The sequence below is a fragment of the Aquimarina amphilecti genome, assembly GCF_900109375.1.
Classification (GTDB): Bacteria; Bacteroidota; Bacteroidia; order Flavobacteriales; family Flavobacteriaceae; genus Aquimarina; species Aquimarina amphilecti.
Window position 1 is genome coordinate 57,672 of record NZ_FOAB01000007.1, and the last position, 115,343, is coordinate 173,014.

Below are 115,343 nucleotides of genomic sequence, written 5' to 3' on the forward strand. Positions count from 1 at the left end.
TGTACCTATTGAGCGTGGAGCTTCTGGAGGTTCTTTTTTTACGATTCCTCCGCAAGTTCAAATGGAAATTGCTTCTCGCAAAAAAATCATTACAGATGAACACAGTGGACGTATCTTAGTAGATCAAGCATTAGCACAAGAAGAAAAAGAAAAAATGGAGACAATGTTTTCTAAATTGTCGTAATAAACCTATTTTTTTATATAATATTATAGCCTCAGATATTTCTGAGGCTTTTTTATTTTTACATAATTTCAAAACAAATGAATAACCTCTTAATTATAGGCAAAGTATGGCCAGAACCCAACTCCTCTGCTGCAGGAAGTAGAATGTTGCAATTAATTAAACTATTCATATCTAAAGGTTTTGAAATTACTTTTGCCAGTACTGCCGCAGAAAGTGATCACATGCACAACATAGAAATACTTGGAGTTAAGAAGATCAGCATAACAATTAACAATAATAGTTTTGATGATTTCATAAATAACCTAAGACCTGAAATCGTCATGTTTGACAGATTCATGTCTGAAGAGCAGTTTGGATGGAGAGTCACAAAACACTGCCCACAGGCTGTAAGAATTTTAAACACAGAAGATCTCCATAGCCTAAGAAAAACCAGAAAAGAAGCTTTCAAAAAAGGAATTGATTTTAAATTTTCTGATTTAAAATCCAGTGATATAACAAAAAGAGAGATAGCCAGCATCTACCGCTCTGATCTTTCTTTAATAATTTCTGACGCCGAAATAAACATACTACAAAAACATTTCAACATAAAAAAAGAACTACTACACCACCTTCCTTTTTTACTAGATCCAATTACTTCAGAAATAAAAAATAACTGGGATTCTTATGACCAAAGAAATCACTTCGTAACTATTGGAAATTTTAGACATGAACCAAATTGGAATAGTGTTTTATATCTAAAAGAAACCATTTGGCCTTTAATAAAAAAACAATTACCAGAAACAGAGCTTCACATATACGGAGCTTACCCACCTCCAAAAGCCACACAACTTCACAGCCCTAGCCAAGGCTTCTATATAAAAGGCTGGACAGAAGATGCAGAATTAGTTATGAAAAAAGCGAGAGTATGTCTTGCTCCTCTGCGTTTTGGAGCAGGAATCAAAGGCAAATTATCCGAAGCAATGCTATGCGGCACCCCAAGCGTAACAACGACAATTGGAGCAGAAGGAATGCTTGATGAAGATTCTGATTGGAATGGCTTCATTAAGGACTCACCAGAAGAGTTCGCCAATGCTGCTGTGAGATTACACAACACTAAAAACATATGGTATCAAGCGCAACAAAACGGAATAGAAATAATTAATACTAAATTTAAAAAAGAAGAACTTGGTGATCAATTTATAAAACAAGTCGTCGCACTAAAAAACAATCTTAAAGAACATCGTACCAAAAATTTTATTGGCTCCATGTTACAATATCATACTATGCGAAGTACAGAGTTCATGTCCAGATGGATCGAAGAAAAGAACAAGCAAGATTAGTGCCCTAATAGATTCACAAATAATTGATCAATACCAAAAAACAAAACCATCAGCAAAAACACATACCCTACTATTTTCAACCTATTAATTCTAGATTTCCCTTCAGCATTTGATTTAAAATCCATAATTACACTTACCACCTTAGCAATTTTATCTTTATTCAAAAAGAGCACTAACAACAATAAACAAAAATACAGAACCGCACTAGCCATTGCACCATAAGTATCAAAGAACACAGCATCAAAAACAATTATATTCAATAAAATAGGAATAAGAATAAAGACCCCTAACAACTTCGTCTTACCAAACAGTAATAATAAAGCTCCTAGCAATTGAGAAACACCAATAAATAGTATGTAAGAGTAAGAGTACCCCATAAAAGTCCAAGCCAAATCAAAACCCTCAACCTCAACTAGTGGAATATTTGAAATTTCATCAGGTAAATTTCCTCTTCTATAAAACTGCCCTCCTAATAATTTACCAGAGCCATAAATAGTAATTAAAACAAAAACATACCACCTAGCAGCAAGCTCTATATAATAAAAAATTTTCGACTTCATCTTACAGGTTTCCCTATAAGACGACACAAAATAAACACAGGTTACAAAGATTCAATAATTTCGAACAAAAAAAGCCTCTCCACATAAGTGAAGAAGCTTACTATCTTTTTTAAGAGTCTCTTTTAAATATTAAAGAGCAGCTACGTACTTAGCTAATTTTGATTTTAAATTAGCAGCTTTATTATTATGTATAATATTACGCTTTGCCAATCTATCAATCATAGAAACAACAGAAGGAAACAAAGTTTCAGCTTCTTTCTTATCAGCTTCACGTAATTTTTTGATAGCATTACGTGTGGTTTTATGCTGATATTTATTTCTAAGACGCTTAGTCTCACTATTTCTAATTCTCTTTAATGCTGACTTATGATTTGCCATCTTTTCTTTATTAAATTTCTTTACTATAAAATTTGTAGCCCGTAGGGGAATCGAACCCCTCTTACCAGGATGAAAACCTGGCGTCCTAGCCGATAGACGAACGGGCCATTTCCTTTTTCAAGGATTGCAAATTTATAGCTTTCACTCTAAACTTGCAATTAATTTTTTAATTCGTAGCCCGTAGGGGAATCGAACCCCTCTTACCAGGATGAAAACCTGGCGTCCTAGCCGATAGACGAACGGGCCATAGTTGTTTGTCTAATTGCGGATGCAAAAATACAACTATTTTTTAATGGCGCAAGTGTTATTTTATTTTTTTCTAAAATTAATATGCTTTCGCAAATAACACCCTTACTTTAGAGGGGTTTCCACTATACACACAGCTACCATTTTCTTCTTTTGCATCAAATGGAATACATCGTATTGTAGCTTTTGTCAACTCCTTGATCTTTTGCTCAGTCTCAATGGTTCCGTCCCAATGAGCTGACACAAAACCACCTTTCTTTTCTAAAACCTCCTTAAACTCATCAAATGAAGAAACCTCAGTAATATGATCATCTCTAAATTGAGTAGCTTTTTGATGTAAACTCTCTTGAATTTCTTTTAACAAGGATTCGATAGTAGCTACTACTTCATTCTTGTCTACGAATTCTTTAGAAAGTGTATCTCGTCTAGCCAACTCTACCGTACCTTTTTCCAAATCTTTAGGTCCAATAGCTATCCTCAAAGGAACTCCCTGAAGCTCATACTGAGCAAACTTAGCTCCTGGTCTATGCGTATCTCTATTATCAAACTTTACAGAAACACCTTTAGACTTCAAATCGGTTACCAATTCGTTTGCTACTTCTGAGATTTGATTCAATTGTTCCTCTCCTTTATATATAGGAACTATAACTACCTGTATTGGAGCAAGATTAGGAGGTAACACCAATCCCTTATCATCACTATGAGTCATTATTAAAGCCCCCATCAATCTAGTAGAAACACCCCAAGAAGTAGCCCATACATAATCAAGTTTACCTTCTTTAGAAGTAAATTTCACATCAAAAGCTTTTGCAAAGTTTTGACCCAAGAAATGTGAAGTTCCAGCCTGTAGTGCCTTACCATCCTGCATTAGCGCCTCAATACAATAAGTATCTTCAGCCCCTGCAAAACGCTCACTTTCTGTTTTTCTTCCTTTAATAACGGGAATAGCCATGAATTCCTCTACAAAATCCGCATACACATTATTCATTTGTTCAGTTTCAGCGATCGCCTCTTGTCTTGTCTCATGAGCTGTATGACCTTCTTGCCATAAAAACTCTGCCGTTCTTAAAAATAATCGAGTTCTCATCTCCCATCTAACAACATTAGCCCATTGATTAATTAAAATCGGCAAATCTCTATAGGATTGAACCCAACCTTTATATGTATTCCAAATAATAGCTTCTGAAGTAGGTCTAACAATTAGTTCTTCTTCTAATTTTGCTTTTGGATCAACTATTAACTTTGACGCATCTTCTGGATCAGTTTTCAATCTATAATGAGTTACTACAGCACATTCTTTAGCAAACCCTTCAGCATTTTTTTCTTCTGCCTCAAATAAACTTTTAGGTACAAAAAGTGGAAAATATGCGTTTTGGTGTCCAGTTTCCTTAAACTTTCTATCTAATTCCGCTTGCATTTTTTCCCAAATTGCATACCCATAGGGTTTAATAACCATACAACCTCTTACCGCCGAATTCTCAGCTAAATCAGCCTTTACGACCAATTCGTTATACCATTTAGAATAATCTTCACTACGTTTTGTTAGATTTTTGCTCATAACCTGCTATTTGGCACAAATGTTGTGACTTTGTTAAATAAAAAATAGTTAGGGCAAAACTAACTAAATTTGTATTGTTCAACAATAAAATAAGGAGATATGCGACTTAAAAATTATTTTCAAAAAAATGGAGCTGTTGGGACCTTCCTTGCAGCCTCTCTACTTATGTTGACATCTTGCGGTTCTTATGAGTATGCATCTTACGACGATGGTATTTATGGCGAAGCAAGAAGCCAAAGAAGTTATGAACCACAACCAACCACAACCAAAACAGAAACTAATTCTAATTATTATTCTAATTACTTTTCAGAAAAATCTGCTCAGATTGACAATGTTATAGAGCAGGAAGCTATTTTTACAGATATAGATTCTTATTCTAGTGAAAATTATAATCCTTCTGACACAACTAATGTGGCCTTAGCTTATGAATCTGGACAACCTGCATGGGGTAGTGATTATGATGAAGTATCGGTAAATATAATCAACACCGGATGGAATAACTGGGGATATAATGCCTGGGGACCTGGTATAGGCTGGGGATGGAACAACTGGGGATATAATTCTTGGGGATGGAATGCTGGATGGGGACCTGGATTCGGATGGGGATGGAATGCCGGATGGGGATGGAACGCTGGATTTGGATATGGAAATCCCTATTGGTATGGTGGTGGATTTTGGTGTCCTCCTTATTACAATTATGGATATGGCTCATTTGGAAGAAATCGAATCGCATATAATAGAGGTCTAAGAAATCGAGGATTTAGAAACGCATATGCAAGCAATTACAGAAGTAGAAGTACTTATAATTCTAGATCAAGAAACTATAGCAATAATAGATCACGAAGTCGTTCATACAATAGTAGAAGTAACTATAATAATAGAAGAAGGATTTCTGCTAATAACAATAGAAGAACAAGAACCTCAACGTATTCAGGAGGAACTAGATCATCCAATAGTGGCACATATTCTCGATCAAGACCTAATACCTCTAACAGAAGTAACACTAGATCCTACAGAGGAAGCTCTAGAAGCAGTTCAGGAACGAGAAGTTATTCTGGATCAAGAAGCGGAAGCAGCAGAAGCTCCGGATCCTACAGAAGCAGCAGTAGTAGATCTAGTAGAAGTAGTGGATCCAGATCTAGCGGTAGTCGTGGAGGAAGAAGCAGTCGTGGAGGAAGAGGTTAAAACTTTCTTTAAAATTTCAAAAAAAAATAAATTTATTCGATTTAGATAGGGATGCAACTCATTACAAAGTGGTATCCCTATTTAAACCATTAACCTGTTATGTAACAACAACAGGTTTATCAAATATTGCAACATATTATGAAAAAGATATTTTTGTTAATTGGTCTATTATCACTATCCTTCATAAATGCCCAAGATATTACAGATGCAGTAAGATACTCTCAACAAGAGATTTTAGGAACTGCACGTTTCAGAGGAATGAGTGGTGCATTTGGTGCTTTGGGTGGAGACATGTCGGCTTTACAAATAAATCCAGCAGGGTCTGCAGTGTTTTTAGGCTCCTCCGGATCTATAACCCTATCCTCATCAAACATCCAGAACGACACTAATTATTTTAACGGTTTTAGTGAAGCCTCATCTTCCAATTTTAATTTTAATCAAGTTGGTGCTGTTTTTATATATAACAATCAAAGTCAATCTTCTATTCTGAACAAGATATCACTAGGGATAGCATATGATCAAACCACTGATTTTGCAGAAGAATTATTTGCATTTGGAAGAAGTAATAATTCTATTGACAACTTTTTCCTAAGTGAAGCGCAAGGTATCCCTTTAGACCTATTAACACCTAGAGCAGGAGAAAGTCCAGATGATCTTTATGGTTTTTTAGGTGAAACACAAGGCTATGGAGCACAACAAGCATTTCTAGGTCATGAATCATTCATTATTGAAGCAAATGACCTTACTGATCCTAATAACACTGGATATTTCTCTAATGTTGCACCGGGAGTTTTTGATCAAGATTATTATTACGAAAGTACGGGTTTAAATGGAAAATTTACAATAAACGGGGGTACTCAAATACACGATAGGTTTTACATTGGTGTAAACCTAAATTCTCACTTTATCAATTATGATAAAATTACGAGATTCGAAGAATTTAATAATAATACAGGAAGCATTGTTAACGAAATTGCTTTTACCAACAGATTATCGACTATTGGAGCAGGTTTCTCAGCGCAGGTAGGAGGAATACTAAAAGTATCACACATGCTTCGAATTGGTGCTTCATTAGAATCTCCCACATGGTATTATATCGAAGAAGAAACAACACAAAGAGTAATTACAGACGGAGCAAACGGAAGAATTAACTTAGACCCTAACGTAATTAACATATTTCCAGAATATCAGTTACGTACTCCAGCAAAAGCAACCGGAAGTATTGCTGTCTTATTTGGAAAACGAGGATTAATTAGTTTAGATTATTCTTATAAAGATTATTCATCTACCGAATTTGATTCTGATGAAGGTCTTAATTTTTCAGATCTAAATAGAGAAATCGAAAACACCTTACAAGGAGCTTCTACACTTAGAATTGGAGGAGAACTAAGGAATGGGAACTGGAGTTTTAGAGGTGGTTATAGTTATGAAGAAAGTCCATATAAAAATGAACTTATCTTAGGAGATAGAACTGGATTATCAATGGGAGTAGGATATAATTTTGGTAAAGTAAAATTTGATGTTGCTTATGACTATTCAGAACAAGACCGTATAGAACAATTCTATTCCAATTCAGCTTTCACCAATTTTGCAACAGTAGAAAGCTACAGAGATAACCTAACTTTCACTTTAAGTTTAAATTTGTAAAACATATAATAAGTCGCTTTTAGATACAAAAAGGAGTTGATTATTCATCAACTCCTTTTTGTTTTATAACACAACACTATCTTATTAATGAAAAACTAGCATTAAACTCTTTCATTATACCATTTTCTGTATATCTCACTTTAAACCAATACTCACTGGACGGTAATAGATTTCCATTATAAGTTCCATCCCACGTCCCTAAAGAACCTAAATCCTTTAAAAGCTTTCCTGATCTATTAAAAATTAGAATTCCATTAATCTGAACATTATCATTCCCTACAATCCCCCAACTCTCATGAAAACCATCTCCGTTAGGTGTAAAATATCTTGGGTAATCAACCACAAATTCCACCGATAGTTCAATCTCTCCACACATAAAAACATCTCTTACATATACAAAATGCTCTCCTCTAGACACTCTGGTAAATATTGGAGAAGATTGCCAATCACCCGAATCTAATCTATATTCATACTCCCCTATCGCATCAGAACCTACCATCACCTCAATAGTGGCATTATCAGAAAAAGCACCAGAAAGCAATTCTACCGTAAAATCTTCTATTTGAGGTGGATATGACTCTACAACTGTTGTTTCTACTACAGAAACACACATTGTCCTGTTATTTGTTACTAATACAGAATATTGACCTGCAGTCGTGGGACTATAAATCGCACCAATTTCTCCAGGAATTTCATTTCCAGTTGTTGCTGTAACCCCAACATACCATTGAAAATCATAAATAGTATCATCTAAGCTTGTATCGATTACATCTGTTGGAATTAAATTGATAATCACTCCATCATTTTCTAAACAAAGCACATACTCTTCTTCCAAAGTAAAGTCAGGAAGTGCATTTACTATCAACTGAACTGGAATCACCCTAAAACAATCATTACCCATCGCTAATGGATCAACACGCACATATACCACTTGATTAAATATTTGCACGTTCTGATATGCTAAAGGAGATGAAATTGTATTCGCATTACCTAATTCAGCATCTTGCATCAACTCATAATAATCAATATTATAATCAGAGATACTCAAATCATTAGATATGTCTGCATCATTTAAATTAAGAATATCTTGTACCGCCAAAGTAAGATCAAAAACACCCACACCTTCTTGATCCGACTCACAAGTCTCCAAAGCTGTTGGAGATATATTAAAATCATCATACAACGTAGTACGCAATTGAAGTGTTACACTAGAAAAACAACTATTATCCGTATCTCTACCCACAACTATTAATTCTCTGATTAATGTAGTATTCATATAAGAAGCTGGATTAGGAATAGCATTATCCGTATCTACGTCGTTTTGAGACTCATAATATGCTAAAACAATATTTGTAGCACCTCCTGTAATCTGATCTTCTCTAAGCGTTAAATTATAAACAGTATTAACCTGATCACTACACAAATTAATAGGATCAGGATTAATTAATTCTGGATTATGAAGCACTTGTAAATCAAACGAAATTGTAGACCTAAAACACTCATCAACATCTGCAGTTCCATTATTGTTATCATCTGATTGCACTCTTACCCATATTGTTTGTGGGTTAGACTCATTCGTAAACACACCTGTAATTTGTCCTGTATTATTTACAGCCTCAATTTCTGTTCTATGATAACTAACCAGCAATGTTCCAGTTTGAGAACCAATTACTTCAGCATTTTTTTCTGTTAAATCAAAAGTTGCTCGACCAGGATCATCACTACACAATCTAAAATCGGTCACGGGATTATTTTCAGGTAAAGCCGCAACTTCTAACCGAATATGCTGTCCTAAACCTAAACATCCATTACTAGAACCATCATCAACTCTTATATATAGATTTTGAACAAAAGGAGACACTTCATTTCTGTGGTTCGAAAGATCAATGATTGCATTCTCTTCAGCCAAAGCATCTGCTAAATTTTCATAATATGTAACTATTAGAACTTGACCAGCAGGATATAATGCAGTAACCTGATTTGTAGCATCACTGAAATCAAAACTTGCAATCCCATTAGTATCATCATTATCCATATTCACATCATCACAAACCCTATACGTTAAATTAAAACTTGCTGGAATCTGAGTAGCAGACACAACTAAATCAATCTGAGCAGTTCTAAAACAACCTTTATCCGTTTCTATTCTTGAAAACACTGTACTATTTATCGGGATAGGATTAGAATACGCCGTAAAGTTGACAATTTGATTCGCTGGATCAGCATTTATAGCAGCAATCTCCGTAAGATAGTACGAGAAGAATTCATTAACAGCATTTGAAGAAATCAACGTATTAGCTTCTGACAAGTTAAACAAAGAAATACCATCCGTATCATCATCACATTGCAACAAAGACACAATCGGAGTCACAACTGGAAGAGGGTTAACTATTAACTGAAAACTTGTAGTCTCAAAACAACTTTGCTCAGATGTATTATGGATTCTTGCATATACAGTCTGAGGATTAGTTATGTTCGAATAATTATTTGGCAATTCTGTCCCTAAAACACCGGCATCCGCATCAGCTTGAGATTCATATAAAGAAACAACGAAATCCACAGAGTTCTGAGTTCCTAAAACCTCTACTGCCACATTAGAAAGATCAAACTCCACGACACCGTTAGTATCATCACCATCCAGCGCATTATCACATAATTCTATATTCATAGGAACATTCGCTACTGGATTCTCATATACCCTCAATACAAAAGAAATTATTTCGAAACATATTTGATTCGTTCCACCTATCCTAGCCCATATCACTTGATCTGCTACAGTATTTACAAAATTATCTGGATCGATAATGATATTATCACTTGCTGCACCCGTATAATTTTCTGCATCTTCCTGGGTAAAATGATAGGTCACGGTAAATTCAGTTGGATCTTGAGCACCTAAAATAATAGACGTATTCTGAGTAAGATCAAAAGCCTCAATTCCATTACCATCATCATCACATGCCGATAAATCCATAGGCGTGTTTGCAATAATAGGTGGAGTATAAAAAGTAATCAAAATTTCATCTGTCTCAGTATTCCCATCTATATCCTCTATTAACAATTGATACCTTCCAGTCGTCGTAACAGTATATGTAGGACTAGTTTCTCCTGAAATAATATCAAAAACCATTGTAGTCTCATTAAAAACAGACCATTCATAACGTATTGCTCCATCCGATGTCCCATCTAAAACAACAGGATCAGAACCACAAATATCTTGGTTAGGCCCAAGTGTCGCTTCCAATATAGAACAGTCAGTAGAGCCAGTACCACCTGTCTGCTGAAAATTAATAAAACCAGGTTGCTCCGAAAAATTAGTAATTAAAACAAGATAAAAGTCTCCGGCTGTAGCCGCAGGAATATTCATTGTCTCGACAGCATCTGGCAAATAACTACAATCTACTGTATTCCCTGCGGTTAGCTGCGCAGTACAAGGAGAAACAGGATCAGGAAATGGTCCGTAACATATAAAGTCGACATCTAACTGTGTTCCTGTTCCATCCTCATTAGTCGATTGTGAAATACGAAACGTTAATGCACCCGTATCATCTATCTGCAGGTAATACCAAGCAGGGAAAGGCTGTGTAGTTAAACACCCATAATTCGGGCCAATTTCAGAACTACTAACACAACTAGAATTAGAACTATTACAATTAGGAAAAACAATACCTGTAGTACTACAAAAAGGATCAGCGCCATCATCCCCTACAGAATCAGCACAAACAGAGCCTTGTGCGATACTAAAATTCGTATAAATAAAAAAAAACAAAAATAATATGGATGCAGGTATACTTTTACTCATTACCAATCTTTAAATAAATGATAAAACAGCTTTGTTTATTAAATTCAAGGCTTTCCTATATAAAACAATCATACCAAAAGAAACCCTAACAAATAATATCAGAAAAACTAAAAATAACTCAATGACAAAAAATTACACGTAGTTAGTTGACAAAATTTAAAAAGCACTTTTTAAAAAACTACAAATACCTAAGAAAAAGCTGAATTTAATACAGTCTACCTAATTAAAGAAAAACTACCTGCAAATACTCTTCTTCCTCTATTTGGATCACGATCTGATTGCTCATTAAACTCCACTCTAAACCAATATTGAGAAGAAGGCATTAAATTTCCATTGTAAGTTCCATCCCAACCCGCTCCAGTTGGGTTAAGTTGTTTTAACAATTTTCCCTGTCGATCAAATATGTATACTAATGCAGGAGTTGGTTGATCTTCTGGATTGATTAAATTCCAAGTTTCATGAAAACCATCTCCATTTGGTGTAAAATATTTAGGATATCCTAAAATCATAATATCTACGGATGTCCTCTCATTATCTGGACAATTAACATATCGAGCTACAATGCGATAATCACCTGGAGGAACTCCTTCAAATATTGGAGAAGACTGATAAGGTCTAGATTCTACAAAATTACCATCCATATTTACATCTCTATCTAATCGATATTCAAAATCAGTAAAGCCTTCAGCTTCAACTATTGGATCTGTAGATATTTCTGCTGTTATGGTATAACTACCCGAAAATGATTCTTCGGTAATATTATAACCAACTTGAAATGTAATTTGAGAAACATCCAAAACAGAAACTTGATCAGGAGAATCCGGCACTTCAACATCATTTACATCAAAACCTCTTAACCTATATATTCCATTAGAAGTCACATTATCATAAAAAGGAAAAGTAGCACCAGGGATATCTACAAAATTAGTATCCCCTAAATCCGCCCTAGACCATTGAAAGGTTTCTGCTGCAGGAACAGCCGGTGGTCCAGTACTTGCAGGAAATCTTCCTTCTATTGTTAAAGGGAACTCACCACAAGTAGCGATTCTATCCTGAGGAATTCCAGGCTCTAAAACACTACAATCTGTAGTTCCTGCCCCATCTTCTCCAAGATTAGTTTGTTCTAATTGTATCACTCCCGCTTCATCAGAAAAATTAGTTATCAATACTATATAAAACTCCCCTGTTTGCGCGTTAGGAATTGTGAATGTTTCTATAAAATTATCATCTGATGTCCTTGCATAACTACAATCTACAATATTGGTGTTATCTTCATCTCCAATATAAAAGTCGGGTTCATCTGCATTGTTAACACATTCAGCTGGACGAATATTATCTCCATCACCATTAAGATCGCATCCTCTAGACAGTTCATCATCACAATTAACTATAAAAGAAGTCTGAAATGGACCCCAAGCAATAAAATCAACATCAAGCTGTCTTTCGTCGCGGTCCAAACGGTTATCTCCATCAGTATCCATCCATTGCCTTATATCAAAAACCAATTCACCAGATTCATCAATAAGTAAAAAATACCAAGAAGGGTTTGGGGTAGTATTTAAACAACCAACTTCTCCTAAACCATCAATATCACCTATAGTATTAGGAAATGTTAATTCTAGAGAAGCATCAGAACAAAAGGGTTGAGCATTTCTACAGGCGACATCAAAGTCCTGCGCGTTTATTAGTGCGCTGTTCAAAAAAAACAGCACAGACAATAATAAGATTTGAGGTAGTAATTTTGTCATGTTTTATATAACGTAGGTTAGTCTATTTTCTTGTGTAGGAATTAAATTTACTAATTTTAAAAATATAGAGTGCATAAAACAATGATATTATTTATAATTGTTAACATAGCTTTCACTAAGTAAAACGACAAAATCGTATCTTTGCAGCCTGTTTATAATTGATTTTATTTGAATTTGAGAAATCCCTTGAATTTATTGATAAACATCGACATATAAATTGTAGGAAATTTAGAAAAAGAATTGCTTTGAGTTTTAAACAACCTAAGGTCTGATTTTGAAAGAAACATATATCGAAAAAACGATGCGCTATAATTTAGTCAATAGCTGTTTTTACTCATAATTCTTTTTATTTGATAATAACAAAATTTTGAACTTGTGAAGATAGACAAGGCCCTTGAAGCTATTGAAGCGCTAGGTGATAATCATGTAGCTACTAGCGCGACAACTCCTCTGAGAGAAGATGCATTTAAATTAAGTGATCAAGAAAAAATTGCTTCGATCAGAGAAGATGTAAAGCATATTATGGAAACTTTAGGATTAGACCTTAGCGATGACAGTCTTAAAGGAACTCCTCAACGAGTTGCAAAAATGTTTGTTAACGAAATTTTCTCTGGATTACATCCTGAAAGAAAACCAGACGCCTCTACATTCGACAATAACTATAAGTACGGTGAAATGCTTGTAGAAAAAAATATTACAGTTTATTCTACCTGCGAACATCATTTACTACCAATAGTAGGCCGTGCTCACGTAGCTTATATTTCTAATGGTACTGTAGTTGGATTATCTAAAATGAATCGTATTGTAGATTACTATGCAAAACGTCCACAAGTACAGGAGCGTCTAACTATGCAAATTGTACAAGATCTTCAAGTAGTTTTAAACACTAAAGATGTAGCTTGTGTTATAGATGCCAAACATCTATGTGTAAATTCTAGAGGTATTAGAGACATAGAAAGCAGTACAGTTACCAGTGAATTTGGAGGGAAATTTAAAGAAGATGCTGTACGAAGAGAATTTTTAGACTACATAAAATTAGATACTACATTTTAATTTTATCTTTAACTAATAACTATAATCACTTATCAAAATTATGGCAATAGCTCCGTTGTACAAAACTCAGGAACTAAAGATTTACAATTCCATTTCGAGTCAAAAAGAAATATTCACTCCAATTACAGAAGGTAATATCGGAATGTATGTTTGTGGTCCCACGGTTTATAGTAATGTACACTTAGGAAATTGTCGCACATTTATCTCCTTTGATTTAGTCTATAGATATCTTAAACATTTAGGATATAAAGTTCGTTATGTCCGTAATATAACGGATGCTGGACATTTGGAGAATGACGCTGAAGAGGGAGAAGATAAAGTTGCTAAAAAAGCACGATTAGAGCAACTAGAACCTATGGAGATTGTACAACGTTACACATTAGATTTCCATAATATTCTAGCTAAATTCAACAATATACCTCCGAGTATTGAACCTACTGCCACTGGCCATATTGTAGAGCAAATTGAAACCATAAAAACCATAATTGAAAATGGTTTTGCATATGAAGCTAATGGCTCTGTGTATTTTGATGTAAAGAAGTTTAATGAGACTAATGATTACGGAAAGTTAAGCGGTCGTAATCTCGAAGATATGATTGCCAATACCAGAGAATTATCTGCGCAAAGTGATAAAAAAAACCCACAGGATTTTGCTCTGTGGAAAAAAGCGGACCCAGAACATATTATGCGCTGGCCTTCTCCTTGGAGTGATGGTTTTCCTGGATGGCATTTAGAGTGTACTGTAATGAGTACTAAATATCTAGGTGAAAGATTTGATATTCACGGAGGTGGAATGGACCTTAAGTTTCCGCATCACGAATGTGAAATTGCACAAGGAGAAGCGGCCTGTGGAGTAACACCTGTAAATTACTGGATGCACGCTAACATGCTTACGCTAGATGGCAAAAAAATGTCTAAATCTACAGGAAACATATTATCACCAGCTGAAATATTCAATGGAGAAAGCGATAAATTAAATAAAGCCTTCGCTCCTAGCGTTGCTAGATTTTTTATGTTGCAAGCCCATTACAGAAGCATATTAGATTTTTCTAATGACGCCCTAGAAGCCTCAGAAAAAGGTTTTTATAGATTGATGGAATCCATCGAAACATTAGAAAATTTAAAAACTAGTAATTCTACGGAAGGATTAAATATTCATAACTGGATTAAAGAATGTTATGATGCGATGAATGATGATTTTAATAGTCCAATTCTAATTGCCAAACTTTTTGAAGCCGTAAAATTCATTAATTCTGTAAAAGAAGATAAAGCATCAATATCTAAAGACGATTATAATCAAGTTCGAAGAACAATGAACGAACTTGTTTTTGATGTTCTTGGATTAGTAAATATTAATGAAGCTTCTTCGGATATTAGTGACAAACTATCTAGCACTGTTGAATTATTAATTCAATTAAGAGCTGAGGCAAGAGCTAATAAAGATTTTGCCACTAGTGATAAAATAAGAGATGAATTATTAGATATGGGAATTCAACTTAAGGATGGTCGTGAAGGAACTACTTTTACTCTAAACTAATTTAACACTTGATTTTGGGTTCAAATTTAACCTTAAAAAAAATTTTAATAGCCCCCTTTATTGGGCTTGTAAAACTATATCAAAATCTAATTTCACCTTTGACACCAGCTACATGTCGTTATCAACCTACTTGCTCCCACTACACAGTAGAAGCACTAGAAAAACATGGGCTGTTAAAAGGAGGGAAACTGGCTATAAAGCGTATTTTTAGTTGTCATCCTTGGGGCGGCAGTGGTTATGACCCTGTTCCGGATGCCAATACCAACAAAAAAAAAGAAAGTTAACTCAACCCAATATAGGTTTACCTCATTATTGTTTTATTTATAATTTTGAGTTCAATTAAATACCTATATTTACCCTAGAAAAAATAATTTCCCACATGATATTCTCTAAAATAGTTTGGAATCCTATAGAAGGATTTGATCTTGGTTTTTTTGTTATTCGTTTTTACAGCTTAATGTTTGTCGTTGCATTCTCTTTAGGCTGGTATTTAATGAAGAAAATATATATCCGTGAAAAAATTTCTATGGAAAAACTAGATTCTGTATTTATTTATGCAGTTATCGGTACTTTACTAGGAGCGAGATTAGGTCATGTATTTTTTTATGATTGGGATTATTACAGAAATAATTTATTGGAAATCATATTACCTTTTAAATTCAATCCAACGTTTGAATTTATAGGTTTTAGAGGTCTTGCAAGTCATGGAGCTGCGATTGCATTTATTATTGCTATGTACTATTATTCTAAAAATGTTCTAAAAAAACATCCTTTATGGATTATGGACAGAGTAACCATACCAGCAGCTGTAGGAGGAATTTTTGTTCGACTAGGAAACTTTTTTAATTCTGAGATTATCGGTGAGCCATCTGGCGAATCCGCTTTTGGTGTGAAATTTATAAGAGATGGACTAAGTAAAGGAGAAGCAATACGAGAAACTGGAATTAAAAATGTTAATGAAGCGTACTCCGCTATCGTCAACAATCCAAAATTTGCTAATCTACTAGAAGCAATACCGTATCGTCATCCCGCTCAATTATATGAAGCATTCGGATATATATTCGTTTCCTTAATACTTTGGTTGTTATATTGGAAAACAGACAAACGAAATAACAGAGGGTTTTTATTTGGGATGTATATGATGCTTATATTTATTGTTCGTTTCATTGTAGAGTATGTAAAAACAAGCCAGGATGGCTTTGGAGATGGACCTAACGGAATACTCTCTACTGGTCAGTGGCTAAGCATTCCTTTTATATTAGTTGGACTCTATTTTGTAGTAACAGCTAAGAAAGTTAAAGAAGACACAAAGTCATACACCTTAAAATAAGGAACTACCTAAAAAATAAAAAGAGGATAATTTTAAAAAATTATCCTCTTTTTATTTTTTAGGTTATTATTTACAGCACTTAAAAAACCTCATTAGATTCTTTTAGTTTCTCTGTATTTTCAACCAATTGTAATTCATCTATTATTTTCTGGATATCTCCATTAATAATATTACCTAAATCATACAAAGTCAACCCTATACGGTGATCAGTCACCCTGCCTTGTGGATAATTATATGTTCTAATTTTTGCAGATCTATCACCAGAAGAAACCATGCTCTTACGCTTTTCAGAATCAGCAGCTTGTTTCTTTTCCAATTCGATATCGTATAAACGGGAACGCAGTACTTTTAATGCTTTCTCTAAATTTTTATGAGATGATTTCTGATCCTGACAACTAACAATCATACCTGTCGGCTCGTGATGTAACTTAATAGCAGAATACGTAGTATTTACAGATTGCCCACCGGGACCTGTAGAAGTAGTTCGCTCTATTCTTACCTCTGTCATATCAAGTTCTACATCAAACTCTTCTGCCTCTGGCAGCACCATTACAGTTGAGGCACTAGTATGCACTCTTCCTTGAGTCTCTGTCTGAGGAACACGCTGCACACGATGCACGCCCGCCTCGAACTTCATTGTTCCGTATGCATCTTCGCCATTTACTTCGAAAATAATTTCTTTATATCCTCCACTAGTTCCTTCACTTAGATCTACCACACTAGTACTCCATCCTTTACCTTCACAATATTTAGTATACATTCTAAATAAATCTCCAGCAAAAATACTTGCTTCATCACCACCAGTTCCAGCACGAATCTCTACTACACAGTTTTTAGCATCTTCTGGATCCTTAGGCACTAACATATACCTTATTTTCTCTTCTAAAGCCGGCAACTCTTCCTTGGCTTCTTCTAACTGCATTTTAGCCATCTCCACCATTTCTGCATCACTACCATCTGCAATAATCTCTTCTGCTTCCTTCTTATTATTAGTCAACTCCATATAATGATCTCTTTCATCCATCAATGCTTTTAGATCCTTGTATTCTTTATTGAGCTGCACATACCTCTTGCGATCAGAAATAATATCTGGTTGAATAATAAGATCAGTTACCTCATCAAATCGTTGCTTTACAATATTTAATTTATCAATCATAGTTCTATCTATCCTGTAAGTGGAATTCACAAAAGTACGTTTTTTTGTCCAAAGGTCATATTGACTTTTAATATTCTGAAGCAGAATTATTAATCTAAAAAAATTGTATTTTTACGTTTCAAATGATAAATCACTCCTATACATATAATCACAAACTGATTTTTAGTTGGTTTATCACACTCTTACTTTTCTTAGGTATTGGCGGCTATACGAATTACACTCAACCAATTTCTTATGAAAATACTATTGAATTAGTAATTTCTACAAAGGAAGACATCCCTGAAATTGCTTCTTACAACAAAGCAATAGAGAGTAACAAAAAATTCATTTACAATAACGCTGACTTACGATTCCTATCTAAGCTTCATAATACAATTTACTTCATTAAGAGTAAAGAATTCAACAATACCATTTCTTTAACTCTAAAACACAAAAAATTCTTTCCAAAAGATAATAATTATACTTCTGAGGAAAATTCTTTTCATATAGGGTAATCCCTTTTCTTTCAAGGCTTTTTAGCCATTATCAAAACAACAAACAATTCGCCACTATCATCGACTGATAGTGCATTACATTATTCTTAAAAAAATGAAAAGATTAAAAAAAATTATACGACGTATAGTTCTAGTTATGTTTATTATTATGGTCGCTATGATTCCTGTACCCATCTTTTTTCAAAAAAAAGAAGGAAAATTCAACGACGATAACAGTATAGAACTTGTAGAAACGAAACAAGAAGAAACAGAAACAAAAACAGTTCAATTCAATGATGAGTTAGGATCATAATAAGCTTATTAAAACAATGAAAGCTTCTAAACTAAAGAGTCTGGAAACAAATTTCTAGGCTCTTAAAAAATATATTCTTAATAATAATATATTGGAATTAACGTCAAGTCAAAGAACTTAAACACCATTACTGGTAGTATAATTTTATAAAATTCAATTAAGGATTCAAATTTAATTACGACTTTTAAATATAATGAGTAATTTCAAAATAGGATTAGGTGGAGGATGTCATTGGTGTACAGAGGCCGTTTTTCAATCATTAAAAGGAGTCATTTATGTAGAACAAGGCTATATTTCAAGCATTGAAAAAAACAGTTCTTTTTCTGAAGCTGTTATTGTATCCTACAACCCAAAGATAATAACTACAAAAGATTTAATTACCATTCATTTACTAACTCATAAAAGCACCATTAATCATAGTTTCAGAGAAAAATACAGAAGTGCTATTTATTATTTTAACGACAATCAAAGATCTACCATCGAAACTATTATTACTGAATTGAGTAAAGATTTCAACAACGAATTAATTACAAAAATCATGGAGTTCAACATATTCAAACCCTCCAGAAAAGAGCTTATTAATTATTACCAGAATAATCCTAAAAAACCATTCTGTAAAAAATACATAGACCCAAAACTAGTGTTACTTAGAGAAAGGTATTCTGACAAAATGCATTTATAACTACTTTTACCTTACTGTGGCTACCGTTGCATATTGAGGGAAACGAATATCTAAGTGCATAAACAATACAGGGATATTATATAAAATCGGTTTTATTGAACGGCTTTTATTAATTCCTTCATGCATTACAACAGTATACCCTTCTTCTTCATACATCCTACGAATGCTTTTTCCTGTAAAAAAACGATAATGCGTTTTATCCATTACTCCATAACTTTCATACCGCCACTCTTTCTTAAATAATACTTTCATAAAAGTATTATGATACCTCACATTAGGAATAGAGCTTATCACAACGCCTCCTTTAGAAAGCTTTGATTTTATCGTTTGCAATACTGTATATGGATCCGTAAGATGCTCTAAAACATCATTAAAAAAAATAACATCGAAATAATCATTTGGTAATTCATCCAAATAATTTTCACAAGGTCCTGCAAAAACTTTATGTAGTGTTTTCTCTGCAATTACAGCTTCATCAGGCATTAATTCAATCCCCCAAACTTCTGCTCCAGTTTTCTCCTTAACAACATTCGCAAAAGCACCATTACCACAACCAACATCCATCACTTTTTTAGCATCCAAAGGCAGATACTTGATCATTTCATGTCGTACATTATCATAGTAACCAGTAGGCTTGTTATCGTAATCCATAGTATTATTTAGTTGTAAGTATATGTTCCGAATTCGCTATTGATTGTCAGTTTCTTTTCATCTGAACTCTCAACGCGACCGACTATTTTTGCATCTACATTAAAGCTTTTAGAAATTGAAATAATTTCATCTGCAATCTCAGCAGAAACATACAATTCCATTCGATGTCCCATGTTAAAAACCTGATACATTTCTTTCCAATCAGTACCTGAATTTTCTTGAATCAATTGAAACAAAGGAGGCACATCAAATAGATTATCTTTAATAATATGTAATTTATCTACGAAATGTAAAATTTTAGTTTGAGCTCCTCCACTGCAATGAACCATTCCATGAATTGTCGAACTATCAAACTTAGATAAAATTCTTTTTATAATCGGAGCATATGTTCTTGTCGGTGATAACACCAGTTTACCTGCATCAATTGGTGAATTGCTAACCTCATCGGTAAGGTTTGTTTTTCCAGAATACACTAGTTCCGAAGGCACTGCTGCATCAAAACTTTCAGGATATTTCTCTGCTAAAACTTTATGAAATACATCGTGACGTGCAGAAGTAAGACCATTACTTCCCATACCGCCATTATACTCTTTTTCATAAGTAGCTTGACCAAAAGAAGCCAAACCTACTATCACATCTCCTTCTTTTATATTCGCATTATCAATAACATCATTACGCTTTACACGCGCAGTTACTGTAGAATCAACTATAATCGTTCGCACCAAATCTCCTACATCTGCTGTTTCTCCTCCTGTAGAATGAATAGTAACTCCAAAGCTCTTCAACTCTTCTAGCAGTTCTTCTGTTCCATTAATAATTGCAGAAATCACTTCTCCAGGGATCAAATTCTTATTTCTTCCTATGGTAGATGACAACATAATATTATCAGTAGCTCCAACACATAATAAATCATCTATATTCATTATTAAAGCATCTTGAGCTATGCCTTTCCAAACAGAAACATCTCCCGTTTCCTTCCAATACATATAGGCAAGAGAAGACTTAGTACCAGCCCCATCCGCATGCATTATCAAACAATAATCTTGATCACCTGTAAGATAATCTGGAACTATTTTGCAAAATGCCTTTGGAAAAAGACCTTTATCTATATTCTTGATAGCACTATGGACATCTTCTTTAGATGCTGAAACTCCACGCTGAGCGTAGCGTTTACTTACTTCTTGACTCATTATTACAGTATTATACGGATAGTAAACCGCAAAGATAATTGAATTTAATTCAATCGCTAAATTGAATATAAAAAATCCCAAATTCAAGTATAATATTCTTGAATTTGGGATGAATCCCACTATTCTTTAATTTTTTATTCCCAATCTGCCATAGAAGCATTCGTAATTAAATCTGCTCTATTAGCAATCTCTACGATTGACATTGTTTGTATGTTTTTTTGTGATATCCCGTCATTAGAAGTATTCACAAAAATCACAGAAGCTTCATTAGGAGAAAACCTCCCATCTAAATCATTAGTTCCTGCTGGCTTTTCTATAGAAATATCTAAACTAGAATTATCACTAAAGTCATAAATAAACATATGCGAATCTAGCTGTCTATAATCACTACTTTCAAATCCAGAAACATCTCGATTATACAAAAGCTTAGTTCCATCAACAGAAAGATTAATACTTCCTGCCGCTCCAGAAACTCCAGTTAGAATGGTCTCAAGCACCGCACCCGATGTATTTATAGTAAAAATTTCTACCTCATAACCATCGAGGTTATTTGTCTTAAGAACAATTACATTATTATCATCATTCGTATCTACTTCCGAAATAAGATCTCCATTAACTGTCTGGTAAACGAGAACCAAACCACTTCCATCAACATTAATACTATACAGTTTATCTTGATTAGGAAACAACAATTTAGCTCCATTTTCAGTCCAAGAAAAGTCAATCTCACCTAGATTAAATCCAGCAACAGAAACCTGAGAAGTAACTTGCATCATTTGAGAACCATCCTCATTCATTGTAAACAAATGAGTCTGCGAACCAACAGATTGTAAAAAAGCAATTTTACCTGTTCCTACGTGACGTCTTGGCCTAAAACTATTTTTAGTTTCTGAAGTCAATTGAATCTCAGTACTTCCTTGTTCATCAGCAGAATAAATCACTCCATTATCCCCAATTGTTCTAGCGTATATGATTCTATTATTTGGCGGATTCATAGTCTCAAAAGCAAAACTACTACTGTTTACAGGATCATTAATTTCATCATTACTACTTACTTGCCAAAAATACTTTACCTTATACGAAAGGTCAGTAAGAGTGTATGTTGTATCTGTAATATTCTCAAACACTTCTACTTCAGAATTCTCATCATTTCTTAACGTAATTGTATAAGTAAGAGTGTCATCGTCAGGATCAGATCCAGTCCAAACCAATACAACTTCTAATGGTTGATCTACAGAATTATCTGTCGGAGAATCTAGGATTGCAGCATCTGGTGGTCTATTACCTGCTGTCTCTATATCCATCTCAAAAACTATTTCCAATTCCCTATCCGCAATTATAGATATTGCTTCAAATTGTGCTAATAATCCATCCCTCTGAGCGGCAAGAGAATAATCTCCTGAAGGAACATTCTCAATAAGATACTCTCCATTAGCATCCGTAAAAACGGTACTAGAAGAAGGATTTGTAGATATCTTCACATTTTCTAAAGGTTCATTTGTTCCCACAGCCACTACTCTTCCTTTAACAGCCCCTAAACCTTCTAAATCTATAGTATCTTCACTACATGATGTGATAGCAAATACTATAAATATGATTATTATTTTTATTATGTGTTTTTTCATTTTCATCAGGGTTTTATCCTTTAGGAACTTCACCGTTTTCAATTACTTTTCTATTTCTATTTTTTAGTTTTCTAAGCTCTTTATCTTCTTTTCTTTTTTGCTTACGGAGCTCTTTATCCATTTTCAATGGGCTTTTGAAATACCAGCTTAAACCTAAAGAAAAATTAAAATATTGATCATCCCTTTTTCCTTGTGTTACATTATCTAACTTATCACCCAAAACAAGATTATGAGTAGCGTTTACCGAAACCCCTATATGATCAGAAACTAAATACTCAATACCTCCACCATACTGGAACTTAAAAAATGTTCTATCAAAATCATCACTACTTACAGTCCCCATTCCCCCAAAGAAATAAGGTGTCAGTTTCTCAAAAGGCAATAAAGTTAATTCAGCATTTACATCTATAGCATTAAAGCCTTCTGAAAATGATCCTTCATTTCTCAATTCAAACTTACTAAGACTTGCATTCACATTTAGATATGGATTAAAATACCATTTCCCTCCTACTCCAATAGAATAAGACAAATCAGCATTATTATAGTCACCACTTATTAACGCCATTCCACCATTCGCAAATACGGACTTCTCTCCCCTTCTTTCTTTAAAATATCGTTCATAGAGCCCTGTATTTTGTGCTTCATTTTTCTCGTTATTATAATCAGCTACTAACTCATTTATTTCCTCTGGTTCCGCTTTAGAACTCCACAACTTATCTTCTATCCCTTCTATTATAAGAGCTTCGACTGCTTTTTCTATTGCTTCAGAAACTGCTATTTGTCCAGGTTCATTTTTAGTAAAACCTGTTTCTGCTTCTAACAATCTACTAAATTTAACATATCTAAAAAAACTCGCATCCAACGCCTGTGATAATATTGTTTTAGAAACATATACAGTTTTTAAAATTTTACCACTAGACGTAGAAACAGCTCTTAAATACACTGTGATTCTATCTTGCCTATATTGAGTAGAACCGCCTATCCCAAAATATCTTGCTCCTAATCCTCCAGTAATAATATTAGAGTCATAAGAGACAATTCCTCCCTCTAAAATAATACCAGCATACAATAAAGGTGGTAATTGAGGTTCTTTAGAATTTTTATTCTTTCTATATTCTTTTCTAGTAGAACGAATAATATTCCGTTCATTCAATAAATTACTTAGATTTTCTCTTTCTATAGGAACAAACCATTTGGAATCTTCTAGAGCTTTAACCAAAATAGTAGTCGCTCCTTGAGTAACAGCAGTACTAAATGTACTTCCTGCCTCTGTTGGTTTATATTGACCAGTTTGATCTCTAAATTTATAGACACCAACAACTACGGGCTCTATAGGTCTAGGAAAATCCCTTAAAGTCTGGGTCAATTTTGTATCCTCACCAATCCTTGCCTGTTCTATTGTAATAGGCTGATTAAAATAAGTACCACATCCAGATAACAATATTGTACAAGAAATTACTAGAATTACTTGATAAAACTTATGATGCATTAAAAATTAATTAGGAATTATTACTTGAGATTGATCTCCGGTGCTAGTGTCCAAAATGTTTATTACCAATCCCTCTCCAGATGGGAAAATTTCGATAAACAATGTTCCGAAACTAAAAGTACCTTCAGTCAGCCCTTCTTGTCCAAACTGTTCATTAAACAAAGTTCTGGATATCTGACTTAATAATTGGTTATTTAGACTTTCTGTAAATCTTTCTAACTCTGATCTATCATCAGCATTTGGATCGTTTTCGTCTGTAAATGTATTCTGAGCTTCTGCAGAACTTAATAGCCATTGATAATTGAAAGTATCACCTCCAAAAGCAGGGTTTTTTGGCCTATACACTAAATCTTGTCCGTAGCTAAAATGAAAAGCTGAGAAAACAAGTAAAGTAGTTACTATGATTGACTTCATATATTTTAATAAGTAATTAATACTGAAAAATATCTCTTTTTTGTTTTTTAAGATCTTTAAAATATTTGTAAACCCGGCGTATAGAAATTTTAGACATTTGTTCTAAATATTCTATATCAGGTTTTCCTAGGAATTCATGAATGACTCTATCTTCTATCTTAACCTGAATAATAGTACTTCTACCAAAACTGAGTTTTTCATAAACACCGACTATCTTAGAACCATTAATTCTATTTAGTGTATAAGAATTATAAAAAAACTCATAAAAGTCCTTTCCTGGTTTTGTTTTTGTTTCTTCAATAACAATACCTTTTAATTCGATACCATCATCTTCTACATATTCTTCTTCTTTTTCTTTTTCTTTCGTTTCTTCATTAAAAGCAATTCGATCTTTACCCACAATTGTTTCCTCTTCATAAACTAACAAGAGTATCACAATTTTATCTTCTTCATCAACACCTATTGATGCAGTTGCCAGGCTTTTTTGCTCATTGGCTTCTAAAGTAAACCTACCTTCTTGATTGTTTTTAGTTACATTATTTTTGCTGTTTGTTCTAAAAACTGAAAATGTATATTTTAAACTTTTATAAACCTCTGTAGCGTTTGTTGCTTCGGCACTAACAGAAATAATATCATCTATTCTTTCTGTTTTAATCTTAGCAACAACTTCTATATTGGTATACTGACCATTAGAAAATTGAAATACTAAAAGAAACAGTATGACCAGTTTAAAATTCATAAAAAGTAATAAAAATGTCGTTTAAAAACTCCTAACAATAATTGTACGAGCATTACCTGTCATTTTAAACTTTAAATTTTTAGATAGCTCGTTGCTACCAAATCGTTCGAATGAGAGGTTATCTCCTTCTTGAAGAATTTCGAGATTTGTTGAAATATCACGATTAAATGAAAAATCGATAACTGAATTATTATTACCGTTCTGAGTTATTAATTTTTCGATTTCTCGAGAAGTTTCATTTATATCAATTAGATTTTGTTCTCCATTCTGGTTTAGGCGAATATCAGATCTCTCCGCTGTTATATTAGAAAACACTTGATTATTAGTACCTACTTGCTGGATAAATACTGCGCTGTTATTTACCATACTCTCTCTTGCAAGTTGCGCGTTGGTATTATTTTGTATTTGATTCAACGTAATGAATCTATCTTGACTCCCTACCAATGATTCATCTCGGCTCTCGTTGTTCTGAGCATAGGAATTCCCACTAAGAAATAGACCAAACGCTACGATAAAAAATGTGAAGTATTTTTTCATTAGTAAAAGGGTTTTAAAAGTAGTAAAAGAGTTACACTAACTATAGGTCAGTGTAACTCTCTCAAATATATTAAAAATATTTCTTAAAGCTCTCCTCCAGAACCACTCTGTGTTACAACAGCAGCGTTACCTGTTCCACTTTGAAGAATAATACTACTATGAGATTCACCTGTTTGAGTTACAAAAGTAGTGTTACCTGTTCCAAACTGAGTATCCTGTGCAAAGTTAGAATCTCCTAATTGGAAAATATCACTGATATTACTAGCTCCATTTTGTAAAGATTCTGCAATGTTTTCATCTCCTATTTGTCCTTGAAGTACTAAGTTTCCTTCTCCGAAAATACCAAAGTCACCTTCTTGAGAAGCAGTAGCAACATTTCCGTTACCTGATTGGAACTGACTTGCAATGTTATCACCACCAAAAAATGCTAAGTTTTGAGTTGCAGAAACAGAGTTTCCATCACCTAATTGAGTTTGAATAATAACATTGTTATCTTCTTCATGTTGAGCAAATGCTTCATTCTCATCTCCAGACTGTAATTGATCAACAAGACCTCCTCTAGAGTCAAATAAACTACTACCTTGTAATGAAGTAGCTACGTTACCTCCTCCAGTTTGTGATTGGATTAAGTTATTATTTGTTCCCCACTGCTCTCCACTTGCTAAGTTAGCTTCACCAACTTGTCTCTGATCAGCAGTATTAGCATCTCCTACTTGCGCCATAGAAGCTGTATTAAAAGAACCATCCTGAATGATTAAACTAAAGTTTTCCTCACCACCTTGAGAAGTAGTTGCTGTATTTGCATCACCAAACTGACCTTGACCAGCATAATTTAATGATCCGTTTCCAAAGAAACCAGCTCCTTCTTGAGAGATAGTAGCATTATTACCATTACCTTCTTGAAGTTGCTCAGAAAGGTTATCTCCTCCAAAATTCAATAAATTTTGAGTAGCAGAAGCAGTATTTCCGTTTCCTATTTGTACTTGATAAACTTCATTTCTATCCTCTTCATGCTGAGCGAATGCGCTATTCTTATCTCCTGTTTGCATTTGAGTAACTATTCCGTTTCTAGAAGCGAATGCATCACTACCCTGAATAGCCTCTGCATTGTTACCTGCTCCTAATTGAGTAGTAGTATTAGTATTTGCTAAACCTACTTGTGTAATGTTTGCAGCATTCATATCACCCGATTGATCGACGCTACTAGCATTTGACTGTGCAACCATCACTGACGCGCTTAATAAAGTTGCTAGACTAAAAATTACTTTTTTCATACGTAAAATATATTAAATTTGATTAATAATACAATTCTTAAAACATTTTGGGGCGTACGATTGAGTGGTAGACATTTATTAATGCCTAACGCTCATTCTTTATAAAAAATCTGGGGGAGTTGTTCTGCAAATAAAATTTATGCGCTATTGCAGTACAAAGCAAATTTATGAAAACCTTAAGGGTATTTTTACATATTCTGTAAGAATTCGACAAAATGCATTACGGAAAAGCCATAAAAACCAGAGTTTTATATGATTTTGTCAAGGGTTTAACAGATATTAATTTTTTGTTAAGAATAAAACAAAAAAAATAAATGGTCAGTAAATTCTTACCTATCTTGTAAAAAGAAGCTCTCTGTACTTAGTTAAAGGCCACAATTCATCATCTACCAATAACTCTAATTGATCACAACTATATCGAATCTGATCAAAGAGAGGTTTTACTTTCTTACAATAATCCAAAGCTTTCTTTTCTACATCATCCAACTTATTGGCTTTTCTGCGTTCTTCCGTCATTTCATTAACCTTCGTATTTATCTCTCCAATATGTTTAGAAATCTCTTCTATAATCTCCATTTGTTCTTTTGCATATTTCTTAAAATCTTTATCATATAGATTCTTTAATCCAGAAACATTGCTGATTAACATATTTTGATATTTAATAGCAGTAGGTATAACATGATTTCTTGCTATATCTCCTAATACTCGGCCTTCAATCTGAATACGCATTACATACTCTTCTATTTCTATTTCATACCGAGCTTCTGCTTCTATTTTATTCATTACTCCCATTTCTTCAAATAGATTTAATGTTTTTTTAGAAACCTTAGCTTTTAATGCTTCAGGAGTTGTTTTATTATTACTAAGCCCTCTTTTCTTTGCTTCTTTCTCCCATGCTTCACCATATCCATTACCTTCAAAAAGGATGCTTTTAGATTGTTTAATATATTCTCTCAGTACATTAAAGATAGCTTCATCCTTTTTCAGACTTTTCTTATCGATTAACACATCAACCTCTTTTTTAAATTCCACAAGTTGTTTCGCCACAATAGTATTCAATATAGTCATTGGATTAGCACAATTTGCTTTTGATCCTACTGCTCTAAATTCAAACTTATTTCCAGTAAATGCAAAAGGTGATGTTCTATTACGATCTGTATTATCCAATAAGATTTCAGGAATTTTACCAACTACATTAAGTTTTAAATCAGTTTTTTCCTTAGGAGATAACTTACCATCTGTGACTCCTTCCAGTTCTTTAAGTACGGATGTAAGTTGTTCTCCAATAAACACAGACATAATAGCAGGTGGTGCTTCATTAGCTCCTAATCTATGATCATTACTCGCAGAAGCAATCCCAGCTCTCATCAATTCTTCATGCTCATTAATAGCCTTAATTGTATTTATGAAAAATGTTAAAAATTGAAGATTACTCATTGGTGTTTTACCAGGCCCCAACAAGTTAACACCCGTATTGGTACTTAACGACCAATTATTATGTTTACCAGACCCATTCACTCCAGCAAAAGGTTTTTCGTGCAACAAAACCTTTAGATTATGCCTCGAAGCTACTTTTTCCATAATATCCATTAATAAAGAATTATGATCTACAGCTAGATTCGTTTCTTCATAAATTGGAGCAAGTTCAAATTGATTAGGGGCTACTTCATTATGTCTAGTTTTTACAGGAATACCCAACAACATACATTCCACTTCTAAATCTCTCATAAAAGCCAAGGCTCTATTAGGAATGCTTCCAAAATAATGATCATCTAACTGTTGACCTTTAGCCGAAGAATGACCTAAAAGGGTTCTACCTGTCATTACAAGATCTGGACGGGACTCTACTAACGCTCTATCTATTAAAAAATATTCTTGTTCCCATCCTAGTGAAGCGTTCACTTTTTTTACATTTTTATCAAAGTACTTAGCAATTGCAGTCGCAGCTGTATCTACTGCCTGTAATGCTCTTAATAATGGAGTTTTATAATCTAAGGCTTCTCCTGTATACGCAACAAATACTGTCGGTATACATAGAGTAGTTCCATAAATAAACGCAGGTGAGGTAGGATCCCAAGCGGTATATCCTCTTGCTTCGAATGTATTACGAATACCTCCATGGGGAAAAGAAGAAGCATCTGGTTCTTGTTGTACAAGTTGTCCTCCTCCGAATTTCTCTATACCCAAACCATTACCTATAGTTTCAAAAAACGCATCATGTTTTTCTGCTGTAGCTCCTGTAAGAGGCTGAAACCAATGTGTATAATGAGTTACACCTTTTGACAGTGACCAATCTTTCATTGCGGATGCAATCTGATCAGCAATTCTTCTATCAATCTTAGTTCCATGATCAATCGCATCCATGACACTACTATAAGCATCCTTAGTTAAATACTGAAGCATCGTTGACTGGTTAAATACATTCTCACCAAACAACGTAGATCTACGTTCTGTTTCTGTAATTACCACAGAACTACGATTTAACGCCTCTTTTAATGCTTGGAATCTAAGTGTTGACATAATCAAATAAGTTTTTTTTACAAATATAAAACAAGTTTTCATTGTTAATATTAAAAAAATGCTCTTTAAAAATTAAAATAAAACCAAAATACCCCATAAAAAAGTAGGGTGTTGATAAAAATTAATAAAAAAACTACAATTGACCCCCTATTTTTTTTCGGTTATCACAAATTAAAACTAATTTTGAAACCTTTAAGAGTTCAATTTATAAAGTGTTAATTATGAGTAAAGCTAAATTAGAATACATTTGGTTAGATGGTTATAAGCCAACTGCTAATCTAAGAAGTAAAACAAAAGTTGAAGATGATTTTAGTGGAAAGCTTGAAGATTGTCCAGTATGGTCTTTTGACGGTAGTTCTACAAAGCAAGCAGAAGGAGGATCTTCTGATTGTTTGTTAAAACCTGTTGCTATATATCCAGATCCAACAAGAAGAAATGGATACATAGTAATGACTGAGGTTCTTAACGCTGACGGAACTCCACATGAATCTAATGCAAGAGCTACGATTGATGATGATGGTGATTTCTGGTTTGGTTTCGAACAAGAATACTTTATTATGGACAAAAACACTCAATTACCTCTAGGTTTCCCTGTAGGAGGTTATCCTGGACCACAAGGTATGTACTACTGTTCTGTTGGAGGTAGAAATACACATGGTAGAGATTTCGTAGAAGAACACGCTGATTTATGTATTGATGCTGGTCTCAATTTCGAAGGTATCAATCAAGAAGTTGCAAGTGGACAATGGGAATTTCAATTATTCTCTAAAGGAGCTAAGAAAGCTGGAGACGAAATATGGGTAGCTAGATACCTACTAGATAGACTTACAGAAAAATATGGATACTATATTGAATATCACCCAAAACCAGTAAAAGGTGACTGGAATGGTTCTGGTATGCACGCTAATTTCTCTAACGAAGTATTAAGAACTTGTGGTTCTAAAGAAGTTTATGAAACTATTTGTGAAGCATTTAGACCAGTAACTAAGGAGCACATCGCTGTTTATGGTGAATTTAATGACCAAAGATTAACAGGAGAACACGAAACTCAATCTATTAATGAATTTTCTTATGGAATATCGGATAGAGGAGCTTCAATAAGAATTCCTATTATCACTGTAGAGAATGGATGGAAAGGATGGTTAGAAGATCGTCGTCCTGCATCTAATGGTGATCCTTATAAAATCGCTGCTAGAATCGTTAAAACAGTTAAAACAGCTGATATTTCAGCAGTTACAGCATAATTGATTTGATGCAAGTGTAACTAACTAAAAGTTTGTTAAACGCAATAACAGCCTTCAGAATATTCTGAAGGCTGTTTTTTTATGTTGAATAAAAAATAGTTACCTAGTATCGATTATTATTAAATCAAAAAAAAAAATATCATATAGAAAGCGTAAAATAGCATTTACAATCTCCCAATATAGAATCTGTAGAAACGATAAAAATGTTATCTCAAAAACAAGCTTGTAGGTTCTTCTTTAAAGAATAAACAGACAAAGAAAATCCTGCTATTTTAAAAATACCAAGGCGATAAAAACGCAATAACAAGTAAAAATTAAAAACCCTTTTGGTCGACCTAAAACCATCTTTTTAGGAATAAAAGCTAAAGGCAATAGAATCATTGCGAACCCTAACATCCAAAATATATCTATATTCATCAAACGAGTATCCGTTACAGCAATAGGCTGAATCAAAGAAGTAACACCTAAAACTGATGCTATATTAAAAATATTAGAACCAATAAGATTCCCTAGAGAAATTGCCTTTTCTTGCTTCAACGCGGCAATTACCGAAGCAGCCAACTCAGGCACACTAGTACCGATAGCAACCATGGTAAGTCCAATTACAGCCTCGCTAACTCCCATTTCAGTAGCTATATCTTTAGCCCCTTCTACTAGCAACTCTGAACCAAAATACAAAGCCACACCTCCTATAAGTAACCAAAGAATCATTTTAAAATTAGATATCTTTTCTAATGAATCATCAACATCCTCTGTAGTTTTATCTGCATGTTTTCTCGCTCTTCTTATCAACAAAAACATGTATACAAATAGAGACCCCAATAACACCCCTCCTTCAATTCTAGTAAGAACTCCATCGTTATCTAAGAAAAAATATAGCACTAAAGACAACAGCATCATTACTGGCCAATTAAACTTATAAAAATCTTTATCTATAGCCAAAGGACCAATTAAAGCTGTAATACCTAAAACCAACCCAATGTTAGCAACATTTGATCCAATCACATTACTCAAAGAAAGGTCAGCAGAACCTCCTAAGGCAGCTTGTAAACTTACTAACAACTCTGGCGCAGAAGTAGCAAAAGAAACCACCGTAAGCCCTATCACCATTTTCGAAAGCTTTAACCTAAAAGATAATGCTACCGAAGAACGCACTAAATATTCTCCTCCAACTACAAGAAGTACAAATCCTATAATTACAAAAAGTATACTCTGAATCATATGCTGTTAATTTGTTTGCGAATATAAAATAAGTATACCATATGTAATGAATATTACAATCATTTTTTAGTGACAATCTTTCCCGAAAACCAAACGAAAACTACTAAAATAGTTAAATAACTATAAAAATAGTTGTAAAACTAATTATGTAGTTATATATTTGAACTCACCTAAAAAAATCAAATGGAAAAACTTACTAATAAGGAAGAGGAGATCATGCAAGTTTTATGGAAATTAGAAAAAGCTTTTGCTAAAGAGGTTCAGGCAGAATTAAACAATACCGTTCATTATAATACAGTATCTACTATCATAAGAAATCTTGAAGAAAAAGGATATATTGATCATAAAGCATACGGAAAAACTCATCAATACTTCCCTATCATTACAAAAGAAATGTACCGAAATAATTTTGTTAGCAAGGCGATGAGTCAATACTTTAATGATTCATACAAGAACATGGTTTCATTTTTTGCTAAAGAAGAGAAAATTACTGCAGAAGAATTAAGAGAGATTTTAAATGTAATCGAACAAAAAAAATAAACCTATGGAAGCTTTTTTAATCTACCTAGTTAAATCCAGTATTGTATTATCCTTATTCTACATTGTTTATTTTTTTCTTTTAAGAAAGGATACATTCTTCACAGTCAATAGACACTTCTTACTTACAGGAATCATAAGTGCTCTATTACTTCCACTCTTAGAGTTCACAACGATAGAATTTATTGAACAACCTAATTTTCAAATAATAGAAGTTAACTCATCGACTGCTGATGCTTCAGAAAATCAGACAACACCGATAGATTGGAGGCTCATACTATTTAATACATACATTATTATCACCTCTATTTTATTAATAAGATTCATTTTTCAACTCATATCCTTACGAAGGATATTAAAAAAAAGTCCTAACAAACGAAATAATGGTTTTTCTTTCTTAAAAACTAAAGAAGATATTGCTCCTTTTTCCTTCTTTAAATACATCATATTCAATCCTGCATTACACGGATCAAAAGAATTAGAAATGATCATAAAACATGAAAAAATTCATGCCAAACAATATCACACATTAGATATACTGATCACTAATATTTTTGTAATATTTCAGTGGGTCAATCCATTTTCCTGGATGTATAAAAAAAGTTTACAACAAAATTTAGAATTTATCGCTGACCAAGAAGCCGTTCGAGATATTCCCTCAAAAAAGGAGTATCAATTAACACTGGTCAAAGTATCATCAAATAATTATTCATCTATCACTAATAATTTTTATCAATCATTAATCAAAAAACGAATTGTTATGCTAAACAAAAAAGAATCAAAAAATCAAAATCTATGGAAAGCAACAATCATCTTACCGCTGCTATGTTTATTTTTATGGAGCTTTAACACTAAAACAGAAAATCAATACATCCAAACGGAAGCTTCTGATCAAGTTACAACTACAATAGAAGAGAAAGCACCTAATGAAAATGATGACACCCTGGTGGAAGAGAAATTTCCTGCAAAGGAAGAAAACTTAACTAAGAAGGAATATCCTATCAATAATAATAGAGCTAAAGAAGAAAAAACAACTCTGCCAACAAAGTTTCCTAAACAAGAGAATGTCTCAAAGAACAAAACGGACACAAAAAAGGAAATATATCCGAAAAGTAAAAAAAATACAATTGAATTTATTATCAATAAAAAATCCACAAAAAAAGAGCTCGAAAAGATAAAGCGTATTTTAAAAAACGAATATGATGTAAAAGTAACTTTTAGTGATATCAAACGTGATAATAATAGCGATATTACTAGTATCAACATTGATATATCTTCTAAAAAGAGTAATACCAATTTTTCATTATCAAATGATTCTCCAATTAAACCTTTTGTTTTATCCTATGATAGTAAAGAGGACAAAATAAACATTGGACAATCTAATAATAACATTTGGATTAGTAAAAATAAAGGAAGTAAGCATAGCGATAAACATATTATAGAAATTAATTCTGACGATGATCAAGAAAGTATTTTTATGGTAGAAGGTGACAAAAAACACAATAAAAAGAAAAGTAGTAAGAACAAAATAATACTTAGAGGAGACGATAATAGCGATGGCCTTATCATTTCGCATTCTGATAATCAGAAAACACTTTTTGATTTTGATAACGATTCTGATAACGATCCTTTATTCATAATTGACGGAAAAGAAGCTAGCAAAAAAGAGGTGAAAAAGCTAAAATCTGATGAGATACAAACTATAGATGTATCTAAAGGAAAAGCTGGTATTAGGAAATATGGAAAAAAGGCAAAAGACGGTGTCATTCATATTACAACAAAAAAGAACGTAAAAAAAGAAACTGGTTTTGACATTAGAATAGACAAAAAGGATATCCAAATCGGATCATCTAACAATAACGAAATAAAGCCTTTAATTTTTATTAATGGAAAAGAATCCGATTATGACAAACTCCAAGAATTTAATCCAGATCAAATTGCATCTGTAAATGTCTATAAATCCTTAAAAGCTATAACAAAATATGGTTCTAAAGGAGAAAATGGTGTCATAGAAATTACATTAAAAAAATAATGCCAATATTATAATTACATCAAAACTCACTTAAAATTAAGTGAGTTTTTTTATTTTAGATACATGAAAAAACAGCTTTTTATCTTTTTAGCGAAACTAAACAAACTACTGCTTCCTAGTTTCACAAAACAACGACTGGATCTTAGCAATGCTTCTAAAATACAATTACTCATCTTTGGATGGAAACTGTACATCACCAAAAGAGCTTTATAATACTGATTAAGCTCAAATTACAGACCTAAAACATAAAGAATAGTATTCTGCAACATCCATTTTGATTTTTCGTATTTATATTGAATTCATTTCAATTAAAAATCGAAAAACAAAATAATATTTAGTATGAAAAAATGTATCATTTTAGGAATGGGTATACTAGGTATACTCTCGTTAACAGCATTCACCTCTCAAACGACTATAAAAATACCTCAACGTGTATCAACTGAGTTCAATGAAATTATAGCAACAATCAATAAGAATACTACGGAACAAGAGTTAGAAGACCTCAAAATGTTTTTCTCCGAAAATGGTATTGAATTAATTGTTGAGAGAATAGAGTTTAATAGTCAAAATGAAATTACTAGTTTAAACATTATTCTCAAAAAAGGAAATGCCAAAAGCAAATATGCCTCCTCATCTTCTGAGCCAATATCTGATGTAGAACTCGGCTACAAAAATGGAAATCTTTACATCACAAACTCTGGTATGTTTGACATTTCTTCTTGGAGAAATCAGATAGGTTTCAACAAACAAAACTTTGACCTAGATAGTATTTTAAAAAATCATAACTTCAGATTTAACTTTGATTTTGACAAAGAAAGTGATTCTATATTTTTTAATGGTAAACATTTTGACATCGGTAGTTTAAAAAATCAAATCATGAACTCTTTTGAGTTTAAAGAAGACGAGAACGGTAATTTAATTTTTAATAGCCAACAATTTCCTTCACATTTTAGCAAGTCTAAAAAATTCAGTTTTGTAGATGATCCAGATATCGAAAAGCTAATAATTATTGACGGAAAAGAAGCTGACTTTAAAACATTAGATAAATTAGCCAAAGCAGATCAATTAGAAGAGGTAGATTTCTTAAAAGCTACCACTGCAATCAGTTTATATGGTGATAAAGCAAAAGACGGTGCTATTATCGCAACTTCTAAAAAATGACATTATAAATCAATTCAGAAAACAGCTTTCACAATACAATGAAAGCTGTTTTTATTTATTAGTACCCCAACAAGGAAGCTACTTTATAATTCAGCTTTTTCTTACCGTTTAAAAAGCCTAATTCCATTATAAAATTACATTGCACTATATTCCCTCCTAATTTCTCTACTAATTCACACGCAGCATTTGCTGTTCCTCCAGTTGCCAAAACATCATCATGAATTAAAACAGTATCTCCTGGCTTAATAGCATCTTTATGAATTTCTAAAACATCTTCTCCATACTCTAACCCATAGCTTTTAGAGATTACAGCAGAAGGCAATTTACCTTTCTTACGAACAGGAATAAAACCCGCACCTAATCGCTGCGCAATCATACCCCCAAGAATAAAGCCTCTCGCTTCTATACCAATAACTTTATCAATTTTTACATCTATCGGACATAGTTGTGCTAACCGATCCGCACAATACACTAAAGCTTCTGAGTTCGCCAAAAGTGGTGTTATATCTTTAAAAACAATACCAGCCTTCGGAAAATCAGGAACATCTCTAATTAATTCTTCTAAATTCATGAACGCAAAATAATGAAATTAGAAAAAAGAGTGCAAAAAATAATGAAAAACGACTAGAGAAATAAAAGTGTTCAAAAAAACAGTCTTCAATTATTACAATTAACAACATAAAATTGATTTTTAATTATAATTTAAAACCAATTTTAAGAGTATTAAACTACAATCTAAAACCACCCACATCTATAAACTTACAATTTATATTCAATTTCACGGATTTTTATTAAAACATTTTTCTAATCATTCTTTGATCCATATTTTAAATAAATACTAAAACAAACTAACTATAACCATTATAAAAACCATAGAAATCATGTAATCCTAAGCATTCTTTAATTATTAAATAAGAGATTAATAAATTTTAAAACAAAATTAATATGCTAACATATCTAGGAATTACCATGGTGTTTATTGGAATCACCATTTTCATAATTAAACCTTTTTTTAAAGAATCAAAAACACTACATAAGTTTACTCGAAAAAGAAATCTCTCGATGATTATAATAGGATTAGTCATGAGCGTAATTTCGGGAATGTTCTTTTATGCTGAACCAGGTACTGCTTATGCAGTTCAATACCCTTGGGGAAGTCAAAAAGCAGTTGTTCACCAGGGGATTCACACTAAAATGTGGGGACGATTGATCCCTATTCAATTCGAATTACCAATTAAATATGTAATACCCAATAAAAAGAATGAATTGGGTGAGCAAAGTAAATATGCTAATGTAGACAAAGCTAAGTATTGGGCATTTAGCGATGCAGTAAAAGCTAGAATTGCTACTTCTGTTGTTATCAGTATAAATACAGCAGACCAAAATCAATTTTTATCGGTTGCTGATCGTAACAAAACAGAAAGAAATTTAATTCGATCTAGAATTATACCCAATATTGATCAATCTATCAAGAACACCTGTAAGCTTATGGATGCTCAAGATTATATATCTGGACAAGCTTCGGATTTTGATAGGTATTTTAAAGATCAATTAGAAAATGGAATGTATGTTCTCGAGGAGTTTATTGCTAATGAAAACAGAGAAACTATTGGAGATAGTGCCACAGTACGAACTATTGTTAATAAGGAATCTAAACAAAAACGCTTTAGAATAAAACACCGTAATGGAGAACCTGTAAGAGAAAAAGGAAATTCATTAAAAGGATATGGTTTAACTGTGGTACAAGCCGTAGTTACCGAAATCGACTGGGAACCGGAATTTGACAAACGCCTTCAGTTACAAAAGGAAGAAGTTGCTCAGACTCAACTAGAGAAACAGCAAGCAGAACGTGAATTCTATCGTGCTCAAAAAGAAACAGCAAGAGGTGAAGCCGAAAAAGCTGCTGAAAGAGCTAGATTAGAAAAAGAACAAATTCAAAAAACTATTGAAGCTGAAACAAAGGCTAAAGTAGCGGAGTTTAATCTTATTGAAGAGCGTAAAAATTATGAAGTTGCTCAGTTTAAAGCCAAAACCCAAAAAACAATGGCAGATGCACAATCATACGAAAATGCAAAACTAGTAACTGCCGGACTTACGCCACAGGAACGAGCAGAATGGGAGTTTAAAACCTCTGTTAATGTTGCTAAACAGCTTAAGGACTTGAAACTCCCTGAAATTTATATCCAAGATGGAAATAAATCAGGAACTGATGGAAACTTATTACAATCTTTGATAGGAGCAGATTTAGCTAAAAAGATGATGTCACAAAAAACATCAAAAGAGTAATATTAAAAAAATGCGGAATGAAACTTTTTCATTCCGCTAATATTTAAAACATATAACATATGAAAGAGCATATAAAAATATACACAGGCACTTCGATTATGGTAAACAGGTTGTCATTTTTATTAAATGAAATGAATATCCCTTCTATAATAAAAGATTACAAAGAATCTGGAAGGTTAGCAGGTTTTGGTGTTATTGAAGGTTCAACTGAACTATTCATTTCAGATGACAATAGGAAAAAAGCTAATGAGGTTATTAAAAATTTTGAAAAAGAAATTTAGAAATAGTTTTATATTTTCCGAAATACCCATATATTTGCACCCGCAAAAAAGGCCTCGTAGCATAACTGAATAGTGCACTTGATTACGGCTCAAGAGGTTGCAGGTTTGAATCCTGCCGAGGTCACAAAAACTAAAAAACCACATCCAAAAGATGTGGTTTTTTTATTTTATAGAATAAGTGTCTTCTGAAAATTATTAGAACGAATATTAAGTTGCAAAATTTTCACTTTCTTTCAGATTCGTTAAAAAATACAAATACACATTATTAAAAGATACTGAATTAGTTTTTTAAATAAAAACTACTAAAGGCTGTTCATAAATTATGTTCCATACCTACAGAAGACATATGACAGTTAAATTATTTTGAGTTTTATTATTTTGTTAATAATTTTGCGATTCTCTATTAGTTATAAATTAATTGTCAATATGTTAGGTTTAAAAGAAGATAGTCCATTAGAAATGTTGCGACAATTTGCTGTTTATTTTGATGCTGATTTAACTGAGAATTTTGGTGCAGCTCAGCTATTTTTAGACAACAAAGAAGGAAAAGGCAGTATCAGTCTTTACGAAATTTTCCCTGGACTAACAGCATGGATTTATGATATTAATCTTAATTCGGAATTGGTAATTGACATGACATTTTCAGAAGACAAACCATACTATTTTGGATATAATGTGAATGGATACCAACTACAGAAATTTCCCAATGAAGACCAATATCAAAAAATACAACAAGGTCAAAATTTTGTTATAATTGGTAAACCTGGAAATAAAGCAGAATTTATAGTTCCCAGTAATATCAATTATGAATGTTGCTATTTGATTATTAATCCTATTCTTTTACAAAATAGTTTAGCAGGAAGTAAAAGAAGATTGCAACAAGATTTAAAGGAAACATTTGACCTATCAGATAGAGAAAATCCCTATAGATACTTTGGAAACATTGACACTAGAACTGGAACATATGCAAAAATTGTAGTTCGCAATAAGAGAACGGATTTAGTAGGACGATTACTTACAGAAGGTGCGGTAATGAATTTGCTTGGGACACAAATTGAAGCACACGATTATGATATCAACACTGAAAACTTTCAACCTAATTTATCTAAAAAAGAGCTATCACGAATAACAAATTTAGGAGATTATATTTTAAAAAATATTGGCGAAAAAATAACAATAGGCAAAATGAGTAATCATTTATCTCTTTCGCCTAAAAAACTTCAGATGGGTCTTCGTTTTTTATATGGTACTTCAGCAAACGAATATCTTACTAAATGTCGCTTAGAATTTGCGAAAGAAATGATGCATACAACAGATAAGAACATTTCAGAGATTTGTTACAGCGTAGGGTACCAAAACAGAAGTTATTTTTCAAAAGTCTTCGAAGAACGATATGGTATTCTACCTAGTTCATATAGACAATCTTTTAGTGGAAATAATTTTTTATTTGAAATCAGTTATCGCTCTTTAGCTGCTGAAAATGTATCAGGAAATGAAGTAGACTCTATTATAAAGACCGCTAGAAATATGAATCCCCTACATAACATAACTGGAAGTATTATATATCATCGTAAAATTTTCTTTCAAATGATTGAAGGTCCTAAAAAAGAAATTATTACTTTATTTAAAAATATAGAAAAAGATAGTAGACATAGTGACATTCAGGTTATGTGGAAGGGTTCTAAATTGAAAAGAGACTTTTCTGATTGGTCCATGGCAACAATATCTGATGAAGGTATATTAAAAGTACCGCAGCAAGGAGAAACTAAAGAATTGGCCATCAATAACTTACTTGGGAAACTAGATTACAGAGCGCTTGCCTCAGAAAATTTATGGCGAAAAGTGAGAAATATCATAAAAATCTCTTCTAAAAATTAATTTAACAATTAGTGTCTCATAAACGCTACAATTAAATTGTAATAATTAGAGATAATCATCAATTAATTTTGATGCAAATTCTAAATCATCTGTATTATTGCATTTCAATTCATTAGATATTTCCGTAATTCTATCTTGATAATCGAGTTATTATCTGCAAGAATAGAATTTAAAATAAAATAGTTATAAATTAGTAAATAAAGATTATGAAAAATAAAGATAACATACAAAGACCTGGTTTACGAAGAAAAAAGTTCGGAAGTAAAGCCTTTCTGAGAAATGTAAAAAAGAAGATAAATAAAATCTCAAAACCAAAAAAAATAGGAATACACTAATCCATTTTTTTAAATCTATTCAAATATTGTATTCAAAGAAATCCAAGATTGAAACTAATGGATTTTATATTTAAACTTTAATATTTTTTATAACATTTATACACTCTAACCTTCTATTGTTTTTCTCAGCATTAACTATTTTTTAAATGATAAGAGTTAAGGACTAAATCTATTGAGTCAAAACTTTACTTCTTCTAATTGTATCTTTAAAATAAAAAAGATTCTATGGAAGAGGCAACCAAAAAAGAACAAAATACAAAATTCGAAATACTACCTATTCTTAGAGATAGATATAGTCCGAGAACATTTTCATCAACTCCTATTTCTGAAACTGAACTTAGAACTCTTTTTGAAGCAGGACGATGGGCTCCTAGCTCTTATAACAGACAACCTTGGATAGTAATTTGGGGTATAAAAGGAAGCAAGACATATGAGAGAATTTTTAATTGTTTAAGCAATTTTAATCAATCCTGGGCCAATAATGCACCAGTGCTACTGTTAAATGCTTACAAGAAAACAACAGAAGAAGGAAAAGAGAATTTTCACGCCTTACACGATCTAGGGCTCTTTATGGGTAATATTACAGCCCAATCTCAACATTTAGGTATTGCCTTGCACCAAATGGCGGGCGTAAAATATCAAAAAGCAAAAAAAGAATTTAACTTTCCCGAAGAATATCATGTAGCTACTGCGGTAGCTTTAGGATATTATGGTGGTGATCCACAAAAATTACCTGAGGACCTAAGAGAAGAAGAAAACCCAGATAACAGAACTCGTCTTATGCAAAGAGAATTCACTTTTAATGGTGATTTTAATAATGAAACTGGGTTATACTCCTCGAACCAAGAAACCGTTTTAACCGATTAACTACTATAATCGTTTAAAAAAATCCACTCTAAAAAACACATACATAAATCACGTTTTTAACCATATAAACATCTATTAAAATTTAAAAAATATGAAAACAGTTTTTGAATACACTAATGTTTCTGCAAGTAATCGTTTAGAATCATTTGTAGAAGAAAAATTAACAAACCTATCCAATAAATATCCATTTGTCATTCGCGGAGATGTATTCTTTAAGAAAGAAAACAAAGATGATGATACTGGTCATATCTGTGGTATTCGCTTAAGTGCACCAGGCCCTAGGCTTTATGCCTCTTCCGAAAAGACTAGCTTTAAAGAAGCTATTACAGAAACTATACGTGATCTAAATAATCAATTAGAAAAGCGAAAAGACAAAATGAAAACTTTTTAATTATAAAATCTATTAAACATGAAACTATTATTTGTATTAACCTCACACGATAAATTAGGCAATACCGGTAAAAAAACAGGTTTTTGGATTGAGGAATTTGCCGCTCCATATTACTATTTAACTGAAAAAGGAGTGGAAATTACATTAGCTTCTCCAAAAGGTGGTCAACCTCCAATTGATCCAAGCAGTGACAAACCCGAAAATCAAACAGAAGCAACAAAACGATTTCATAGTGACAAACAATTACAAGAAAAATTAAGTAAAACAATTGTGCTCTCTGAAATTAATGAAAAAGACTACGATGCAATTTTTTATCCAGGTGGCCACGGACCATTATGGGATCTGGCAAATGACAAAGATTCTATAAGATTATTACAATCATTTTATAATAACCATAAGCCTACTGGCTTAGTTTGTCACGCACCAGCTGCACTTAAGAACGTTAAAATAAATACAGGAGAGTATTTAGTCAAAGGAAAAAAAGTAACTGGATTTACTAATACTGAAGAAAAAGCAGTAGAACTTATAGATGTAGTACCATTTTTGGTAGAAGATATGCTAAAGGAAAATGGAGGTATTTATAGTAAAACAGAAAATTGGAAACCATATTCTATACAAGATGGTAATTTAATAACTGGACAAAACCCTGCTTCGTCTGAAGAAGTTGCAGAAAAAATATTCAATATGTTAAAAAATTAATTGTCAAAATTTAAAAACAAATAAAAAAATGCAGGATTTAGTATCCTGCATTTTTTTATTTGATCATTTTTAGAAACTCTTTATCCAAGCTAAGAATCGTCTGCTCTTGTTGCACTTATTTAAATATCGTTTAGTTTAGTCAATCTTTTTATTTTCAATCTTTACTTCTTATTACTAATAGTAACAATATTGAATATTACAATTATAAAACCTTAAAGGTGTATAGTAAGTTTCTTGTATTTTAAAATACTAATTTCGATTCAAAAGGTTCAGACCATTTAGAAACTCGATCTATAGCAGGAATCAGAGTTGCAAAAACTTCAAATTTTCTATTATACACTGAAGTATTTTCCTGTAATTCCCCTAGTTTTAATACCATTGGAGTTTTTACCTCTAAAACTTGTTCTTTCACTTCTTCTGATCTTATTAAGATACTTTGCTTGCATAGAAAATCATCTTTACGCTCGTTTTTAACAACCCGCAAAACTTGAGTGTCATCCCAATTAGAAATCAATACTGGAACATCCTTTACTCCATGAACATCATATACAAAGAGATGTAACAAATATTCCATGTTTCCAGAAACATCCAATGGATGAAACTCTATCTTAGTTGTTATAAGGATATTGTTTTTCTTATTATCACTTACCTCCACATATTCAGGTATTTTATCTAAAATTACTTCTACTATTTTAGCCATACTTATTTTATTTAATTAACGTATTTTCCTACTTACCTAATCAAAATTTAGAGAGTTAAAAAACTTCTAAGTATAATCCAGAAGCAATTACTCCCAATATCAAAAGCACTAAAACAATTATGATAAATCTGGTTCCTACTTTGGTTTTGGTGTTATTCTGAAAAATATAATCTCTTCTTTCTTCGTCTTCGTCTTTTACAAATTTCATTCTTGTATAATTTTAATATTATTATTTTATATATACTGTTTTTTTATTCACAAACTCTAAAATCCCTTCTTTAGACAACTCTCGGCCGTATCCTGAAGCTTTTGTGCCTCCAAAAGGCAACCTAGGATCTGACTTTACCATTTCATTAATAAAAAAAGCACCATCTTCAATTTTAGTTATTTCTTTTTTGGCCTTATCAATATTTTCGGTAAAAAGCATTGTACCTAATCCGTAATTGGATTCTGAGGCCAATTGAATGGAATGTTCTTTATCTTTTGCTCTTATTATTGCCGCTACGGGACCAAAAACCTCTTCATCAAAAACTGGCATTCCTGGAGTTACATCTGTTAAAATAGTAGGTTCAAAGAAAGCTTTATCTCTTTTATTTCCAACTACTACTCTTGCTCCTTTTTTTATAGATTCGGTTACCTGATGCTCAACACCTTCTGCTAAATCAATTCTAGCTAATGTAGCTAGTTCCGTTTCCGAATGTAATGGGTCTCCTATTTTAATGTTTTTTAATGCCTTCTTAAATTTTTCTAGAAACAGATCATAAATTTCATCCTCGACTATAAAACGTTTAGCAGCTATGCAGCTTTGACCTGCATTTTGAAATCTAGCCTTTACTATTACCTGTAGATATTTGTCTAAGTCTGCATCATTCCATATAATGCAAGCATTATTTCCTCCTAATTCTAGCACTGTCTTTTTTAAACTATTACCTGCCACCTTTGCAATTGCTCTACCAGCTTTTTCACTTCCAGTTAGACTTACCGCTTTAACTAAATCGTTAGTAATAATTTCTTCTACCTGTTCATGAGTAGCCAACACATTTTGAAAACAACCTTTCGGGTAGCCTGCCTCTTTAAATAAATCCTGAATTACTAGAGCACATCCGGTAACATTGTTCGCATGTTTCAATAAAACAGTATTACCAGCTGTTATCGTTGGAACAGCAAAGCGCATAACTTGCCAAAAAGGATAATTCCAAGGCATTATAGCGAGAATACAACCCAGTGGATCATAACTAATAAAACTTTCTCTAGCATCCGTCTTAATCAATTCATCCGCTAAAAACATTTCTGCATTTTTTTCGTAAAATTCAATTAATGAAATGCACTTTTCTATTTCCGAAATACTTTCTTTGTATGGTTTTCCCATTTCTTGAGAAATCAAATTTGCATACTTAACTTTTTGATCGTGTAAGATATCTGCAAGTTTATTTAAAAGTTTAACTCGATTCTTTAGAGGTTTTTTTTTCCATTCATTAAAAACATTATCTGAAGTATGAAGAATACTTTTAATTTCTTCATCATTAAACAAAGCATATTCTTTTAAAACCTCACCTGAAAAAGGGTTTCTGGTTATTATTTTATTTGACATTGTCGAGAAATTTTAAGTGATATTCAAAGATATATTCAGGGACTCAGTACTATGAGCGCTTTTGATATAAATCTTGATTCGTTTGCCAAAAAATCATTTCCGTTAACATGCTTATGGTATGAGTCAAACTAATTATACATTTTTTTAGAAATTTGTATAAAATAAGTTTAACATTAAAAACTATAAATATGAGTAATAACAGCAATACACTTTTAGGAATTATAGCAGGAACAGCAATAGGTGCTACTTTAGGTATATTATTCGCTCCAGATAAAGGAGTAAATACTAGGAAAAAAATTGCAGAAGATACGCAAATGGCAAAAGACAGACTAACCAAGGAAGCTTCTCTTTTACAACATCGCATATCAGAAACGGTAACTAATCAAAAAGAGACCTTAGATACTAAAATGGAAGCATTAGTATCAGACGCTAGTTATAAAGCGGATGATGTAATTTCTCTATTGGAAAAAAAACTAGGTGAATTAAAAATAAAGAATAAAAAATTACAGAAATCATAATGGGCGTTTTTAATGCAATAAACGAAACATCGAATAAAGCTATTGATCACGGTGAATCCTATGTAAAATCTTCGCAAGAATATTACAAACTTAAGGTTTTTCAACAGCTAACTAAGTCCTTTTCATTTTTGAGTAAGCTAGCCATAATAGGTAGCTTACTTTTTCTTGGGCTAATTTTCTTAACGGTTGCAGGAGCAATATGGTTAGGTGAAATAGTAGGAAGTACTCCACTGGCTTGTATAATCATGGCTGCATCTCTTTTCTTGTGCACAATTATCGCATATTTAACTAGAAAAGAGATAGATAAAAATATAATCAAAAAAATATCTAAAGAATTTTTTGACTAAGATGAAAAAAACATATACATCATTTAAAGAAATAGAAAATGATTTACGAAGGCTAAATCTACAACGCCAAATTTCATTAGAGGAAATGAAATTATTAAAATCCAATCTTAAAGAAGATATACAACCATATCAATGGTTTTCTACCGTTTTGAGTGCAGTAAAAAAATACGGAATACTCTATCTTATAAAAAGAATGTTTAAATAGATTATTATAACACTCCGATCTCTTCTTCTACTGGCTGTTCAGTTTTATTTTTAAAGTCATTGGGACTAATGTCATATTTTTGTTTAAAAATTTTAGAAAAATAACTTCTACTACTGAATCCTATAGAATATACGATTTCAGAAATATTCATATCGGTAGTTCTAATTAAATCCCTGGCAGCTTCTAACCTTACGTGACGAATATACTCTGTAACTGTTCTGGCATAAAGCAATTTAAAACCTTCCTGAAGCTTTGCCTGCGGCAAACCTGTTTCTTCAGAAATTTGCTCTAACGAATAGTCCTTCGCAACATTTTTAATAATTTTTTTAGCTAAACCTCTTATTAACTTCAATTCCCTTTTCAATAAAGTCGTAGGTAATACTTCTTCTTTCATAGCACGATCATGCTGTTGAATATGCATTGATAGAATTTGATAAATCATTCCTTCAATTTGCAAAACTCTAATCATCCCTTTCTGCTTTATTTTACGTAAAGCTCCTATTTGATCGGCTAGCTTAAGATTAAAAGTTCCGAAATAAGCAAAAGATTTCTCGTGATCCTCATCCATAAAAACTTTATATAATTTTTCATTTAATTGAGAAACATTGTTTAACCTTTTCTTTAAGTATTTTTTTCTAGAAATTTGAATTACATTGATCTCTAATTTTTCTTCTTTCGGAAAATATCCATAATTGTAACCACCTTCTCTACTCGTAATGATTACAGACTGAAATTGTTCTAAACGATGAATCTCATCTTGATATCCAAAGCGATGACCACAAAAACCTGTAAGGCAATATGCAAAATGGATAGGATTATATTCTGACGCGTCCATAACCAACACAAATTCTTTATGAAAGATAATATCATATTCTAATAAATTGACACCCCAATCAAAAGTAATGAAACGTATTGTCCCATGAGCATTTAAATTATTGACAGTAAGCGTATATTCACCCCATCGTTCTTGAATCTCTCCACCAATGACTTCTTGAATCTGCCTTACGGTTCCTTCAGTATCTTTTGCAGTAATATTTATATCAATGGCGGTGGTTGGATTAGATTGCATATCAAAAGTATTAAATGGTTTAGATGGTTTGTTTAACTATATACCAAAAATAATAAACAGTTTTAGTTTTATCATAACTACGTTTATAATTTTTTGTTAAGATATATTGAAAAAGCTACTAACATATATTGATTTTATAACATCAAAAAAACTCCCAATTGGGAGTTTTATAAATCACATACTTTTCATTTAATCAATACTCACTAAATAGAATCGAATTCATCAACAAAAAAGTAATCCTTGTCTGCATTGTTTACAAAATACACTCCTTCTCCAAAAATGTATTCTACATTCTTTTTATCTACCACAACTTTAAACCCTCTTTCCGTTGGCATTAATTCAAAGCTATCATTTGCTTCTTTTGTGTATCTCAATACTATAAACTTGTCATAATCACTATATAAATCATTATCAACATATATAAGTTTTGTTACCTCTTGAGGAGAAACGTTCATATCCTGATTAACTTTTTCTTTATCTGCTTCATCTAATAAAACTCTAGCCGTTGCCGTTTTATAAACAGTAATCCTGTAAGGTATTGTCTTACCGTCTTTTTTAAAATTAAAGGTTTTAGTTGACTTTGTTTTTATAGTTTGTTCCTTAGTTTGTGCAAAAGTACTAGTCATAACAAATGCCAGTAACACTGCCGTAATTAATTTAAAAGTTTTCATTTTTAATTTGTTATATATTATTAAATTATTTAGTATTCTAAGCTTCTCTAATCATACTTGTATCCAAATGATCACTTGTACTTTTAGACCAAGCATTTAACATCCAACTTGATTTTTCTAATTCTCTAATATATGCTCCTATCATATCGATAGTTCCCTCGTCATTTGCTTCTTCCGCATGCGTTAATATCAATTTCATTTGCACCAGTAATTTTTTATGATCCCCTAAAAGTTCTTTCACCATTTCTACATCTTTCATTAAAGGCATTACTTCTTCTATAGATCCCATTTTTATATATTCCTTAAATTGGCTTACGGGATGGTGTTGTAGTGTTAAAATTCTTTCAGCTATTTCATCAATTTTAACCTTAGCTTCATTATATAAATCTTCAAATTTTATGTGTAAATCAAAAAAGTTTTTTCCTAAAATATTCCAGTGAAACCCTCTTAATTTTTGATAATATATATTGTAGTCAGCCAATAAGATATTTAGTTCTAGTACTACTGGTAAAAGCTTTTTCTCATCCATGTTCAAATAATTCATAGCGTTTTTATTTAAGATTAATAATATGTTTTGTAAACTCAAAGATGCTATCTCTTGTTTTGTTCATCACAAAGATACCTTGACACTATTCGCATCTTTTGCTCATATACTATTTATCTTAACTCAATTGTAAGAAAGAAAATTTAGTGAAAATATATATCACATATTTGAAAAGAAGAATAACTCAATCTGTAAATATATATTAGGCGATAAAATAATCTTTTTATTCAACCAAAGGCTGAAGATTAATATAGCTATAATTTACCTCACCAATATGTTTATAAGATGTTTCTCTATCATGAAGCTTTCCCCATCCAAAATTACGCTCTATAGTTGTATCTTTATATTCTGAAAGCAAACTTTCCGAAAGCAAAATATACTCATTAATCGGAATTTTGTTTTTTAACAATCTATGAGCGATAATAACATCTTCTCCCATTAACTTAATGTTTTTACCAATAGGTACGGCACTAATTTCATTCCCATAATGTAAAACAATTTTAAGACCAAGAATCTCCGGAATACTTCTACCTCCATCTATATCAATATATTGTTTATGTAAAATTTTCAGTTGTTCATAAAATTCGGTGTAAAACAATCTGCACTGATATATTAGCTCCGTAAAAGTCGGTAAAGCACCTGTTTTGTAAAACAAAATAGCATCTCCTTCAATTTCTGAAACTTTAAGATCTAATTTATTCGCATAAATTACTCTGTTAAGCAATGAGGGTATGACTTTAGAGCTCAATTCTATATTCGTTGTACTCATAAATTGAGTAAATCCACTTATATCGGGTATGCACAATAGTGTTGGAATTGCATCCATAGTTATTAAAGTAAAAAAAAATTAAAAATCTAACAATTCTAATATACGTTTTAGATTTTTATCATTTGTAATATTATCTTTTAAATCATTCATCAATGCTGTTATTTCATTTTCTATAACTGGAATATAACTTTCATATGTTTCTTTATTACGTCTAACAAAACTTAAAGCGCTTAATAGTTCATATGACACTAAATTATCTGTTTTAGCATATGCACGAATTGGTTCGATTACTATACGCATTAATTCTGAAACACTAATCTTGTTATGAATTATCGTAATATCACAATTTGGTAACCATATAACCGTTTGTGGTCTAATTCTTAAAACCTCCTGCATTAACAATCCCAATTTGGAAATCGCATTAATAGCTGTTCCTGGATCATTTATCCCTGGAGATAGTGCTTTTACTATCACTTCTGTTAATTTAATCATTCCTCCGATTGCACTATCATCCTCATGTCGATTCGATAATATATATAAGCAGACATCTAATGACTCTATTTCTTCCATAGAAATAGGATTTTTAATTTTTAGAATAGGATCTCCAGCCCAAATATGTTTTTCCGCGTATGGGATTATCTCGATGATATTTTTTCTATTCTTTATAGACTCTTGTAATAAATTAATGTCAAAAGACCGATAGTACCCACTCTTTTTACTATATATAATTTTCCAATACTCCTCTTCACTCTGCCGGTTTTCACCTTTACCTTTTTCCTGTTCTTTTTTTTCTTTTGTTATTAATTTAGAACTTAAACTATATATTTTATCTATAATATTATGTATTTGTATTGCTTGCGAGATACTATGAATAAAATAAACAAATAAACCAATACAAAACGTACCTAATAGTGCAGCTATCATAACAGAAAAACCAACAGCATTAGTAGAAGAACCATAAGCTCCAAGGGACATCAAAACAATTATGGTGTATAAAATAGTTCCTATGTAAAATCCCAAAATAACTTGATGCTTTTTATTAGAGATCAAACTAGGTAGAAGTCTCGGAGAGAAATTAGAAGATGCCTGGTTTAAAACTACCATCACCATAGTGAAGCTAAAAACAGTTAGAGATAAAATACCTCCAAATAAAGTAGAGAGAATAGTTCTTGCCGTTTCATTATCCTGTACCAAAAGATATGGTACCTCTTCTTTAAAAGAGGTTACAATTTCGATATTTTCTAAATACAAAAATGTAATAGCTAGAAAAAGAAAACCTATACTAATAAGTATGGGGTAAAATGCAATACTATGAAAAACACTGCTTTTGATTCTTTTAAAAAATTTTATTTTAGATTTCATAATTATTGATCATCTCACACTAGCGATACTCTGGATTTTCAAAACTCCATCGCGTACCATCATCCCAATCAGCTCTAGAATTACCATAATTATCATACCCGCCATTGTTTTTCAATATTCTAGCTAGATGTAATAAATTATATGTCATAAACGTAGTATTTCTATTTGTAAAAGTGTTGTTTTTTGCTTTTGACTCTTTATCTAAATAACTTGGACCAGGTCCTACCGCTCCGATCCATCCACAATCAGCCTGTGGTGGTATGCTATATCCTAAGTGCTGCAAAGCATATAAAATTCCCATAGAACAATGCTTAATACCATCTTCGTTTCCAGTAACTATACATCCTCCTACTTTCCCATAGTATGCATATTGTCCTTTATTATTCAACTTATCACTCATACCATATAAGCGTTCGATTAATTTAGTAGCTACCGATGATTTTTCTCCCAACCATATTGGAGTGCCTATTATGAGTATATCAGCATTCATTACCTTTTTATAAACCTTAGGCCAATCGTCTTTTTCTGCTCCTTCTTTCTTCATATCCAACAATAATCCATAAGCAATATTATAATCTACCAACCTAAGATATTCTACTGTCACGTTCTCTGCTTTCATAATTTCCTTTGAAACTTTTATTAAACCTTCTGTGTGACTTTTCTTATCGGATTTTTTTAAAGTACAGTTTATATAAAGAGCTTTTAAATTTGAAAAACTAGATGATTTAGAAATACTCATACTATTATTTATTAATGTGAAAATTTATAATACTAAAATTGGTGAAGTAATTTTTCAAAAGGGAGCCTGATCAAGAATTTTATTAACTCAAAGCAATTTTCTTAAAAATATCATAACAATCAAAACAGTCAATGAAAATCGTATATGCGCACAACTTATCAAGATGATGCACATAGATTTGTAGTGAGAAAATAGGGGCTACTAAAATTAACAGAAAAATTAAAAATATATTTTTAGAGCAAATGTATTATGTCGAAACTCAGTAGCCCTTATAAATATAAATCATAAAACTTTTAACAATGAAAAAATTTATAGGATTAACAATGATCATTCTTTTAATAAGTAGTTGCGATATACAACAGAAGAAAGAAGCGAAATTACCAGAAGTAGAAGTTGATATCGATACAGAAGCTGGGCAACTACCAACTTTTGATGTAGATTGGGCTAATGTAAATGTTGGAACCAAAACAAGAACTGTCTCAATTCCTAAAGTTGTTGTGGTAATGGAAGAAGAGGAAGTAGAAGTTCCTTACATCGATGTGGATATGCCAAATTCTGGAGATAAAGAAGAACTTACGTTACGAGTGGAAGCTGAAGTTGATGGTAAAGAGCACACCATCGATATTAAGGAAATTATTGCTACCGGAAACAACTTATACGTCGTGTCTAAACTTGAAGAAAAAGAACAAAGTTTAGGAGATAAAAAATTGAGAATTTCTGATCAAATTATTTTAAATGCTCCGGATCTTAATGTTAAACATATCATTTTAGGAGAGAAACCAAATAGAGTATTTAATGATGAATATAAATATGTAAAGGACATTAATTCATTTAAAAGTGAATTGAAGAACGCTAAAGTGATTTTCACTAAATAGTATATCTAATTCCAGATAGATATGGTTAGTTGACAAAATGGCCTCTTTGGATATTCTTAGAGGTCATTTTTATTTCAATAAGAATCTAACACATAACGCCTAGTGGTATGCATACAGAATTAATAACCAAAATTTTAAAAACACCTGAAACCGTTATTGACAAATTAGATCTGGTCTATGTCAATGATGAAAGGTTAAAAATAACAAGGCGTCCTTATAAAAAAGGTTTCAAATATTTCTTACGAGGAAAAGAATTATTAGAAAAGAAAAAAATTCAGAGAATTAATAAGTTAGTAATACCTCCTGGATGGAAAAAAGTAAAGATTGCAACATTAGAAAATGGTCATTTGCAGGCAGTAGGAAGAGATCTTAAAAACCGAAAACAATATCGTTATCACCCCCTATGGAACACTATTAGAAACCAAACAAAATTTTATAAAATGACTGCCTTTGCGGAGCAACTTCCAAAAATAAGAAAGCAAGTAGATAATGATTTAGAGCAAAAAGGCTGGCCAAAAAACAAAGTATTAGCCCTTATCATACGATTGATGGAAGAAACCCATATTAGAATTGGAAATGAGCAATATGCAAAACGAAATAAGACATATGGTTTATCTACAATGAGAACTAGGCACGTTCATCTGGAAAAAGATAATTTAAAATTCGAATTTGTCGGAAAAAAAGGAAAAAAACATTCGATAACTCTCCGAAATAAAAAATTAATACGTTTGGTCAACAGATGTGAAGAAATACCCGGTTGGGAATTATTTAAATATTATGACTCAGCAGGCATAAAACATAGTGTCGAAAGTAGCATGGTAAACGACTATGTTCATCAAATTTGTGGAAATCTTTATACCGCTAAAGATTTTAGAACTTGGTCAGCTACAACAATATTTTTTGAAACATTAGCTACACTAGGAATTGCCAGTACAAAAGAAGAAACAAAAAAAAATATCATAAGGGCATATGATACTACGGCAAAGAACTTAGGAAATACTAGAAATGTATGTAAAAAATATTATGTCCACCCAAGAATTGTAACTGCATATGAAGACGGATCAATAATAAAATCCTTCCATATCGTGCAAAAAAACAAAAAAAGAGATCCTTATTTATCTGCTTCAGAAAATGCTATTATTCAATTATTAGAAAACTACATTCCAACATTCATAAACGATGTTGCCTAATTTAAAAATAAAAGAAAATGAATGACAAATTTATCAATGCTTGGAATAAAATGATTAAGAAGTTAGAATCTTGGCTAGATACCCTAGTTATTAATCTACCTAATATTCTAATTGCCATTTTTGTATTTACACTGGCAATAATTGCGTCTAAGTATATAAGCAAACTAGCACTTAAAGTACTAAACAGAAGTCAACTTAGACCTTCCATGAAAAATTTGATTTCAAAAATCATATCAATATTAGTAATAGTAATTGGACTTTTTTTAATACTAGGAATTCTTAATTTAAGTAAGGCACTAAACACTATACTAGCTGGAGCTGGAGTCGCTGGTTTAGCGGTCGGACTAGCATTACAAGGTGCTTTAGCCAACACTTATTCCGGAATTGTACTTTCTTACATAAAGAACCTAAAATTTGGGGATTGGATAGAAACTAATGACTATGAAGGCGAAGTTGTAGATATAGATTTAAGAGCCGTAACTATTAAACAAGTTGATAATAATTTGGTTTATATACCAAACAAATTAGTAGTAGAAAATCCCATCAAAAATTATTCAACTACTGCGCAATCACGTGTTATTTTAGAATGTGGAGTAGGTTACGAATCTGACCTAAGATTTGTAGAAAAACTTACTAAAAACACCATAGTTTCTAATTTTGAAGCTGTACAACATAAAGAAGATGTATTATTTCTATGGAGAGAGTTTGGCGATAGTTCAATTAATTACGAATTACGTTTTTGGATAAACTCTACTTCTGCTTTAGAAGTTGCTAAAGCTAAAAGTGAAACTATGATGTTAATGAAGGAAGCCTATGATCAAAATAATATTAATATTCCATTCCCTATAAGAACATTGGATTTTCCTAAAGGCTTTGAAATGAAAGATGGTAGTGATAATAAAAAAACTACTAAGGAAACTCAATCTAAGATTAACAAGTAGTACCGTAAACTTCAAAACATATGAAAAGAATTAGTCCGATTATTATAAGACAGGTTTTTATACTGCTTCTCATTTTTGTCATTGGAGGACTTATTTTCACAGAGATTTTACCATATTTATCTGGCATTTTAGGAGCAATTACCATCTATGTTATTTTACGCAGATGGATGATTAAATTAGTTAAAAAAGGCTGGAACTCTGATCTAGCTGCCTTTACCTTAATGATAGGTTCTATTATAGGTATACTTATACCTGTAATGGGAATTATACTAATGTTAGGAAATAAAATTGGTGATGTTACTAAAAATGTAGAAAAGGTAATACGTGCCCTAAAAGGGCGTTTTGATTTTTGGGAAAATCAATTAGGTTATGACGTAAGCTCTCAAATGGATGCTGATGGAATCACTGCCTGGATCACAGAGAATCTTCAAAATTTTGCAGGCAGTACATTCAATACCATAATTTCTATAGGAATCATGTATTTTTTGTTATATTATATGTTAACTAATAGAAAAAAATTAAGAGAGTCTCTATTCGAATATATTCCTATTAACAAAGATAATCTCAAGATTATTGGTGATGAAAGTCAAAAAATGGTTCGTTCTAATGCTATTGGAATACCACTGGTAGCTATTATACAAGGAATAGTCGCACTCATAGGTTTCTTAATTTTTGGTATTGAAGACCCTTTTTTTTGGTTTATCATTGTAACCATTGGCTCTATGATACCTTTTATTGGTACTCTAATTGGTATTATCCCCATATTTGTTATAACTCATTCTATTGGTAATATCTTTCAGGCTTGGGGCATTTTGATCTATGGATTGATAGTCGTTGGCTCTTCCGATAATCTAGTACGGTTATTTGTTCTTAAAAGATTAGATAATGTACACCCTATAATTACCCTTATTGGTGTAATCGTTGGTGTTCCTCTTTTCGGATTTATAGGACTTATTTTTGGCCCTCTTTTAATAAGTCTATTTCTTATAGTAGTACAAATTTATAAATCAGAATATGGTAAAACTAGTTCAGAAAATGAACAAATACTTTAGAAAACATCATTACTATAACTACGCCTTGCATATCAAACGGTAATTATGCATATAAACTGAGTTTTTTATTATTAGGTATTATTGAAAAAAGAAAGTGAATTCAATTATTTTGACGAAAAAAATGTGTGCAAAAATATTTTTAAAACAATTTCAAGAAAACAATAATAGTTCCGTGTATGTGAAATTAATTTAGTAAAAAGAACAACATAGTAGATAGAAATTTACAATGATCTTATTTCTTATTAGAGTTACTTTTTAGAAAATAAGCTTTGTAATTTAATCTCGAATTTGTTACTTAATAACGCTATATTTTTTTAGTATATTAGTTATTATTAATAATGATTAACCCAAATCTTATGAAGAAAACAATCTTAATTTTATCGATTTTTATTTTGAATTTTTGTTACGGACAACAAAATATAGATGACTTATTGGCTGCTGGTATTAATGATGCTCAGCGTTTTACTTCCGATTATTTGAGACCTGCTTCAGATGGTTTAATGCATAGCATGAATAATGGATGGTTTAACACCGCTAAATCAAAAAAACTTTTTGGTTTTGAAATTTCTCTTATTGTTAATAGTGCTTTTGTAGGCAATGATAATAAATCATTTGTCTTAGATCCTACAAACTATGAGAACCTTGATTTTAGAGATAATCCGGGAGAAGCAAGATCAGTTGCTACCGCCTTTGGAGACATTGAAAATGTTATAGTAGTAGTAGAAGGAGAAAGTACTGTTCCTGGACTTCCTGCGCAGGATGCAGAATTTGAACTACCAACAGGCTTAGGAGGGTCTAATATCAATTTTGTGCCTACAGCTTTCTTGCAAGCTAGTTTCGGTTTGATAAAAGGAACAGAAATTAAAGCCAGATTTTTTCCTAAAGTAAAAACAAATGATGCAGAAGTAGGTTTTTATGGAATTGGGCTGCAGCATGAGGTGACTTCCTGGCTTCCTGCAGATAAACTATTCCCTGTAGCTATATCTGGACTTATCGCATACACTCATTTAGATGGAAACTATGATTTTACAAATACGAATATCGTACAAGGAGAAAACCAACGTTTTGAGAACGATACGAATACTTGGTTATTTCAGGTAATTGGCTCAACAAAATTACCTGTATTTAATGTATATGGAGGAATAGGATATCTTTCAGGAAAATCTACCACCGATCTTAAAGGAACCTATAGAGTACAATCTGGAGTTATTAGTTCAGAAACAATTGTAGACCCGTTTTCTGTAGAAAGTGAAGTTTCCGGTGTACGCGGAACATTGGGCGCTAAAGTTTCTTTGGCTTTTTTCAGAATAAATATTGATTATACATTGGCTGAATATAACGCCTTGTCTTTTGGGTTAAATTTTGGTTTCTAACAGAATCACTTTTTTGTTAGCATTCTAAATTTGAAATATCTTACATTATTTATGCTCAACTCATAAATAAAATACATTTATGAGTTGGACATAGATTAGATATAGGTCCATATTCTTATTTCATATAATTCTCTGTTTCCTTTTTCATTATTTCTGGTTACTTCAGTCCCTTTCGTAGCCTTAGTCACTTAGAAATTTAGAATTCTCTTACTACTCTATCTGCAATACTAGTATCCTATTTCGATTTTCGTTACTTTCTTTTAGAATCATCTAGATCACTTTCAGACTAAACATCTAACAAATCCATTCTTCAATTCAACAAATCAAGTTATTTATCATCTTAAAAACCTTTGAAAACTGCCTGTTTATATAAGAAAAAGTTAAAATTCAAATGAGTTAACTTTTATAGTATTTGAACAAATCGAAGCTTACCTATCCACCTATCTTTGAATAGAAATTAGAATAAATAGATGGGGCTTCATTATATTTTATTGTTTGTAAGCGCTTTTGCTTCAGGAGTTATTATAGTAGTAACTAAGGATATTATAAAGAAAAAAACGAAAAAGTAATACCCCTCTTTATAAATAAGATGTTAATCAGTAAGCATCTTTAAATAATTACTGTTCACTTAAAAATTAAAACCTATGACAACGTATTCTGAAAAAGTTGGAAACAAATTAAACGACTTATTAGAGAAAACCTATGATGCTGAGAAAGGTTTCAAAAAAGCAGCAGAGAAAGTAGACCATTCTGGTCTGAAGAACTATTTTAACCAAAAAGCTCAAGAACGTTATGATTTCGGACATGAGTTAAAAACTGAGATAAAAACATTTGGCCAGGATGTAGATAAAGGTGGAAGCATTACAGGATCTGCCCACAGAACTTGGATGGACATTAAATCTCTTTTTTCCTCTGATAACGAAGAATCCATGCTAGAAGAGGCTATCCGTGGAGAAAAAGCTTCAGTAGAAGAATACAGTGAAGTTCTTTCTGAAACCTCTTTACCATCTAGTACACAAACTATATTGATGGAACAGAAAAATAAAATAGTTAATGGACTATCTACTATAAAAAGGTTAGAAGATTTAAATTAATTAACTGTACAAAAGAAAAAGGTCATTCGAAATGCATAGTTTATAATATGGTTGTTTAGCGGGGGTTAAGAAACCTTTTTCGGATGATCTTTTCTTTTTATTAACTAACTACTATAAAAATCTTGAAGGCTATAGCTAATTTATAATACTAAAAGTTACTTTATAAAAACTTTCAAAACGGTATTCATTTCTATTTATAAGTTCTTTCTAATTTTTCATCTTATATTCTTTAGGACTATACTTATATTTTCTCTTAAAGATTTTACAAAAATAACTTCTACTTGTTAACCCTACGGAGTAAACGATTTCAGAAATAGTTAAATCTGTAGACCTTATAAGTTTTTCGGCTTTCTCTAAACGTACATTTCTAACAAAATCAGAAACTGTTCTTTCGAACATAAACTTGAAACCTTCTTGTAATTTAGCAGGAGACAAACTAGATTCATTACATAATGTTTTTATACTATGTTGTATCTCTGGTGATCTTCTAATAAAATCACTTAACTCAGAAATTATCTTCAATTCCTTTTTTAACAACCCACTAGTGTTTGAATCATTGTCCATTTCTAAACAAAATTTTTCTATTTGTTTTGCCAAAATGAGATAATATCTACCTTTTTGCGACAGTAACTCTGAGATTTTATTTGTGTATTCAATACCGATTAATAATCGTAATTGCTCTGCTATTTTAAGACTATAACTCCCAGGATGAAAATGTTTTGGTTTACTGTCTATATGCTGCAATAACTCACGAAGTTTTTTTCCGAATTGATTCGATTCTTGACTAAATTCACGGAAATACTCCCTTTTATCAATAAATATATTATTTAAAATCACTTTTTTCTTTGCAGAAATAAACACGTGATTCCGCAGCCCAGCATTACTATGTACTACAGCGGTCTGGAATTGATCTATTTGCCTTATTATACTTTCATCATCAAATCTGTGAGCGCAATCTCCTTCTAAGCAATAAAAAAATTGTAGTGATTCTTTTCCATATGAATTTATAGGCAATTCAATATCCTTAAAAACAGTGATATCAAAATCAAAAGCTTTCAACCCTTTATTTAAGCAAGTAAAACGTAATTCACCAGAACCTATTTGTTTACCTATCGTTAGTATAAATATATCCTGTTCTTGGGTAATATCCCCTTCTAGTAGTTCTTTAAGAGCATAAATCTCCGCAGGAACGGAATCAGAATTTGCTGTTAAATGCTCCATATGTTATATTTAAAAATATTAAATTTTGATTTTCAACGAGTTATAAACAAGTTCAAAACAAAATTAGGAGGTATTGGTTGTGATGTTTAACGTTTTTGAGTTTTTCTATGCCCCATTTGTAAATAGATTAAACAATTATCAACATTTAACATTTTTTAGCTCATTAAATGCGTTAGTATTTAATTGATAAGAGGTAATTTTACTACATAATTATTATTTTCTTGCGTTATGTAATATATACGTATGTACAAAAAGATTTCAAATATTGCGAAACGGGAAACCATTGAGGACGAGTTTGGTATCAGGTATAAATTTCCTAGGTTATATACTCCTCGTTCTGTCATTGATGGAACAGAGGAATCTACATTGTCTGTTATAACAACTGATCAACCAGATCATATTTCTTATGCAATTTGGGGCCTATTACCGACAAACTATATAGATGAATGGTCAGATTTTCAGAAAGTACTAAGTACTTTAAATGTTTCACAAGAACAATTACATGCTAAAGGAATTTTCCAAGAACCTTATCACCAAAGAAGATGTGTTATTGTAGCAACAGGTTTTTTTATTTATCACTTACACAAAGGAGCTTTATACCCCTATTATGTATCCCAAAAAAATAAAAAACCATTTTCCATTGCTGGCATCTATAACACTTTGGATGATGGATTTATAACTTGTTCAATGATTATGACAAAGGCATCTGGGATCGTAAATGAAATCCAAAACCTTAATGCTACCATGCCGATATTTATTGATAGTAAATACCGTAATACATGGTTAGATTCTAAAGCGGATTTAGGTGAAATTGATTATATACTAAATCTTCCTAATAGATTACAATTTACGGCACATCCTATTGCAAAAGAGTTTTTCAGAAACGAGATCTCATATAGCTCTATGTTAGAGCCTGCTAACTACAAAGGCATACCTATACCTTAACAATCACTATATATTCTTTCCTTGTATTTCATCCTTTAATGAAGCTACATCAATTTTTAAAGTCATCGGTATCACACCATATTTTGGACCAAGACCATCCGTTAAAAATTGTTTCAAATATGTTCGCGCCAATTGCAAATTTTTAAAAATATAAGTTCCACCAATGGTATTGGTTTCTTCATTTATATATAAAAATAGAGAAACTAATCCTTTGGTATTTTTTAATAGGTTTTTACGAGTGTTAGATATTTCGCAAACTTTTTCGATAGTTAAGTTTGATTTAAATCTAAGATTAATTATTGCTTTTTCGTTTTGCATATAAGTAATGAAAATATAGGTTAAGGTGAATTTTATTATTCATCAATTAATAGCTTTCTAAGAACTATCGAGTTTAAATTCTGAGTAAAGTTAAGATAAGAAATACTTGCAAGTTTACTTCACAAAGATAAATTATTAATACTATCCTTTTTCTTTGATTTTTTTTCTATAATCCATAGGAAGTATTCCATACTGTTCGAAAAAAATTTTTGAAAAATAGCTTCTACTTTTGAAACCTATATTATATACAATTTCTGAAATAGAATCATTAGTATTTTTAATATAGTCTCTAGAAATTTCTAGTTTTAGCTGTCTTGTATACTCATTAACTGATTTGGAGTACAAAACTCTAAATCCAAGTTGTAATTTCTTAGGACTCAATCCTGCTTTTGTCGCTAGGAATACTACTGATAATGGTTCAGATATGTTATCGATAATATACGCAGATAGATTATGAATTTTTTTAATATCTTCTTTTGAAAGTGATTCAGGAAAAGATTTACCGTTTTGATAATTACTATGCTCTAACAATTGCATCGCCAAGATCAGATTTAACTGTCCTTCTATAGAAAGAGTTCTTACGATACCTGTTTTATGACTATCTTGTAATTGTTTGATTTGATCTGCTATTTTCAAATTATAATTACCATAATGTTTATAAGGAGATTTATTCTTTTCTTCCTTAAAGACAGCAAACAAATCCTTACTTAAATAAGAAAGATTATTATTTTTCTTCTTAGCATATTCTACTGGTAAAATATAAATAAAATTCACCTTAACAGTTGTCATTTGCGGAAAAACATAAGTCTCTTCAGGTTTTTTTTTAGGGGATATAATAATATTCTGATAGCGTTCAAACGTATAAGGTTTGTCCTCGATATCGTTAGTATAATCTAATTTCCCTTCTGATATAAAAATGAACTCAATTGGGTTTGATTTTCCAACATTAAAAACAATTTTCGTATCCTGAGTAAAGTTAACATCATAATCTAGTAAAGAAACGCCCCAATCAAAAGAAATACTCCTTACTAATCCCTTTCCTAGTTCATTGTCAAATTCTAAAACGTGTTCACCCCATTGAGAAACTATAGTACCTTTTAAATACGAGTTTAACTGTTCTAAAATTTTAGTTCCATCAATGCTATTAATTTTAATCTTTTGCATTCTCCTCTTAGATTCTCTGCTATATTTAAAGTTTTAAGCAAAGGAATTAGATTTAGATCAAAAAGATTAACAATTTTGAAACATATACTAACACTTTTGGTCAGTTTGCATCTAAGAAAATGACTGTTTTATATATAAAAACTGTGTTTTAAAAAGTATTTTATTGATTCTATTAGGTTTATGTTATGCAGATTTAGAATCGTCTTTTTTATTCCTTACCTGATTTAAATATTGTTTTGGGTTTACACCAAATCGATTTTTAAAAAGTTTTGAGAAATAACTCCTTGAATTAATTCCTACTTTATAAGTGATCTCTGTAATATTAAGCTCAGAAGTTTCTAGTAGTTCCTTGGCGCTATCAATCCTAAAATTTCTAATATACTCGTTTACTGATGTTTTGTAAAGCTGTTTAAAACCATTTTGTAGTGTATTTTGATTCAAACCTACTCTTTTTGCTAGATTGACCACATTATCTACACTTTCTAATTCTTCTTTTATAATAGTAACCGCCTCTTCGATACTTTCTATTGTTGCCTGACGTAAAATTAACCTTCGATCAGGTTCATTTAAATCATCCAAATATTGCTGTAACTGATGAGTTAATATTTCGTATGCTTTTCCTTCGAGATATACTTGACGCATAAAACCTGAAAGTTCACATTCTGTAAACTCAGAAATAAACTTAGAAATTTCAAGGCTATAATAATTTTTATAATAAAACTCATTGATTCCATTTACATCCCTAAATAGTTCTACGAGATCCTCATTCATATTTGCCAAAAAAGATTCTATTTTCCCTTCAAATAATTTTCTATTAATCTCAATGCTAAAAATACAAATTGGAGTATTTGCAGGAATTTTAAAAACATGGTTATTTTTAGGAGTACTAGAAACAATTACGTTTTCTAATCGCTTTATTTCTCTAGATTCTTCATTTTTTTCTAATTTATGATAAAAACCAGATTCTCTATTAAATATAATCTTCAATGGATGAATTATTCCTTTCTCTAATTCGAAATGAAAATCCTTTTTTAACAAATAATCTGTTTCGACAACTCCTATTCCAAAATCAAATTGATATGATTTAACATAACCTGAACCAAATTCTTCTGGCAATCGTACACAATGTTCATGATTAGCGTCCTCATAAGAAACCCCTAAACTTTTAGCCAAATCAATTACAACGTCTTTTACATCGCGATCCTGGATATGTATTTTTTTCTTCATTTAACCTAATTCTCATATAAAGGTACTTTTAAATTAATTAATTTCTTAAAAAAAATCTTAATAAAGTAATGGAGTCAATAATAGTACTGATACAGTTAAGGTTTTATATACTATTTAAAGAGATTTGTAACACAACGATTTGACTATCAAATCACTCTGATTGCAGAGTTTTTAATAATTAAAAACAAACTATTATGTTACGTTACACTATCATTTTTGTCATTTTGGCTATAGTCGCTGGAATATTTGGGTTTGGAGGTATTGCAGCTGGGGCTGCCAGTATAGCTAAAATCTTATTTTTTATATTCATTGTACTCTTTATTTTATCACTCCTATTTGGCAAAAGATTTAAAGCATAACCACCTAAAACGAACAATCATGAAAAAATTATTTATCTCATTTGCTGCATTATGTCTAATTATTGTGACAGTTACCAGCTGTAGAGAAAAGAAAACTACAGGAGAAAAAATTGAAGACGCAGTAGAAGAAACAGGAGAAGCAATAGAAGAGGGAGCAGATGAAGTTAAAGATGCAGTTGAAGATGCAACAGACGACAACTAAATATTATTATCTTGAAGATCAACTTCTATTAGTGATCAAAAGCGGGTATTTTGGGTAGGCCATAACCCGCTTTTTATTAATCTTTATAACCTTTACTTTTTTGAAAAAAATAAAGAACCGTGAAAAAAATAAGAACTACTGTTAGGTTAGCTATTTTTCTTTTTATAACATTGTTTCTTTCAATGTGTCTATTTTATTTAAGTTTATTGTTGTAAATCTCAACTGTAATTTTAAGTATACATATTTCATTTATTTTTATCTGGGTTTCTTGAAATCCCAGCACTATCTGACTGAATGAATTTGAGAAATTCAGAAGGCGTGTTCATTTGATAAAAACTTCCTTCAATTATAATTATTGGTAATCCAACTACCTCTGGATGTTTTTGAATAATTTTTAACCAATCTTGTTGATCTAATTTTGCCTTAGGATCATATAATGCTTTATAATTAGGTAATTCTTTTTGTACTAAATCAGAAATTGATAAATCTAAACCATCAGCTATTTCACTCCATTGTGTACCTGGAATATCTGTTTTCGATGTATCAATAGCTAAAAGCTTCTTTTCTGAAGCACTCACGTAACTTAAAGTTTGTGAACCTAGAAAAGTATTAGAGTTATAAATTAAAGTAATTTTATTTTTATCTTTTGATATGATTCCCATATTGCATTTTTTACAGTAAAAATAATATCGAATACCTTATTTTAGTAATCCAAAACAGTTAATTAATAACTCATTTACTATTATTGAATACCATTTTATCTCTTTAGAAATATGATTATCGCTATTAGTATTTATTGTATTTTAACTGCACTATCCATAGTGCACATTATTCTATATGGCTCTAGGCCTACGAAATCCTTAAGTTGGCTTCTTGTTGTTCTTATTTTTCCTATTCTAGGAATTCTGTTATACGTTATTTTCGGTATCAATCGAAGAAGATTTAAATTTTTCAAGTTAAAACAAACCATAAGGAGAAGATTATATGATGAAAATTTTAAAGAACACTTAGTAAAAAAACAACAAATAGATTTTAACGATGAAAGTCGAATAAAGTTATCGAAATTAATGCGCAATAGTTCTAATTTTTCCACCTTACCAGGAAATGAAGTTCGTGTCTTACAAAATGGCAAAGAAACTTTTGATACTATTTTCAAAGAACTAGAAAAGGCAGAAAAATTTATCCACTTACAATATTATATTTTTGAAGAAGGTGAATTGGTTAATAGACTTTATAAATTAGTAAAAAACAAGCTAAATAATAATGTAGAAGTTCGTATTTTATATGATGCGATTGGCAGTTATTCTTTACGAAAAAAGATCATCAAAAAGTTTAAAGATATTGGAGCAAAAGTATATCCCATTATGCCTTTAAATTATGGAAGTTTTTTGTTTACATTAAATTATCGAAATCATAGAAAAATAATTATTATAGATGGTAAAATAGGATTCACCGGAGGTGTTAATATATCTGATAAATACATCAAACCTAATTCAGAATTAGGCATATGGGATGACACTCATTTATACCTAAATGGTCCTGCCGTAGATCATTTACATCGAGTGTTTATAAAAGACTATTATTTTGCTAGTAATCAAGAACTTCTTTTAACGGATAAATATCTCCCTGAAATCAAAAATCAAGGAAACGTAGCAGTACAAATTATAGCAGGTGGCCCAGATTCTGATCACCCTTCTATAATGCAGCAATACATTACTATGATTAATCTAGCTAAAAAATACATCTACATATCTAATCCTTATTTCATTCCTAATAGCGCTATGTTAGAGGCACTAAGAATAGCTGCCCTGAGCGGAGTTTCTATAAAACTTCTTGTGCCCAAAAAATCAGATTCTTGGTTAGCTAAATATAGTATGCTTTCTTTTTTTGAAGAGTTATTATTTTTAGGAATTGAAGTATACCAGCAAAACAATGATTTTTTACATAGTAAAGTGATCATAATGGATGGTGATATAGCATCTGTTGGTTCTGGTAATTTTGATCATAGAAGTTTTGAACATAATTTTGAAACAAACGCTTTAATCTATGATAGAAAAATCTCGCAAAACATTTGTGATGATTTTATTAGTGATTGTAATAAAAGTATTTTGTTAAATTTCGAAGACTATAAGAGAAGATCTTTAAAAAGAAAACTATCAGAAGGAATTGCTAGATTCTTTAGTCCATTATTATAGAATAATCTCCAAAAAGATTAACACTTTAAAACATGAACCATCATACGTGTTTTAAACAATCATAAACTTGATATACAGCTTATAATTTTTATAATAAAAGATGCTTTTTAAACCTTCACTCTACCAGTATTTAAGGTGAAAATGAAACTCAAAAAATATTTTTTAAACTGTTGAACATAAACATATTAAAAATCACATATGGCTACCGACATTAGTGTTATATTTTAGTAAATATACAAATCACTAATTATAAAGACCTACCTAAAATGGTAGGTCTTGTTTATAAATCAAGTTTCATTAAAGCTCTAGAATTTTTCATAAGAGTTAACTAAAAAGATGAATTAAAATTATCTTGATTTCTTAAAAAGTCTTTTACTATGATTAAAAAAAAATGCTTATTTCTTATATTAATAATTTCAGTACTAACAAATATACAAGCGCAGGGCAATCCACTAAAATCTGCCACTTTAGGGCTTAAATCTGGGATTAACTTTGCGACCGTAATAGAAAACAATGATAACAATATCGATTTTAGAACTGACTTTTACTTAGGATTAGCAGTAGAGGCTATGATAACTGATAAGTTTGGTTTCCAAATAGAGAGCTTTTATTCTAGACAAGGATTCAACTACGAAGATCCAATTGATTCAAAAAAAGAGGCAGTCAAAATCGATTACATTCAGGTACCAATTCTAGCAAAAGCCTATTTAGTAAATGGACTTAATATTCAAGCAGGATTACAAATGGGATTTAAAGTTAATGAAAATATAAACTCTAACTCGTTTTTAAATAGTCATAATACGTCTACTAAAAGTATTAAAAAATTTGATCTTCAGTTAAGTTCGGGAATAGAATATAAATTTAAAACGGGTTTCTTTACCCAAATCAGATATAACTATGGCTTATCCGAGGTCATAGAAAATTCTGAACTTCACAATTCTATATTCTCTTTAGGAATTGGTTATATGTTCTATTAAACTTATATCTTAAATTTTAATCCTCCACGAATGTAAAAGGTGTTCTGATCATTTATTGTTAAAACATTTTCTTGATCATCATTCCGTAATCTTATATCATTCAACAATGTATATCCAAAATAGCTATAAAAAACTAGGTGTTTAGTAAATAGATGTTCGTAACCTAATCCCCCTAAAGCTATAGTCATGGATATATTTTCTGCTACTTGATTTCCTGAACCAGTAGAATCATCAGTAACTAATCGGTCGTTTTGAAGGTTTGCATAAAAACCATCTAAGGTAGCAAATGCCTGTAATTTATTTTTACTATTAATCGTGTACTTTAGGTTACTTTTTGGGACTCCCAAAGAATATGACCAAGAAGGATGAAACTCCTTATAATAATTAACAAATGGTAGTGGAAATGGCCTTCCCGCCGTAGTAGAATATTGAAGTCCTAAAATCAATCGCCATGGTTTTTTTAAACCTTCATTTTTTTTGTCTTTAATAAAGAAAATTGCACCAGAGTATAATAAATCATCACTTGTAATTTTATTGTTTTCAAAATTGGAAGCAACCATGGCACCAGACTTTATGGCAAAACGCCAATCATTCTTTAATTTAAACGTATATCCTATAGTAAATTCTGCAGAACGTAAGCGATCAAATCCTGACACATCAAATGAAGTAAGATCTTCATAGTCAAAATTAACTTCTCTATATTCTAATCCAGTTACTAGATAACTTCCTTTATCATTTAATTTTATTGGATAATTTAACAATGCTCTAAACCGTTTAAAGGAGTTGTCACTTCCTCTTTGAGGAAAATAAGTATACTCTACTCGGGCCAGATCACTTACCTGACCTAATAGGGTAAGCGAACAGAAAAAAACAAAAATGGATATTAAAAAACAGATTTTATTCATTGATATATAAATAAATAATTAAACAAAACACCAAAAACATCATCATTTAGAATCGATAAGAAACTCTAATGCTTTGTTGATTAAATCCAATACCTGGCATAATACTTAAATTCTTGTTTTTCTTTTTATGAAGTTCTGGAACTAATATACCTGTAGTAGCTCCAATTGCGTATCCTAGTAATACATCTGTAAGAAAATGATTTCCTGACTGAACACGAAAGTAACTTACTACAGCTGGCAATACAGCTGCACCTGCCCAAACATATGGTTTAGCTTTAGAATTCGGAAAGTAGTCACTAAAAACCTTAGCTGCAAAAAAGGTTGCTGCCGCAGATGCTGCAGCGTGTCCACTAAAAAATGAACGTTGTGAATCTTTTGATAATCTATCTTTTAAAGGAGCATCTTCTGCGTATACTAGAGGTCGTGGTCTATTCACTAAACCTGCCGTAATGGTGAATAAAGCTCCAGCTGTTGCCATACTCTCGACTAACATTACCGATAATTTGCCAGAATCACGTCTTGTGTTTTTATTTAACAACAATAAAAAAGGAGTTGCAAAAGAAGTGTAGAAAGGAATGTCACTAATCTGACTTGCTCGCTCCGAATAATTTCCAGCTGCCCAGCGATCAATAAAAAAAATATCTTCTTTATTAAGGTTTCCTAATTCCTGCTCGCTAATTCCATCTTTATTCAAAAGTAATGTAAAGCCATATACAGAACCTCCTACCGCTCCAGTAACCCATGCACCATCTATCCAAGGATTAGTTTCGTAAGGAGATTCTACTTGTGAAAAAATATTAGTTACTATAAATATTAATGTTAGTAATATTATATATTTAATTCTCATATTATAAAATTTTTGATTTTAGTTTTTTAAAATTTAAAAGCAAATGCGAATGAAAACCTAGCACCGTCTTCTCCTGCAAAAAGATTTAAAGTTGCTTTCATAGCATTAGTACTGTTTATCCATAGACCTCCTCCGTAATCACTATGCCATTTATCTGATCTATCATTATCAGCAATCCAGACTCTTCCAGTGTCAACGCCTGTAAATACTCCTATTTGAAGTGGTAAAATTTTAGTTTTAAATTGTTTGAAACTATATCTTATATCAGCACTACCAGCCAACGAGGATTGACCTGTAAATCGTTCTGTTCTGTAACCGCGTAATAGATTATCCGCTCCAAGTTGAGCAGCTTGATAGAATTCATAATTCTCCCCGATATTAAATTGACCTTGTACAGCTGTTTTTAAAACCAATTTACGGTTACGACTCAATGAATTATAAAATCCCAAATGTGGTTTTATATACCCAAAAGTTCTTTCCGTATTATCTAAATTCATTCTTCCGCCAACATTAATCTCAAATTTCATCCCTCTTGTAGGATTTATAACAACATCATAACTCTCATATCGATAAGTTCCGTCCAACCCTGCGAACCATTTACGCTCAAAAAAATCTGAATTATCCAAACCTGCTTCTTGAGTAATAAATCTATTTGCGGTGTCATCAACTTTGATTCCTTCCAGAGATCCTTTATATTCAAAATAACTCCCTAAACGACCATTTTTAACAGCACCTATTGATACAGCGTACGTACTTAGTTTAACTCGATTATAATCAAAATCAAGTTCATCCTGATTGTTTTCAGTTTCATTTCCAAAGCCAAAAAAGTTAGCAGCAAAATTTGGACTTGTATACGTAGCTCCCACAAACAAGTTATAATCATCTAAAATCCCTGCAAACTCTCCACGATATCCTAAATCAAAACCTTGTGTTGCGAAATAATATCCACCAGAAAAACTATGACTACTAGAAAAAGGATTACGATGAAATCCATTTATTGTATAGATTAACATCGGTCCAATACGAACCCCATCATCAGGGTTAAAACCAATAACAGGTACTATAGAAGAAACCGTTCTTACTTTTTCATCTTTGTCAAAACTATTAATGTGGTAATTATCAGTAAATCTAATTTTTGCACCTCCTTTTTTCTCTATGGTATTAGGTTTGCTTTTATGATCATACACAGAGATTTTACGCCCTTTGATGAATTTATAAACATCATTATTCTGTCCTCCGATTATATTTATACGAATTGGATCCTGAGGTTTTCCACTTGACTCAAAAACATCATCATCATCTAGCCCATAGATCCAGATTTCTTTAGTTTCTTTTTTATCAAAAAGTTTATTACTTACAACAACTCCTTTATTTCCATCTTTTATTCTAGAAACAAGAATTCTTGTTTTTCCTTTTCCTGTGCGTATGATCTCTATCAAATCATCTTTATCAGTTCCCATAACGATAGCTAAGCTTGCTAGATTATCATAATATCTATTAGCGATATCCACTAAGTTTTCTCTTCTACCTTTTAGGTTTTTCTTAATACGATCAAGGTCTTCTCCTTTTGCTTCTGGAGGGATATTTTTAAAAGCATTTTCAATTTCGACATCTGTAAGATTTTCCTGAATATACTTTGCTTGTTTTACCCATTCCTCTCTTCCACTATTTTGGATCAAGGTTCGATCTAATCTGGTTGCAGATGCATTAATCCATTTTACGTCTTTCAATTCTTCGTCATAAATCTGAAATTGATTTGCAAACCCAAGTAACCCCTTTAATGTTCCCAAAAAACCACCATCGAAATTAGAAAATGCCTGATCTCTATCTCTTGGAATTGGCTTAAAAATATGATCCCCATTCTCTAATTTATATTCAGCCCAACGCCATTGATCTTGATGACGATCCCAATCTCCTATGAGCATATCAAACATTCTTGCCCTAATAAAAGCCGGTTCATCAATTTTATATTTTTCATCTCTTCGTAGACGCTCATATACATCAGAAGTACTCTCAATATCATCAGGCTTACCAAACGATTCTAAATCTTTATGATTTTCTTCTGGACGCTCTTCGATCATATATAATTCATCTCCATGAGTCTCATTATGCTTACCCAAAGCTTTCTGCTTAGGGACGTAATATACCTTTGGATTTGTATGATAAACTCCAACCGCATCAGACAAACCAGGAATCACAGTAAATATATATGGGTGTGATGCTGTATAGAAGTCTAATAAGATATCCTCAGAAATCGTATTCTCTAGAGATTCTTCTATATAATTACTTTGAAAAACAGTAGATTGAAGAAACTTAACTCCACTTTTTTTAAGTGCACGCATATTATATTCCTTATCATCTTTACTTTTTAGCCTTAAGGAACGTGTTTGATGTCCTCCTCCTTTTCTTACTACTTCTAAACCTCCATAGAGCGTGTCTAAAATAGCGACCTTGGTTTTAATTTTTTTTCCATATAAATCTCGATAATGATCTCCCCAGATACTCTCATAAAAATCAGTACGATCCGTACCTTCTTTTTTATAGACTGAAGCCATTACAGTTTGATCTCTACTCTCAGGTATGCTAGAGATATCATATTCTTTTACTTTTTTATAAATTTCTTTTCTAAAAAGCAGTTTTGGTTCGCTATTCTCAACTCCAAAAAAAGAAGCCCAAGAAGACCCGTCTTTATGGATATCTAACCTAACAAAACCCTGACCTCCATAAGCAAAAAGTCCATCGTTATTAAGCTTCGCGTAAGAGCTTTTGGCTCCTGCACCAGATACAATTTGCTTGATCCCTTTGTGCTCGATGTATTGTAAAGAATGCTCATGTCCAGAAGTGAAAATAATTCGCTCTGCTCCTTTTGCTAATGTTTCTAATCTCCTAACTAGTGATTTATACTGCTTATTTTGATTATCCTGAGTTGAAATGGCTCCAGATGTACGTATTTGCATTGCTAGAGATCCAAGAACAGGTAATGGTATCTTTTTTTGAGAAGGATATAAGTGTTTTACTGGTGCATATTTACCTCCGTGAACTCCGTTTGTATACAAAGGATGATGTAATGCAAATACAATTGTCTTATCTTGATTTTTCTTAAATTCACTTTCCACTTCGAGAAACATGGCTTCTCTTGTTTTAATTTCAGGACAATTATCATTAATTGTAGGATGTTTATCCCAATCTTCTAAGTACCATTGAGAGTCTAAAATAATTAATTGAATATCGTCTGTGATCTCTATACTCTCTAAAGCACAGCCCTTTGATGGACGAAAAACTTTCTTATCTTTTAACTTTTTCTCAAAATACTTTTCTTCTCTTTCTAGTCCTTTTAATCCTTCGTTATACCAATCATGGTTTCCTGGAATAAAAAATACTTGTCCTTCAAATTTTTTAACCGATTCTATCTGAGCATCCAATCGATGTTCTGCTATTTTTCGGTCTTTTTTGTCTTCTTTAGGCATTCCATCTGGATAAATATTATCTCCTAAAAAAATAGTATAGTTTCCTTTTTGTTTATGGTTATCAAGATATTTCTCTAAGGCTAATAATGCAGGTGTACTCTTATTAGGCTTCGCATATCCTGCATCACCTATTAAATAAAAAGTCTTTTCAATTTCTTTTCCATCAGCAGTAATAGATTCATCAAAAGGTTCTCTATACTTAGGCTCGTAAAGTGCACAACTAGAAACCAGTATCGTGAGAGTAAGAAGAATTGTATGTTTTAATTTTATCATTATTGTTTCATTTAGGGTCGTTTTCAGAAATAAAGGCTTCCCAGGTAGCAAACTTCTCTTCTGACATTACTCGTTCCATTTTTACTTGTCCTCCTTTTTTCTTTTGGGCTCCACTCCATTCTGAAAAAACAATAGGAAGTACTGTGGTTACTTTTACGCCTTTTAGGGCTTTACTTCTAGCCACTTTATAGTTTTTATTAGCTTTTTTTAATACCTCATCAAGCTCTTTGGCCAACATTTCATTATCAATCGTTGTCTCCGAGCCCAAATACCAATGATGATAGAACTCATCATGTATTCTAGTTGCAGCTAAGGTGAATTCTGGGATTTCTATATTAAATTTCTCCTCTATTACTCGTAAAGCTGCATTCATCTTATTTACTGATAATTGAGATCCTACTACATTCAAAAAGAATTTAGTTCTACCAGTTATTCTAATCTCGGCTCTTTCTACATCTGTAAACTCAATAGTGTCACCTATGATGTAACGCCAAGCTCCAGAAACCGTAGTTATCAAGAGTACATAATCCTGATCAGTTTCCACTTCTTTTAAAGTAATAGAAGGTGCTTCTTGCTTTAGTGATCCATCTTGATTTATATATTCTGGCTGAAAAGGGACAAACTCGAAATAAATTCCATTGTTGGTAATTAATTTCATTGCATCTGTTTCAGGTCGATCCTGACAAGCAATGAATCCCTCAGAAGCTAAATACGTATCTATTATTGTAATAGGCTGCTTCAACAAACTATTAAAACTTTTCTCATAAGGACTAAATGCAACTCCTCCTGAAGTATACACCTGTAGGTTAGGCCAAATATCATGAATGGTTTCTACTCCATGATATTCAATCACTTTTTGTAACATTAGTTCCATCCATGAGGGAATTCCACTTAACGCTCCTATGTCCCATTTTTTTGCATTTTCAGCAATTTTTTGAACTCTTTTATCCCAGTCATCAATCTTTGCTATTTCCTTACCGGGTTTATAAAAACCTTCGAACCAAAAAGGAATATTACTTGCACTTATCCCACTAATCTCTCCTTCTAAATGCCCTTCTCTTTCTTGTAAATCAGTAGAGCTACCTAGCATCATAATATCTTTTTCAAAAAAAGATGCAGGAAGATCAAAATTAGATAAGGCCTCAACCTGTTTAATCCCCGCGCTACGAATAGATTCTATCATTTCATTAGTTACAGGGATACGTTTACTTTTCTTACCTGTGGTTCCTGAACTCAAAGCAAAATAATCTGGGCTTCCAGGCCAAGTTACATTTGGCTCCCCATCGATAACTCGTCCCCACCATTTTTCTAGTAATTGATGATAATCGAAATATGGAACTTTGTTTGCAAACTCTTCCTGAATATTTTTAGATTCTAATATATTATCAAAGTCGTATTCTTTTCCAAATTCTGTCCCTGAAGCTATCGTTAGTAATTCTTGCAATACTTTTTGTTGCGATTCTTCATGATTTGGTTCTGGAGACAATGCATCTTTTAGGTTGATCGCTCCTTTGATTAATGATCCTATAATTGCCATATCTAGTTTGTAATTTTCTCTATAATTTCTGGATTACTTACTTCTTGTACCAAATCAATTCCTGTAAAAGCTACTATAAAAGCAACAACAGATAAAATGATTCCAATCGTAAACACTATGTAAGTTATTTTAAGAAGAGCGTATTTTTTTTTGAGTACTAAACCTAATAAATAGAGGTCTTTAGTAAGCATTTTGTAAACGTATTCTTTGTCCCCAATAACCTCATCAATTGCCTCCTGATATCTATCATAAGACATTTTAAAAAAGTTCCCGAAGAACAAAAGATTTACTTTTCTATTTTTTACCTGCTCTCTTGTGAATTCTCCACCAGTAACCTTTGGTTGGGTGGACATTATCGAAAGAATAATCGCTGCTACGCTAAACAATACTAGTACTAAACTAGGTATCATTAAATGTCTGTTTGATGGAGCATCCAACTTTGGGATTAGATTTGCTAATGCCAAAGAAATAATTATTGCATTTACCGAAAGAAGAATGTTGGCTTTGGTATCTGCTATATCACTAAGTTTTATGTGGTTTCTTAGAGAAACACGATATAAAGTTTGTATACCTCTTTCAGGACTTTCCTCTTTATATTTCGCTTTCAATTTTGCTTTTGTAACTTCTCTTTTTTTCTTTCTTTTATTTTTGTTTTGTTTTTTAAGAAGCTTGAGTAAATTTTTGCTTTTTTCGGACTCCCAATTTTCTACAGCATATTTGGTATAGTATTGATGTTTTTCAGAAAACAACTTAATGTTTTCTATTCTCCATTCTTTAGTTGAATAAGCAATTTCATTGTGTAAGATCAATTCTTGATGTAGAAGTGCACTTATCTCTTTAAAATAACCTTTTGCTAAATGTGAACTATCAGCATCTTTAATAATCTCTTCGAGGAAGCTATTTGGTTGTTTACCTAATTCTGTCGCCAGTATACAATTATTTATTTCTTCCTTTATTTTATCATTTACTTGATAATTAGATAAAAATTGAGATGCAATTTTTACACTTTCCTTTTCGTGATTTTCAGCTCCCTTAATATACCCTGCATCATGAAACCAACAAGCAAGTAAAACGATTTCCGCATCTTCTTCATTTACATTAGAACTTTCAATAATCTCTTGCGCGCTATCTACTACTCGTTGAGTGTGTAAAAAATTATGATATAGATACGTTTTTGGTAATCTCTCTTTGAAAAGATTGAATATATATATTTCAGCATTTTCCAGTATAGCTTTCATCTGTATTCTTTTTTAGTTAAACAATAGTTAGTCTTAAGAGTTTTAGTCCTACAACTAATTAACTATTTCCTGTTCTTTAACCAGTAGTAATATTTCATCCGGAGATAGATATAATCGTTTGATACGAGCTTTATATTTTTCTGATAAGGAACTGTGATTAAGAATAAAATTTTTAGTTTCCAGTATATAATCTTTCATAGAATGTGTTATCGCGTATGTATCTGCTATACGCTCTGCTTTTCTTATATATTTAGGAGATATCAAATATTTTATCCCAAAAAAAATAAGATTTAAGGTGCTTCTTCTTTCATAATCCATAATATGTCCCAATTCATGACCTAACCAACCTATTAAAACATTCTCTGGGATATCTTTTATATTAAGATTAAAACCGTCAATGCTAAAAATCTCACTCATTAAAACCACATATGATCTTTTATTTTTTGATTTGAAAAGTGAAGATAATTTTGGTTGTGCTTTCATAAACGATTTGTTAAGAGAGGACCTAAATTTAAACTCAATAGAAACTTCATCCAATTCCGGATAATAGGATAATGCGGTCCCAGCCTCATTGATTATGATTTCTGGAATTACTTTATTTTTAAATTGTATAGAATCTGATAAAGCCATAGTGAAATTTGACACTCCCAAATGGAAGCCAATGAATAAAATAATTTTTAAAAATTGTGAATATTTCATTTTCTAACTGCAAGATACCGCCGAAGAGTTGGAAACATTAATGCATATGATAGAAAGGGTAACTCTTTTGATGAAGAGACTTATTTTTCTATGTGAAAATGTTTTGTAGAAATTTATTTTTAATGGATGTATTATAGTTTTTCAAAATATGAATCCAAAAAAACTAGTCGATCTTCTAACCAAGATTCCATATATCTATAATGATCTAAAATAGAAACTTCTGAAGGCCATACTATTCTTTCTCGTTCATATATTTTATTACTTTTAAAATAATCAAGATTCGTTTTTAATCCTCCAAATAAAGAACTATCGCTAAACTCTTTTTTTCTTAAGGATTCCCATCTCTTTTTAAGTCGATTACGATAGTTTTCAGGATTTAACTTAAGCAATCTATCAAATAACCCGTTACTCAAAATATCGTCTGTCGTAGAAATCCTTTTTCCATCCTGAATGACACCTAAAACTCCGTCTAAATCCCAAGGCACATTAAAGTATGGCATATTTTTATCATAACGAGCCACATAAAAATTCTTACCTAGATTATCGGTTGCACGAACAAGGTTGATAAATAAGAAATAATCAATCGCATTATCCAAATCGAACCTTCTAACTACTTTTTTCTTAAAAACAGAGTCTTTGGATTTAAGAACAAACTTAGTATACCGATACAAATTTTTCCATTGCGCTTTGTAGTTGATAAAAGGGTATTCTATTTCATAACCGGCCCAATGTGGGAAGATATTTTTATACTTTGTAACTTTCTTGTAGGAAGGAGCACCTTTATAACTTGAAGCTTTAAATAATTCACCTCGAACTTTCCTTTTTTTGTATTTTTTTAATTTTAAAAGCTTTCTATCAACCTGCTCCGTCAGCGCATGAATTCCTATATATCTTGAATTAAAAAAAACTTCAGTATACTTAAGATCTATACCACTCTTAGCTCCAGGTTCTTTATCTAGATAGTGTGGTTGATGGATAGATAACCACAATTTATTACAAAAAAATGAACGTAATCGAAGTGGTTCATTATACATGCCATCCAAAATCCAATCATCATCTTCCCTCAAGTTATCAAATTTAACATCTGTGGAGATTTCTTCTTCTGGATTTTCCCAGAATTCTAAATCGTACGATTTTTTAGGAAATTGTAACGAAATATTGCCTCTATATTCTATTCCTGCTGTAGCTTTTATAATACTATCATTATCAGCATAAGTAAATAAAGATTGTACTTTAGGATCATCTTTTACAGATTTATCCGATAGTATCTTTATTATTGGTAATGCTGTAAAATATAAAGTGTAATCTTCTCCTTGATAGTTTACATTAAAACCTTTGGCGTATGATATTTTCTTTAACTCTATAGAAAATTCAAATCCTTTTTCGAAAATAATGTTTAATAAATTTGTGTCAGACCTAGAAGTGTTACTTATTTTATGATTTAATAAAATTATCTTATGCTTTTTATCGATTCCAAATTCTTCATTTTGAAGATTAACATTCATTATATTTTGAGATTGTAATTCACAAAAACAAAAAAGCGGTATAAATAAAAATAAGATATTTACTTTAAACTTCATTTTAATGATTTAACGCTATATAAGGCATAATACAAATATTAAAAGTAACTACTTCAAAATGTAACTCAATCCCTAGAAGTTTTACCTCTATCCATAAATCAAGGTTAAATGATCTACTTTTTAATTACCTTGAAATCGATGAAGAAATTTCTGCCTATGCTTTATAAATTAATTCTCGTGTTATTTGCTTCTTGTACTATTAATGCGCAACAAAAAACAAATAATAAGAAAAAAGAAAAACCTAGACTAATTGTGGGTATCGTGGTAGATCAAATGCGTTATGATTATCTAACTCGATTTGACAAACAATTTGGCGACGGAGGTTTTAAAAGGATCATCAATCAAGGTTTTTCTTTTAAAAACCATCATATCGATTATATTCCAACGACTACTGCTCCCGGACACGCCTCTATTTTTACAGGGACTACTCCTGAAAACCATGGAATCATTGGGAATAGTTGGTTTGACAAAAACAAAAAACAAAAAGTTTATTGTGTCCAAGACGGGAGTGTTTCGCCTGTTGGAACTAGTAGTTCTGATGGAAGAATGTCGCCCTCTAAATTAATAGTAACTACAATAGCCGACCAAAATCGTTTGCATACACAGATGCGAGGAAAAACTATAAGTATTGGTATCAAAGATAGGGGCGCTATATTATCTGGAGGTCATACCGCTAACGCAGCTTATTGGTTTCGAGGGAAAAATCAAGGAAATTGGATTTCATCTTCTTTTTATATGGAAAAATTACCCCAATGGGTAATAACTTTTAATGAGTCAAATATCGTGGACAACTATTTTAAAAATTGGAATACTTATTACGATATAGATACATATTTAGAAAGTGGACCAGATGACACCAAATTTGAACGAGGATTTAAAGAAAAAGAAAAGCCAACATTTCCGTATAATCTTGAACAATTAAAAGCATTTAATGGTAATTATGATATACTTAAGCATACACCCTATGGAAATAGTTTAACTATTGATTTTGCAATAGCTGCAATAAAAGCGGAAAAACTAGGAAATGATAATCACACTGATTTTCTAAATATCAGTTTTTCTAGCACTGATTACATCGGTCATAATTTTGGAGTAAATTCTAAAGAAGTTCAAGATACCTATATAAGATTAGATAAAGATTTAGAAAAATTACTAAATATCTTAGATATCCAAGTTGGGAAAAATAAATATTCGTTATTCTTAACTTCTGATCACGGAGCAACCCATGTACCACAATTTTTAAATTCTAAAAAAATTCCTGCAAGCTATTTTAAGCAAGCCACAACACATTTAGCTCTCAAAAATCATATCGTTCAGGTTTATAAAACTGATAGTGTTATAGCAAATATATCTAACGATCAGATCTACATGAACAATCAATTCATAGAAAAAAACAATCTAAATTCATTTGAAATTCAAAACAAAATTGCAAGTTACCTCTTACAGGAAAAAGGAATTAATAGAGTATTTACCAGAAGACAACTAGAAATGGATAATTTTGAACAAGGAACTCTTGGATCATCTGTAAAAAAAGGATTTAACGCTAAAAGAAGTGGAGATATTTGTTATGTACTTTCTCCGGCTACTATAGCTTACTCTAAAACGGGATCTAGTCACGGAAGTGGCTACTCCTATGACACACATGTTCCTCTACTGTTTTATGGCCTTGGCATTAATCAAGGTTTTAGTATCAACAAATCATCGGTATCTGACATCGCTCCTACTATTTCCGAATTATTAGATATAGCGATGCCCAATGGAACCACAGGGAATATTCTTAAAAAAGTTCTCTATTAATTTGGTTATTATCTTATGAAATATAAAGCTATTAATATCAAATCATTTTTAAAAATTCTTATCACTACTTACAAAAATTGGAATGCTAATGAACCATTTCAGATGAGTGCGGCGGTTAGTTATTATGCATTGTTTTCTTTCCCTGCGCTTCTTATTATTATAATTCAAAGTACAGGTATATTTTATAAAAAAAATGAGATTAAAGGCAAGATTATTAGAGAAATATCAGAAGTTTTAGGTAAAGATACAGCTGAAACAATAGAGGTAATGCTAAAAAACGGAATAGACCAAGAACAACCTGCGTTAGTAATTCTTATTGGTATAATAACTTTATTATACGGAGCAACAGGTATGTTTATTGCTTTACAAAAATCTCTAAATACCATATGGGGAGTTAGACCAAAACCAAAAAACGAAATCCTTAAAATGATAAAAGATCGAATTTTTTCTCTAGGTCTCATTCTTATGATTGGTTTTCTTTTATTAACATCATTAGTATTAACTGCTTTAATTACGGCAACTACAGATTGGATCAGTCTACATTTTCCGGATTTCATGATTTATGTAATACAAACTTTTAATTTTATATTATCATTAGTATTAATTACTGTATTATTTGCAATGATATTCAAAATTCTACCAGATGTAAAAATGAAATGGAAAGATGTATGGTTAGGTGCATTCATTACAACTATCTTATTCAGCATAGGTAAGTCTGCGTTAGGTATTTATTTTGGAACTGTGAATCCTGGTTCTACATTTGGAGCTGCTGGATCCGTAATACTGATATTGTTATGGGTTTCTTATTCTAGTTTAATTTTATTTTTTGGAGCAGAATTCACTAAAGTATTAGCATCGAAATTTGGTTCAGGAATACACCCTGCTACATATGCCGAAAAAATTATTTAGAGTCTAGATGACTTTTTGAAACCTCTCTTTTAAAAACTAATAATTACGGCTCAAGAGATTATAGTTATGAATCCTGCCGAGGTCACAAAAACTAAAAAAATCATATCCAAAAGATGTGGTTTTTTTAGTTTATAGAAAAATGAAACAGAACTGTAAATCTCATAATAATTTAATTTTTTGTTAAAAAAACAGAATTTCGTTTCAGAATTCTTAACCTTGCATTAATGTACCAACGTGTACTCACACATATCATCACTCTCCTATTTGCAGCTGCTTTCCTTATTCCTAGGGTAGCCAACCTGCATGCACTTAGTCATTTATCAGATGATGATTCTTCTTTTTCATGCGAATTATGTGATATTCTTGCTGATTCTTATCAACTTGATCTCGCTGATAATACTCAAAATTATGCAGAAAATGAATTGAAAAGCATCCCAAATTCTTCGGTTGTATTTTTAAAATATAACTCTCCACAAGAAAAGATTGCTTCTCCTTCTTCTGTTTATAATAAACCTCCCCCTTTTATATAAAGGATATATCTCTTTAATTAAAGTCTTTTTATGACACGGATTAGTATTCGTGCGTCGATTATTTGTTCCTTATTTGTTTTTCAAACTAACACGCTTTTATAAGCACCTATAAAACAGACAATAACAAATCACACATCTATAATAGAATAAGCTTTACATAAGAAGGTACTTCCTCTACTACTAGATTAATATCAGTTTTTAATTGAGTTTAGAAACACACATCGTCAATATTATTTTTATCACACACATATGCTTAAAGCAATAAATCTTACCAAAACATACGGTAAGCACCAGGCACTTAGTCAATTGAATTTATCAGTTGATAAAGGTGAAATATTTTGTTTACTTGGTCAAAATGGTGCAGGAAAAACAACAACAATCAATCTATTTTTGGGACTCATAGAATCCACAAGTGGAGAAGCTTTAGTCGATGGAATTACCGTAAAACCAAATAGTAATAAAACAACTAAAATGATTGCCTACATCCCAGAGGTCGTTCAACTATACGGCAATCTTTCAGGAGTAGAAAATCTCAACTTTTTTAGCCGGTTAGCTGGATTTAAATATACGAATACTGATTTATCAAATTTCCTTTCAAAAGCTGGACTTCAAAAGGAAGCACATCAAAAAAAATTATCTTCTTACTCAAAGGGAATGCGACAAAAAGTTGGTATTGCCATTGCGCTATCTAAAAATGCCGAGTACATATTTATGGATGAACCTATTTCTGGTTTAGATCCAAAAGCAACCATAGAATTTACCAAAATTTGCAAGGAGCTAAGTAGTGAAGGTAAGGCTATTTTTATGGCCACCCACGATATTTTTAACGCAGTAAATGTGGGTACCAAAATTGGTATCATGAAAGAAGGAAAACTCGTTCATACATCTAATACAAATGCAATCAATGCAACAGAATTACAAGATTTATACTTAAAAACTATCTAAACTTAAAACAAATCAATTAACACACAATGAAACTTTTTAAATTATTACCCACCCTTTTATTTCTATTATTTGGTTGTGCCACATTCGCACAAGTAAAAGTAACAGGAACCATCGTCGACAGTGAAAACACTCCAATAGTAGGAGCTACAATTTTATTAAGGAATGCTGAAAATAATTTCGGAAAATTAACTGACAAATCTGGACAATTTGAAATAGATGCTCCTTCTGGGAACTACAAATTGGAAATAAGATATTTGGGCTTTCAGTCCTTCAAAAATAATATTGAAGTTAGCGAAGGCACACCACTAGATATTGGTACCGTTCAATTAAAAGAAGGTACCGAACAACTACAAAGTGTAGAAATATTAGGTCGTGTACGAAAAGATTATAATAGTGACTATTCTTTTTCTGCAACCAAAATAGCTATAAAAAATAAAGAGTTGCCACAATCGGTAGCTACAGTAACCAAAGAGCTTATCGATGATCGTTTATCATTTCAGTTACCAGATGCTGTAAAAACAGTTAGTAGTGTATCAGCTACGGGTTTATATAATCATTATAACATTAGAGGTATCACTCAAGCCGATGATGGACAAATGCTTAATGGAATGCGTACGCGTCAATATTACTTTTTGCAACCTATCACTTCGCATTTAGAACGAGTAGAGGTTATTAAAGGTCCATCTTCTGTAACATTTTCTAGTGCAGATCCGGGTGGAACTGTAAATATGGTAACTAAAAAACCGTTAACCGAAAAAAGAAGTTCAGTAGGTTTAACTACAGGAAGTTTTGGAACCTTAAGAGCTACAGCAGATTTTACAGGACCATTAAACGAATCTAAAACTTTATTATATCGCTTTAATGCAGCATTTCAAGAAGCGGATTCTTTTAGAGATGTTGTAAATAACAATGCCATTTTAATTACTCCTTCTTTAAGTTATGTACCTAATGATAAGACATCTCTTAATGTAGAAATGATTTATAATAACGCTGAAGGTAATTTAGATAGAGGTCAGCCAATTTTTGGTGCAATTAATGGTGAATTTGATTTAAATAGTACTCCAATTACTAGGAATGTTGGCGCATCCAATGACCACTACAAAACTAAAGAGCTCATATTTATGGCTAATTTCAGTCAAAAGTTTACTAAAAACTTTGGTTTTAATGCGCAGTTCATGAAACAAACTTGGGATGAAGATTTAGCCGAGCATCGAGTTGATGGTACTGCAGTTGATATTGACGGTAATGTGATTCCTACACTTGCTAGAATGCGATATGATAAAAGACAACAGTTTTGGGAAACGGATAACTTTAGTGCCTATTTTAATTATGACATTAAAAAAGGTAACATTACCAATAAATTATTAGTTGGATATGATGCAACCCGATGGGAAAGAAAAATTGGAGCTGGATTCCTTCGTGCGAGAAGGTATTTAACAATTGATGGCGGTCAGTCTAATTACGACCCAACTAATCCAGATAATTTTCAACAAATGGTCGTAGATGGTGTAACTATGCCAGTGCCTGCGGTTCCTCATTTTAATTTAGAAAACCCTTTTAACGGAGCCAGAAACACAAATAGTTACAATCTTGCTGAATTAACAATTCCCGCAAATTTAAACACTTCAAACGGTATCTATGTTCAAAACCAATTTAAGATTGGAAAATTATCGGCATTAGTAAACTTAAGATATGAGTGGTTTACAGATATCTTTGATTATAAAGGTGATGAAGAAGAGTTTAAAACTAGTGCTTTTGTACCGAGGCTTGGGGTAACTTATGAAATTACAGATGATATTAGTGCGTATACAACATATTTAGAAGGATTTCAACCGCATACAAATACGGTTTCATTATCTCCAACAGCAGAAGGTTTCTTCTGGTCAGCATCACCAAGTAGATTCGACCCTTTAGAAAGTAGCTTAATAGAAATAGGTGCTAAAGGAGAATTTTTAAATGGGAAAATATTTGCCAACTTCGCAATTTTTAATGTCACCCAAAAAAACATCTTACTTGGAGACACCTATGATTTAGACAACTTAACCACAAGAGGAGAGCAAAGAAGTAGAGGTTTTGAAGCAGATATTTCAGGTTATATATTACCTAATTTACAATTAACAGCCTCCTATTCTTATACAGATGCCACAATTGAAGAAGATGCTGTTGCAGAATTTATAGGTGCCCGAATAGGTGGAGCCCCAAAGCATAATGCAAATTTTTGGGGGAGATACGATTTTAATTCAATCTCTTTCTTAAAAGGAATTGGAATTGGTTTAGGTGCTCAATATGTAGATGAGAGATTTACTTGGTACAACCCGACATATGATACTAATAGAGTATTATTACCAGACTACACAATATTTGATGCGGCTATATATTATAAACCAAGTTACATCAATATGCAGTTAACACTAAAAGTAAACAACTTATTTAATGACACGTATTGGCTAGGTGGTCTTAATCCTTCTAGACTAGGACCAGGTGCGCCAAGAAATATTTTATTAAATGCAACTTATACATTCTAAAACTAAGTAGTAACAAATGAAATGGACTAACGTTAGATTATTCGCATTGAACTTTTGGAACAATACAACAAAACCAAAAACTTTTTATCTATTATACTTAGTCTTTATACTACTAACGGCTTATGCGGCTGTTAGTAGTATAAAAAATCATACCACTCAAAATAATATTCGACAAGAACATCAAACCAAAGCTAGGCAAAGCTGGGAAGCAAATCCTGATAAACATCCACACCGAATGGCTCATTTTGGGACTTTTGCATTTCGAATAAATCCATCTTTAGGAATATTTGATCACGGATTAGAAAGTTTTACTGGTAATACCGTTTTTTTAGAAGCACATCGCCAGAATAGTGTCAACTTTTCTGAGGCTACATTTTCTACGGGAATGCTAAGATTTGGAGAATTAAGCTTATCGCTATTGCTGCAGTTAGTATTACCTTTAATTCTATTTTTTGTTGGTTTTTCTAGTATTGCAGCAGATAGACAAAATGGAACCTTAAAAATACTCTTATCCCAAGGCGCCAGTTGGAAAGAGATACTCTTTGGCAAATCAATAGGGCTTTTCGCTATTTCTATGCTTTTTCTTATCCCTATTTTTTTGGTCGTAATTATAGCACTTATAATATTCAATGACCAATCAGCAAACAATTTTCAATGGCTGCGCCTATTATTAATAGGCTGGAGTTATTTAGCATTTCTATTTATTATATCGTGTTTGACTATTATAATTTCGGCAAGTAGTAAAAGTTCAAAAAATGCACTATTACGATTATTAGGTGTTTGGCTATTATTAGTAGTTCTTTTACCAAAAACTACTCAAGCTATTGGTAATTACTGGTTCCCTACTCCTAGTAAATTAGCTTTTCAATCAGGCATTGAAAAAGAAGTAATTCAAAAAGGAGACAGTCATAATCCTGATGACCCTCACTACAACAACTTAAAAGACTCTGTATTAACGGCTCATAATGTAAGTAAGGTAACTGATTTGCCTTTTAACTATTCAGGTTTTGTGATGCGAGAAGGAGAAAAAATTACATCTTCTCTATATAGAAAACATCACTCGAAATTGATAAATATCTATAAAAGTCAAAATGATGTAACTCGATTTTCATCTTTCATCAATCCTTTTACGGCTATTAAACAGTTATCGATGACAATGGCGGGAACAGATTTTTCATCCTATATAGATTTTCAGAACCAAGCGGACACATATCGTTATGAATTAGCACAAACCATGAATGAACTGCAAATGGAATACATCAGCCCAAAGAAAGCGAGTGGTTCCGAAGGAAAAACCCACGTTGTTGGTCAAGAACATTGGGAAGAATTTCAAGATTTTAACCATAAATCGGTCTCATTTTCTAAATCCATCAAAGAAGCATTTCCAGCATTGATTTCAATATTATTATGGATACTAGGTACTTTTTGGTTATTGCAATTCACCTCTAAAAAAGCAAAAGCAATATGACAACATTTAAATTATTTTTACAACAATGTATTCGCTCAAAAGAGGTTTGGATAAGTTTACTCCTGATTATGCTATTGGGAGTCGTTGGAATTATTATTGGAAATAAACACCTTGAAAGACGACAAGAAGCAATTTCAGAAGTAAATACGTATCAAGAACTACATCTTGATCGACAAACGGAACTACATAATGAAGACTTAGGCTTGTTATTATATTATGCAAAATTTGCTTACATAAATACTATGAATCCGTTAGCAGGATTATCCGTAGGGCAGACAGATGTAAACCCAACTGTAAAGCGAATTACAATTAAGACCTTTGAGGCGCAAAAATATGATACTGATTTAGTCAATCCAATGAATTTGCAATCTGGTAACCTAGACCTTTCTTTTGTTATCATTTATCTATTTCCTTTATTAGTTATTGTATTGACTTTCAATGTACTTTCCGAAGAAACAGAAACGGGTACTTGGCGACTTGTAGCCATTCAGGCAAAGTCTAAGTTAAGATTCATTATTTACAAACTTTTGATTCGGTTAATACTATTATATGGAATACTAATATTTCTTTTTTTTATTGCAAAACTACTTCTCAACCTACCTTTAAACATTAACTTTTTCTGGATGTTGGGATTATCTATGCTTTACGTTCTATTCTGGTTTACTTTAACCTTTTTCATCATTACTTTCAAGAAATCCTCTGGTTTCAATGCATTATTACTTTTATCCGTTTGGTTAGTTTTAATTATTCTTTTACCTGCTGGAATAAATGCATATGTATCGTCTAAATACCCTGTTCCTGAAGCATTAAGTTCAGCCATAGCACAACGAGATGGATATCATACTAAATGGGATACTGACAAATTAGCCACCATAGAGAAGTTCTATAATCATTACCCGCAATTCAAAAAATATGGGTATCCTACAGATGGCTTCAATTGGTTATGGTATTATGCCATGCAGCAAATGGGAGATGATGATTCTAAAAAACAACGGGAAGCACTTAGTGAAAAGATAAAGTTACGGGAACAAACTAGTAGGCAAGTCGCATCTATACTTCCCAACATGCACTTACAGCTCATTTTTAATCAATTGGCAGGAACTAGTATGAGTCAACAAATGGATTATTTAGAAGCTACTGATAAATTTCATGAAAAACTAAGATTGTTTTTTTATCCGAAAATATTCGAACAACAACAAGCTAATACAATTGATTGGAATCAATTTACTCCAGAATATTATGAAACGAATACCAATTTACAACCTTTTAAAGGCATATTACCCCTAATTATAGCCTCAATATGTATGCTATTGTTTTCTATTCCGAAAGTAAAACGTTTGTGAGATTTATTTAATTATGAGGCCAACATTCATCTTTGTTAAAGCGAAAAGTACGGGTAGTATATCAGATCATTCTACTTCGTGGTGTTCTCCTATTTTCTATTCTTAATATAGCGATGCTCCGCATAACTTCAAGTTTTATATAAAATTCTAATTGATTTCATTATTTACTAGTAAAAGTTTATGGGGTATTACTATTTCAATCTTTATTCCAATTAGTTTTACGGGGAACTAAATAATTCTTTAAACTATTAATTAGGATGAAAAAAAATAGAAAACTAAAACAGCTAAAACTAAACAAAAAGATTATTTCTAATCTTCAATTTAAGCAAATTTCTGGTGGACATAGGATTGCCACTTATTATCACACTGAATGTGGTCCCTCCAAAGATCGTGGGTGTGAACTTTTAACTATATCCAAATAGTTAAAATTGATTTCATTTTATACAATTAGATGTTCATAAGATTCAATTTTTCAATTTCAAGTAATTTGTTAATTGAAAAGTTTAAATTCCGAATGCTTGGGGGCATAAATAAAAAGTCTGCATTTTCAAGCAGGCTTTTTATTTTTAATAACTATTGCATTTATTACATCAATAATTGTATATTAAATTTTATTAATCCCTTCTTTACTATAGATGAGTACTTCCAAAAGAAAAATTTCTGCAACAGGATCAACAGCGTTTTCTAAGTTAATACTAAAGGAACCTTCAACATATGCCGCAGGAACCAAAGCAGTTACAGTAGCGCTAAAGCATGCTTTTAAAGAAATGGGAGTAGTAAAATCTTTAACTGGGCTTGCTCAAATGAATCAAAAAGAAGGCTTTGACTGTCCAGGTTGCGCCTGGCCAGATCCAGATAAACCTTCTAAGATAGCGGAATATTGCGAAAATGGTGCAAAAGCACTAGCAGAAGAAGCTACCAATAAAAAAGTAGATGCTGCTTTTTTTTCAAAACATTCTGTAGAAGAAATTTCAGAATGGACAGATTATCAAATTGGAAAAAGTGGACGCATTACGGAACCAATGGTTTTATACCCAAATAGCATCCATTATCAACCCATAAGTTGGAATAATGCTTATGGATTAATTGCAGATCAATTACATCAGTTAGAAGACCCTAATGAAGCTGTATTTTATACTTCTGGTAGATCCAGTAATGAAGCTGCTTTTTTATACGGACTTTTTATAAGAGCTTTTGGCACCAACAATATGCCAGATTGTTCTAATATGTGTCATGAATCCAGTGGTGTTGCCCTAAAAGAAACTCTAGGAATTGGCAAAGGGTCTGTTACTTTAGATGATTTTGAAAAAGCAGAAGTTATTATGGTACTGGGTCAAAATCCAGGCACGAATCATCCTCGTATGCTATCGGCATTACAAAAATGTAAAGAACAGGGTGGAAAAATTATAAGTATAAATCCACTTGCAGAGGCAGGACTTATAAGGTTTAAAAATCCTCAGGAGATGAAAGGTGTAATTGCGGGTGGTGAAGCGCTAACTGATATTCATCTACAGGTAAAAATTAATCAAGATGTTGCATTGCTGAAAGCAATCTTAATAAAGCTTTCTGCGCTAGATCAACAACGAAAAGATATCTTTGATCATGATTTTATTCAAACATACACTCAAGGATATGAATCATTTTTAGAACACCTGCAAGATTTTGATGAAAATGAACTGATTAAACAATCTGGAGTTTCATCTTCATTAATAGATGAAGCAGTAAACCTATTAGCAAATAAGCAAAAAATCATTATTTGTTGGGCCATGGGGCTCACACAACATAAAAATGGAGTAGAAAACATTAAAGAATGTGTAAACTTATTATTACTAAAAGGAAGCCTAGGAAAACCTGGAGCTGGAACATGCCCGGTTAGAGGACACAGTAATGTACAAGGAGATCGATCTGTTGGCATTGTACATCACGCATCTATAGCATTTAATACTGCAGTAGAAAAAGTTTTTGGTTTTACTCCTCCAACTAAAGAAGGTTTGGATACTGTACACTCCATAAAAGCTATGCATGAAGGGAAAGCCAAGGTGTTTTTTGCATTAGGAGGTAATTTTGTATCTGCTGTATCCGACACGCAATATGCTGCTGATGCTTTACAAAATTGTGAATTAACGGTACAGGTAAGTACTAAATTAAATCGTACACATACAACAGCTGGTAAAACATCATTAATATTACCAACCTTAGGTAGATCCGAATTTGACACTAAAAATGGAAAGTCACGATTTTTTACTGTCGAAAATAGTATGGGTAAAGTACATAGATCAAAAGGAATGCTAAAACCAGCTTCAGAAAACCTTCGGAGTGAACCTGAAATTATTGGAAATATTGCTAATTCATATTTTAAAGGAAACCATCCAGTTGATTGGTTGAATTTAAGTACAGATTATACATCTATTAGAGCAAAGCTACAAGAAGTAATTAATGACTTCAAGGGATTGGAAGAAAAATCAAAAGGATCTGGTTTTTATCTCCCGAACAATGTTCGCAAATTAGATTTCAGCAAATTACCTAATGGAAAAGCTCAGTTTAGCAATTGCTCCCTACCCACCCATCATCTACAAAAAGATGAATTTTTAATGATGACTATACGATCTCATGATCAGTTTAATACTACCATCTACGGAATGAATGATCGTTACCGAGGTATATTTAATGAACGAAGAGTGGTACTTATGAATCCAGATGACATAATAGAATTTGGATTTACTCCATTAGAAATTGTTGATCTTACCAGCACATATGACGGCACTACAAGGAAAGCAGAGAATTTTAAAATAATTTCTTACAATATCCCAGAAGGAAATATTGCTACTTATTTTCCGGAGACTAATATCTTAGTTCCTTATAACCATTACGCGGATAAAAGTAACACTCCTATTAGTAAATCTGTTGTCATAAAAATACTGAAGAAACCAACCTAATAATCACATTTAAATTATTTTAGTCTTCACAAAATAACCTAATTATAAAACACTTTTACTTTTAGACAGAAGTATGTAAGAAATATTCTTTATGAGTCTTCTAAAAAATACTTCAATACTAATTACTACTGAAATGTTTAGTTGACAAAGACCTTAGGGTTTCTGCTGCTTGTTCTGCAGTTATATCACGTTGCGGATCTGCAAACATTTCATATCCTACCATAAATTTCTTTACAGTTGCTGATCTCAATAATGGTGGATAAAATGACATATGAAGATGCCACTCAGAATGGTCTTTCTGGTCAGTAGGAGATTGATGAATACCAGCTGAATATGGAAAACTTACATTAAATAAATTATCATATCTAGTCGTTAAGTCTTTGATCATATTTGCAAAAGATACAATCTCTTCTTCGGTTAATTGATCTAAGCTTTGTACGTGCCTTTTAGGCAACACTAATGTTTCATAAGGCCACACTGCCCAATAAGGAACTAAAGAGACAAAATATTCATTTTCTGAAATTACTCTTTCTTTCATCTCCAGTTCTTGCTCTAGATAAGAAAACAATAAACTCTTCTGATTCTTACCCCAATATTCAGCCTGTTGTTTTGTCTTTTTTGAAGTTTCTAATGGAATTGATTCCTGAGCCCATATCTGACCATGCGGGTGAGGATTACTACATCCCATTACGTCACCTTTATTTTCGAATATCTGGACATGATTAATGTATGGTAATTTCCCCAACTCTACATACTCTTTTTTCCATAATCTAATTACCTTTTGAATATTTTCCTCTTTCATTAAAGGTAATGTCAATGAATGATCAGGTGAAAAGCAAACAACTTTACAAACACCTCTTTCAGAACTCCCTTGCAAAAGACCGTTTGTATAATTTTCATCCGGAGTATTGGACAATAATGCAGAAAAGTCATTTACAAAAGAAAAAGGATCTTTGTAATTTGGATTTTTATCACCACTCATCCTTATATTAGTTGGACATAAATAGCAAGTTTCATCATAAGAGTCTACTTTTTTCACAATGGCAGTTTCTTGTTTTCCTTGCCATGGTCTTTTAGTCCTATGCGGAGATACTAGTACCCAATCTCCTGTCAATACATTATACCTTCTATGCGGATTATTATTCATCACTTCTTTTATTTTTTTGTTTGAATTGCATGTACTTGATGGCTTGTTCCCTTACTAGGTTTAACTTGAAAAGCATCTAATTTTATATTAAAACTGTCTTCATAAGCCTTAGTTATTTCTGGGATATAATTATCTATAAAATCCTTATGTATAATATTCACTGTACACCCACCAAAACCCCCGCCCATCATTCTAGAACCAATAATAAATTCTTTGTCTTTTGAAAAATCAACCAAAAAATCCAATTCATCACAACTAACCTCATATTGCGATCTTAATCCTTCGTGACACTGGTATAGTAATTGTCCAAATTTTTTAAGATCATGATTTTTTAGATATTCTGCTGCTCTTTGTACTCGTTCATTTTCCTCTATAACATAGAGGCATCTTTGAAATATAATAGGAGACATAAGTTCTTTAACCTCGTCTAACATTTTTAAAGTTACACCTCTTAAAGACGAAACTGAGTTGTATTTTTTGCTAACAATTTTCACTCCTTCTTCACATTGCTCCCTTCTGGTATTATAATTACTCGTAGAAAGGTTGTGTTCCACATTGGTATTGATAATTAATACTTTATAATCAGTTAGTTCCATAGGAATCAATCTATATTCTAAAGAGAGACAATCTAAAAACAAAACCTTATTTTTCTCTCCGAAAACAGAAGCATATTGATCCATAATCCCGCATTTAGTTCCTACGTATTCATGTTCAGCATCCCTACTTAACTTTGCTATTTCTAATCTAGATAAGTCAAGATCAAATAATTCATTAATTCCATACGCCAATCCACATTCTAAAGCAGCAGAAGAACTTAATCCTGAACCTATAGCCAGTTCACTACTTATAACACAATCAAATCCCTTAACACGATCCGATCGATGTAATAGTTGTTTTAAAACCCCTAAAATATAATTCTCCCAACCTTCTCTACTAGGTTTGATTTCATTGAGATCAACAGTTAAAAACTTATTATAATTCTGACTATGAACATTACAAATATTTACTGTTCCATTCTTTCTAAGTTCAAGTTTTATTTTTTTATCAATTGCCGCAGGAAGCACAAATCCGTTGTTATAGTCAGTATGTCCGCCAATGAAGTTTATCCTTCCTGGAGAGGCAACTATGATCTCAGGATTAAAATTGTTTTCTTTGTCCATAATAGCGATGTAAATTTCAAGTAACAAATATAATAAACGTATTTTTTACATTTATTATATTTATCAAAAATATTTTTATGGATTTTGCTAAAAATCAACAGAATCGATGGTATCAGAATAAAGAAAAAATGTTTGTAGCAATCGACTGTATCATTTTTGGTTTTGACAATGGAGTCTTAAAACTTTTAGTTTTTAAGAGAGAAATTGAACCTTTAAAAGGGTCTTGGTCCTTAATTGGTAGTTTTGTTAGATTCGATGAAAACTCAGGCGAAGCAGCTAATAGAATTTTAAAAGATATTACAGGTTTAGAACAAATTTTTACCGAAGAACTGAAAACATATTCTAACATAAACCGCGATCCAGGAGCTCGATGCATTTCTATAGCCCAATACGCTTTAATCCCAATAGATAAACATAATAAAGATTTAGTTGAAAAGCATGGAGCATTCTGGTTTCCATTAAATGAACTACCGAATCTAGCATTAGATCACGATACTATGGTTGCAGATGCGCTGGAGCGATTACGTAATAAAGCTAAATTTTTCCCTCTAGGATTTGAACTACTTCCTAAGAGTTTTACTTTACCACAGATACAATTATTGTATGAAGAAATTTTTCAAAAGAAACTAGATGCTCGTAATTTCAGAAAAAAGATATTATCCTTAGAATTATTAACAAACACAAAGAAGAAAGATAAAACCTCCTCTAAAAAAGGTGCATTTTTATATCAGTTTGATCCAGAAAAATATAAAAAATTTAAATCGATTGGTTTTGACTTCCCTATATTAAAAAACAATATTTAATAAATTAAAGATATTAGATTCAGACAAAAAGAATTCCACAATTTATTCTTTGACGAAAACTACTACTACAATTCACAAAACATTCAATAATATACTGAATACTCCCTAACCTATATTATAATGATTAGAAGTATATATCATTTTTACAATCAAAAAGACTACTAGATAATATCACCTAGTAGTCTTTGTAAAATGTCGTAACAATATTTAGAAATTCTATTTTCTAAAACGTTAGTGTGTGTATTTTTTAGTTTTTAATAAGTTTCATTGTTTCTTCTACACCATTTAAATTTACATTCAAGAAATACATCCCTTTAGCAAAATTGGACAAATTAATTTGTGCGGTATTTTCAGAAGAATTAACATCTTTTCTGGAAGCAATTAATTTTCCTGCTAAATCAGTAACTGTATATGATACGTTATTAGCGTTTCTCCATTGGATATTAAATATATCGCTTGAAGGGTTTGGAAATAAACTAAGTACTGGGGCATTTTCAAATTCGTCAACACTAAGAAGATTACCTTCAATACTAAGATCATCAATTATCACTCCTTCTTTGTTTACAGCTTGATCAGACACAAAATTAAACCTAAAGATAAAACTTTCTTCATTTGTAAAATTAGACAAATCATAACTATACTCTTTCATCGTACTATCTGTACCTGTCCACTGTGCACCTGGACAATTATTACAATTCACATTATTTGGTAAAGTATTACTATTATACCAATTAGAATCACTTGCAGAACCCAGAATAACCCAACTTTCTCCTCCATTAAGAGAATATTCTACATTAATGAAATCCCAGTCTAATTCTATATCAAATGCCATATTAAATTTTAACATCGGGGATTCAATTATACTTAAATCATAACAATTAGAAATCAAGTAACTAATTGAACTATCCGTGTAATTACCTGCTAAATTAGTACCATACACATTTTGACCTGATGCTGCGTTATTAAGCAAAGTACCAGATGGAACTCCTCGTTCCCATAATGTCCCTAGAGTTAATAGGTTATCATTATTTGATTCAAACTCGTTAACACCTACTGTATCACTATTATTCTTACTAATAGCTAGAGAACCGACATTATTTACTTCGAACGCATCTCCCGATAATAAAACCTCAAAACTAAGATTATGCTCCCCTAAACCAGTAATATTCGTTTCTGGAAACTCTACTTCTGTTGTACCTCCCGAATCTAAATTTCCTGTCCAAGATTGACTTACAGGGCTTCCATTATCTACAACAAATTCAATATTAAAAGAAGTTACTGCATCCGTACCATTATTTTTAACTATAACTTTTGGAGAAACACTACTACATACAATTTGACTATTATTATCTACTCGAACAGATTCTAATTGTAGATCACTAGCCACAGAAACAACAGGAATATCAGAACGCCATACTCCTCTTCCGTAGGTAGCGGCTGTAATGTTGCCATCATTCTCATTAATTTCTATATCTCTTACTGCAACATTTGGAAGGTTAATCAAAAATGTCTCCCATGTATTAGAAGTATCATCTAACCTGTAAACTCCTAAACTTGTTCCTAAATAAATTGGATTATCAGGATGAAAAGCTTGATGTTTTACAACCAATTTGGCATCGCCAGGAAGATTGAAAGAGATATTCTCAAAATCAACTCCTCCATTCATAGATTTGTATACACCATTTGAAGTTGTTAAATATATAATATCATTATTTGTACTATTTACAGCAACACTGGTAATAAAACTACTAGTGAATGTTTCTACATTCGTAAAATTAACACCACGATCTTCACTTTTATAAAGTTGCCCTCCAACAAACGTATAAATGATATCGGTATTTAACGGATCTATTTCTATTCCATCAAGAGAAGATGAAAAAGGTTGAGAAATTTTATTGAAACTACCGCTTTCTAATCTATACAAGCTCACGTAACCAGCATATAACTCACCTTCTTTACTCATTTTCAGCGGAGTTATCCAGTTTCCACTCTCTGAAGCTGGAGCACCTATAGAACCTCCTAACGTTGCTCCCGCATCATTAGAAAAGTATAAACCTCCCCCATTTTGAATAAATCCGTAATACTTATTAGGATTATTAGGATCAATAGCAGTGTCCATTCCATCCGCACCATAATAATTTTTCCAATTATTATCACTGTATGCATATCCTCCGTTATCTTGTAAACCTCCTACCATATTACTAGAAGTTTGTGGAGAAACAGCAATTCGATAAAATTGACCAATTGCAAGACCCTCAGTTAAATCTTCTGTAGAAGTACCGTTAGTAGATCTATATATACCTCCATCTGTCCCAAAAAATATAATACCGTTAATATCTCTGATCATATGAATATCTGCGTGGGTATAAGTGGCTGTGCCTGGAGCACTCCAACTATTCCATTGAGAAAAGCTAGCTCCTTCATCAGTAGATTTATAAACATCCAGTACTCCTACATAGATATCATTTCTATCACCATCAGAAACCTCAAAAGCCAAATCATACCATGCCTGAGTGGATCCCCCAAATAAATCTTCTGTACCATCATCAAGTCGAGTAAAGCTATCCGCAGAATCCTGAGATCTGTATATCCCTTGGAAAGCAAAATTAGTATCTGCACTTAACACGTACAAATTATCAGAAGCATCCGAGGTTACAGCTAACACAATCCTTCCTCCAGTAGAAGGCAATCCACTTGAAGCTAATATAAAAGAGTCACCGTTATTACTGGATTTATACACCTGATTTCTCGTGGCTGCATAAATGATATTAGAATTCCCAGGTTTTAATTTCACATCATCTAAATCTTGATTAAGTGTTCTTGTAAAAGAAACACCATTATCCGTTGATTTATAGAATCCTTTATTGGAAGACACGAATATCTTATCATTATCAATCGGATCTATATATATCTCGTTAATTGATGACCTAGTATCAGAAAAAGAAAGACCCGTTGAATCCCAAGTCTGCCCTCCATCGATTGACTTAAGAACTCCTAAACTATATGTATCACCAGCATCATCATCACCAGTTCCTATATAAATAATATTTGAATCTCTAGGATCAATTGCTATTGCCGAGACTCCTATCTGTAATAAATTATCAGATAAAGGACTCCAAGTTGCTCCAGAATCGGTAGATTTCCATATTCCTCCAGCTGGAGCTCCAATATAATATGTTGTTGGACTATTTGGATCAACTGCAATAACATTTACACGCCCTTGTCCTGATGACCAAGAACCTGTATTGGTATGAATATATGGCCCTAATGATTGCCAATTACTGACATCTGCTCTACTACTTTTTAGTTCTTGTTTTTGGTTAAAAACTTCCAACATTTCTTCAGGTGTTGGCAAAGCACCATCATTTTTAACTAAATGTTTCCAGTAATTCTCCCAACGTTTAAATGGTTTGTATCCCGAACCTTTTTTAGTGTGATCTTTATCTTTCCAATATTGATTAAATGCTTCAACAATCTCCTGAAACTTTAAAGGTTCATTTAATTCAGAGGATTTTTTCGTTGCATTAAGGTTTTTCATCCAAGGTGCATCAGAATTAAACTGTGAGTATCCATAAGAGAAAAAAACGAGTGCGATTAAAAGAGTAATATTTTTTTTCATTAGTTGAGTAATAGGTTTATTTTAAAATAAACAAGTAAAAAGACAAAAACCCTACTTTTACAAACAATTTTTATGTTTGCATTCATTACTACACAAATTTGGATTACAATCCTGAAATAGCTTAATTTAAATTGACAAAAAAAATCTAATCTTTTATGAAGATAAAGTCAATCAATATTATAACAAGATTTACTTTTTTTAGTTAAGATATTAAGTAATATCACATCTGGCTAAACATTTAATATTTAACCTAATTAAATAAACGAAAAATGAGTGTTGTTTTTTTGATATCTCAGTAAAATAAATATCTTCGAAAAATATATGGAAAAGAAATCTGTTTGTGATGAGAAAAATTTTGAATCAATCTTTGACGATTGTTCTGAATCACTGCGGAATCTTATTTATTATAAATGCGGAGATATTGATCTAGCAGAAGATATCATACAAGATGCATTCATAAAATTATGGAACAATTGTAAAAAAGTAGTTTTTTACAAGGCTAAATCTTATCTGTACACAGTAGCAAATAATAATTTACTAAATCATATTGCTCATAAAAAGGTGGTATTAAGATACGAACAAAGACCCCATTCAGACCTTAACAATCAGGATCCTCAATTTATTATTGAAGAAAAAGAATTTATGTCTAAACTAAATAATGCAATTGACAGCCTTCCTGAAAAACAACGAGAAACATTTTTATTATCACGAATTGACAAAAAATCTTATAAGGAGATTGCAGAAATTACCGGGGTTTCTGTTAAGGCAATAGAAAAGCGAATACATTATGCCTTATTAAGCTTAAGGCAAAAATTAGGAGATATTTTGTAATCACATGTAGGGTAATATAGTATAAGCCTGTTATTAATAAGGAAGCATAAACGAAGTAGAAGAAAAAATTAATGAAAAATCCATATTCAGACGAAACATTTTTGGCAAGGTGGTTAAATAACGACCTAAATGATAGGGAAAGAACGGAATTTGAAAAATCTGATGATTATCAAAAATATATAACTATTCTTAATAAAATAGAAAAATTAGAATCTCCTGACTACAACAAAAAGAAAGTTTTTAATATTATAAGAAGTGAAATACAAGAAAAGTCCAAAGTAAGAACTTTCATTCCAAAGTGGACTTATGGTATCGCAGCTACGCTACTTGTACTTATAGGGTTTTTCTTTTTCTTTGATAACTCTACATCTTACTCAACAGACTATGGAGAGCAAATCTCATTTAAACTTTTAGATGGGTCTGAAGTAGTTTTAAATTCAAAATCAGAATTAAAATTCAAAAAGTCAAATTGGAATAACGATAGAAAAGTAAAACTAGTAGGAGAAGCTTTTTTCAAGGTAAAAAAAGGGTCTGATTTCGTTGTAGAAACCGAATCAGGAAGGGTAAAAGTACTAGGAACTCAATTTAATGTAAACACCCAAAAAGATTTTTTTGAAGTAACATGTGTAGAAGGCAAAGTAAAAGCTATGGATAATTATGCTTCTAATGAAGCTATCCTGACTAAAGGAAAGGCTTTTAGAATAGCTAACAACATCGTTGAAAATTGGGAGACCGAAACAGCTGAACCTGGTTGGATTTCTGGAGAAACAACATTTACCAACACTCCATTAAAACAAGTTATACATTCTTTAGAAAATCAATTCAATCTTACCTTCGATAAGAAAAATATTGATCAAAATATGCGTTTTACAGGTAGTTATAATCACACTGATATTAAACTAGCTTTAAAAACAATCTTTGTTCCTATGGAAATTTCATATACTTTTAACAACGAAAACCACATAGTTCTCGTTAAAGAATAAATGAAATCTTTTTTTTTCTCTTTTTTTATACTTATTTATATCAACTGTTTTTCTCAAAATACAGTTAACAAAAGGTATGAAAATATCTCACTTGAAGAGTTTTTAAAAGTATTGGAAGAATCCTATGAAATTAAATTCTCCTTCAATCCTGAAATTGTTAAAGATGAAATAATTAATATTTCTGAAATCACATCACTAGAGAATGTACTTCAAGCAGTACAATCTCAGACTTCTGTTCTTTTCGAAAAAATTAATAACAGATATTATGTGATAAGAAAAAAAAAGCAAAAAGGAAAGGTCACAATTTGCGGATACTTACTAGATAACTTAACCAAAAAACCTTTATCTGAAGCTTTTATAAATAACAAAAAGCAATCTAAATCTACAACATCGGATAGTAATGGTTTTTTCCAATTATATCTATCAGAACCAAATGACACTATAAACATTCAATTTCTAGGGTACAAAAACAGACAATTTCTCGCCAAAGAATTAGAAAATAATTCTTGTAATAAAATATTTCTATCGGAAGATGATTTCGAATTAGGCGAAGTAGTAATCACAGAATATGTTACATCTGGTATATCAAGACAAGGAGCAAGCAGTGCAGTAAATATAGATCCAAGCAAACTAGGCATTCTCCCCAGATTAGTAGAACCAGATGTACTACAAACGCTTCAGTTTCTTCCTGGAATTCAAAGTCCAACCGAAACCGCCTCTGGGTTGCACATAAGAGGTGGTACACCTGACCACAACTTAATCTTGTGGGATGGTATAAAAATGTATAGTTCAGGACATTTTTTTGATTTATTGTCTATTTTCAACCCATATATAACAGAGAACATCAAACTTTTCAGAAGCAGTACTGAAGCTAAATATGGGAATAGAATTTCTGGAGTTGTAGATATAGAGTCCAAAAATGAAATTCCAGAAGATTTAGGTTTTGGTGTCGGTTTTAATATGACAAATGTAGATGCCTATCTAGAAGCCCCTATTGATGAAGGCTTTGGAGTAGTTATATCAGCGAGAAGAGCATTTACTGATTTTATTAAAACATCAACTTTTCGTAGTTATTCTGATCGTGCTTTTCAAAGCATTAGATTTTTTGTAGATAATCAAAAATTAGATCAAGAAACTGTAGAAAATGAAAATGTATTTTATTTTACAGACCTAACGATAAAGGCTATTCTAGATTTATCAAAAGACGACAAGCTAATAGTAAGTTCAATTTTCACCAATAACGATCTTAATTACACACTTAATATTAAGAACATTCAGGGATTTAGCGAACCATTTGATGAAAACCAAAAAGACAATTTAGAATTCATTAATCAAGGAGCCAACATAAGGTGGGACAAAAAGTGGAATCGTTATTTTTCGCACTCTGCTAACATTTATTTTTCAAATTACGATTTTAATTATAATGGATTAAGAGAATCTAGAGCAAGTAGTGATGGGTTCTTATTTTTTGACAACAATATCATAGAAGAAAACACAATTAGAGATGCTGGTGTTTCTATTCACACCAATCTAACAATAAACCCTAAACATAGCTTCTCTTCTGGTTATGATTTTTCAACTAACGATGTAACATACAAAGCTGATTATTCAGCTAACAATGTTTCTTTCAACGAAAGTAACAGCAATATCACTCATGCAGTATTTGGAGAATATAAATTTAACACTAATGAAAAACTTAAAATAAGTGCAGGAATTAGAGGGAACTATTTCTCCGTCCTTGATAAAACATATTGGGAACCTAGGGTAAATTTAGAAGTCAATCTATCCAAAAATATCATAACAAAATTATCCGCCGAAAGAAAAAACCAAGTAATTAGTCAGATATCTAATTATCTACCTAACGATTTTAATCTAGATAATCAAATATGGTTGTTAGCAGATTCGGAATTCGTATCAATGCTTAGTAGTGATCAAATATCTGGTGGATTTACTATTAATAAAAACAACTGGTATATTGATATTGAAGGGTATCATAAATCAACAAGCGGACTCACCTCATTTGCTAATGGTTTTAATGGTGTCTTAGACTTAGAAACAGGAGAAAGTAAAGTTTTTGGAATTGACCTATTAATTAAAAAAAGAATAAAAGATTATAGAACTTGGATTGGATATTCATACACAGACCAGGATTTTAAATTTGAAAACGTAAATGATCGACAATATTTTCCGGGTAACTTTGATATTAGTCACTATTTATCCTGGATACATAGTTATCAATGGAATAACTTCGAATTCTCGCTGGGATGGACTGTAAGAACAGGGCGACCTTATACTCCTGCACTAGGCATTACAGAAACCGAAGAATTTATTCTTATTGACTACGGAGAAGTCAATAGTGACCGACTGGACACTTATCATCGTTTAGACTTTTCTGCTTCTTATAAATTTAACTTATCAAAAAGCGATACTTGGCGTAGTAAGATTGGTTTCTCACTATTTAACCTTTATGACAGGGAAAACACTCTAAATCGAACATATAGTATTAGATTTGATAATAGCACCTACTTACTACAAGAAGTAAATACTTTTTCTGCTGGGATTACTCCTAATATATCTTTTAGGGTAGATTTTTAAACCAAAAAAAAGCCACCCCAAACAAAAAGTTTGGAATGGCTTAATAAAAAGTTCAAAGCTTTACACTATAATTTATTTATTATTAATATAGAAATTCTAAAGCTACGATATCAAAGTTACTAAATTCTCCATCTTCACTACCGTCAAAACAAGAGATCATTAATGAACCTGAATCTAAACCGCTCTGACCCCACTGGTTTGCAGTAGGTGTACCAGGGATATTAATCGCTCCAATACTACCAGCAGTTCCTTCATTACTATTATCACATCTTCTACGAGCATAATCAGTATGCCTGAAACCAAGTGCATGACCTATTTCATGTCCAATTACGTGCTCATTTACATTATTCACATTACTTCCACCGAAAGTTCCTGTTCCATTTAAGATTTGGATAAACTTTCCTGGTCTTCCTCCTTCAGGAAATTCCGCTTGACCACCAGCTCCACTACCGTTGTTGTTATATACAACCATATCAGCAGCTTGGAAGTTGGTTCCAAAAGTTAATCTAAAGTTTAAAGTAGTACTAATTCTGTTATAGTTATTAACAGCCCACTGTAAACCTGTCTGCATATTACTTGTTAATGCATTACCAGATCCTGTAAACCCTAAAATATCGATGGTTCTGTTAGAAGAAGAAACTAAATTATTCGTTCTGTATTGCTTAGTAAGTCCATCTTCAGCTACTCCTAAATCATAACTTCCTTTTTCAATTTCAGCAAGTTTCATCATAATATCTCCAGAAACTAGATATTGCTCTTCAATTCCATTAAGAAGAGTAACATTCTCAATTGTAGCATTACCAGGATTAACTCCCGCAGCCCATATTTTATCCTGTAAATCTTTACTTAATTCTAATGAAACTGGTTGTTCATCGTTGGTGATTTCGTCTTTTTGGCAAGATGTAACGACACCTGCAGCCATAGCGCAAAGCGCTAAAAATTTTAATTTTTTCATTTAAATCGTTGAGTTTGTGTATTATTACAGAATAGATCCGTTTTAAAACCTATTCTGTACGCAAATATTTTTGTGAAAGCTTTGAACTTTTTGAAAAATTTTGCAGATGGAAAGATATACATTTATTTCAACGAAACAACAAAAACCTTGAATAATTTATTGCGAATATGGGAAAACCGTAAAATAAATTCATTAAAAAACCTTAAAAAGACACAAAAATATCAATCCCATAATTCATAAAACAGATCTATAACAATCTTATTTACAATATCGTTCATAAAAAAACCATCTCGAAATTTAATCAAGATGGTTTTATAAAAAGATTCAAAGCTTTTATATTTTTATTCTATTACTTATACTTAGTTTTAGTATAAAGCATTTAAAGCGGTAACGTCTGTACTTGTAAATTCTCCGTCTTCACCAGAACCAAAACAAGCTAACATAATAGAATCCGCTCTATCAGAACTCGGTGTACCATTAATTAAGATTGCTCCTACTCCAGCAGTACCTTCATTTTGATTTTGTCCACAACTCTGACGAGATCTCCAGTCTTGGTGACGGAATCCTACAGAGTGACCAATTTCGTGAGTCATTACGTGCTCTACAACATTTGTACTAAAAGAATCAGTACCTGCGTTAATTTGTACTCTTTTAAAAGCTTGACCACCAGAAGGGAATCCTGCAGATCCACCTCCACCAGAAGCTCCGTTGTTGTAAACAACCATATCGTTGTTATTGAAATTACTTTGGAAAACAAGTGATAAGTTAAGAGAAGTATTTAATCTGTTATAATTATTAACAGCCCATTGTAATGCAGTTCTCATTTTACTTGTTAATGCACAACAAGATCCTGTATATCCAACAACTCTAAAGCTACGGTTTGATCCAGTTACAAGATTGTTTGTTCTATATTGCTTGTTAACTCCATCATCAGCAACACCTAATTTATGAACACCAGAAGTTAATTCCGATAATGAAACAAAAATATCTCCAGATTTAACACCTTGTACAGCTGCATCTCCAGGAAGTCCTTCCATTGTATAATATTCAGCATCATCTTTACTAATCCCCGCATCAACAAGTGCATCTGCATGTGCTTTTGTCAGCGCTGCAGTTTCAGGTTGTGCGTCATTTGTGATTTCGTCTTTTTGGCAAGATGTGATTACACCGGCCGCGATAGCGCAAAGCGCTAATACTTTGATTTTCTTCATTTTTAAAAAGTTGAGTTTGTGTAGTTACTATTAACAAAATAAATCTTCAACAGAATCTATTTTGATTGCATTTAATTTAATAAAGCTTTGAACCTTTTTAAATTTTAAGCGGGTTGAAGATATGATAATTTTTTTGAAATATCAGTTAAATATTTAAACAATCCTCTAATAATAAGGTAAATACATATATTAAATTTAATAAAGCAACGTAATCATTAACAAAATCATATCCTCAAATTACACGATAAAACCGATTAAATGCATCACCAAAATCCACATCCATTGTTGCTGCTAAGCAAAAAATTATGGCAACAAGGGAGATGTTAAAGAAATCCTAAGTAACTATATTTTTATAAGAAATATAATACTTTTCCTACAATTCATAAATTTTTAACTAAAAAGTGTTAAAAAAATATTAATCCTCATTTTGAAGCATGTTTTTTCGAAAAAAGTATTTAAAATTTTAAATCACAAACAACTTTAAGAAATCATCAATAACAATAAAACCCAACAAAAAGTTGGGCTTTATTATCTATGTACAAATAATTATAATAGCTATCTTCTAATAAAGATAGTTTAATGCTGTTATATCGTTTCCGTTAAATTCGCCTGTAGCACTAGTACTAAAGCAAGCTAACATAATAGACGTAGAACCATAACCTGTAGGTGTTCCTGGGATATGAATTGCACTATGGAACCTGCACTTTCTCCAGATCGCCCACAGCTTTGACGACTAAACCAATCAGTATGACGAAAACCTATTGAGTGACCTATTTCATGAGTTATTACATGCTCATTTACATTATTAGAATATCCTCCTAACCCGTAAATAGCTATCCCAAAAATAGGCCTACCTTGCGCATCAGGAAACCCTGCTACTCCTCCTTACTCTCCAGCTGCTTCTTCATTAGGATCATGATATACAACCACATACTTTGATTGGTAATCCGTGCCAAAAGTCAATCTAAAGCTAACAGACAAGTTTAATCTATTATAATTGTTTACAGCCCATTGTAAACCAGTTCTTTCTTTACTATTGAGACCAAAACCTCATTTCCAGTATACCCAATAACGTCTATTGTCTTGCTAGAACCTGTAACCAAATTATTTGTTCTATACTGCTTAGTATCACCTTTTGTAGTTCCTAATACTGGAGTTTTCATCAAATTTTCTATGGTAGAAAAATAATCTCCAGATCTAACACCTGTAACTTCAGAAGCATCAATAAATGTTCTTGTTTGTATAATTGCATCAGTAGGATTTACACCAATTGCTTCCAATTGCAATTTTACTTCTTTAGAAACTTCTTTGTTTGGAGTTTCAACTTCATTTGTAAGGTCTTCTTTCTGACAAGATGTAACAAGACCAACTACTATAGCACAAAATGCTAAAAGTTTAATTGTTTTCATTGTAAAAATGTGTTGAGTTTCTATAAACTATTTTGGGAAAGTACATTCAAAACCAACGAACTACGCTAGCTTAAAAATCAATAAGAAAGTTTTGGGGTTTACAATTTTTTCCAATCCAGAGATATCATATTTTTTTGTCAAAAAAGTTAATCCCTTGAATTATCTCTCGCGAAATGATTTAAACACCTAATATTTAATAATAAAAATGTTTTTCTCGACGTATAACACAATTACAAAAATCTCAAAAAGCTTTACAATTATTACGTTAAAATCATAAATTAATTTTTTTTACAAAAAAAATCGCTCAATAAATATTTTTATTAAGCGATTATTCCTACATATATTTTATTTTCATACAATTTCAGCGCTTAAACCCGCTTGAAGTAATTTAGAACATCTAGGTACCAATTCTTCGTAAACTCCTGTTTTCACAGTACATTTACCTTTATAATGCACTAGCATTGCACATTGTTCTGCTTGAACTGGTGTATGTTCACAAGTATATATTAATGTTTCAATAACATGATCAAAAGTATTTACATCGTCGTTATATAAAACAATTTCATTATTATTTTGTTCTACTGTTTTTTCTAAAACTTCCTCTAAAACCTTTTCTTGAGTGCTCATCTCATTAATTTTATACAAATATACTATTTCGAATATAATAAATTATCGTCTATCACATTATTTTAACCTGTAACCAGCTGCTATCCAATTATTTCTCTCAAAAAACTCCAAAAATTCAAGATTATTATCTCTACATTCTTTAGTAATTAACCCTAAATCTTCTTTATAAAAACCACTTAATAAAAGAACTCCTCCAGTATTTAAGGTTTTTACATAGGTAGGAATATCATTTAATAATATATTTCTATTGATATTAGCAATTACCACATCATACCTCTTGTCGATCAACAATGATGCATCTCCCTCATAAGCAGTAATATGCCTACACTTATTACGTTCTACATTTTCTATTGTATTTAAAAAGCACCAATTATCAATATCAATTGCATCAATAGGTTGTGCTCCTTTCATTTCAGATAAAATAGCTAAAACTCCTGTTCCACATCCCATATCCAAGACTTTTTTATTTCGCAAATTTTGTTGAAGCAAGTGCTGAATCATCATATGAGTAGTTTCGTGATGACCAGTACCAAAAGACATTTTTGGTTCTATTACGATATCATAAAGTAACTCTGGTTTTTCATGAAAAGGAGCTCTAACACCGCAAGTATTATCTACAATAATAGGAGTGAAATTTTTTTCCCATTCTTTATTCCAATTCACTTGCTCTATCTCCTTAGTCGAATACGTTATTTCGAACTCATCCGAGTTTAGAATATAAATATCTTTTAACATATCCTCATTCCACTCTTCTTTTTGGATAAAAGCTTCTACTCCATTTTCAGTTTCTACAAAGCTTTCAAAACCGACATATCCTAATTCTGCTATCAAAATCTCTGTAGCTGGTTTCAGCGGCACAATATTAAAATAATATCCTATATATATAGGTGTTGTCATCTTTAATTAAATTAGAACACAAAGTTAACCTTTTGACCAACAAAAAAAGATATTCGTTATTACGAATACCTCTTATTCTGTTTAAAAAAAATATTTAAAATGAATTTGCTATTGCTGCAAAACTTTCCGGATCTAAAGCAGCTCCTCCAATCAATCCTCCATCAACATCTGGTTTCGCAAAAATCTCTTTAGCATTAGTAGGTTTTACACTTCCTCCATAAAGAATAGAAACTTGTTCTGAAACCTCCGTATTAAATGCATCTCCAATAGTTTTACGTATAAATGCATGCATTTCTTGAGCTTGTTCTGGACTTGCTGTCTCTCCTGTTCCTATTGCCCAAACTGGTTCATATGCCAAGACAATATTATCCCAAGCTTTATTATCTAATTTAAATAATGCATTTTTTAATTGACTTTCTACTACATTAAAGTGATTACCACTTTTTCTATCTTCTAATTCTTCACCAAAACAAAAAATAACAGTCATGTCATGTTTTAATGCTGTATTTACTTTTTCTTCTAACAATTCGTCTGTTTCTCCAAAATAAGCTCTACGTTCACTATGTCCTAATATCACTACATTTACACCAACACTCTTTAGCATATCTACAGAAATCTCTCCTGTAAATGCTCCACTTTCAGATTGATGCATATTTTGAGCAGCTACGTCAATATCAACATCTCTAAGTTCTTCAAAAGCATAATAGAGATTTGTAAATGTCGGAGCTACAATTATTTTAGCTTCTGACGACTCCTTAAATTTTGTTTTTAGTTCTGAAAGTAAAACTCCTGTCTCGGCAAGATTTTTATTCATTTTCCAGTTTCCTGCTACAATTTTTGTTCTCATTAATTTTAATTTATGTGTGTGGTTTTTACTTGGTTACATTTTAAAGAAAATCACTAAACTCTTATCCTAGGGTCTAGCCATCTATAAATAACATCTACAAATATATTGATTAAGATAAACACAGAAGAAATTACTATAACCGCCCCCATAATAATAGGAAGATCTGATGTATTCAATGCATCTACAATCTCTTTACCTAACCCATTCCATCCAAAAATATATTCTACAAAAACAGCTCCTGCCAACATAGAGGCAAACCATCCAGAAATAGCTGTTACGACAGGATTTAGCGCATTTTTCAAGGCATGTCGCTTAATTACCTGAAATAATGATAAGCCCTTTGCTTTAGCTGTACGTATATAATCTTGACTCATTACTTCCAATAGAGAATTCCTCATTAATTGAGTAACCACTGCTAATGGTCTTACTCCCAAAACAATCGCAGGCAATATTAAGTTTTTCCACTGGATATAAGTTCCTTCTCCAAAATCATCTACCTCATATAAACTTCCAGTCATATTCAGATTGGTATATTCATGCAAAACATAACCAAACAACCAAGCGAAAATAATTGCACTAAAAAAAGACGGAACACTCATCCCAATAGTGCTTACTAGTTGAATTAACCGATCTGCCCATTGGTCCTTCATCAAAGCACTGATAATACCCATAGAAATCCCTAAAAATATAGCGATCAAAATAGCAGATATAGCTAGTACTGCAGTATTAGGCAATGTTTCTTTAATAACTTGACTTACTTTTTTACCATTTTTCTGAAAAGACTCTCTTAAATAAGGATATTTAAACACTGTTTTTACGTTACCAATAGTAAACAATGAAACTCCAGTATACTTATTACTATCAAAAAACGAAAAATCAACTTCCTTCGTACTGTGAAAAGAAATTGGTGAAAGATCATTTAGATAATATCTATACTGAGTACTTAGAGGGAGATCAAAACCATATTTTTTCTTGATAATATCTAACTGCTCCTTATTTTCATTCTGTCCCATCATCATTTGAGCTGGATCTCCAGGAAGAATTGTAAATAATAGAAATATAACAGTAATTACTCCTAATAAAGTAAGTAATGCATACCCAAATTTATAGAAGTACTTAATCATTACTAATTCGCCTTTTCTTTGAGCTTTTCAACTTCTTCTAATGTATAGGCTTTGTATTCAAAAGTATCTCCATATAATCTTTTAGCATACTCTTCTACTGTAGTATCATATCCAGCATTTTCTCGCCGTTGATTAACATTTTCGACATCTTTTATAGGCCATATAATCTTTATCGGTGCATTTGTATTATGGTTCAATGTCATTCCCTGAGTACCATATACTTGTTCTTTACCTATACTCATTAGATGTCTATCTTCCATCATAGCCACTAACCTAAAAGGAATTTCATCATCTTCTCCCGCCTTCTTAATCAATGGAAGGTATTCATTTATTTTATTAGAATGCTGAATCACAAACCAAGCAGTTTTATTAGCTGGTTCTCCCACTAAGCTTTTACCAGGATATCCATACTTCTTAAAAACCTGTTCAATAAATACTGTATTCGAAGAATCTATTGCACTTTGTTGCAACCATAAATCGGTAGTTGCTTCTTTTTCTGTAGCTCCTACTAACTTAGCAATACTATCTCTCTCTTCTATAGTCTGAGCTTGCATTAATTTTCTGAATTTTTGATCTAGCTTAGCAACACTATCTAATTGAGATTTTAATTGCTCATTAATTAAAGGTTTAGACGGTTCTACTTTATCTAAAATTAATTTATCTACATCATTCCAGTGTAACTTTTCTGTTATAGTACCTTTATTCAGTTTTACGATTCCTGGATTTGATCGTAATATAGTTTTAAGCGCAGTTTCATCAGTACTATAAAAATCAAAACTTAGATTGTATTGTTCTTTTTTCTGAGAAACTTCTTGAGGAGAAGATGCAGTAAGACCTATTACATCATAACCTTGCGACATAGCCTTATCTGTAATACCCTTGAGCGTATTCATCCCTTCTCCTTCACTTTTAGATAAATTATACATCACAATAAGAACTACATTTTCTTTATTCAAAAATTCAGAAGTGTAGTCCCGACCGCCTTTCTCTATAGCAAAATCATGAATCGGTGGTATATATCCTTCATTAATCATTTCGGTTTCTACACCAATATATTTACCATCTACCTGAGGATATTCTCCACTAGTCGTTACAATCTCTTCTTTACCATCCACATCAAACTTCCAAAAATATTTAAACTCTGCTTCCGGCGCTCCTTCAGGCACCGACATCCCTTCTTCTATATTTGTTCCAATTTTATAAGCTCTAAAATCAAAAGTTGGCAAATGCATTAACACTTGATATGCAAATGCAAGGCAAATTGAGAAACTTACAAACACAATCCATTTATGGGAGGTTTCTGGAAGAATAGGTGTTATGTATTTTCTTCCGAAAAATAATATCAAAATAAAGACTAATAAAATAACATCCTTCGTAAAAGACTCCCAAGGTGTTAATGGCAATGCATCACCAAAACACCCACAATCGGTAACTTTATTAAAATATGCCGAATAAAAAGTAAGAAATGTAAAAAAGACAATCATACCTAATAAAGACCATATAGTAAATTTAGGCAGATAGCCCAACAACAATGTAATTCCAACAATTATTTCAAAAACACATAGAAATACTGCCATAAGCAATGCAAATGGAATCAAAAATTCCATATTCAAAACACCTTCACTAAAATATTCCTGTAGTTTATAGGAAAATCCCAATGGGTCATTAAGCTTAATAAATCCTGAAAATAAAAAAAGAGCTGCTACAAATATTCTGGAAAAACCAACAAGTATTTTCATCATTAGAATGGTAATTATTATTTATTTTGAACAAGATAATAGGTTTACATCTTGTTACTTTTAGTTTAACAGTATTTTATAAAATCAGAAATCATTTGGCTTCACCTAGATGTATCATAGCGAAAACTGCATAATTAACCATATCCTGATAATTAGCATCAATCCCTTCACTTACCAACGTCTTTCCTTTATTATCTTCGATTTGCTTTACTCTTAACAGTTTTTGAATAATCAAATCCGTCAATGAACTTACTCTCATATCACGCCAAGCCTCTCCATAATCATGATTTTTGTTCATCATTAGCGTTTTCGTAATATCAATATGGTTATCATACAATTTTGTAGCCGCATCTGTAGACAAATCAGGCTGTTCCGCAATTCCTTTTTCCAATTGTATTAAGGCCATTAGACTATAATTTATAATACCAATAAACTCAGAAACTTCACCTTCATCTACTTTTCTCTCCGCATTCTCTTGCAATCCTCTAATGCGTTGCGCTTTTATAAAAATCTGATCCGTAAGAGATGGCAACCTAAGGATTCTCCATGCACTTCCATAATCTTTCATTTTATTAATGAATAGATCACGACATTTCTTAATTACCGCGTCATATTGTGTAGACGTATCTTGCATATTAATGTTGAATTTTGCGTAAATTTCGCTTTAATATGGCAATTATACCAAATAAACATTAAAAATATAGTATAAACTCTTCTATGACTATTAATTGCAAAGGCTCTTTAATCGATCTCTCTACCCCAAAAGTAATGGGTATCTTAAATCTAACACCAGATTCTTTTTATGATGGAGGCAAGTATAAAGACGAATCACAGATTTTATATCAAACCGAAAAAATGCTTCAAGAAGGAGCAACCTTTATCGATCTTGGAGCATATTCCTCAAGACCAGGTGCTGATCATATCTCAATCGAAGAAGAAGAAAATAGAATTTTACCTATAGTCACATTAATTCTTTCTAAGTTCCCTAATACTATTCTGTCTATTGACACTTTTAGAAGCAAGATTGCAAAACAATGTATTGAAGCTGGAGCTGCAATTATTAATGATATTTCCGCAGGTAGTTTAGACAAAGAGATGATTAAAATTGTCGGAGCTCTCAAAGTACCCTATATAATGATGCATATGAAAGGTACTCCGCAAACCATGAAATCTTTAAATCAATATGATAATTTAATAGAGGATATACAGCTTTATTTTTCCCAAAAAATAATTGAAGCTATAAAAGAAGGTATTAATGATCTCATCATTGATCCTGGTTTTGGTTTTGCCAAAAACATCGATCAAAATTTTGAGCTACTAAACAAGTTAGATTTATTAAATATTCAAGAATATCCAATTTTAGCTGGAATTTCACGAAAATCTATGATTTACAAATCACTAAACATTAACCCTTCTGAATCTTTGAATGGAACAACCTCCTTAAACACTATTGCTTTACTAAAAGGTGCTTCGATTTTAAGAGTACACGATGTAAAAGAGGCGATGGAATGCGTTACTCTCTTCCACAGATATAAAGGGCAGGCCTAAAGTTTTATTTAAAAAGATGCTTTTTCAAGCTTTTCAAATCAGAGTTTCGCTAATTTTTCTATTTTTACAAAAAGACCACATTTGGATTTAATCAACCTTAGAATATTAGATGTCTTAGATATCGTACTTGTAGCACTCTTGCTATACTACATCTATAAGTTGGTTAAAGGAACAGCAGCAATTAACATTTTTATAGGTATCGTAATGATTTATCTAGTCTGGAAACTTACTCAGTTTCTAGCTATGGAAATGTTAAGTAGTGTGTTAGGTGAATTTATCGGCGTAGGAATGTTTGCTTTAATTGTTGTTTTCCAACAAGAGATAAGAAAGTTTCTTTTAATGATTGGATCCACAAATTTTGGGAGGAGAAGAAAATTCCTCAGACAGCTAAAATTTATTAGAGATACTCCTGAAGATAGCCTCACTGATGTTGCTGCTATTGTTAAAGCGTGTACAAAAATGGGGGATACATTCACTGGTGCATTAATAGTAATTAAGCGAAATACATCGTTAGATTTTGTAAAAACATCTGGAGACGAACTTGATATTTTGGTAAAAACACCAATAATAGAAAGCATTTTTTATAAAAATAGCCCTTTACACGATGGAGCTATGATTATCGAAGACAATAGAATTGTTGCTACACGAGTGATTCTTCCCGTAACTAATGACAGAAATATTCCTTTACGTTTTGGACTAAGACATCGCGCAGCTATTGGAATTACAGAAAAAACAGATGCGCTAGCATTAATTGTAAGTGAAGAAACTGGTCAGATCTCATATATAAGAAATGGAGAGTTTGTAATTTTCAAAACTCCGGAAGAATTGATTGAAAAAATAACAAGGGATTTACAATAATGAGCAAACATCTTACTAATATAAACCATTGTAAAAACTGTGGTTTTCAGATTGATCACTATTCATTTTGTCCTGATTGCGGAGCTAAAAAAATAACCAAACGCATCACATTTAAAAACTTGACTCAAGAATTTAGTGATCGTTTTCTTAATCTTGACAATTCATTTATAAGAACATTTATACACTTATTTACAAAACCGAATATTGTAATTGACGGATTCATTAATGGTCTTAGAAAAAGATATGTAAATGTTTTCAGCTACTTTGCTATTTCTCTTACTATAGCAAGTTTATATAGTTTTATTCTTGCTAAGTACAAAGATGTGATTTTCTCAAATGTATTTACAGATGCAAACCAAATTAAAGCCTCAAAAGTAGCTTCGGATTTTTCTTTTGAATATCAATCTTTGATATCATTTTTAACCATTCCGGTTTTAGCCCTGATATCAAGACTTGTATTTCTAAACTATAAAAAATACAATCTTACTGAGCATTTTGTGATCTATTTATATGCATACTCACATATTACTATGGTCATAAGTTTTATCACTTTACCACTAATTCTAACAGTAAAAAACCTATCCTTAATTCTATGGATTCAGTTCCCCGTCTCCATTATTTATAGTGCGTACGTACTTAAAAAACTATATGAAATAAGCATAAAGAAAATACTACTCAAGACCTTGTTGTTTTCAATAATAATGGCAGTTTTATTTGTGATTTTCAGTATCATTGTAGCAATTATAATGATGAAAACAGGTGTTATGAACGGAGAAGCAACCTCTTCTATTTAATTGTTTAATTAATATTTTCAAAAAAATCTCAGTATATAATGGATAAGACTGTTACAATTAATAATTGTAAAAATTGTGGTGACAATATAAAAGATGTTAATTTCTGCTCTAACTGTGGTGCTAAAAAAATCACGAAACGTATTACATTTAAAAACTTACTTACAGAAATAAGCGAAGTTTATCTTAATGTAGATAACACTTTTATAAAAACTATTAGAGATCTTACCATAAAACCGCACATTGTTATTGATGATTATATTAATGGTGTTAGAAAAAAACACCTTAATTTACCTTCTTACTTCTTATTATCACTTACATTATCGACTATATTAACCTTCTTAAAGGAAAAAGCTTTTAATATCGCGTCAGAATCTGAAAAATTAGATGATCAATCAGAAGCTTTAAAGTTTTTTATTGAAGTAATGGAAAAATACCCAACACTTGGTTATTTTTTATTCATACCTTTTTACTCACTTATATCTCGATTTATTTTTAGAAAATATAGAAAATATAATTTCACAGAACATATCGTAATAAACACCTATCTAATAGCACACCTTACAATATTAACTTTTATCCCTTATATAATTTCGTTTGGTTTTGGTGATTACATAGAAGAAAGTAGTTTTGTTTTCTTAGCAATTCAAGCTATTTACGCTACATTTTTGTTCAAAAATCTTTACAACATTAGTTATATAAGAGTCATTATAAGAGGGTTTATCGGATTACTACTAGCTCTGTTAATCATTATCGGTTTAGTAGTAGTTATGGCTCTATCTACTAAATTTCTTAAAGAATACGGATTTCTCAATTAAACATCTCGAACTTCTGCAAACTGCACATCATAAAGATTTTTGTAGTAACCGTTTTCAACCTCCAACAGCTCATTATGGTTTCCTTGTTCTACAATCTTACCGCTATCCATAACTATAATTTTATCAGCATTTTTAATGGTTGCCAATCGATGTGCTATTACAATAGAAGTTCTTCCTTCCGTAATTTTATCAGTAGCATCTTGGATAAGTTGCTCACTATGAGAATCTACAGAAGACGTAGCTTCATCTAGGACTAAAATACCAGGATTAGACACATAAGCTCTAAGAAAAGATATTAATTGCCTTTGCCCAGAAGAGAGCATTACTCCTCTTTCTTTTACATTATAATGATAGCCTCCAGGAAGGCTGCATATAAAATCATGAATTCCAATTTCTCTAGCTGCCTTCACAACTTGATCTTCTGTTATAGTAGGATCATTAAGAGTTATATTATTAAAAATAGTATCTGCAAACAAAAACACATCCTGCAATACCACTGCAATATGACTTCTTAAAGATTTTAGGTCAATGGTATCAATTCGTTTCTTGTCAATAGAGATAATTCCTCCATTAATTTCGTAAAACCTGTTAAGCAAATTAATAATTGTTGATTTTCCTGCACCAGTAGCTCCTACAATAGCAACTGTTTCTCCCGCATTAACAGAAAATGAAATTCCTTTTAACACTTCTTCTCCTTCTATATAACTAAAAAGAACATCCTCAAAATCAATATTTCCTTGTATATTTTGAAGTTCTATTTTCCCTGAATCATTTATCTTAGAATGAGTATCCAACACTGCAAATACTCGATTCGCTGCAACCATCCCCATTTGCAAAGTATTAAACTTATCTGCAATCTGTCGCAATGGCCTAAAAAGCATCTGAGACAACTCGATAAACGCAATTACAACACCTAATGTAATCACATCACCTTGCGCGGCTCTTAACCCTCCATACCAAACTATTAAACCTATGGTTATAGAACTTGACATTTCTGCAATGGGAAAAAATATAGAATTATACCAAACAGTTTTTATCCACCCTTTTTTATGCTTTTCATTTATCTCCTTAAAACTAGCATATTCTATCTCCTCCCTAGTAAAAAGCTGAACAATCTTCATTCCTGTTATACGCTCCTGAACAAAAGAATTTAAATTAGAAACCTGAGTTCTTACTTCTTCAAAAGCAGTTTTCATTTTTTTTTGAAAAACCCTAGTAGCAAAAACTATAAAAGGCAGTACTGCCAAAACAATCAAAGTTAGTTGCCAACTATAATAGAGCATAAAACAGAGAATAACTACCATTTTTAACAAATCACTTATGATCATAAAAAGTCCTTGACTAAAAATACTAGCGATTGTTTCTATATCGCTCACTGCTCTAGTTACCAATCTACCCACTGCGGATTGATCATAATATTGTTTTTTAAAACCCAACATATGATCAAAAAGCTTAACTCTTACATCCCTAATTACTTCTTGACCTAGCCAATTAGCAAAATATATAAATAGAAATTGAAAAATAACTTCTAACAATAATACTCCAAGTATTAAACTGATATAAAACACTATCAGTTTTTCATCCTTAGGTATAAAACTCTCATCTATGGTTTTTTGTAACAAAAGTGGTCTCAATACAGCAAAAGCTGATAATAGTATAGCAGACAAAGCCACAAAATAAAATGTGAACCGATAGGGATTAGTATAGCTAATCAACCTTCTAAACAATTTAAAATCAAATGCCTTTCCGCTTTTTTCAGCCATTACTTTGTAAGATATATAGTTTTTGGGTATTGTACTTCTGTTAAATATAAACCATGAGCTGGCACAGAATACCCAGCTTCACTCCTATTTTCACTTTTAATTATTTTTTTTAAATCTTCTAAATCTAATTTATGTTCTCCTATTTCTATTAAAGTTCCCACAATAGCTCTGACCATGTTTCTTAAGAAACGGTTAGCAGAAATTTTAAAAATTAGCTTGTCACCATTTATTTCCCAATTAGCATTGGTAATATTACAATTATACGTTTTTACATCGGTTTTAGACTTACTAAAACATTTAAAACTCGTGTAGTTTAACAGTAATTTAGCAGCTTTATTCATCAGATCTAAATCCAATTCTTTCTTAAGGTAATATGAACTATTTATACTAAAAGGATCTTTAAACAACGTTACAAAATACTCATAAGAC

At 31.8% G+C, this 115,343-nt stretch carries 105 protein-coding genes, 3 tRNA genes and 1 pseudogene (2 of these 109 cut by a window edge); 53 read left to right on the forward strand and 56 right to left on the reverse strand.

Annotated features, from left to right (window positions below):
- Together BMY33_RS17855 and BMY33_RS17860 are read left to right on the forward strand one after the other, a co-directional pair.
- Positions 1 to 184 carry the 3' end of a zinc ribbon domain-containing protein gene (locus BMY33_RS17855; protein WP_091411087.1) on the forward strand. Its footprint begins 596 nt before the window's first position, so only the last 184 of its 780 coding nucleotides appear in the window; its start codon lies off the left edge, out of view; the stop codon is at positions 182 to 184.
- Between the two features lie 77 nt (positions 185 to 261).
- Entirely contained in the window at positions 262 to 1,503 is a 1,242-nt protein-coding gene (locus BMY33_RS17860) for a glycosyltransferase family 4 protein (RefSeq protein ID WP_091411089.1), read from the forward strand.
- Here the strand turns inward: BMY33_RS17860 and BMY33_RS17865 are convergent.
- The 5 genes from BMY33_RS17865 to proS form a co-directional block, all read right to left on the reverse strand.
- Positions 1,500 to 2,063 (reverse strand): hypothetical protein, encoded by a 564-nt coding sequence (locus BMY33_RS17865; protein ID WP_091411092.1) that lies wholly within the window; start codon positions 2,061 to 2,063, stop codon positions 1,500 to 1,502. The genes BMY33_RS17860 and BMY33_RS17865 overlap by 4 nt on opposite strands.
- Before the next feature lie 129 nt (positions 2,064 to 2,192).
- Positions 2,193 to 2,441 (reverse strand): 30S ribosomal protein S20, encoded by a 249-nt coding sequence (gene rpsT, locus BMY33_RS17870; RefSeq protein WP_091411095.1) that lies wholly within the window; start codon positions 2,439 to 2,441, stop codon positions 2,193 to 2,195.
- A gap of 35 nt (positions 2,442 to 2,476) precedes the next feature.
- Positions 2,477 to 2,548, reverse strand: a tRNA-Glu gene (locus tag BMY33_RS17875).
- A 67-nt stretch (positions 2,549 to 2,615) separates the two neighbouring features.
- A tRNA-Glu gene (locus BMY33_RS17880) sits at positions 2,616 to 2,687 on the reverse strand.
- Between the two features lie 79 nt (positions 2,688 to 2,766).
- Positions 2,767 to 4,245, reverse strand: coding sequence for a proline--tRNA ligase (gene proS, locus BMY33_RS17885; RefSeq protein WP_091411098.1), 1,479 nt, complete (start codon positions 4,243 to 4,245; stop codon positions 2,767 to 2,769).
- Between the two features lie 99 nt (positions 4,246 to 4,344).
- Here proS and BMY33_RS17890 point away from each other — a divergent pair, with 99 nt between their 5' ends.
- Entirely contained in the window at positions 4,345 to 5,430 is a 1,086-nt protein-coding gene (locus BMY33_RS17890; protein ID WP_091411101.1) for a hypothetical protein, read from the forward strand.
- Between the two features lie 138 nt (positions 5,431 to 5,568).
- Complete coding sequence (locus BMY33_RS17895) at positions 5,569 to 7,077, forward strand: OmpP1/FadL family transporter (protein ID WP_091411103.1); 1,509 nt, start codon at positions 5,569 to 5,571, stop codon at positions 7,075 to 7,077.
- Positions 7,078 to 7,153: 76 nt separating this feature from the next.
- Here BMY33_RS17895 and BMY33_RS17900 read toward each other — a convergent pair whose 3' ends face one another.
- Both BMY33_RS17900 and BMY33_RS17905 read right to left on the reverse strand, forming a co-directional pair.
- Positions 7,154 to 10,879: a T9SS type B sorting domain-containing protein gene (locus BMY33_RS17900; protein ID WP_091411106.1), complete on the reverse strand. Its 3,726-nt coding sequence runs from the start codon at positions 10,877 to 10,879 to the stop codon at positions 7,154 to 7,156.
- 215 nt (positions 10,880 to 11,094) lie between these two features.
- Positions 11,095 to 12,627, reverse strand: coding sequence for a T9SS type B sorting domain-containing protein (locus BMY33_RS17905; protein ID WP_091411110.1), 1,533 nt, complete (start codon positions 12,625 to 12,627; stop codon positions 11,095 to 11,097).
- A gap of 375 nt (positions 12,628 to 13,002) precedes the next feature.
- Here BMY33_RS17905 and folE point away from each other — a divergent pair, with 375 nt between their 5' ends.
- From folE to lgt, 4 genes are all read left to right on the forward strand, one after another.
- Entirely contained in the window at positions 13,003 to 13,680 is a 678-nt protein-coding gene (gene folE, locus BMY33_RS17910) for a GTP cyclohydrolase I FolE (RefSeq protein ID WP_091411112.1), read from the forward strand.
- Between the two features lie 40 nt (positions 13,681 to 13,720).
- Complete coding sequence (cysS, locus tag BMY33_RS17915) at positions 13,721 to 15,217, forward strand: cysteine--tRNA ligase (RefSeq protein ID WP_091411115.1); 1,497 nt, start codon at positions 13,721 to 13,723, stop codon at positions 15,215 to 15,217.
- Between the two features lie 14 nt (positions 15,218 to 15,231).
- Positions 15,232 to 15,501 (forward strand): membrane protein insertion efficiency factor YidD, encoded by a 270-nt coding sequence (gene yidD / locus BMY33_RS17920; RefSeq protein WP_091411117.1) that lies wholly within the window; start codon positions 15,232 to 15,234, stop codon positions 15,499 to 15,501.
- Positions 15,502 to 15,596: 95 nt separating this feature from the next.
- Positions 15,597 to 16,547, forward strand: coding sequence for a prolipoprotein diacylglyceryl transferase (lgt, locus tag BMY33_RS17925; RefSeq protein WP_091411119.1), 951 nt, complete (start codon positions 15,597 to 15,599; stop codon positions 16,545 to 16,547).
- Between the two features lie 79 nt (positions 16,548 to 16,626).
- Here the strand turns inward: lgt and prfA are convergent, their stop codons facing one another.
- Positions 16,627 to 17,703: a peptide chain release factor 1 gene (gene prfA, locus BMY33_RS17930; RefSeq protein WP_091411591.1), complete on the reverse strand. Its 1,077-nt coding sequence runs from the start codon at positions 17,701 to 17,703 to the stop codon at positions 16,627 to 16,629.
- 122 nt (positions 17,704 to 17,825) lie between these two features.
- Here prfA and BMY33_RS17935 point away from each other — a divergent pair, with 122 nt between their 5' ends.
- The 3 genes from BMY33_RS17935 (at position 17,826) to BMY33_RS17945 (ending at position 19,171) form a co-directional block, all read left to right on the forward strand.
- Positions 17,826 to 18,197: a hypothetical protein gene (locus tag BMY33_RS17935; RefSeq protein ID WP_091411120.1), complete on the forward strand. Its 372-nt coding sequence runs from the start codon at positions 17,826 to 17,828 to the stop codon at positions 18,195 to 18,197.
- Positions 18,198 to 18,291: 94 nt separating this feature from the next.
- Positions 18,292 to 18,489 (forward strand): hypothetical protein, encoded by a 198-nt coding sequence (locus BMY33_RS17940; RefSeq protein WP_091411122.1) that lies wholly within the window; start codon positions 18,292 to 18,294, stop codon positions 18,487 to 18,489.
- A 193-nt stretch (positions 18,490 to 18,682) separates the two neighbouring features.
- Complete coding sequence (locus BMY33_RS17945) at positions 18,683 to 19,171, forward strand: peptide-methionine (S)-S-oxide reductase (protein WP_091411123.1); 489 nt, start codon at positions 18,683 to 18,685, stop codon at positions 19,169 to 19,171.
- Between the two features lie 6 nt (positions 19,172 to 19,177).
- On the opposite strand, the gene BMY33_RS17950 is transcribed toward BMY33_RS17945, so the two are convergent.
- The 9 genes from BMY33_RS17950 to BMY33_RS17990 all read right to left on the reverse strand — a co-directional run bounded on the left by BMY33_RS17950 (position 19,178) and on the right by BMY33_RS17990 (position 29,610).
- Positions 19,178 to 19,822, reverse strand: a complete 645-nt coding sequence (locus tag BMY33_RS17950) for a class I SAM-dependent methyltransferase (protein WP_170837119.1) — start codon at positions 19,820 to 19,822, stop codon at positions 19,178 to 19,180.
- Positions 19,823 to 19,830: 8 nt separating this feature from the next.
- Complete coding sequence (locus BMY33_RS17955; protein WP_091411125.1) at positions 19,831 to 21,012, reverse strand: AIR synthase related protein; 1,182 nt, start codon at positions 21,010 to 21,012, stop codon at positions 19,831 to 19,833.
- Between the two features lie 134 nt (positions 21,013 to 21,146).
- Positions 21,147 to 22,637, reverse strand: a complete 1,491-nt coding sequence (locus BMY33_RS17960) for a carboxypeptidase regulatory-like domain-containing protein (protein WP_091411127.1) — start codon at positions 22,635 to 22,637, stop codon at positions 21,147 to 21,149.
- 13 nt (positions 22,638 to 22,650) lie between these two features.
- Entirely contained in the window at positions 22,651 to 24,126 is a 1,476-nt protein-coding gene (locus BMY33_RS17965) for a CsgG/HfaB family protein (protein WP_091411128.1), read from the reverse strand.
- 6 nt (positions 24,127 to 24,132) lie between these two features.
- Complete coding sequence (locus tag BMY33_RS17970; RefSeq protein ID WP_091411130.1) at positions 24,133 to 24,540, reverse strand: curli production assembly/transport component CsgF; 408 nt, start codon at positions 24,538 to 24,540, stop codon at positions 24,133 to 24,135.
- Between the two features lie 16 nt (positions 24,541 to 24,556).
- Complete coding sequence (locus BMY33_RS17975; protein ID WP_091411132.1) at positions 24,557 to 25,279, reverse strand: CsgE family curli-type amyloid fiber assembly protein; 723 nt, start codon at positions 25,277 to 25,279, stop codon at positions 24,557 to 24,559.
- Between the two features lie 21 nt (positions 25,280 to 25,300).
- Positions 25,301 to 25,816, reverse strand: coding sequence for a hypothetical protein (locus BMY33_RS17980; protein ID WP_091411134.1), 516 nt, complete (start codon positions 25,814 to 25,816; stop codon positions 25,301 to 25,303).
- 83 nt (positions 25,817 to 25,899) lie between these two features.
- The gene (locus BMY33_RS17985) at positions 25,900 to 27,090 is read right to left on the reverse strand and encodes a hypothetical protein (protein ID WP_091411135.1); all 1,191 of its coding nucleotides are present in this window, start codon (positions 27,088 to 27,090) and stop codon (positions 25,900 to 25,902) included.
- 333 nt (positions 27,091 to 27,423) lie between these two features.
- On the reverse strand, positions 27,424 to 29,610 hold the full coding sequence (locus BMY33_RS17990; protein ID WP_091411137.1) for a glutamine synthetase III family protein: 2,187 nt from the start codon (positions 29,608 to 29,610) through the stop codon (positions 27,424 to 27,426).
- A 221-nt stretch (positions 29,611 to 29,831) separates the two neighbouring features.
- Here BMY33_RS17990 and BMY33_RS17995 point away from each other — a divergent pair, with 221 nt between their 5' ends.
- The gene (locus BMY33_RS17995; protein ID WP_091411139.1) at positions 29,832 to 30,854 is read left to right on the forward strand and encodes a glutamine synthetase beta-grasp domain-containing protein; all 1,023 of its coding nucleotides are present in this window, start codon (positions 29,832 to 29,834) and stop codon (positions 30,852 to 30,854) included.
- A gap of 267 nt (positions 30,855 to 31,121) precedes the next feature.
- Here the strand turns inward: BMY33_RS17995 and BMY33_RS18000 are convergent, their stop codons facing one another.
- Positions 31,122 to 32,075, reverse strand: a complete 954-nt coding sequence (locus BMY33_RS18000) for a calcium/sodium antiporter (RefSeq protein WP_091411140.1) — start codon at positions 32,073 to 32,075, stop codon at positions 31,122 to 31,124.
- A 183-nt stretch (positions 32,076 to 32,258) separates the two neighbouring features.
- Here BMY33_RS18000 and BMY33_RS18005 point away from each other — a divergent pair, with 183 nt between their 5' ends.
- The 3 genes from BMY33_RS18005 (at position 32,259) to BMY33_RS18020 (ending at position 35,805) form a co-directional block, all read left to right on the forward strand.
- Positions 32,259 to 32,615, forward strand: a complete 357-nt coding sequence (locus BMY33_RS18005) for a BlaI/MecI/CopY family transcriptional regulator (RefSeq protein ID WP_091411142.1) — start codon at positions 32,259 to 32,261, stop codon at positions 32,613 to 32,615.
- A gap of 4 nt (positions 32,616 to 32,619) precedes the next feature.
- Positions 32,620 to 34,644 carry a M56 family metallopeptidase gene (locus BMY33_RS18010; RefSeq protein ID WP_091411143.1) on the forward strand — a complete coding sequence of 675 codons (2,025 nt, stop codon included), beginning with the start codon at positions 32,620 to 32,622 and terminating at the stop codon, positions 34,642 to 34,644.
- A 339-nt stretch (positions 34,645 to 34,983) separates the two neighbouring features.
- Entirely contained in the window at positions 34,984 to 35,805 is an 822-nt protein-coding gene (locus BMY33_RS18020) for a hypothetical protein (RefSeq protein WP_091411147.1), read from the forward strand.
- Between the two features lie 58 nt (positions 35,806 to 35,863).
- Here the strand turns inward: BMY33_RS18020 and BMY33_RS18025 are convergent, their stop codons facing one another.
- Positions 35,864 to 36,376 carry an adenine phosphoribosyltransferase gene (locus tag BMY33_RS18025; protein ID WP_091411149.1) on the reverse strand — a complete coding sequence of 171 codons (513 nt, stop codon included), beginning with the start codon at positions 36,374 to 36,376 and terminating at the stop codon, positions 35,864 to 35,866.
- Between the two features lie 374 nt (positions 36,377 to 36,750).
- Here BMY33_RS18025 and BMY33_RS18030 point away from each other — a divergent pair, with 374 nt between their 5' ends.
- The 7 genes from BMY33_RS18030 (at position 36,751) to BMY33_RS18060 (ending at position 42,542) form a co-directional block, all read left to right on the forward strand.
- A complete protein-coding gene (locus tag BMY33_RS18030; RefSeq protein ID WP_091411151.1) occupies positions 36,751 to 38,091 on the forward strand; it encodes an SPFH domain-containing protein in 1,341 nt (446 codons plus the stop codon).
- Positions 38,092 to 38,150: 59 nt separating this feature from the next.
- Complete coding sequence (locus tag BMY33_RS18035) at positions 38,151 to 38,372, forward strand: putative signal transducing protein (RefSeq protein WP_091411153.1); 222 nt, start codon at positions 38,151 to 38,153, stop codon at positions 38,370 to 38,372.
- A gap of 50 nt (positions 38,373 to 38,422) precedes the next feature.
- Positions 38,423 to 38,496 (forward strand) — tRNA-Arg (locus tag BMY33_RS18040).
- Positions 38,497 to 38,798: 302 nt separating this feature from the next.
- Positions 38,799 to 40,250: a BLUF domain-containing protein gene (locus BMY33_RS18045; RefSeq protein ID WP_091411155.1), complete on the forward strand. Its 1,452-nt coding sequence runs from the start codon at positions 38,799 to 38,801 to the stop codon at positions 40,248 to 40,250.
- A 560-nt stretch (positions 40,251 to 40,810) separates the two neighbouring features.
- Complete coding sequence (locus tag BMY33_RS18050; protein WP_091411157.1) at positions 40,811 to 41,452, forward strand: nitroreductase family protein; 642 nt, start codon at positions 40,811 to 40,813, stop codon at positions 41,450 to 41,452.
- A 91-nt stretch (positions 41,453 to 41,543) separates the two neighbouring features.
- Positions 41,544 to 41,843: an HPF/RaiA family ribosome-associated protein gene (locus BMY33_RS18055; protein WP_091411159.1), complete on the forward strand. Its 300-nt coding sequence runs from the start codon at positions 41,544 to 41,546 to the stop codon at positions 41,841 to 41,843.
- An 18-nt stretch (positions 41,844 to 41,861) separates the two neighbouring features.
- Positions 41,862 to 42,542: a type 1 glutamine amidotransferase domain-containing protein gene (locus tag BMY33_RS18060; protein ID WP_091411160.1), complete on the forward strand. Its 681-nt coding sequence runs from the start codon at positions 41,862 to 41,864 to the stop codon at positions 42,540 to 42,542.
- Positions 42,543 to 42,783: 241 nt separating this feature from the next.
- Here BMY33_RS18060 and BMY33_RS18065 read toward each other — a convergent pair whose 3' ends face one another.
- Genes BMY33_RS18065 through BMY33_RS18070 form a run of 3 tightly spaced genes read right to left on the reverse strand, consistent with a single transcriptional unit; the run spans position 42,784 to position 44,833 of the window.
- Entirely contained in the window at positions 42,784 to 43,242 is a 459-nt protein-coding gene (locus BMY33_RS18065) for a hypothetical protein (RefSeq protein WP_091411162.1), read from the reverse strand.
- Positions 43,243 to 43,297: 55 nt separating this feature from the next.
- A complete protein-coding gene (locus BMY33_RS23575; protein WP_170837120.1) occupies positions 43,298 to 43,450 on the reverse strand; it encodes a hypothetical protein in 153 nt (50 codons plus the stop codon).
- 21 nt (positions 43,451 to 43,471) lie between these two features.
- A complete protein-coding gene (locus BMY33_RS18070) occupies positions 43,472 to 44,833 on the reverse strand; it encodes an NAD-dependent succinate-semialdehyde dehydrogenase (protein ID WP_091411164.1) in 1,362 nt (453 codons plus the stop codon).
- A gap of 188 nt (positions 44,834 to 45,021) precedes the next feature.
- Between BMY33_RS18070 and BMY33_RS18075 the strand changes: the two genes are divergently transcribed.
- From BMY33_RS18075 to BMY33_RS18085, 3 genes are read left to right on the forward strand one after another with little or no spacing between them, the layout of a single operon-like run.
- Entirely contained in the window at positions 45,022 to 45,351 is a 330-nt protein-coding gene (locus BMY33_RS18075) for a YtxH domain-containing protein (protein WP_091411166.1), read from the forward strand.
- Positions 45,351 to 45,698 (forward strand): hypothetical protein, encoded by a 348-nt coding sequence (locus BMY33_RS18080; protein ID WP_091411167.1) that lies wholly within the window; start codon positions 45,351 to 45,353, stop codon positions 45,696 to 45,698. The genes BMY33_RS18075 and BMY33_RS18080 overlap by 1 nt, the downstream gene beginning before the upstream one ends.
- Before the next feature lies 1 nt (position 45,699).
- Complete coding sequence (locus BMY33_RS18085; RefSeq protein ID WP_091411169.1) at positions 45,700 to 45,903, forward strand: DUF6327 family protein; 204 nt, start codon at positions 45,700 to 45,702, stop codon at positions 45,901 to 45,903.
- A 4-nt stretch (positions 45,904 to 45,907) separates the two neighbouring features.
- Here the strand turns inward: BMY33_RS18085 and BMY33_RS18090 are convergent, their stop codons facing one another.
- From BMY33_RS18090 to BMY33_RS18115, 6 genes are all read right to left on the reverse strand, one after another.
- Positions 45,908 to 46,972 (reverse strand): helix-turn-helix transcriptional regulator, encoded by a 1,065-nt coding sequence (locus BMY33_RS18090; protein WP_091411171.1) that lies wholly within the window; start codon positions 46,970 to 46,972, stop codon positions 45,908 to 45,910.
- A gap of 203 nt (positions 46,973 to 47,175) precedes the next feature.
- Entirely contained in the window at positions 47,176 to 47,643 is a 468-nt protein-coding gene (locus BMY33_RS18095; protein ID WP_091411172.1) for a hypothetical protein, read from the reverse strand.
- A 37-nt stretch (positions 47,644 to 47,680) separates the two neighbouring features.
- Positions 47,681 to 48,187, reverse strand: coding sequence for a Dps family protein (locus BMY33_RS18100; RefSeq protein ID WP_091411174.1), 507 nt, complete (start codon positions 48,185 to 48,187; stop codon positions 47,681 to 47,683).
- Positions 48,188 to 48,410: 223 nt separating this feature from the next.
- Entirely contained in the window at positions 48,411 to 49,013 is a 603-nt protein-coding gene (locus tag BMY33_RS18105) for a DUF2652 domain-containing protein (protein ID WP_091411175.1), read from the reverse strand.
- 21 nt (positions 49,014 to 49,034) lie between these two features.
- A complete protein-coding gene (locus BMY33_RS18110) occupies positions 49,035 to 50,318 on the reverse strand; it encodes a DUF2254 domain-containing protein (protein ID WP_091411177.1) in 1,284 nt (427 codons plus the stop codon).
- Between the two features lie 19 nt (positions 50,319 to 50,337).
- Positions 50,338 to 51,057 carry a flavodoxin family protein gene (locus BMY33_RS18115; RefSeq protein WP_091411179.1) on the reverse strand — a complete coding sequence of 240 codons (720 nt, stop codon included), beginning with the start codon at positions 51,055 to 51,057 and terminating at the stop codon, positions 50,338 to 50,340.
- 299 nt (positions 51,058 to 51,356) lie between these two features.
- On the opposite strand from BMY33_RS18115, the gene BMY33_RS18120 reads away from it, so the two are divergent.
- From BMY33_RS18120 to BMY33_RS18145, 6 genes are all read left to right on the forward strand, one after another.
- On the forward strand, positions 51,357 to 51,932 hold the full coding sequence (locus tag BMY33_RS18120; protein ID WP_091411180.1) for a hypothetical protein: 576 nt from the start codon (positions 51,357 to 51,359) through the stop codon (positions 51,930 to 51,932).
- Positions 51,933 to 52,039: 107 nt separating this feature from the next.
- Complete coding sequence (locus tag BMY33_RS18125; RefSeq protein ID WP_091411182.1) at positions 52,040 to 53,122, forward strand: DNA topoisomerase IB; 1,083 nt, start codon at positions 52,040 to 52,042, stop codon at positions 53,120 to 53,122.
- A gap of 17 nt (positions 53,123 to 53,139) precedes the next feature.
- On the forward strand, positions 53,140 to 54,063 hold the full coding sequence (locus BMY33_RS18130) for a mechanosensitive ion channel family protein (protein WP_091411184.1): 924 nt from the start codon (positions 53,140 to 53,142) through the stop codon (positions 54,061 to 54,063).
- Positions 54,064 to 54,083: 20 nt separating this feature from the next.
- On the forward strand, positions 54,084 to 55,115 hold the full coding sequence (locus BMY33_RS18135) for an AI-2E family transporter (protein WP_091411186.1): 1,032 nt from the start codon (positions 54,084 to 54,086) through the stop codon (positions 55,113 to 55,115).
- A 356-nt stretch (positions 55,116 to 55,471) separates the two neighbouring features.
- Entirely contained in the window at positions 55,472 to 56,488 is a 1,017-nt protein-coding gene (locus tag BMY33_RS18140; RefSeq protein ID WP_091411187.1) for a DUF6588 family protein, read from the forward strand.
- 644 nt (positions 56,489 to 57,132) lie between these two features.
- Positions 57,133 to 57,582, forward strand: a complete 450-nt coding sequence (locus BMY33_RS18145) for a ferritin-like domain-containing protein (RefSeq protein ID WP_091411189.1) — start codon at positions 57,133 to 57,135, stop codon at positions 57,580 to 57,582.
- A gap of 207 nt (positions 57,583 to 57,789) precedes the next feature.
- On the opposite strand, the gene BMY33_RS18150 is transcribed toward BMY33_RS18145, so the two are convergent.
- A complete protein-coding gene (locus BMY33_RS18150) occupies positions 57,790 to 58,803 on the reverse strand; it encodes a helix-turn-helix domain-containing protein (protein ID WP_091411191.1) in 1,014 nt (337 codons plus the stop codon).
- 243 nt (positions 58,804 to 59,046) lie between these two features.
- Between BMY33_RS18150 and BMY33_RS18155 the strand changes: the two genes are divergently transcribed.
- On the forward strand, positions 59,047 to 59,748 hold the full coding sequence (locus BMY33_RS18155; protein ID WP_091411193.1) for an SOS response-associated peptidase: 702 nt from the start codon (positions 59,047 to 59,049) through the stop codon (positions 59,746 to 59,748).
- A gap of 6 nt (positions 59,749 to 59,754) precedes the next feature.
- Here the strand turns inward: BMY33_RS18155 and BMY33_RS18160 are convergent, their stop codons facing one another.
- The 3 genes from BMY33_RS18160 to BMY33_RS18170 form a co-directional block, all read right to left on the reverse strand.
- Positions 59,755 to 60,066, reverse strand: a complete 312-nt coding sequence (locus BMY33_RS18160) for a hypothetical protein (RefSeq protein WP_091411195.1) — start codon at positions 60,064 to 60,066, stop codon at positions 59,755 to 59,757.
- Positions 60,067 to 60,207: 141 nt separating this feature from the next.
- The gene (locus tag BMY33_RS18165) at positions 60,208 to 61,230 is read right to left on the reverse strand and encodes a helix-turn-helix domain-containing protein (RefSeq protein ID WP_091411196.1); all 1,023 of its coding nucleotides are present in this window, start codon (positions 61,228 to 61,230) and stop codon (positions 60,208 to 60,210) included.
- Between the two features lie 183 nt (positions 61,231 to 61,413).
- Positions 61,414 to 62,457 carry a helix-turn-helix domain-containing protein gene (locus BMY33_RS18170; RefSeq protein ID WP_091411198.1) on the reverse strand — a complete coding sequence of 348 codons (1,044 nt, stop codon included), beginning with the start codon at positions 62,455 to 62,457 and terminating at the stop codon, positions 61,414 to 61,416.
- Positions 62,458 to 62,651: 194 nt separating this feature from the next.
- Here BMY33_RS18170 and BMY33_RS18175 point away from each other — a divergent pair, with 194 nt between their 5' ends.
- Both BMY33_RS18175 and BMY33_RS18180 read left to right on the forward strand, forming a co-directional pair.
- On the forward strand, positions 62,652 to 62,816 hold the full coding sequence (locus BMY33_RS18175) for a DUF1328 domain-containing protein (protein ID WP_091411200.1): 165 nt from the start codon (positions 62,652 to 62,654) through the stop codon (positions 62,814 to 62,816).
- Between the two features lie 19 nt (positions 62,817 to 62,835).
- Positions 62,836 to 63,018: a hypothetical protein gene (locus BMY33_RS18180; RefSeq protein WP_091411201.1), complete on the forward strand. Its 183-nt coding sequence runs from the start codon at positions 62,836 to 62,838 to the stop codon at positions 63,016 to 63,018.
- Positions 63,019 to 63,263: 245 nt separating this feature from the next.
- Here BMY33_RS18180 and BMY33_RS18185 read toward each other — a convergent pair whose 3' ends face one another.
- Entirely contained in the window at positions 63,264 to 63,680 is a 417-nt protein-coding gene (locus BMY33_RS18185; protein WP_091411203.1) for an arsenate reductase family protein, read from the reverse strand.
- Between the two features lie 111 nt (positions 63,681 to 63,791).
- Here BMY33_RS18185 and cls point away from each other — a divergent pair, with 111 nt between their 5' ends.
- The gene (gene cls / locus BMY33_RS18190) at positions 63,792 to 65,213 is read left to right on the forward strand and encodes a cardiolipin synthase (protein WP_091411205.1); all 1,422 of its coding nucleotides are present in this window, start codon (positions 63,792 to 63,794) and stop codon (positions 65,211 to 65,213) included.
- 377 nt (positions 65,214 to 65,590) lie between these two features.
- Positions 65,591 to 66,190, forward strand: coding sequence for a porin family protein (locus tag BMY33_RS18195; protein WP_091411207.1), 600 nt, complete (start codon positions 65,591 to 65,593; stop codon positions 66,188 to 66,190).
- A 2-nt stretch (positions 66,191 to 66,192) separates the two neighbouring features.
- Here BMY33_RS18195 and BMY33_RS18200 read toward each other — a convergent pair whose 3' ends face one another.
- The 7 genes from BMY33_RS18200 to BMY33_RS18230 form a co-directional block, all read right to left on the reverse strand.
- Positions 66,193 to 67,095 (reverse strand): DUF6268 family outer membrane beta-barrel protein, encoded by a 903-nt coding sequence (locus BMY33_RS18200; RefSeq protein WP_091411209.1) that lies wholly within the window; start codon positions 67,093 to 67,095, stop codon positions 66,193 to 66,195.
- Positions 67,096 to 67,141: 46 nt separating this feature from the next.
- Positions 67,142 to 67,942 carry a phosphatase PAP2 family protein gene (locus BMY33_RS18205; protein ID WP_091411210.1) on the reverse strand — a complete coding sequence of 267 codons (801 nt, stop codon included), beginning with the start codon at positions 67,940 to 67,942 and terminating at the stop codon, positions 67,142 to 67,144.
- 26 nt (positions 67,943 to 67,968) lie between these two features.
- Complete coding sequence (locus BMY33_RS18210) at positions 67,969 to 71,682, reverse strand: metallophosphoesterase (protein WP_091411212.1); 3,714 nt, start codon at positions 71,680 to 71,682, stop codon at positions 67,969 to 67,971.
- 7 nt (positions 71,683 to 71,689) lie between these two features.
- Positions 71,690 to 73,219: a GH3 family acyl-acid amido synthetase gene (locus BMY33_RS18215; protein ID WP_091411214.1), complete on the reverse strand. Its 1,530-nt coding sequence runs from the start codon at positions 73,217 to 73,219 to the stop codon at positions 71,690 to 71,692.
- Between the two features lie 2 nt (positions 73,220 to 73,221).
- Positions 73,222 to 74,457, reverse strand: a complete 1,236-nt coding sequence (locus tag BMY33_RS18220; protein ID WP_091411216.1) for a Pycsar system effector family protein — start codon at positions 74,455 to 74,457, stop codon at positions 73,222 to 73,224.
- Between the two features lie 54 nt (positions 74,458 to 74,511).
- Positions 74,512 to 75,087, reverse strand: coding sequence for a hypothetical protein (locus BMY33_RS18225; protein WP_091411218.1), 576 nt, complete (start codon positions 75,085 to 75,087; stop codon positions 74,512 to 74,514).
- 200 nt (positions 75,088 to 75,287) lie between these two features.
- Positions 75,288 to 76,661: a CotH kinase family protein gene (locus BMY33_RS18230; RefSeq protein WP_170837121.1), complete on the reverse strand. Its 1,374-nt coding sequence runs from the start codon at positions 76,659 to 76,661 to the stop codon at positions 75,288 to 75,290.
- A gap of 213 nt (positions 76,662 to 76,874) precedes the next feature.
- Here BMY33_RS18230 and pafA point away from each other — a divergent pair, with 213 nt between their 5' ends.
- The 9 genes from pafA (at position 76,875) to BMY33_RS18270 (ending at position 89,189) form a co-directional block, all read left to right on the forward strand.
- On the forward strand, positions 76,875 to 78,533 hold the full coding sequence (pafA, locus tag BMY33_RS18235) for an alkaline phosphatase PafA (RefSeq protein WP_091411222.1): 1,659 nt from the start codon (positions 76,875 to 76,877) through the stop codon (positions 78,531 to 78,533).
- A gap of 15 nt (positions 78,534 to 78,548) precedes the next feature.
- A complete protein-coding gene (locus tag BMY33_RS18240) occupies positions 78,549 to 79,442 on the forward strand; it encodes a YihY/virulence factor BrkB family protein (RefSeq protein ID WP_091411224.1) in 894 nt (297 codons plus the stop codon).
- Positions 79,443 to 79,666: 224 nt separating this feature from the next.
- Positions 79,667 to 79,972: a hypothetical protein gene (locus BMY33_RS18245; protein WP_091411226.1), complete on the forward strand. Its 306-nt coding sequence runs from the start codon at positions 79,667 to 79,669 to the stop codon at positions 79,970 to 79,972.
- Positions 79,973 to 80,221: 249 nt separating this feature from the next.
- Positions 80,222 to 80,917, forward strand: coding sequence for an ABC transporter ATP-binding protein (locus BMY33_RS18250; RefSeq protein WP_091411228.1), 696 nt, complete (start codon positions 80,222 to 80,224; stop codon positions 80,915 to 80,917).
- Between the two features lie 26 nt (positions 80,918 to 80,943).
- A complete protein-coding gene (locus BMY33_RS18255; protein ID WP_091411230.1) occupies positions 80,944 to 83,442 on the forward strand; it encodes a TonB-dependent receptor in 2,499 nt (832 codons plus the stop codon).
- 16 nt (positions 83,443 to 83,458) lie between these two features.
- The gene (locus BMY33_RS18260) at positions 83,459 to 84,910 is read left to right on the forward strand and encodes an ABC transporter permease (RefSeq protein ID WP_091411232.1); all 1,452 of its coding nucleotides are present in this window, start codon (positions 83,459 to 83,461) and stop codon (positions 84,908 to 84,910) included.
- Positions 84,907 to 86,253, forward strand: coding sequence for a DUF3526 domain-containing protein (locus BMY33_RS18265; protein ID WP_091411234.1), 1,347 nt, complete (start codon positions 84,907 to 84,909; stop codon positions 86,251 to 86,253). The genes BMY33_RS18260 and BMY33_RS18265 overlap by 4 nt, the downstream gene beginning before the upstream one ends.
- Before the next feature lie 257 nt (positions 86,254 to 86,510).
- Positions 86,511 to 86,675, forward strand: a complete 165-nt coding sequence (locus BMY33_RS23580) for a hypothetical protein (RefSeq protein WP_170837122.1) — start codon at positions 86,511 to 86,513, stop codon at positions 86,673 to 86,675.
- A 213-nt stretch (positions 86,676 to 86,888) separates the two neighbouring features.
- Positions 86,889 to 89,189 (forward strand): FdhF/YdeP family oxidoreductase, encoded by a 2,301-nt coding sequence (locus tag BMY33_RS18270; protein WP_091411235.1) that lies wholly within the window; start codon positions 86,889 to 86,891, stop codon positions 89,187 to 89,189.
- Positions 89,190 to 89,307: 118 nt separating this feature from the next.
- Here the strand turns inward: BMY33_RS18270 and BMY33_RS18275 are convergent, their stop codons facing one another.
- Together BMY33_RS18275 and galK are read right to left on the reverse strand one after the other, a co-directional pair.
- Complete coding sequence (locus tag BMY33_RS18275) at positions 89,308 to 90,336, reverse strand: UDP-glucose--hexose-1-phosphate uridylyltransferase (protein ID WP_244543051.1); 1,029 nt, start codon at positions 90,334 to 90,336, stop codon at positions 89,308 to 89,310.
- 8 nt (positions 90,337 to 90,344) lie between these two features.
- Positions 90,345 to 91,496: a galactokinase gene (gene galK, locus BMY33_RS18280; RefSeq protein ID WP_091411595.1), complete on the reverse strand. Its 1,152-nt coding sequence runs from the start codon at positions 91,494 to 91,496 to the stop codon at positions 90,345 to 90,347.
- 77 nt (positions 91,497 to 91,573) lie between these two features.
- Between galK and BMY33_RS18285 the strand changes: the two genes are divergently transcribed.
- Complete coding sequence (locus tag BMY33_RS18285; RefSeq protein WP_091411239.1) at positions 91,574 to 92,299, forward strand: NUDIX hydrolase; 726 nt, start codon at positions 91,574 to 91,576, stop codon at positions 92,297 to 92,299.
- A gap of 247 nt (positions 92,300 to 92,546) precedes the next feature.
- Here BMY33_RS18285 and BMY33_RS18290 read toward each other — a convergent pair whose 3' ends face one another.
- The gene (locus tag BMY33_RS18290) at positions 92,547 to 95,918 is read right to left on the reverse strand and encodes a T9SS type A sorting domain-containing protein (RefSeq protein ID WP_091411241.1); all 3,372 of its coding nucleotides are present in this window, start codon (positions 95,916 to 95,918) and stop codon (positions 92,547 to 92,549) included.
- 321 nt (positions 95,919 to 96,239) lie between these two features.
- Between BMY33_RS18290 and BMY33_RS18295 the strand changes: the two genes are divergently transcribed.
- The 3 genes from BMY33_RS18295 (at position 96,240) to BMY33_RS18305 (ending at position 100,327) form a co-directional block, all read left to right on the forward strand.
- A complete protein-coding gene (locus BMY33_RS18295; protein ID WP_091411243.1) occupies positions 96,240 to 96,749 on the forward strand; it encodes an RNA polymerase sigma factor in 510 nt (169 codons plus the stop codon).
- Between the two features lie 71 nt (positions 96,750 to 96,820).
- The gene (locus BMY33_RS18300; protein ID WP_091411245.1) at positions 96,821 to 97,732 is read left to right on the forward strand and encodes a FecR family protein; all 912 of its coding nucleotides are present in this window, start codon (positions 96,821 to 96,823) and stop codon (positions 97,730 to 97,732) included.
- Positions 97,733 to 100,327 (forward strand): TonB-dependent receptor domain-containing protein, encoded by a 2,595-nt coding sequence (locus tag BMY33_RS18305; protein WP_091411247.1) that lies wholly within the window; start codon positions 97,733 to 97,735, stop codon positions 100,325 to 100,327.
- An 82-nt stretch (positions 100,328 to 100,409) separates the two neighbouring features.
- Here BMY33_RS18305 and BMY33_RS18310 read toward each other — a convergent pair whose 3' ends face one another.
- The 11 genes and pseudogenes from BMY33_RS18310 to BMY33_RS18350 all read right to left on the reverse strand — a co-directional run bounded on the left by BMY33_RS18310 (position 100,410) and on the right by BMY33_RS18350 (position 109,770).
- Positions 100,410 to 101,282 (reverse strand): M57 family metalloprotease, encoded by an 873-nt coding sequence (locus BMY33_RS18310; RefSeq protein WP_091411249.1) that lies wholly within the window; start codon positions 101,280 to 101,282, stop codon positions 100,410 to 100,412.
- A gap of 365 nt (positions 101,283 to 101,647) precedes the next feature.
- The gene (locus BMY33_RS18315) at positions 101,648 to 102,493 is read right to left on the reverse strand and encodes a M57 family metalloprotease (protein ID WP_091411251.1); all 846 of its coding nucleotides are present in this window, start codon (positions 102,491 to 102,493) and stop codon (positions 101,648 to 101,650) included.
- A 562-nt stretch (positions 102,494 to 103,055) separates the two neighbouring features.
- Complete coding sequence (locus tag BMY33_RS24020; protein WP_425284234.1) at positions 103,056 to 103,133, reverse strand: M57 family metalloprotease; 78 nt, start codon at positions 103,131 to 103,133, stop codon at positions 103,056 to 103,058.
- A pseudogene (locus BMY33_RS23975) lies at positions 103,127 to 103,480 on the reverse strand (M57 family metalloprotease); the annotation flags it as partial. The pseudogene BMY33_RS23975 and the gene BMY33_RS24020, both read right to left, overlap by 7 nt.
- A 14-nt stretch (positions 103,481 to 103,494) precedes the next feature.
- Complete coding sequence (locus BMY33_RS23980; protein ID WP_342028441.1) at positions 103,495 to 103,902, reverse strand: M57 family metalloprotease; 408 nt, start codon at positions 103,900 to 103,902, stop codon at positions 103,495 to 103,497.
- A gap of 351 nt (positions 103,903 to 104,253) precedes the next feature.
- Complete coding sequence (locus BMY33_RS18325; RefSeq protein WP_027392496.1) at positions 104,254 to 104,529, reverse strand: ATP-dependent Clp protease adaptor ClpS; 276 nt, start codon at positions 104,527 to 104,529, stop codon at positions 104,254 to 104,256.
- Positions 104,530 to 104,586: 57 nt separating this feature from the next.
- Positions 104,587 to 105,426, reverse strand: coding sequence for a 50S ribosomal protein L11 methyltransferase (prmA, locus tag BMY33_RS18330; RefSeq protein ID WP_091411253.1), 840 nt, complete (start codon positions 105,424 to 105,426; stop codon positions 104,587 to 104,589).
- A gap of 94 nt (positions 105,427 to 105,520) precedes the next feature.
- Entirely contained in the window at positions 105,521 to 106,273 is a 753-nt protein-coding gene (gene tpiA / locus BMY33_RS18335; RefSeq protein WP_091411255.1) for a triose-phosphate isomerase, read from the reverse strand.
- A 53-nt stretch (positions 106,274 to 106,326) separates the two neighbouring features.
- A complete protein-coding gene (locus BMY33_RS18340; RefSeq protein WP_091411258.1) occupies positions 106,327 to 107,397 on the reverse strand; it encodes an ABC transporter permease in 1,071 nt (356 codons plus the stop codon).
- Positions 107,398 to 107,399: 2 nt separating this feature from the next.
- Positions 107,400 to 109,139 (reverse strand): BT_3928 family protein, encoded by a 1,740-nt coding sequence (locus BMY33_RS18345; RefSeq protein ID WP_244543052.1) that lies wholly within the window; start codon positions 109,137 to 109,139, stop codon positions 107,400 to 107,402.
- Between the two features lie 88 nt (positions 109,140 to 109,227).
- On the reverse strand, positions 109,228 to 109,770 hold the full coding sequence (locus tag BMY33_RS18350; protein WP_091411260.1) for a DUF1599 domain-containing protein: 543 nt from the start codon (positions 109,768 to 109,770) through the stop codon (positions 109,228 to 109,230).
- 83 nt (positions 109,771 to 109,853) lie between these two features.
- Between BMY33_RS18350 and folP the strand changes: the two genes are divergently transcribed.
- The 4 genes from folP (at position 109,854) to BMY33_RS18370 (ending at position 113,151) form a co-directional block, all read left to right on the forward strand.
- Positions 109,854 to 110,684 carry a dihydropteroate synthase gene (gene folP / locus BMY33_RS18355; RefSeq protein WP_091411262.1) on the forward strand — a complete coding sequence of 277 codons (831 nt, stop codon included), beginning with the start codon at positions 109,854 to 109,856 and terminating at the stop codon, positions 110,682 to 110,684.
- Positions 110,685 to 110,765: 81 nt separating this feature from the next.
- Positions 110,766 to 111,542 carry a diadenylate cyclase gene (locus BMY33_RS18360; protein ID WP_091411264.1) on the forward strand — a complete coding sequence of 259 codons (777 nt, stop codon included), beginning with the start codon at positions 110,766 to 110,768 and terminating at the stop codon, positions 111,540 to 111,542.
- Positions 111,542 to 112,336, forward strand: coding sequence for a DUF3667 domain-containing protein (locus BMY33_RS18365; protein WP_091411266.1), 795 nt, complete (start codon positions 111,542 to 111,544; stop codon positions 112,334 to 112,336). The genes BMY33_RS18360 and BMY33_RS18365 overlap by 1 nt, the downstream gene beginning before the upstream one ends.
- 38 nt (positions 112,337 to 112,374) lie before the next feature.
- A complete protein-coding gene (locus BMY33_RS18370) occupies positions 112,375 to 113,151 on the forward strand; it encodes a DUF3667 domain-containing protein (protein WP_091411268.1) in 777 nt (258 codons plus the stop codon).
- Here the strand turns inward: BMY33_RS18370 and BMY33_RS18375 are convergent.
- Positions 113,148 to 114,914 carry an ABC transporter ATP-binding protein gene (locus BMY33_RS18375; RefSeq protein WP_091411270.1) on the reverse strand — a complete coding sequence of 589 codons (1,767 nt, stop codon included), beginning with the start codon at positions 114,912 to 114,914 and terminating at the stop codon, positions 113,148 to 113,150. The two genes, BMY33_RS18370 and BMY33_RS18375, sit on opposite strands and share 4 nt — an antisense overlap.
- A protein-coding gene (gene truA / locus BMY33_RS18380; protein WP_091411599.1) for a tRNA pseudouridine(38-40) synthase TruA crosses the window boundary here: on the reverse strand, positions 114,914 to 115,343 show its 3' portion. Its footprint extends 320 nt past the window's final position; the window shows 430 of its 750 coding nt (coding positions 321-750); the start codon falls outside the window, past its right edge; it ends in the stop codon at positions 114,914 to 114,916. Before truA ends, BMY33_RS18375 begins: the two co-directional genes overlap by 1 nt.

Coding starts and splice junctions, on each gene's coding strand:
- BMY33_RS17860 (WP_091411089.1), top strand. CDS start 262: ATGAATAACCTCTTAATTATAGGCAAAGTATGGCCAGAACCCAACTCC.
- BMY33_RS17865 (WP_091411092.1), bottom strand. CDS start 2,063: ATGAAGTCGAAAATTTTTTATTATATAGAGCTTGCTGCTAGGTGGTAT.
- rpsT (WP_091411095.1), bottom strand. CDS start 2,441: ATGGCAAATCATAAGTCAGCATTAAAGAGAATTAGAAATAGTGAGACT.
- proS (WP_091411098.1), bottom strand. CDS start 4,245: ATGAGCAAAAATCTAACAAAACGTAGTGAAGATTATTCTAAATGGTAT.
- BMY33_RS17890 (WP_091411101.1), top strand. CDS start 4,345: ATGCGACTTAAAAATTATTTTCAAAAAAATGGAGCTGTTGGGACCTTC.
- BMY33_RS17895 (WP_091411103.1), top strand. CDS start 5,569: ATGAAAAAGATATTTTTGTTAATTGGTCTATTATCACTATCCTTCATA.
- BMY33_RS17900 (WP_091411106.1), bottom strand. CDS start 10,879: ATGAGTAAAAGTATACCTGCATCCATATTATTTTTGTTTTTTTTTATT.
- BMY33_RS17905 (WP_091411110.1), bottom strand. CDS start 12,627: ATGACAAAATTACTACCTCAAATCTTATTATTGTCTGTGCTGTTTTTT.
- cysS (WP_091411115.1), top strand. CDS start 13,721: ATGGCAATAGCTCCGTTGTACAAAACTCAGGAACTAAAGATTTACAAT.
- lgt (WP_091411119.1), top strand. CDS start 15,597: ATGATATTCTCTAAAATAGTTTGGAATCCTATAGAAGGATTTGATCTT.
- prfA (WP_091411591.1), bottom strand. CDS start 17,703: ATGATTGATAAATTAAATATTGTAAAGCAACGATTTGATGAGGTAACT.
- BMY33_RS17935 (WP_091411120.1), top strand. CDS start 17,826: ATGATAAATCACTCCTATACATATAATCACAAACTGATTTTTAGTTGG.
- BMY33_RS17940 (WP_091411122.1), top strand. CDS start 18,292: ATGAAAAGATTAAAAAAAATTATACGACGTATAGTTCTAGTTATGTTT.
- BMY33_RS17945 (WP_091411123.1), top strand. CDS start 18,683: ATGAGTAATTTCAAAATAGGATTAGGTGGAGGATGTCATTGGTGTACA.
- BMY33_RS17950 (WP_170837119.1), bottom strand. CDS start 19,822: ATGGATTACGATAACAAGCCTACTGGTTACTATGATAATGTACGACAT.
- BMY33_RS17955 (WP_091411125.1), bottom strand. CDS start 21,012: ATGAGTCAAGAAGTAAGTAAACGCTACGCTCAGCGTGGAGTTTCAGCA.
- BMY33_RS17960 (WP_091411127.1), bottom strand. CDS start 22,637: ATGAAAAAACACATAATAAAAATAATAATCATATTTATAGTATTTGCT.
- BMY33_RS17965 (WP_091411128.1), bottom strand. CDS start 24,126: ATGCATCATAAGTTTTATCAAGTAATTCTAGTAATTTCTTGTACAATA.
- BMY33_RS17970 (WP_091411130.1), bottom strand. CDS start 24,540: ATGAAGTCAATCATAGTAACTACTTTACTTGTTTTCTCAGCTTTTCAT.
- BMY33_RS17975 (WP_091411132.1), bottom strand. CDS start 25,279: ATGAATTTTAAACTGGTCATACTGTTTCTTTTAGTATTTCAATTTTCT.
- BMY33_RS17980 (WP_091411134.1), bottom strand. CDS start 25,816: ATGAAAAAATACTTCACATTTTTTATCGTAGCGTTTGGTCTATTTCTT.
- BMY33_RS17985 (WP_091411135.1), bottom strand. CDS start 27,090: ATGAAAAAAGTAATTTTTAGTCTAGCAACTTTATTAAGCGCGTCAGTG.
- BMY33_RS17990 (WP_091411137.1), bottom strand. CDS start 29,610: ATGTCAACACTTAGATTCCAAGCATTAAAAGAGGCGTTAAATCGTAGT.
- BMY33_RS17995 (WP_091411139.1), top strand. CDS start 29,832: ATGAGTAAAGCTAAATTAGAATACATTTGGTTAGATGGTTATAAGCCA.
- BMY33_RS18000 (WP_091411140.1), bottom strand. CDS start 32,075: ATGATTCAGAGTATACTTTTTGTAATTATAGGATTTGTACTTCTTGTA.
- BMY33_RS18005 (WP_091411142.1), top strand. CDS start 32,259: ATGGAAAAACTTACTAATAAGGAAGAGGAGATCATGCAAGTTTTATGG.
- BMY33_RS18010 (WP_091411143.1), top strand. CDS start 32,620: ATGGAAGCTTTTTTAATCTACCTAGTTAAATCCAGTATTGTATTATCC.
- BMY33_RS18020 (WP_091411147.1), top strand. CDS start 34,984: ATGAAAAAATGTATCATTTTAGGAATGGGTATACTAGGTATACTCTCG.
- BMY33_RS18025 (WP_091411149.1), bottom strand. CDS start 36,376: ATGAATTTAGAAGAATTAATTAGAGATGTTCCTGATTTTCCGAAGGCT.
- BMY33_RS18030 (WP_091411151.1), top strand. CDS start 36,751: ATGCTAACATATCTAGGAATTACCATGGTGTTTATTGGAATCACCATT.
- BMY33_RS18035 (WP_091411153.1), top strand. CDS start 38,151: ATGAAAGAGCATATAAAAATATACACAGGCACTTCGATTATGGTAAAC.
- BMY33_RS18045 (WP_091411155.1), top strand. CDS start 38,799: ATGTTAGGTTTAAAAGAAGATAGTCCATTAGAAATGTTGCGACAATTT.
- BMY33_RS18050 (WP_091411157.1), top strand. CDS start 40,811: ATGGAAGAGGCAACCAAAAAAGAACAAAATACAAAATTCGAAATACTA.
- BMY33_RS18055 (WP_091411159.1), top strand. CDS start 41,544: ATGAAAACAGTTTTTGAATACACTAATGTTTCTGCAAGTAATCGTTTA.
- BMY33_RS18060 (WP_091411160.1), top strand. CDS start 41,862: ATGAAACTATTATTTGTATTAACCTCACACGATAAATTAGGCAATACC.
- BMY33_RS18065 (WP_091411162.1), bottom strand. CDS start 43,242: ATGGCTAAAATAGTAGAAGTAATTTTAGATAAAATACCTGAATATGTG.
- BMY33_RS23575 (WP_170837120.1), bottom strand. CDS start 43,450: ATGAAATTTGTAAAAGACGAAGACGAAGAAAGAAGAGATTATATTTTT.
- BMY33_RS18070 (WP_091411164.1), bottom strand. CDS start 44,833: ATGTCAAATAAAATAATAACCAGAAACCCTTTTTCAGGTGAGGTTTTA.
- BMY33_RS18075 (WP_091411166.1), top strand. CDS start 45,022: ATGAGTAATAACAGCAATACACTTTTAGGAATTATAGCAGGAACAGCA.
- BMY33_RS18080 (WP_091411167.1), top strand. CDS start 45,351: ATGGGCGTTTTTAATGCAATAAACGAAACATCGAATAAAGCTATTGAT.
- BMY33_RS18085 (WP_091411169.1), top strand. CDS start 45,700: ATGAAAAAAACATATACATCATTTAAAGAAATAGAAAATGATTTACGA.
- BMY33_RS18090 (WP_091411171.1), bottom strand. CDS start 46,972: ATGCAATCTAATCCAACCACCGCCATTGATATAAATATTACTGCAAAA.
- BMY33_RS18095 (WP_091411172.1), bottom strand. CDS start 47,643: ATGAAAACTTTTAAATTAATTACGGCAGTGTTACTGGCATTTGTTATG.
- BMY33_RS18100 (WP_091411174.1), bottom strand. CDS start 48,187: ATGAATTATTTGAACATGGATGAGAAAAAGCTTTTACCAGTAGTACTA.
- BMY33_RS18105 (WP_091411175.1), bottom strand. CDS start 49,013: ATGGATGCAATTCCAACACTATTGTGCATACCCGATATAAGTGGATTT.
- BMY33_RS18110 (WP_091411177.1), bottom strand. CDS start 50,318: ATGAAATCTAAAATAAAATTTTTTAAAAGAATCAAAAGCAGTGTTTTT.
- BMY33_RS18115 (WP_091411179.1), bottom strand. CDS start 51,057: ATGAGTATTTCTAAATCATCTAGTTTTTCAAATTTAAAAGCTCTTTAT.
- BMY33_RS18120 (WP_091411180.1), top strand. CDS start 51,357: ATGAAAAAATTTATAGGATTAACAATGATCATTCTTTTAATAAGTAGT.
- BMY33_RS18125 (WP_091411182.1), top strand. CDS start 52,040: ATGCATACAGAATTAATAACCAAAATTTTAAAAACACCTGAAACCGTT.
- BMY33_RS18130 (WP_091411184.1), top strand. CDS start 53,140: ATGAATGACAAATTTATCAATGCTTGGAATAAAATGATTAAGAAGTTA.
- BMY33_RS18135 (WP_091411186.1), top strand. CDS start 54,084: ATGAAAAGAATTAGTCCGATTATTATAAGACAGGTTTTTATACTGCTT.
- BMY33_RS18140 (WP_091411187.1), top strand. CDS start 55,472: ATGAAGAAAACAATCTTAATTTTATCGATTTTTATTTTGAATTTTTGT.
- BMY33_RS18145 (WP_091411189.1), top strand. CDS start 57,133: ATGACAACGTATTCTGAAAAAGTTGGAAACAAATTAAACGACTTATTA.
- BMY33_RS18150 (WP_091411191.1), bottom strand. CDS start 58,803: ATGGAGCATTTAACAGCAAATTCTGATTCCGTTCCTGCGGAGATTTAT.
- BMY33_RS18155 (WP_091411193.1), top strand. CDS start 59,047: ATGTACAAAAAGATTTCAAATATTGCGAAACGGGAAACCATTGAGGAC.
- BMY33_RS18160 (WP_091411195.1), bottom strand. CDS start 60,066: ATGCAAAACGAAAAAGCAATAATTAATCTTAGATTTAAATCAAACTTA.
- BMY33_RS18165 (WP_091411196.1), bottom strand. CDS start 61,230: ATGCAAAAGATTAAAATTAATAGCATTGATGGAACTAAAATTTTAGAA.
- BMY33_RS18170 (WP_091411198.1), bottom strand. CDS start 62,457: ATGAAGAAAAAAATACATATCCAGGATCGCGATGTAAAAGACGTTGTA.
- BMY33_RS18175 (WP_091411200.1), top strand. CDS start 62,652: ATGTTACGTTACACTATCATTTTTGTCATTTTGGCTATAGTCGCTGGA.
- BMY33_RS18180 (WP_091411201.1), top strand. CDS start 62,836: ATGAAAAAATTATTTATCTCATTTGCTGCATTATGTCTAATTATTGTG.
- BMY33_RS18185 (WP_091411203.1), bottom strand. CDS start 63,680: ATGGGAATCATATCAAAAGATAAAAATAAAATTACTTTAATTTATAAC.
- cls (WP_091411205.1), top strand. CDS start 63,792: ATGATTATCGCTATTAGTATTTATTGTATTTTAACTGCACTATCCATA.
- BMY33_RS18195 (WP_091411207.1), top strand. CDS start 65,591: ATGATTAAAAAAAAATGCTTATTTCTTATATTAATAATTTCAGTACTA.
- BMY33_RS18200 (WP_091411209.1), bottom strand. CDS start 67,095: ATGAATAAAATCTGTTTTTTAATATCCATTTTTGTTTTTTTCTGTTCG.
- BMY33_RS18205 (WP_091411210.1), bottom strand. CDS start 67,942: ATGAGAATTAAATATATAATATTACTAACATTAATATTTATAGTAACT.
- BMY33_RS18210 (WP_091411212.1), bottom strand. CDS start 71,682: ATGATAAAATTAAAACATACAATTCTTCTTACTCTCACGATACTGGTT.
- BMY33_RS18215 (WP_091411214.1), bottom strand. CDS start 73,219: ATGGCAATTATAGGATCATTAATCAAAGGAGCGATCAACCTAAAAGAT.
- BMY33_RS18220 (WP_091411216.1), bottom strand. CDS start 74,457: ATGAAAGCTATACTGGAAAATGCTGAAATATATATATTCAATCTTTTC.
- BMY33_RS18225 (WP_091411218.1), bottom strand. CDS start 75,087: ATGGCTTTATCAGATTCTATACAATTTAAAAATAAAGTAATTCCAGAA.
- BMY33_RS18230 (WP_170837121.1), bottom strand. CDS start 76,661: ATGAATGTTAATCTTCAAAATGAAGAATTTGGAATCGATAAAAAGCAT.
- pafA (WP_091411222.1), top strand. CDS start 76,875: ATGAAGAAATTTCTGCCTATGCTTTATAAATTAATTCTCGTGTTATTT.
- BMY33_RS18240 (WP_091411224.1), top strand. CDS start 78,549: ATGAAATATAAAGCTATTAATATCAAATCATTTTTAAAAATTCTTATC.
- BMY33_RS18245 (WP_091411226.1), top strand. CDS start 79,667: ATGTACCAACGTGTACTCACACATATCATCACTCTCCTATTTGCAGCT.
- BMY33_RS18250 (WP_091411228.1), top strand. CDS start 80,222: ATGCTTAAAGCAATAAATCTTACCAAAACATACGGTAAGCACCAGGCA.
- BMY33_RS18255 (WP_091411230.1), top strand. CDS start 80,944: ATGAAACTTTTTAAATTATTACCCACCCTTTTATTTCTATTATTTGGT.
- BMY33_RS18260 (WP_091411232.1), top strand. CDS start 83,459: ATGAAATGGACTAACGTTAGATTATTCGCATTGAACTTTTGGAACAAT.
- BMY33_RS18265 (WP_091411234.1), top strand. CDS start 84,907: ATGACAACATTTAAATTATTTTTACAACAATGTATTCGCTCAAAAGAG.
- BMY33_RS23580 (WP_170837122.1), top strand. CDS start 86,511: ATGAAAAAAAATAGAAAACTAAAACAGCTAAAACTAAACAAAAAGATT.
- BMY33_RS18270 (WP_091411235.1), top strand. CDS start 86,889: ATGAGTACTTCCAAAAGAAAAATTTCTGCAACAGGATCAACAGCGTTT.
- BMY33_RS18275 (WP_244543051.1), bottom strand. CDS start 90,336: ATGAATAATAATCCGCATAGAAGGTATAATGTATTGACAGGAGATTGG.
- galK (WP_091411595.1), bottom strand. CDS start 91,496: ATGGACAAAGAAAACAATTTTAATCCTGAGATCATAGTTGCCTCTCCA.
- BMY33_RS18285 (WP_091411239.1), top strand. CDS start 91,574: ATGGATTTTGCTAAAAATCAACAGAATCGATGGTATCAGAATAAAGAA.
- BMY33_RS18290 (WP_091411241.1), bottom strand. CDS start 95,918: ATGAAAAAAAATATTACTCTTTTAATCGCACTCGTTTTTTTCTCTTAT.
- BMY33_RS18295 (WP_091411243.1), top strand. CDS start 96,240: ATGGAAAAGAAATCTGTTTGTGATGAGAAAAATTTTGAATCAATCTTT.
- BMY33_RS18300 (WP_091411245.1), top strand. CDS start 96,821: ATGAAAAATCCATATTCAGACGAAACATTTTTGGCAAGGTGGTTAAAT.
- BMY33_RS18305 (WP_091411247.1), top strand. CDS start 97,733: ATGAAATCTTTTTTTTTCTCTTTTTTTATACTTATTTATATCAACTGT.
- BMY33_RS18310 (WP_091411249.1), bottom strand. CDS start 101,282: ATGAAAAAATTAAAATTTTTAGCGCTTTGCGCTATGGCTGCAGGTGTC.
- BMY33_RS18315 (WP_091411251.1), bottom strand. CDS start 102,493: ATGAAGAAAATCAAAGTATTAGCGCTTTGCGCTATCGCGGCCGGTGTA.
- BMY33_RS24020 (WP_425284234.1), bottom strand. CDS start 103,133: ATGTTAGCTTGCTTTAGTACTAGTGCTACAGGCGAATTTAACGGAAAC.
- BMY33_RS23980 (WP_342028441.1), bottom strand. CDS start 103,902: ATGAAAACAATTAAACTTTTAGCATTTTGTGCTATAGTAGTTGGTCTT.
- BMY33_RS18325 (WP_027392496.1), bottom strand. CDS start 104,529: ATGAGCACTCAAGAAAAGGTTTTAGAGGAAGTTTTAGAAAAAACAGTA.
- prmA (WP_091411253.1), bottom strand. CDS start 105,426: ATGACAACACCTATATATATAGGATATTATTTTAATATTGTGCCGCTG.
- tpiA (WP_091411255.1), bottom strand. CDS start 106,273: ATGAGAACAAAAATTGTAGCAGGAAACTGGAAAATGAATAAAAATCTT.
- BMY33_RS18340 (WP_091411258.1), bottom strand. CDS start 107,397: ATGATTAAGTACTTCTATAAATTTGGGTATGCATTACTTACTTTATTA.
- BMY33_RS18345 (WP_244543052.1), bottom strand. CDS start 109,139: ATGATGAAAATACTTGTTGGTTTTTCCAGAATATTTGTAGCAGCTCTT.
- BMY33_RS18350 (WP_091411260.1), bottom strand. CDS start 109,770: ATGCAAGATACGTCTACACAATATGACGCGGTAATTAAGAAATGTCGT.
- folP (WP_091411262.1), top strand. CDS start 109,854: ATGACTATTAATTGCAAAGGCTCTTTAATCGATCTCTCTACCCCAAAA.
- BMY33_RS18365 (WP_091411266.1), top strand. CDS start 111,542: ATGAGCAAACATCTTACTAATATAAACCATTGTAAAAACTGTGGTTTT.
- BMY33_RS18370 (WP_091411268.1), top strand. CDS start 112,375: ATGGATAAGACTGTTACAATTAATAATTGTAAAAATTGTGGTGACAAT.
- BMY33_RS18375 (WP_091411270.1), bottom strand. CDS start 114,914: ATGGCTGAAAAAAGCGGAAAGGCATTTGATTTTAAATTGTTTAGAAGG.